We start from the raw sequence: 112,235 nt of genomic DNA, 5'->3' as shown, positions 1-112,235 counted from the left end.
GCTGCGCAGGGTCGTCACGGCCCGTCCCCGGCTGGTCTTCGTCGGCCTCGGCTTCCCCCGGCAGGACCTCCTCATCGCCGAGCTGCGGCGCGACCTGCCGGGGGCGTGGTTCCTGGGATGCGGGGCGGCGCTCGCGTTCGCGGCCGGCATGGTGCCGAGGGCGCCGTGGTGGATGCGGCGGGCGGGCCTGGAGTGGGCGTTCCGCCTCGCCACGGAGCCGGGCCGGCTGGCCCGCCGTTATCTGGTGGACGACCTGCCGTTCGCGGCCCGCCTGCTCGCCCGGGGCCTGGCCGCGCGGCTGGTCAGGCGGTGAGGGCGCGGACGCGGGCGGCGTCCTCCTGGCTGAGGCCACGGGTGGCGGTGGCGAGCGCCTGGCGGGAGTCCATGCGGCGGTAGGCCGTACGCGACAGGCCGGACCAGCGGAACGCGCCGCCCGCCGACGACGACCCGGTGCAGGCGCGGTGGACGCGGCGGGCGGCGGACGGTGTCCAGGGCAGGCCGGCGTGGTCGTACAGGTCGCGGAAGCCCTTGAGGGGGTCGGCGGCAAGGGACTCGTAGGAGACGACGAGGATCCCGGGCGTGCCGGCCAGGATCGTCCGGGTGACCCGCCAGAGTGCGGCGATCGCGGCGAGGCCGTCGGCCGCGGGGTCGAGGGCGGCGAGCTCGGGGTGGTCGCGGACGAGCAGCGGCTGGTCCAGCAGGTCGCGGAGGTCGGCGCGCCAGCCGAGCCGCCGCCAGCTCGCCACGAACGACACCGGCTCGCGCACCAGCGCGATCACCCGGCAGCCCAGCCGCCGGGCGAACCAGCCCGCGCTCAGCACCGCGAACGGGTCGTCCAGCAGCGCCCGGCGTCCGGTCAGCCGGCCGTGGGCGAAGGCGCCGCCGTAGCGGAGCAGGCGGGCCAGATCGTACGGGCGGTGGTTCGCGCGCAGCTCGGCACCCCAGCGGTAGCGCAGCGCGACCGTGTCGAGGAAGGCGGGCAGCCACACCTCGTCGTTGTCGTCGCAGATGTACTGGAAACGATGGGTGACCTCGGCGGCCAGCACGCCGGGGCAGCGGCCGGGCGGGTGCTGGGGGTTGAGCGGCTCGTTGACGTAGACAAGCCCGCCGCCGGCCGCCAGCATCTTGCCCGCCCAGCTCGTGCCGCTCCGGGGCAGCCCGGTGACCAGCACGGGCGCGGCGCTCATGCGGCGGCCCAGGTGTGGAGGCGCAGCGCCGCCGCCGTGTGCCGGCCGAACGGGCGCAGCCCGTAACGCCGGTGGAGCTGCCACAGCGGCAGCAGGTTCTTCACCAGCACCCCGCCCGACCATCCGGCCACCGCGCCGAGCGCCCCGTGCGCGGGCACCAGCGCCAGGTCCAGGACCAGCGTGCAGGCGATCGCCGCCAGCAGGTTGAGCAGGCTCAGGCCGGTGTGCCCGGCGGCGGTGAGCACGACGTCCACCATCCCGCAGGCCGTGGCCACCATCATCGTGCCCGCGAGCACCAGCGCGACCGGCGCCGCCGTGCCGTACGCGGGCCCGAACACGGCCAGCAGCCACGGGGCCAGCGCCGCGTACGCCAGCCACACCGGCCAGGTCAGCAGCACCAGCCAGACGGTCGCCGTCTGGTAGAGCTCCCTGGCCCGCGCCAGCTCGCCCAGCGCCAGCGCGCTCACCAGCCGGGCCTGTACGGCCTGGGTCAGCCCCTGGTTCGCGAGCTGGCCCACGACCTTGAACCGGGTGGCGGCGGTGTAGACGGCGGCCTGCGCGGGCCCGGCGAGCAGCGCGACGACCACGACGTCCAGCCGCTGGAAGACGGCCTGGATCGCGCCCGCGAACGACCGGGGAGCGGTGTAGCGCCACAGGTCACGCCCCGCCCCCGGCAGGCCGGGGCCGCGTGGCGTCCGCTTTCGTACCGCGAGGGCCGCGAGGACCAGCACCGGCGCGTACGGGAGCGCCCACGCGAGCGGCAGCCACTCCGGCCGCCCGGCGAGGGCCGCGGCGGCGACCAGCACGAGCTGCGCGGCGGGCAGCGCCATGCCGTCCAGGAGCACGGTGGGCCGCAGCGAGCCGAAGCCGCGGGTGGCGGCCAGCAGCACGTCGCCGAGCACGATGACCGGCACGATCGCCGCCACCGGCCCCACCCTCGGCCACAGCAGCGCGGTGGCCACGATGGCCGCCACCGCGCACGGAACGGTCGCCGCCCTGACATATCCGGAGGTGCCGTGATGTGCGGACGCCTTCGCGCGGGCGATGAAGAACACCAGCCCGTTCCCCGCGTCCAGTTTCGCGACGCCGGCCGCCATGAGCACCACGGCGGTGGCCGCGAAGAACGCCCCGGCCTCGGCCGCGCTCACCGCCCGCGTCACCACCACGACCAGCGCGAACTGCGCAGCCGCCGACACCCCGGCCGCCGCCAGCCCCGCCGCCCCGCCCCGCGCCACGCCGCCCCGCCGCCGCAGCCCCGCGACCAGGCGGGCCGGGGTCACCGTCGCCACGACGGCTCCGCGCCCAGCCAGCGCACCAGCCGGGCGTCGTACGGCTCGAAGTGGTCGCGCAGCGCCCGCCCCAGCTCGGCGGGCAGCGGGTGCGGCCGGGGACGCCCGTTGTGGCGCTCGAACTCCGGATAACCCAGGTGCGGCGCCCCCAGGAACTCCAGCACCCGGTCGTAGACGTGCTCAGGCTGCTGGAAGAACACGTGGCTGTCCAGCACGAGGATGCGGTCCTGGCCGAACAGCGGCTCCAGCCGGTCGAGCTGGTCGGCGTACCGGCCGCGGGCGAGGTAGGCGTGGTGGCGGTGGGAGTGGTGCCGGGCGTACGGCGAGGCGCGCAGCAGCTCCTCGGCCCCGTCGAGCCGGGCCGTCTCCAGCTCGACGGCCCGCTCGAAGCGCGGCTCCGTCTCGTACCCCCTGGCCAGCTCGTGCGCGTGGGCCGAGCAGGCCCGTTCGACCGGGTCGCGGACGAGCACGACGAGCTTGACCCCGGGCAGGTCGGCGGCGATCCGCTCCCCGGCCAGCGGGTGGAACAGGTAGTAGGGGGACGACTCGAAGGCCAGCGCCCGGCCGCCGTAGCGGTGGGTGAGCAGCGCCGCCCCCGCCCGCAGCGGGAAGTGCGCCTGATACCAGGCGGGCCCGCGCCAGTAGGCCACGTCGAAGTAGTGCACGCCCTTGTGCAGCACCGGCTTGAGCAGCAGCGGGTGCTGCGCCAGCGCCCGGTAGAGCGACGTCGTGCCGCACCGCTGACCGCCCGCGATCAGGAACGCCGGCAGCAGCCGCGCCCCGGCGGTCAACCGGCCCGCCGCCCGCGACAACGACAGGACCGACCGCTTCACGGTCCTCATACGAGCGACTCCTCGTGGTCGACGGCCGGGTTGAGCCAGGTGTGCGGCGGGCCCAGCGGTTCGTGGCCGTCGGCGGCGTGCCGGTCGGCCAGGGCGATGAGGTAACGCAGGGCGCTCTGCCGGGCCGTGGCCGCGGACACGCCGAGCGGGGCGAGCTCGCGCGCCGCCCGCGCCACGCAGGCGCGCGCGGCGTCGGGGGGCGGCAGCCGGCGCAGGGCGCGGTGGAAGAAGTGGTGGAGGGCGTCGAAGCCGTAGGGGACGCCGGTCGCGTAACGCTCCCAGTCCCAGACGAGCAGCCGGCCGCCGGGGGCGGGACAGACGTTCCAGGGCGCGAAGTCCCCGTGCCAGGCGGCGCCGGTGGCATGACCGGCGTCGTGGCTGGAGTCATGACCGGCGTCATGACCGGCGTGGTGGCGGGCGTCGTGACCGGGGTCGTGGCCGGTGGCGGCGATCTCCGCGACGGCGGCCAGCAGCAGCGGGCGGGGCGCGCTCCGGCGGCGGCGTACGGGCAGCGGCGACACCGCCAGCACCGCGAGGCCGCGCCACTCGCCGAGGTGCAGCACCTCGGGCGCGACCACCGTGCGCAGGCCGAGCCCGGCGATCCGGCGCAGGGCCGCCGCCTCGGCGGCGACCAGCGCGCGGGTGCGGGGATTGTCGCCCACCTTCACGTACGCCAGCAGCCGCCCCCGCGAACGCACCTCCAGCACCGGCTTGCGGTTGGCCCGCCGGGCCGGCCGGACGTGCAGGACGGTCTCGACCGGCCGCCCGAAGACCTCGCCCAGGTGGGCCGCGATCGACCCCTCGCCGGGCACCATGACCGGCGACCCGACGTGCCACCAGCGCCGCGGCGCCAGCCGGCGGGGCACGGCGGCGTGCGGCAGCACGGTGTAGGCCCGCGGCGACCCCGGCCCCGGATAGAGCAGCCGGACGGTGTCGGCCAGGTAGCCGAGACGGACGGCGGCGTCGTTCATGCGGGACCTCGCCGGGAGTTGCGCCACAGGAGGGCGAAGGAGATGAGGTAGAGGATGAGCGGCGTGACCAGGCCGTCGTAGACGAACATGTAGAGCAGCACGAGGCCCATCACCAGCACCCCGCCCAGCCCGACGGGGCTGCGGTCGGCCCAGTGGCGGCGGATCGCGCCGACGAAGAAGGCCACGTAGAGCGCGGCGCCGGTGAGCCCCTGCGTCATCAGCAGCAGCCAGAGCTGGCCGTCGCTGCCGAGCGGCGGATGGCCGCAGCCCGGACACCAGGCGGTGCGCCCGGTGGTGACGGTCCGGTGGTTGCCCGTGGCGTTGCGGGTGTTGCCGTAGCCGATCACCGGCGAGTGGGCGGTGGCGGCGAGCGTGGCGGTGACGGTGAAGGCCCTGATGTCGTTGGAGTGCGGCCGGTCGAGCCGCTGCGCGACCAGCGGGGCCAGCGGGCTGAGCGCGAACGCCAGCGCCGCCGCGGTCGCCGCCCCGCACAGCGCGAGCCTGGTGCGCCCGCCCACCCGGACGATCAGGTAGACGACGGCGAGGCCGAGCCCGATCCACAGGCCCCGGTTGAGCGAGTAGACGACGGGGACCGCGGCCAGGGCGGTCAGTACGGCGAGCAGGACGCGCTGCCGCCGGCTCCCGTGCACCCACCAGCCGACCACCGCCCAGACCAGCAGCACCGACACGTTGCTGCCCCAGGCGTTGGCCCACTCGAAGGGCGCCTCGGGGCGCGGCATGGCGTAGCCGAGCACCTTCTGGGTCTGCGCGGCGGTCGGGTGGATGAGGTTCTGGACGAAGGCGTTGCCGCTCAGCCAGCGGGGCAGCAGCAGCTCCACCGGGGACGTGAACGAGAAGCCCGGCACCAGCACGCCGAGCAGCCCGCCGGCCACCGTCGTGGCGAACAGCACCCCCAGCATGCGCACCAGCCGGAGTTGCGGCAGCTCCCGCTCGGTCAGGTTGCCGAGGTAGAGCACCATGATCAGGACGCTGACGTAGAGCGCGAGCCGCATCGTCCAGCCGATGAGCCGGCCGGGGCCGAGCTCGCCGTAGGTGCCGGGCGGCGACTCGGCCAGCATCAGCGCGCTCACGAGGTAGCCGGCCAGCAGCAGCATCCACAGCCAGAACCCGGGCGGCACCAGGATCGGCCTGCGCCGCCAGAGCAGCACCGCCATGGGCCCGGCCAGGATGATCACCGACAGGCCGCCGAACCCGAGCGCCCACCAGAGCGGGTAGCCGACCAGCAGCGCCGCGATCGGCCAGGCGGCGCGGCTCACGGCGGCCCCGGCCGGGACCTGCGCAGCGGCGGCATGGGCGACAGAGGAGTCGTCTCGGCGGACGTGCTGATGCCCAGCTCGGAGGAGGTCGTGGTGGGGAACTCGCCGGTGGCCACCAGCTTGCCGAGCGGCGTGTGCGTACGCGGCTCCAGCAGCGGCACGAACGCGGGCACCACGTCGGTGACGGCGACCACGCCGATGATCGGGATGTCGTGCCGGCCGAGCCGGCGGGCGGCGGCGCTGACCTCGGGGGCGGTGACGCGGCCGAGGCCGACGAGCAGCAGGGCGGCGTCGGCCCGCGCCAGGTCGCGTACGTCGGTGCCGTCGAGCACGGTGAGCGGGGCGCTGACGGCGAACGGCTCGACGGGCGAGGAGGAGCAGAGGTCGGTGGGCAGGGCGCAGACCAGCAGCCGCTTGCCCGGACAGGCCGCGACGACGGCGCAGGCCAGCTCGTGCAGCACCCCGGGCTCGACGGCGTAGGCCAGCTCGTGCAGCAGGCCGGGCTCGTCGGCGCAGGACAGGTCGGCCAGCACCGGCAGGCCGGTCAGCCGCTCGATGTCGGCGGCGTGGCGCAGCCGGGTATCGAGCCGGTCGCGGAGCAGGGCGGCCGCGGCGCCGGTCAGCAGCCCCGCCATCAGGCCGGTGCCGAAGTAGAGCGGCAGGCTGGGGGAGCTGGGCTCGGACGGCGGCACGGCGGGGCTGATGACCGTGCCGGGGGTGACCGCGACCGTGCGGAGGGCGTCGTACTTGAGTGCGAGGCTCGCGGCCTGCCTGTTGAGCACGCTCTGCCGTTGGAGCGCGATGGTGTGGTCGGGCGTGCCTCTGACGAGCAGGGCGAGCCGGCGGATGGTGGCGTCGAGGCCGGCGTTGACCTGCCTGAGCTTGCTCAGCACGGCCTGCTGCTGCTCGGTCAGCGCGGCGAGGGCGCTGTCGCGGCGGTGGGCGAGGTAGGCGTCGGCGTACGCGGCGGACCGGACGGCGGCGGTCTGGGGGTCGCCGGCGGTGACCGCGATGGCGAGGACCGAGGAGTTGGGCGGCACGGTGACCTCCGCCGGCTCCGCCGTGGTGAGGCCGAGCGCCTTGGCGGCCCGGCCGGCGACCACGGCCGACGCGGCGACCTGGGCCTCGGTGTCGAGGTTGAGCGACTCACGCTGGCGGGCGGTGACCTGGTTGCCGGGCTCCTGGGCGCCGATCGGCATGACCTGCACCTCGGTGACGGCGGTGTAGGCGGACGGGGTGAGCCGCATGAGCCCGAGCCCGACCGTGCCGCCGACCACGACGCAGCCCACGAGGACCAGCCACTGCCGGCGCAGCAGCGCGAGGTGGTCCTCCAGCTCGCCACCGGAGCGGCGGGCGTGGGCGTCCGGCGGCTGGGTCATGGGAGCGGCCTCCTGGAGGGTGTGCGCGTCGTCGCCGCCCGGCGACGCAGCGTCACGGGCCGAGGCGTGCGCCCACTATAGGGCGGACGATCAGCACCGGACCTGAATCCGCAGAGATTTTTCCGTTACGGCGGCAAAGAAGGGCTCCTATAAAGCGATATTCCGTGAAAATTCGGGCGTGGCTTTACCCTCAACCACCTGCGGATACTCGTCACTCCGGCTGAAGTTCGTGGAATGACATGGCAAGGTTCAGGTGTGACAGGACGGGGGTCCTTCGACCAGGAGGGTGGACCATTTTGCGACTACGGGGAATGACTTCCAGAACGGTCACGGCGTTCGCCGCGATCGTGACGCTCAGCTCCTGCTCCGGCGTGGCCGGCACGGCGGGCGCGGCGGGCACAGCGGGCACGGCAGGCGGGGCCGGCACGGCCGGGTCGGCCGCCGGCTCCACGGCGGCGTCCACGGCGGGCTCGGCCACGGGCTCCATAGCGGACGCCGGCGATCCGGCCGACCCCGCCAGAAAGGCGGCGGGAGGGTCGGCCTGTACGGCCACCGCCCGGCTCATCCCGTCCTGCGGCGCCTGGTGGGGGCTGGCGCCCGAGATCTTCACCGGCAGGCCGGTCGATCAGGCGCTGCGGGGGGCGGAGGCCCGCATGGGGGCGGCGGCCGACGTGGTGCACGTCTACCACCGGGGCGGCGAGGTGTTCCCGACCCGGGCCGAGATCGCGCTGGCCCGCGACCCCGCCAGGCCGCGGCTGCTCATGATCAACTGGAAGCCGGCGCTCGACCACACCTGGGCCGAGATCGCCCGCGGCGCGATAGACCGCCGCATCGACCGGCTGGCCGCCCACCTGCGGCGCTCCTTCCCCGAACGGTTCTTCCTCACGCTGCACCACGAGCCGGAGAACGACGTGGACGAGTCGCCGGGCTCGGGCATGCGGGCCGCCGACTACGCGGCGATGTACCGGCACGTCGTGCTGCGGCTGCGCGAGCGGGGCGTCAGGAACGCCGTCTTCGTGATGACGTACATGGGGGCGCCCAACTGGGCGGCACAGCCATGGTTCGAGCAGCTCTACCCCGGTGACGACGTGGTCGACTGGGTCGCCATGGACCCCTACGCCGACGACCGGGTGAAGGACTTCGACCGGCTGGTCAACAAGACCCGCGAGGAGGAGCAGTTCGCGCAGTGGCCGGGCTTCTACCGGTGGATGCAGCTCCGCTTCCCCGGCAAGCCGGTGATGGTGGCGGAGTGGGGGGTGTTCGGACGGCCACGCGATCCCGCGTTCAAGCGCCGGTTCTTCGAGTCGGTGGCGCGGGAGATCAAGCGTTATCCGCAGATCAAGGCGCTGCTGTACTTCGACTCGCCGCACGCGCCGCGCGGTGACACCACCTTCGACTCCGACCCGGGGACCGGGCGGGCCTTCGCGAAACTCGCGCGGGACCCCTACTTCCGTTCGACGCCGGTGCCGCGTCCCTAGCGGGCGGCCGGGCTCATGGCCGCGTCCCTAGCGGGCGGCCGAACTCATGGCCGCGTCCGGCTCGGCCGGGCCGGCCGCCCTGCGCCGCCGCACCCGCCACCCGGCGACGATGACCGCGGTGGCGGCGGCCAGGGCGCCGACGGTGACGGCGTTGCCCGCGTCCAGCAGCTTGAGCGCCGAGGCGAGCAGCACGATGGCCAGCAGGGCGCGGATCAGGCCGCCAGGGGCGCGCGAGGAGATCCTGGCGCCGAGGTAGACACCGGGGAGCGAGCCGATGAGCAGTGAGACCGTGAGGTGGAGCTGGAAGTCGCCGAACAGGAGGTGGCCGAGCGCGGCGGCGGCGACCAGCGGCACGGCCTGCACCAGGTCGGTGCCGACGAGTTGGTTGGCCTTGAGCGCCGGATAGAGCGCGAGCAGCGCCACGATGATCAGCGATCCCGAGCCGACGGAGGAGACCCCGACGACCAGGCCGCCTACCATACCGACCAGTAGGGTAGGGATCGGGCGCACGACGATGTCGTGGGCGCTCGCCGTGCCGCCCCGCCCGCCGAGCAGGGCCTTGACCGCTATGCCCGCCACGGCCAGCAACAGCGCGACGCCCAGCGCGTACTTCACCGCGTCGCTGACGGCGAACGCACGGGCCAGGAACACCCCGCAGAACGCCGCCGGCACCGACCCCGCGCACAGCCAGCCCACCAGGCGCAGGTTGACCGTGCCCCGGCGCAGGTGCACGAAGCCGCCGACCGGCTTCATCACGGCCGAGGCCACGAGGTCGCTGGAGACGGCGGCGAGCGGCGGCACGTTGAAGAACAACATCATCATCGGCGTCATGAGCGCACCGCCGCCCATGCCGGTCAGTCCGACCACGATGGCGACGAGAAAGGAACCGCCGACCAGGGCGAGATCGATCAACGTACCCAGCCTCCGGACCGCAGCGTCTCCAGCACCCTGGAGACCGCCGCCTCGATCGACAGATGTGTGGTGTCGATGACCAGCTCGGCGTCGTCCGGCTCCTCGTAGGGATCGGAGATGCCGGTGAACTCGGGGATGAGCCCGGCGCGGGCCTTGGCGTACAGGCCCTTGCGGTCGCGCCGCTCGCACTCCTCCAGCGGCGTGGCCACGTGCACCAGCAGGAAGTCCGCGCCGACCGCCTCGACCATCGCCCGCACCTCGGCGCGGGTGGCGGCGTAGGGGGCGATGGGCGCGCAGATGGCCAGGCCGCCGTGCCTGGCGACCTCGGCGGCCACGAAGCCGATGCGGCGGATGTTGAGGTCGCGGTCGGCCTTGGAGAATGTCAGGCCCTTCGACAGCAGGTGGCGTACGACGTCGCCGTCGAGATAGGTGAGCGCCCGGCCGCCCAGCTCCAGCAGCTCGTCGCGGAGGCCGCGGGCGATGGTCGACTTGCCCGAGCCCGACAGGCCGGTGAAGAAGACGACGAGGCCGCGCCGGTGCGGCGGCCCCGGGATGGTGACCGGCTCGGGGCCGGGGAAGTGCTCGACGGCGCCGTACGCCGCCGCGACGCGCTCGCGCAGCTCCAGGTCGAGCTCCGGCTCGGCGCGCGGGGCCAGCGGCACGGAGACCACGAGCGTGCCGGGGGGAAGCTGCTCCTTGGCGCGCAGCGCGGCGCGGACGACGGCCGGGCCGCCCTCGCCGTACGCGAGGGGGAGCAGCAGGATCAGCGCGTCCAGGTCCTTGGCGGTGGCGACGATCTCGGAGAGGTCGTCGAGCGGCCCGCGCATGGTGACGGCGAGCGCGGCGCGCCCGCCGAGCTCCTGCCTGACCTGGGCCGGGGTGAGCCGCAGGCGGGCGAAGGGGCCGTGCTCCGGCGCCCCGAGGCCCTTGACCGGGCCCGAGACCAGGCCGTCGGCCTCCCGTGCGGTCACCGTCAGGGTCGCGAGCGGCAGGCCCTCGGGGTCCAGCAGGGTCACCTCGTCGCCGGGGGAGACCTCGGCGGGCAGGTGAAGGGTGACCGGCGCGGGCCACGGGGTGCCGTCGGCGAGCCTGCCGCGCTCGTGCACCGCGTGCAGGTCGTCGTGGCCCAGGAACCCCGTCAGGGGCGCGAACGCGCCGGAGAGCAGCAGCTCCAGGTCGGCCAGCTCGTGCGGTTCGGGGGTCCACTCCACGGTTCCTACATCCCAACTAATCCGACTGACTTGGTAGGGAAGGAGTGTACCGACTCATTCAAGCAGGCCGCTAGAGCACCCTGGCGAAGTGATGCTGAGGCTTCCTGATGACCATGGTGATCTCGTCGTGCCCGGCGGGACAGCGTCCGCTGGTCAGCCGGGAGACCGCGGCGATCGCGGCCCGGCCCAGCCGGCTCGACCTGGCGGGGCCGCTCGTCCGCCGCTCCTCGTCGGTGACCATGAGCCCGCGGCTGAGGCAGAACGCGTGCATGCCGTCGGCGGAGGTCAGCGGCTCGTACACGGCCGGCAACGGCCCCGGCGTGCCCGGACGCACCACCGCCCGCCACAGCGCCCGGCGCAGCCACCTCGGCGTGAGGCGGTCCAGCAGGCCGTACGCCGACCCGCGGTCGCGCATGCGCAGCAGCACCAGCCCGCCCGGCCGCAGCGCCTGCAGCAGCCGGTCGAGCACCAGCTCGGCGTGCCTGACCCGCTCCAGCAGGAACGAGAGCTGGATCAGGTCGTAGGACCTGGGCGGCAGCGGCACGCCGCGCAGGTCGCCGAGCGACCAGGCCACCAGGTCGGCCCGCTCGTCCAGCACCTTGCGGATCGCCGGATGGTCCTCGTCGACCCCCGTGCACCTGGTCTCGACCCGCTCGGGCGCCAGCGGCTCGTCGTGGGCGCAGCCTGCGACCAGCACGTCGAGCCGTCTGCCGAGCTGGCCGGTCCAGTGCTCGCGGACCCGCTGATCGAAGAGATCGCCCCGCTGGGCGACCGATCGCACCTCAGACATGTGACCTAGAGTAGTCATGCGGTCGGTATTGGTAACGCATATCGCTGCTAGCGTCCTGGCCCATGAGCGACCAAATCTACGTCGGCAACGCGGTCGTGGACGGCGCGGCCGACGACGGCTGGCTGCTCGGCCACTTCAGGCCGCCCGGCGATCCGCGGCACAGCGACGAGGTCGAGATCAAGTGGGGCGTCCACCCGCCGGGCGAGGTCCGGGCGCGTTGGGTGCGCGGTGAGGTGCGCACCGCGCTGCTCGTGCTCGTCAGCGGGCGGTTCCGGGTGGAGCTGCCCGACCGCAGCGTCCTGCTGTCCGAGCCGGGCGACTACGTGGTGTGGGGGAAGGGCGTCGATCACTCCTGGCGGGCCGAGGAGCTTTCCACCGTGCTCACCGTGCGCTGGCCCTCCGTCGCCGGCTACCGCGTCGGCTGAGGTCCGGCGGCGAGTAGTCTGGGAACCACACCCCCGCGACCTGACATGGCCGGGGGTGATCGTGATGCCGTCGTGGGGCTGTGGGCGTATCTGATGAGTCTTTCCGGACTGCTTGACCTTGTTCGCGCCGACCCGAAGCTGACCGCCGCCCTTGAGGAGGGCGGCGATGTCGCGCTGATCGCGCCGTCCGCGCTCCGGCCGTTCGCCGTGGCCGCGCTGGCCGCGCACGACCAGCGCACCGTGCTCGCGGTCACGGCGACCGGCCGCGAGGCCGAGGACCTCGCCGCCGCGCTGACCAGCCTCGTCGAGCCCGCCTCCGTGGCGGTCTTCCCGGCCTGGGAGACCCTGCCGCACGAGCGCCTGTCGCCGCGCAGCGACACCGTGGGGCAGCGGCTGGCCGTGCTGCGCCGGCTCGCCCACCCGGTCAAGGGCGACACCGCCGCCGGGCCGCTCAGCGTGATCGTCACCCCGGTCCGCGCGCTGCTGCAGCCCATCGTCAAAGGTCTCGGCGACCTGGAGCCGATCCGGCTGCGCGCCGGCGACGACGCCGACCTCGACGAGGTCGTGGCCCAGCTCGTCGGCAACGGCTACCACCGGGTCGACATGGTGGAGCGGCGCGGCGAGGTGGCCGTGCGCGGCGGCCTGCTCGACGTCTTCCCGCCCACCGAGGAGCATCCGCTGCGGCTGGAGTTCTGGGGCGACACCGTCGAGGAGATCCGCTGGTTCAAGGTGGCCGACCAGCGCTCGCTGGAGGCGGCCGAGGACGGCCTGTTCGCGCCGCCCTGCCGCGAGCTGCTGCTGACCGACGACGTACGCCGCCGCGCCCGCGAGCTGGCCGAGGAGCACCCGGCGCTGGCCGAGGTGCTCGACCAGCTCGCCGAGGGCACCCCGGTGGAGGGCATGGAGGCGTTCGCGCCGGCCCTGGCGGGGGAGATGGACCTGCTGCTCGACCATCTGCCGGTGCGCTCCGCGGTGTTCGTCTGCGACCCCGAGCGGATCAGGGGCCGGGCCGAGGAGCTCGTACGCACCTCGCAGGAGTTCCTGGAGGCGTCCTGGATCAACGCCGCGGCCGGCGGCGCGGCGCCCATCGACCTCGACGCGGCCGCGTTCCGCACGCTGGAGGAGATCCGTCAGCACGCCGACGTGCTCGGGCAGCCGTGGTGGACGATGGCGCCGTTCGGCAACGGCGTGGAGCTGGACGCCCACGACAGCGAGGCCTACCGCGGCGACACCGCCAAGGCGCTGGCCGACATCAAGGGCTGGCTGGCGGAGGACAAGGCGGTCGTGCTGCTCAGCGAGGGCCACGGCCCGGCCGAGCGCATGGTCGAGCTGCTCAAGGGCGTCGACGTGCCCGCCAGGCTGCGCCCCTACCTCGACAAGGCGCCCGAGCCCAAGGTCGTGCACGTCAGCACCGGCCTCATCGAGCACGGCTTCGTCACGCCGTCGCTGGCCGTGCTCACCCACCTCGACCTGGTGGGCCAGAAGGCGTCCACCAAGGACATGCGCCGGCTGCCCTCGCGCCGCCGCAACATGGTGGACCCGCTGCAGCTCAAGCTCGGCGACCACGTCGTGCACGAGCAGCACGGCGTCGGCCGCTACGTCGAGATGGTGCAGCGCACGGTGCAGGGCGCGACCCGCGAATACCTCGTCATCGAGTACGCCAAGGGCGACCGCCTCTACGTCCCCACCGACCAGCTCGACGAGGTCACCCGCTACGTCGGCGGCGAGGCGCCCACGCTCAACCGCATGGGCGGCGCCGACTGGGCCAAGGCCAAGTCGCGGGCGAAGAAGGCGGTCAAGGAGATCGCCGGTGAGCTGATCAGGCTCTACTCCGCCCGCATGGCCTCGCCCGGCCACGCCTTCGGCGGCGACACGCCCTGGCAGCGCGAGATGGAGGACGCCTTCCCCTACGCCGAGACCGGCGACCAGCTCGCCGCCATCGACGAGGTCAAGCGCGACATGGAGCGCGGCGTCCCGATGGACCGGCTGATCTGCGGCGACGTCGGCTACGGCAAGACCGAGATCGCGGTGCGGGCGGCGTTCAAGGCGGTCCAGGACGGCAAGCAGGTCGCGGTGCTGGTGCCGACCACGCTGTTGGTGCAGCAGCACATGTCCACCTTCGCCGAGCGGTTCTCCAGCTTCCCCGTCACGGTCAAGCCGATCTCCCGCTTCCAGACCGACGGCGAGGTCAAGGCCACGCTCGACGGCCTGCGCGCGGGCGCGGTCGACGTCGTGATCGGCACCCACCGGCTGCTCAGCCCCGAGGTGCGCTTCAAGGACCTGGGCCTGATCATCATCGACGAGGAGCAGCGCTTCGGCGTCGAGCACAAAGAGGCGATGAAGCACCTGCGCACGCAGGTGGACGTGCTCGCCATGTCGGCCACGCCGATCCCGCGCACGCTGGAGATGGGCCTCACCGGCATCCGCGAGATGTCGACCATCCTCACGCCGCCGGAGGAGCGGCACCCGATCCTCACGTTCGTGGGGCCGTACGAGGAGAAGCAGATCGGCGCGGCCGTGCGGCGCGAGCTGATGCGCGACGGCCAGGTGTTCTTCGTCCACAACCGGGTCGCCTCGATCAACCGGGTCGCGGCGCGGCTGCGCGAGCTGGTGCCCGAGGCGCGCATCGCGGTCGCCCATGGCCAGATGAACGAGACTCAGCTCGAAAAGATCATGGTCGGCTTCTGGGAACGCGAGTACGACGTGCTCGTCTCCACCACGATCGTCGAGTCCGGCCTCGACGTCCCCAACGCCAACACCCTCATCGTCGACCGGGCGGACAACTACGGCCTGTCCCAGCTCCACCAGCTGCGCGGCCGGGTCGGGCGGGGCCGCGAGCGCGGCTACGCCTACTTCCTCTACCCGCCCGAGAAGCCGCTGACCGAGACCGCGCACGAGCGCCTGGCCACCATCTCGCAGCACACGGAGATGGGCGCCGGCATGTACGTCGCGATGAAGGACCTGGAGATCCGCGGCGCGGGCAACGTGCTCGGCGCCGAGCAGTCCGGTTTCATCGCCGGCGTCGGCTTCGACCTCTACGTGCGCCTGATGGCCGAGGCCGTGCAGGAGCAGAAGGCCAAGCTCGACGGCGGCGAGGCGCGCGAGGAGACGCCGGACGTCAAGGTCGAGCTGCCGATCAACGCCCACATCCCGCACGACTACGTCACCTCGGAGCGGCTGCGGCTGGAGGCGTACAAACGGATCGCCACCATCGCCGAGGAGAGCCACATCGCCGAGGTGCGCGAGGAGCTGACCGACCGCTACGGCAAGCCGCCGGTGGAGGTGGACAACCTCCTGGAGGTCGCCGCGTTCCGGATCAAGGCGCGCAGGGCGGGGCTCACCGACGTCACGCTGCAGGGCCAGAACATCAAGTTCGGCCCGGCGCGGCTGCGCGAGTCGCAGCAGGTCAGGCTCGACCGGCTCTACAAGAAGGCCGTCTACAAGCAGGCCGCGGAGACGCTGCTGGTGCCGATCCCCAAGACCAAGCCGCTCGGCGGGCAGCCTCTGCGCGACCTCGACCTGCTCAAATGGTGCGGTGACCTGGTCGAGGCGCTGTTCCTCGAGCCCGCACGGGTAAGCTAGCGGCGATTTATCGGTCGGAAAGGGACGCATGTGAAGTCGATACGAGTGGCGGTGGCCGCCGCCGCGGCGGGCCTGGCCCTGACCGCCTGCTCTTCCCCCTCCCATGTCGGGGCCGCGGCCGTGGTCGGCGACGACCGCATCACGGTGAGCGAGGTCAACGCGGACGCGCAGGCATACAAGGCGGCGCTCCAGCGCAACAACCTCAGCGAGGCGGACCTCCAAGGCATCCCGGTCAGCCACGTCGTGCTCCAGCGCCTGGTCAACGTGGCCATCACCGAGCAGCTGCTGGCCCGCTACAACGTGCAGGTCAGCGAGGCCGAGGTCGACTCGGCGATCAAGGATCCCGGCCAGTTCCAGTCGGCCGAGATCAACCTGCTGTCGCAGGGCGTGGTCCCGTCCGACGCGCACGACTACGGTCGGGCGATGGTCGGGCTGGCCAAGCTGCAGCAGCAGTTCGGCGGCGAGAGCGGGCAGCAGCGGCTGGCCGAGGAGTTCAGCGCGATCAAGCCGGTGGTCAACCCGCGCTACGGCACGCTCAACCCGCAGCGCTCGCAGGCCAACCCGGGGCCGTTCGTGGACGCGGGCCGCTTCGGCAAGCAGTCGGACGCCGCGCAGACCCCGCAGGGCTAGCCCGTGCCGCTCGTCGTCGTCACCACCTCGCCCAGGGTCGCCCCCGGGCTGCTGAGCCACCAGGCGTGGGAGGCGCTGCGTTCCGGTCCCGTACTGACCGCGAACGCGGCGCATCCCCAGCTCCCCTACCTCGCCGAGGCCGGCGTCGAGGTCGAGGTCGTCGAGCCCGACCCGCGGGCGCTGGCCGCGCGGGCGGTCGGCGAGACCGTGGTCTGGCTGGCCGGGTCGGGCTCGGAGGGCGGCGACGAGGAGTTCATGCGGGCGGTCGGGCACGCCGCCGTGGCGATGGCCGACCCGCCGCTGATCGAGGTCGTGCCCGGCTCGTACGACCTGCCGGGCGCGCGGGTGCTCGACCTCGTCGCGGTGATGGACCGGCTGCGGACCGAGTGCCCGTGGGACCGCGGGCAGACGCACGAGTCGCTGGTGCCTTACCTGCTCGAAGAGGCGTACGAGGTGCTGGAGACCATCGAGCAGGGCGACCACCGGGCGCTCCGCGAGGAGCTGGGCGACCTGCTGCTGCAGGTCGTCTTCCACGCCAGGGTGGCCGAGGACTTCGACATCGACGACGTGGCCGCCGGCATCGTCGAGAAGCTCGTACGCCGCCACCCCCACGTCTTCGGCTCGGTGCGCGCCGAGAGCGCCGACCAGGTCAACGACAACTGGGAGGCCATCAAGGCGGCCGAGCGGGCGGCCAAGGGACGTGAGTCGGCGCTCGACGGCGTCCCGATGGGCCAGCCCGCGCTGTCGCTGGCCGCCCAGCTCGTCCGCAGGGCCGAGCGGGCCGGCGCGCCAGGATCGCTGGCGGCCGGGGTCGGCCAGGGCGTGGCCCGGGAGCTGTTCGACCTGGTCCGGCGGGCCGGGGAGGCCGGGGTCGACGCCGAGGCGGAGCTGCGCGCCGCGGCCCGCGCCTACCGCGACCGCGTCCGCGCGTGGGAGAGCCGCTGACCCCGGCGCGCGCGTGCCCGGCGACCTGCCACGGGGGGCCGGACCGATAGGCTCTGAAGGCATATCGTCTTCCGATTTAGGAGCGCATCCCGTGGCTACCATCGAGGTCGTATACGCTCGCGAGATCCTCGACTCCCGGGGCAACCCCACGGTCGAGGTCGAGGTCGTGCTCGACGACGGCAGCACCGGCCGCGCGGCCGTGCCGAGCGGGGCGTCCACCGGCCAGTTCGAGGCGGTCGAGCTGCGTGACGGCGGCAAGCGTTACGGCGGCAAGGGCGTGGAGAAGGCCGTTCTCGCCGTCACCGACGAGATCTTCGAGGAGATCGGCGGCATCGAGGCCGAGGACCAGCGCATCATCGACCAGATCATGATCGACCTGGACGGCACGCCCAACAAGTCGAAGCTCGGAGCCAACGCGATCCTCGGCGTGTCGCTGGCCGTGGCCAAGGCCGCCGCCGACAGCGCCGAGCTGCCGCTCTTCCGCTACCTGGGCGGCCCCAACGCGCACGTGCTGCCGGTGCCGATGATGAACATCCTCAACGGCGGCGCGCATGCCGACACCAACGTGGACATCCAGGAGTTCATGATCGCGCCGATCGGCGCGGAGACCTTCCGCGAGGCCGTGCGGATGGGCACCGAGGTCTACCAGGCGCTGAAGGGCGTGCTCAAGGAGAAGGGCTACGCCACCGGCCTGGGCGACGAGGGCGGCTTCGCCCCCAACCTGCCTTCCAACCGCGACGCGCTCGACCTGATCCTCGTCGCCATCGAGCGGGCCGGCTACACGCCGGGCGAGGACGTCGCGCTCGCCCTCGACGTGGCCGCCACCGAGTTCCACAAGGACGGCGTCTACACGATCGACGGCAAGGGCCTGTCGGCGCAGGAGCTCATCGCCTTCTACGAGGACCTGGTCGCCAACTACCCGCTGGTGTCCATCGAGGACCCGCTCGACGAGGAGGACTGGGAGGGCTGGAAGGCCATCACCGCCTCGCTCGGCGACAAGGTGCAGCTCGTCGGCGACGACCTGTTCGTCACCAACCCCGAGCGGCTGGAGCGCGGCATCGAGGCGGGCGCGGCCAACGCCCTGCTGGTCAAGGTCAACCAGATCGGCACGCTGTCGGAGACGCTCGACGCCGTGGACCTCGCCCACCGCAGCGGCTACCGGTGCATGATGAGCCACCGCTCCGGCGAGACCGAGGACACGACGATCGCCGACCTCGCGGTGGCGGTCAACTGCGGTCAGATCAAGACCGGCGCGCCCGCCCGTTCCGACCGGGTCGCGAAGTACAACCAGCTGCTGCGCATCGAGGAGCTCCTCGACGACGCCGCCCGTTACGCGGGTCGTTCGGCGTTCCCGCGTTTCCGGCGCTAGTTTCGAGTGACGACTCGCGGGTACTCCCGCGAGTCGTTCCGGAAGGGGGTTGTGGCAGCAGTGGCGAAGAGGCCGCAGCTCACCGGGCGGGCCGCCATCCTGGCCGTCGTGGTGTGCGCGATCGCGATGAGCCTGGCCTACCCTGTGCGCGAGTACATCAGCCTGCGCCGCAGCATCTCCGAGCTGCGCGCGGAGAAGGCCAGGGTCGAGGCCGAGAAGCAGGCGCTGCTGGCCAGGGACCAGCAGGCCAACGACCCCAACTGGATCAAGAAGACGGCCAAGGAGCGGCTGCACTACTGCGGGCCAGGCGAGAAGTGCTTCGTCGTGATGGAGCCCGGCGAGGACGAGCGGCGGACGACGGTCAAGCAGCCGGCGACGACGCCGCCCTGGTACCAGACGCTGTGGGAGTCCGTGGAGGCCGCCGACGCGGGCACCGGCCGCCGGGCCGTCACCGACCGGGCTCCGCAGCCGAGCGCGACCCCGAGCACCAAGCCCACGACCAGCCCCACTCCCGGGCCGACGAAGAAGGAAAGCGTTGGACAGTAAAGACGTCGAGGTCGTCCGGCAGCAGCTCGGCCGGCCGCCCCGAGGGCTGCGCGAGGTGGCGCACCGCTGCCCGTGCGGCAACCCCGACGTGGTGGAGACCGCGCCGCGGCTGCCCGACGGCTCGCCGTTCCCGACCCTCTACTACCTGACCTGCCCGAAGGCGGCCTCGGCCATCGGCACGCTGGAGGGCTCCGGCCTGATGCGCGAGATGCAGGCGCGGCTCGCCACGGACCCGGAGCTCGCCGCCGCCTACCAGGCCGCGCACGACGACTACGTGGCCAGGCGGGACGCGGCGGCCGAGGAGGAGGGCCTGGAGCCGCTCCCGCGCGACATGCAGAGCACCGGAGGCATGCCGAAGCGGGTCAAGTGCCTGCACGCGCTCGTCGCGCACGAGCTGGCGGCGCCCGGTGTCAACCCGATCGGCAGGGAGGCGCTGGACGCCCTCCCCGAGTGGTGGAGTGACGGACCATGCGTGTAGCCGCCGTCGACTGCGGCACCAACTCCGTACGCCTGCTCATCGCGGACGTCGGCGACGACCAGATCGACGACGTCGAGCGGCGGATGGAGATCGTCCGCCTCGGGCAGGGCGTCGACCGGACCGGCCGGCTGGCGCCCGACGCGCTGGAGCGTACGTTCAAGGCCATGCGCGGCTACCAGGAGCTGATCGAGCGGCACGACGCGAGCGCGACCCGCGTCGTGGCGACGAGCGCGACCAGGGACGCCGCCAACCGCGAGGACTTCGTGGCCGGGGTGCGCGAGATCTTCGGCGTTGAGCCCGAGGTCGTGTCGGGGGCCGAGGAGGCCGAGCTGTCGTTCACCGGGGCGACGAGGGGCCTGGTGCGGCTGTCGCCGGAGACCGAGGTGCCCGAGGGCCCGCTGCCCCCCTACCTGGTGGTGGACATCGGCGGCGGGTCCACCGAGTTCGTGGTGGGCGAGCGGCACGCCGAGGCGGCGCTGTCGGTGGACATCGGCTGCGTGCGGCTGACCGAGCGGCACCTCAAGGACGCCGGCGACCCGCCGCCCGCGGGGGCGCTGGAGGCCGTGGTGGCCGACATCGAGGCGGCGCTGGACCGGGTGGAGGCGGAGGTGCCGGTACGCCGTGCCCACACGCTCGTGGGCCTGGCCGGCTCCGTGACGACGGTCGCGGGCATCGCGCTCGCCCTGCCCGCGTACGAGCCGGAGCGCATCCACCACGCGCGGCTGTCGGCCGAGCACGTGCACGAGGTGACGCGGCGGCTGCTCGCGATGACGCACGGTGAGAGGGCCGCGCTGCCGGTGATGCATCCGGGCCGAGTTGACGTCATCGGGGCAGGCGCGCTCATTTTGGACCGGATCGTCCGCCGTTTCGCGTTTTCGCAGGTCATTGTCAGCGAACACGACATCTTGGACGGTATTGCCTGGTCGCTCGCGCGATAGGTGTAGCGAAATACGGACATTACGGATCTTCATCCGTGTTGAGTGTGCAATCATATTTGTGCTTAGGTAAAGGAGCATTACGGGGGCTTTGCCATATTGCCGTGCACGGAAAGTGTCGGCGTGGCGACCGTTCCCGAGCGCGTCCTTTTCCCTCATACGGAATGGAGCACTCTCACCATGAAGTTCTCTGGGTTAGCCGCTCGCAGGGCGGCGGCGTTCGGCGCGTCGGCCGCGGTGCTCGCCACCCTGACCGCTGGACTCGTCGCTGGTCCCGCGCAGGCGGCCACGGCCGGCAAGACCGGTGTCAAGGTCTCGGCGACCGCGCCCAAGGCCAAGCCGGGCAAGTACGAAGGCGACTGTCCGGTCAAGGTCAACTTCTCGGCGAAGATCAAGGTGTCCGTCAAGGGCAAGACCGAGCTGGCCTACCGTTGGCTGCACGGTGACGGGTCCAAGAGCAAGGTCAGTGTGATCAAGCTCAAGGGCAAGGGCACCAAGTCGGTCACCGTCAAGCAGTCGATCACCTTCAAGGAGGACGTGAAGGGCTGGGAGGCCGTCCAGGTCCTCTCCCCGAAGAAGTTCGTCACCAAGAAGGGCTACTTCTCCGTATCCTGCGCCGAGGCGGAGCGGGAGAGGGAGCCGAAGGTCGACATCCACCTCCCCGGCGGCACCCCCTCGGTGTCGGCGAGCGCCTGGGCCAACCCCGACTCCTACGTCGGTGTCTGCAGCCCCGGCAACAAGATCGGCTTCACCGGCCTGATCAAGGCCGACCGGCCGACCTGGGTGAAGTACCGCTGGGTGCTCAACGGTGACGCTGTCGACTACGGCAAGGTGAAGGTCCGCCACGCCGCCAAGGTCGGCTTCGGCTTCTCGCCGCGCGAGAGCCACCGTGGCTGGGCTCAGCTGCAGATCCTCGGCCCCGACCGCGCCTGGTCCAACCGGGCCTCGTACTCGGTCTGGTGCAAGGACCCGGCTCCCGCTCCCGTGAGCAAGGTCGCGGTGTCCGGTCTGGTGACCGCCACCAACCACGACGGCTGCAAGCTGGGCGCGCACGCCACCGTGAGCACCACCGGCTCGGCCAAGGTCTCCTGGACCTGGCGGGTGAACGGTGTCTCCGTGTCCTCGGGCGAGTCGTTCTTCCGCGGCTCCGACTCGAAGACCGTGACGCTGCCCGAGAGCGCGCTGGTCGGTGAGGCCACCAAGGGCGGCAGGGTCAGCCTGACGGTGAGTGGTCCGAACAACACCGAGTCGATCTTCCAGTCGTACGCGGCCTGCAAGGTCGTGACGACGCAGGCGCCCGCCACGCAGGCGCCCCCGACGGACGCTCCGGCTCCGTCGACCGCCGCCTGAGGCGACGGGTTCGACTGATCGAAGAACCGGGTGGCCGCCTCGTGCGGCACCCGGTTTTTCGTTTGCCACTACCGCGCATTGCACAGTAGTGTGCTTCGCGTGGACAGCAGCCAGCTCCTCAAGGGCGTGCTCGACCTGGCCGTCCTGGCGGTGCTCGACGAGCGCGACGGCTACGGCTACGACGTCGTGCGCAGGCTCAGGGAGGCGGGCCTCGTGGAGGTCGGCGACGCCTCCGTGTACGGCACCCTGCGCCGCCTCTACAAGGCCGGCGCCCTGACCTCCTACGTGATGGCCTCCGACGAGGGGCCGCACCGCAAGTACTACGGGCTCAACGAGACCGGCAGAAGCATGTACGCCGCCCAGGCCAGGACCTGGAACTCGTTCGTGGCCACCATGGCATCCCTGCTGAAGGAGGGACGAGGATGACCCCCGCCCAGTACGCCCGGGCCGTACGCGAGGTCGTGGGAGACCACCCCGACCGCGAGGAACTGCTGGAGGACCTGGACGACCATCTGGCCGAGATCGCGGCCGAGTCGCCGGGCCTGCCGCTGGAGGACCGGCTGGGCCCGCCCGCCGCCTACGCCGAGGAGCTGATGGCCGCCTACGGGAGCCGCGCGCAGAGCCGCCGCGCGCGACGCGGGTTCCGTCCGCGCGCGTGGGCGACGGGGGCGCACACGGCCCTGCTGCGCCACGGGCCCTACCGGAGCCTCGCGACGTTCCTGCCCGAGCTGCGGCCGGGCTGGTGGGTGCTGCGCGGCTACCTGCTGGCCATGCTGCTGCTCTCGCTCTACGGCTACGGCCGGGCCGTCCCCGAGAACCCCGCCGACTGGGCCGTGGTGGTGGCCCTGGTGTGGGCGTCGGTGTGGTTCGGCCGGCGGCGCGGTGGCCGCCCGGCCTCCCTGTTCGCCGGCGGGCTCAACGCGCTCGCCGCGCTCGCCCTGTTCGCCGGCCTGATCGCGGTCAAGCCGCTCGACGCCGATCCCGCGCCCGTCGCCTACGCCGCCGCCCCCGTCGCGAACGTGATCGTGACGGGCTCGGAGTCCGTCGGCGTGGCGAACATCCGGCCGTACGCCAAGGACGGCACCCCGCTCGCCGACGTCTACCTCTACGACCAGGACGGCAACCCCGTCATCACCGACCCGGAGAGCCACGGCTACACCGTCGACCGCTCCTGCGGCGAGCCGGTGCTCAACCGCTATCCGCTCCCGCTCAAGAAGGAGAGCTTCGAGCCGGAGCCCTCGCCCACGCCGGCCGCCTGCCCCACGCCGAGTCCGGACCGTACGAAATGATCGGGCACCATCGGTGTCATGAGCTTCGTACCACCGGGCACCGGCTGGCCGGGCGACCCCGCCACCGCTGACACCCCCGTCGCGCACGACCCCGCCGGCGTGCGCCGCCTCGCCGCCGGCAGTGACGACCTCGCGGAGCTCACCGCGAGGCAGTCGGTCTGCCGGGCCTGCCCCCGCCTGGTGGAGTGGCGGGAGGAGGTGGCCACGGTGAAGCGGCGCGCGTTCGCGGACGAGACGTACTGGGGCCGGCCCGTCCCCGGCTGGGGCGCCGAGCGGCCGCGCGTGCTGCTGGTCGGGCTGGCCCCGGCCGCGCACGGCGGCAACCGCACCGGCCGGATCTTCACCGGCGACCGCAGCGGCGACTGGCTGTTCGCCTCGCTGTACCGCTCGGGGCTGGCGGAGCGGGAGACCAGCACGTACGCGGGCGACGGCCAGCGGCTCATCGACACGCGCGTGGTGGCCTCGGTGCGCTGCGCGCCTCCCGCCAACAAGCCGACGCCGGAGGAGAAGGCCGCCTGCTTCCCGTGGATGGCGCGGGAGCTGGCGCTGGTCGCGCCGTACGTACGGGTGGTGGTGGCGCTCGGCGGCTACGCCTGGCAGGCCATGTGGCCGGCGCTCAGGGAGGCGGGCTACGAGCTGCCGCGCAGCCGCCCGCCGTTCGGGCACGGCGCCGAGGTGGAGGTCCGGCACGGCGACGCGCCGGTCACCCTGCTCGGCTGCTACCACCCGAGCCAGCAGAACACCTTCACCGGCCGCGTCACCGCCCAGATGCTGGACTCGATCTTCGAGAAGGCCAGGTCACTGGCACTGTGACGCGTCCCACCATGTAGGGATTGGCTTCTTTTGCTCCTCCTGACATAACCTTGTGAATGCTTTCACAAGCAGACGAGGGATGGGGCCTCAGGATGAACAAGCACATTCTCATCGTCGGCGGTGGATACGTCGGCCTTTACACGGCGCTCCGGCTGCAGCGCAAGCTCTCTCGCGAGCTGCGCGGCGGCGAGGTGCACATCACGATCATCGATCCCCAGTCCTACATGACGTACCAGCCGTTCCTCCCCGAGGCGGCGGCCGGCAACCTCTCCCCCCGGCACCTGGTGGCGCCGCTGCGGCGGGTCCTGCCGAAGGTGCGCATCCTGAACGGCACCGTCACCACCGTCAAGCACGGCGACCGCGTGGTGACCTTCCAGCCGGCCGAGGGCGAGCCGCGCCAGATCGCCTACGACGTGCTCGTCATGGCGGCCGGGTCCATCTCCCGCACGCTGCCGATCCCCGGCCTGACCGACATCGGCATCGGCTTCAAGACCGTCGGCGAGGCCATCGCGCTGCGCAACCGCGTGCTGCACCTGCTGGACGTGGCCGAGTCGACCGAGGACCCCGAGGTGCGGCGCAGGGCGCTGACGTTCGTGGTGGTCGGCGCGGGCTTCGCCGGCGTGGAGGCCCTGGCCGAGCTGGAGGACATGGCCAAGGACTCCGTGCGCTACTACCGCAACATCAAGCCCTCGGACATCCGCTGGGTGCTCGTCGAGGCGACCAGCAGGGTGCTGCCCGAGGTGGGCCCCGAGATGGGCAAGTGGACGCTGGAGCAGCTCCGCGAGCGCGGCATCGACGTCAGGCTGGAGACCAGGCTGGAGTCCTGCGAGGGCGGGCACGTGGTGCTCTCCGACGGCGCCGAGTTCGACGCCGAGACGCTGGTGTGGACGGCGGGCGTCAAGCCCAGCCCGGTCGTCAACGACAGCGACCTGCCGCTCGACGAGCGCGGCCGGATCAAGACCACCGCGCTGCTGACCGTCCACGGCAGCCCGGGGGCCTTCGCGGCCGGCGACGCGGCGGGCGTCCCCGACGTCACCAACCCCGGGCAGTACTGCGCGCCCAACGCCCAGCACGCGGTGCGCCAGGCCAAGGTGCTGGCCGACAACATCGTCCGCCACCTGCGCGGTCACGAATTGATGGAATACCGCCACAAGTATGTCGGATCGGTCGCCGGTCTCGGCCTGCATCAGGGTGTCGCCAATGTCTACGGCGTCAAGCTTCGCGGATTCCCTGCATGGTTCATGCACCGCACCTACCATCTGTCGCGGGTGCCGACGCTGAACCGCAAGGTCCGCGTCGTCGTCGATTGGACCCTGGCCCTGTTCTTCAAGCGCGAGACGATCTCCCTCGGTGAGATGGAGCACCCGCGCGAGGGCTTCAGGGCCGCCGTCGCGACGATGCGCCGCTAGCCCCGGTACGGCGAGCGCCCCGGCCGCGACGGCCGGGGCGTTCCGGCACCCCTGGCGCAAGCGGAAGGGGTGGCACCGTGGGGCTTTCAGCGGTGACCGTGCTCGGCGTGGACAGGCCCGGCGTGATCGCCGCCGTCACCGGTTCGCTCGCCGACTGCGGGGCGAACATCCAGGACTCGACCATGACGCTGCTCGGCGGGCACGTGGCCATGATGCTCCTGGTCTCCGGCGACCTCGACTGCGACGAGGTGCTCAAGCGGCTGCGGACCTCCGACCTGGTGGTGACCGCCTCCGCCATCGAGGCCCGCAGGCACTTCTGCGAGGAGGGCGACGGCCTCGGCTACGTCCTCACCGTCCATGGCCCGGACCGGACCGGGATCGTCTCGGCCGTCAGCGCCGTGCTGGCCGCCGACGGCGGCAACATCACCGGCATGAGCACGCGGCTCTCCGGGCGGCTCTACGTGCTCATCGCCGACGTCGAGCTGCCGAAGGAGGTGGACGTGGCGGCCCTCATGCGCAGGCTCGCGGCCGTCGGGGCCGGCCTCGACGCCGAGATAACCTTCCGCCCCGTAGAACCGGACCTGCTGTGACGGGCCCGGGCCCCGGTGGGGGCTCGGGAACGGCCAGGGACGTGCTGCGGGCGCCCCACCCCGCCCTGTCCGCCGCGGCCGAGCCGGTGGACCCGATTGACCCCGGCGTCGTGGCCGCCGCCGCCGATCTCCTCGCCACCCTGCGCGGCCTGCCGGCCACGACGGGGCTCGCGGCCCCTCAGATCGGCCTCAGCGGCCGTCTGATCGCCTTCGACACCGCACGCCACCCCCGGAGCCGTTCGTACGCCGGAGAGTGCGTTCTGGCCAATCCGCGCCTCGTCGGGGCCTCCCATTGGGATCATGGGCGGGAGGGGTGCGCCTCGATCGCCGGGCTCACGGCGGACGTCCTACGCGCCACTCGAATCACCGTACATGCGCATTTGCCAGGCACGGGGGAGGCCGTCACCATCGAAGCCGATGCCTTCGAAGCCCGCTGCATTCAGCACCAACTGGACCATCTGGACGGTCTACTCTTCTTGGACAGAGTGCCAGGAGCCCTATCACTTCACATCCAACTTCACAGTTGTGACGCTTGATGCGAAGTTGTGCTCCTCGGAAGCATGGTCCGTTTCGTATGATTGCGGCGCCCCCGTAGCCCAATGGCAGAGGCAAACCCCTTAAAAGGGTTGACGTGCGGGTTCGAATCCCGCCGGGGGCACCTGCTTCTACCATTGGAAATACGTTTTTCGGCACGGTGGATGACCTTGGGAACTCCGGGGTGGCCACGTTCGTTGTCATCGCTGCCGAAGTCCCCCACGAACCCCGATCTGAGCGCGAGTTGACCAAGGTGCCGCCAGGCCCCGTAGGCTCGGCGACACAGGAGGCAGCGATGGAGAGCAAGAACCCCGTTTTCAGCAGGACCCGCCGGCAGGCGGGAGCATGGTCAGGGCCGGCCCCGTCCCCTGACGTGCTGCAGAACATGTACGACTCCCCGTCGTACGCCCCCCCGAGCCGCCCCGCGTTCCGCACCATGACCCTCGACGACGTGGTGGTGCGCGGCTTCCTGACCCTCGGCACGCTCGTCCTCGCCGCCGCGGCGGCGTGGGTGCTCAACGTGCCCCCCATGTTCGCGATCGTCGGCGCGGTCGTCGCGCTGGTCCTGGGCCTGATCGCCTCGTTCACGCAGAGCACCAACCCGGCGCTCATCCTGGGCTACGCCTTCTTCGAGGGCATCTTCCTGGGCAAGATCAGCCAGCTCTTCGAGGGCGCCATCAGCGGCATCGTGCTGCAGGCGGTGCTCGGCACGGCCTTCGCCTTCGGCGCCGTGCTGACCGTCCACGCGCTGCGGATCGTGCGGGTGACGCCCAAGCTGGTGAAGTTCGTGGTCGCGGCGGCCATCGCGGCCCTGGGCCTCGTGCTGGTCAACCTGCTGGTCGGCATCTTCAACGGCGTCGGCCTCGGGCTGCGCACCGACAGCCCCATCGGCTGGGTGTTCAGCATCGTCATGATCCTGCTCGGCTGCTTCTTCCTGCTGCTCGACTTCGACTCGATCGAGCAGGGCGTCCGCCAGGGCGCGCCGGAGAAGTTCGCCTGGCAGTGCGCGTTCGGCCTGACGCTGAGCCTCGTCTGGATCTACCTGGAGGTTCTGCGGTTCATCAGCTATTTCAGCGACGGTGACTGAGCGTAGACATCGTCGTCACCTCCGAGGGCTCCGCGTTCACGCGGGGCCCTCTCTTTGTGCGACCGAAAATCTACGTGCCGTCACGGATTCCAGGCAGCCAGGGGTCTTGCCTTTCGATGGATGGTGTTGCAGTGTCAAGCAAAGGACCTTAATCCGCGGAGGTGCCCATGTCCTTGAACCACTCACCGGAGACGCAGACGAAGCTGATCGCAAGGGTCCCCATGATAACGGGACGCGAACTCCCCGAGTGGTTCCAAGCCATCGACAACGGCCCGTCATTCCTCAGGTGCGCCGAGCGGGCCAACTGGCTCGCCGACGAGCACGGGCTGACCCACGGCTATGCCGCCGCCATCGTCCACGAGCACGAGCGGCACCGCCGTAACCGGATGGGCTTCATCTAGGCCCGTCACCGACCCGCGCCCGTGCCGCAAGCGCGGGCGCGTCGTCATGCGACACCATGAGGTCATGGACCTCGACAAGGCAGTGGCCTTCCTCCGCGACAACCACAACGCCGTCCTGCTCACCCGGCATCGCGATGGGCGCCCGCAGATGTCGCCGGTGACGGTCGGCGTGCAGGGGCCGCACATCGTCGTCAGCACGCGCGAGACGGCGTTCAAGACCCGCAACGTCCGGCACGACCCCCACGTGTCGCTGTGCGCCTTCACGAGCGCCTTCTACGGCGAATGGATCCAGGTCGACGGCACCGCCGAGGTCCTCTCGCTGCCCGAGGCCATGGAGCCGCTGATCACCTACTACCGCGACATCTCGGGCGAGCACCCCGACTGGGAGGACTACCGCGCCGCGATGGCCCGCGAGCGGCGCGTCCTGCTGCGCATCACGCCGGTCTCCGCCGGCCCCGACCGTCGCGGCTGAAGCGCTCCGGCGCCCGGCTGCGGGCCGGGCGCCGAAGCGCGCGCGTCAGCTCAGGCGCTCCAGGAGCATGGCCATGCCCTGGCCGCCGCCCACGCACATCGTCTCCAGGCCGATGGTCTTGTCGTGGTGCTGGAGGCCGTTGATGAGCGTGGAGGTGATCCGGGCGCCGGTCATGCCGAACGGGTGGCCGACCGCGATGGCCCCGCCGTTGACGTTGAGCCGGTCGAGGTCGATGCCCAGCTCCTGGTAGGACGGGATGACCTGGGCCGCGAACGCCTCGTTGATCTCGACCAGGTCGACGTCCTCGATGGCCATCCCGGCCCGCGCCAGCGCCTGCCGCGAGGCGTCCACCGGGCCGAGGCCCATGATCTCCGGCGACAGGCCGGAGACGCCGGTGGAGATGATCCGGGCCAGCGGCGTGATGCCCAGCTCGGCCGCCTTGACGTCGCTCATGATCACCACGGCGGCGGCGCCGTCGTTGAGCGGGCAGCAGTTGCCGGCCGTGACCGTGCCGTCCGGGCGGAAGACCGGCTGGAGGCCGGCCACCTTCTCGTACGTGGTGCCCGGCCGCGGCCCGTCGTCCCCGCTCACCACGGTGCCGTCGGGCAGCGTGACGGGCGTGATGTCCTTGGCCCAGAAGCCGTCGGCCAGCGCCTTCTCGGCGAGGTTCTGGGAGCGCACGCCGAACTCGTCCTGCTCCTGGCGGCTGACGCCGCGCAGCTGGGCGACGTTCTCGGCGGTCTGGCCCATCGCGACGTAGACGTCGGGGACGTCGCCGTCCTCGCGCGGGTCGTGCCAGGTCTTGCCGCCCTCGGTGAACGACTTGGTGCGCGCCAGGGCGTCCAGGAAGAGCGGGTTGTGCGTGTCGGGCAGCGAGTCGGAGTTGCCCTTGACGAAGCGTGAGACGGTCTCCACGCCCGCGGAGACGAACACGTCGCCCTCGCCCGCCTTGATGGCGTGGAAGGCCATGCGGGTGGTCTGGAGCGAGGAGGAGCAGTAGCGGGTCACGGTGGTGCCGGGCACGTCGTCGAGCCCGAGCAGCACCGCCACCACCCGGGCCATGTTGAAGCCCTGCTCGCCGCCGGGCAGGCCGCACCCCAGCATGATGTCGTCGATGGTGTGCGGATCGAGCTGGGGCACCTTGGCCAGGGCCGCCTGGATCATCTGCACGGTCAGGTCGTCGGGCCTGATGTCCTTGAGCGACCCCTTGAAGGCTCGTCCGATGGGCGAACGCGCGGTTGCGACGATGACTGCCTCGGGCATGGCCCCTCCTTTGTCGGCGGCTAATAGTAGAACTATATTCCAGTTCTTCGCGCGAGCCTCGCCGCCCCCCGGAAGGATTTACCCGTACATGCCCGGCGCGCTCGCCGTGTTGTCGTTGATCCCGTGCAGCGCCCCCTTCTCGTCGCGCCACAGCCGCCAGCCCGCCGTGCTGCCGGTGAACCACGCCGGGGGCGGGCCCGCCGTGGTGACCCGCTGCCCAGTGGCGAGGTCGTACTCGCAGAGGGCCGCCGTCGAGTAGAAGCCGGGCGGCTGGCCCTTCAGCGGCAGCGGCTTGGGGTCGGTGACGCAGAAGGACCAGCTCCGCTCCTCCTCCACCGGAGCCGGTCGGCCCGAGGCCAGGTCGTAGACCGAGCCCTTGGCGCCGTGGGCCAGGAAGCCCAGTTTGTCCATGCGCTCGGGGAAGGCCAGCCACCAGCCGGAGCCGGGCACGTCGGCCGCGCCGACCTGCCCCACCACCCGCCCCGACGCCGGGTCGAGCCGGGCGAAGCCGCCGTAGGCGCCCTGGCGGTCCACCGGCCGCACCACGGGCGCGTAGCCGGGGTTGCCGCTGGGGTAGACGCGCACGACCGACGGGCGGATCCAGTTGATCGTGCCGTCGGTCCTGCGCAGCGAGAACAGCCCGAACGTGGACAGCCGCCTGGTGCGCGGATCGGTGTAAGGAGCGACGTAGCCGACCAGGTCGTCGCCCGCCGCGCCGAACGCCCAGCCGCCCGACAGATCGACGCCCGGCCCGAGCGCCTGCTCGATCGGCTGCTGCCACTGCAGCTTGCCGGTCTTGAGCTCGTACGACTCCACCATCGGGTCGTCCGACAGCCGCAGCAGCAGCACCCGCGCCTGGTCGGACCACTCGACCTCGGAGATGCCCGGCAGCTTCCACACCGGTTTGCCGCCGGCCGGGTCGAGCACCACCGTGCGGGCCTTGGCCAGCGCCGTGTGCTCCGACAGGCAGATGTAGGGCCCGCAGCGCTGCGGCCCGAACGAGGAGTGGACCGGCCGGGTCCACTTCTGCACGCCGGAGTGCGCGTCACGGGCCACCAGCGTGGCCTTCCACCGGCCCTTGCGCGCCGGGTCGAGCGCCACGACCACGCCCTCGCCGCCACCGGTCTCGACGATCGCGGGGGCGGAGACGCCCATGCCGGGCAGCCGGCCGGCCATCGTGGCCGGATAGGCCCACAGCCGTCGGCCGTCGCGCAGTCGTACGGCCACCGTCTCCAGGGAGCCGTCGGGCTTCATCGAGGTCGTGGTCACCACCCCGGCCGCCTCGGACAGCCGGCTGACGACGTGGACCTGCGCGTTGTGCCAGGTGGGGAAGGCGGGGGTGGTGGCCGCGTCGCTGCCGGCGCATCCGGCGAGGGCGAGGGTTCCGGCTAGGGCGACGGACGGCTTCCAGAGGGGCCGGAGCACGGGCGATACCCTCCAAGGGGACGAGGAGTGACGGCTCGGGCGCGGAAGGTGACCGGTGCGGGGCGCGGTCGGGGGCACGCCACGCCGGAACGGGGGCGGGCCCGGCCGCGGGCCGAGCCGCTCGCCGGGCCTGGACCGGGGGGTCAGGCGTCGTTGAGCTGCTCGCCGAGTCTCCGGCGGAACAGCGCGGCCCACTTGCCGTGCAGCCCCGTCGCCCGCCCGTCGACCCGGGTCGCGGTGACCTCGGTGCCGGGCTCCTCCGCGGCCGTGGCCGCCGCGAGGTAGATCGGTTGCAGTTCTTCGCCGCGTGCGGGGCGCGGCTCAGGCCACAACCCCAACGCAGCGCACACTGACGGTAGCACCGCGTAAGCGGCCTGCGCGTAACCTCGGTCAGATGGATGGAAACGATCCGGTCCGAACATCTCTGTCGGATTTGTAGCGAATTCCGGGCCGAGCGTGTCGGCGAAGGCCACCGTACGGCCGCCCGCGTCCACCACCGCCACCGTCTGTGCCGCGGCGAGCTGCCGGCTCCACCGCCGGGTCACCCACCGCAGCGGCTGCGCGATGGGACGCACCGTGCCGAGGTCGGGGCAGGTGCCCACGATCACCTCGACGCCCGCCTCGCGCAGCCGGCGCACCGACCTGGTCAGGTGGCGTACGGCGATCGCGGGCGGCGTCTGGGTGATGATGTCGTTGGCCCCCACGAAGATCACCGCCACGTCCGGCTCCATGGCCAGCGCCCGGTCCACCTGCTCGCCCAGCTCCGCCGACGACGCGCCCGACCGGCCCGCCACCAGCAGCCGCACCGGGCGCTCCGACACCGCGGCCAGGCCGTTGGCGAGCACCACGCCGGGCGTCTGGGCCGGGTCGGTCATGCCGAGACCCACCGACGTGGAGTCGCCCAGCATCGCCAGCTTGATCGCCCTGCCGGGGAACATGCCGTACGTGCCGTCGGAAGGGGGCCCGTCCATGCCGTGCGGGCGGCCGATGGCCTTGCGCGCCAGCAGTCCCTCGGCGACCAGCAGTCCGTACGCGGTCGCTCCCAGGGCCGTCAATCCGCCTCCTCCGAGCGCCGCCGCGGTGGCGATCCTGCGTGCGGCGCGCGCCATGCCAGCTGCCCAGACCACGTACGTCCCTCCCTGGTCGAACTCGGCGGTAGCGTTTGCTAGGAAACTAACCGAGGGCGTGCCACCCCGACCGGGTCTGAGCCTTCGGATAGCTGATCAAGCTTCGGCAAAGAAGGTGAACACCTCGGTGCGCGTTTACGATTCCCTGGTCGACCTCATGGGGAACACCCCGCTCGTCCGGCTGCACAAGGTGAGCGCGGGCCTGCCGGCCCAGGTGCTCGCCAAGGTCGAGTACTTCAACCCGGGCGGATCCGTGAAGGACCGCATCGCGGTCCGCATGATCGAGGCCGCGGAGAAGTCGGGCGCGCTGCGCCCCGGCGGCGTCATCGTCGAGCCGACCTCCGGCAACACCGGGGTGGGGCTCGCCATCGTCGCCCAGCAGAAGGGCTACCGGTGCCTGTTCGTGGTGCCGGACAAGGTCGCCCAGGACAAGATCGCGGTGCTGCGGGCCTACGGCGCCGAGGTCGTGGTCTGCCCGACCGCCGTCTCGCCCGACCACCCCGACTCCTACTACTCGGTCTCCGACCGGCTGGCCCGCGAGGTGCCCAACGCCTGGAAGCCCGACCAGTACTCCAACCCGGACAACCCGGAGTCCCACTTCCACTCCACCGGCCCCGAGATCTGGGCCGACACCGAGGGCGGCATCACCCACTTCGTCGCCGGCATCGGCACCGGCGGCACGATCAGCGGCACCGGCCGCTACCTCAAGGAGGTCTCCGGCGGCCGGGTGCGCGTCGTCGGCGCCGACCCCGAGGGCTCGGTCTACTCCGGCGGCAGCGGGCGGCCCTACCTGGTGGAGGGCGTCGGCGAGGACATCTGGCCGGCCACGTACGACACCACGATCTGCGACGAGATCATCGCGGTCTCCGACAAGGACTCCTTCACCATGACCCGCCGCCTCGCGCGGGAGGAAGGACTGCTGGTCGGAGGATCGTGCGGCATGGCCGTCGTCGCGGCGCTCCAGGTGGCGGCGCAGGCCAAGGAGGGCGACACCGTCGTCGTGCTGCTGCCCGACGGCGGCCGCGGCTACCTGTCGAAGATCTTCAACGACGACTGGATGGCCGACTACGGCTTCCTCACGACCAGCTCCGACGAGGGCCTGGTCGCCGACGTGCTGGCGCGCAAGGGGCCTGGCCTGCCGGAGTTCGTGCACGCCCACCCGCACGAGACGGTCGGCACGGCCATCTCGATCATGCGCGAGTACAGCGTGTCCCAGCTCCCGGTCATGAAGGAGGAACCGCCGGTGATGGCGGCCGAGGTCGTCGGGTCCATCGTCGAGCGCGACCTCCTCGAAGCCCTCTACCACGGCAGGCTCTCCTCCGAAGACTCGATCGCCGATCATATGTCCGCGCCGCTACCCACGATCGGCAGTGGTGAACCTGTGGCGCGTGCGGTGGAAGCGCTGGAGAAGGCGGATGCGGCGGTGGTGCTGGAGGACGGCAAGCCGGCCGGGCTGATCACCCGGCAGGACCTGCTCGCCTTCCTCGCCAACCACTGATCCCGTGCCTGACGCCGCCGGCAGCGGTCACTCCCCGATCTTCTTCGCGTAGAGCGTGATGAGCGTGTCGGTCGGGACCCGTCTGCCGGCGGCCGGGTCCTGCCGTACGACCTGCCAGTTGCGATCGAACACCTGTAGCCGTCCCTGGCCGGTGGCGTCCTGGTCGTCGAGGATGTAGAAGCCCTTCGCCTGGAGGAAATCCTGGGCGGCCTGCAGGTTCATGCCGACGACGTCCGGCAGCCGCTTGCGCTCGGGCGTGCGGACGGAGGGCTTGCCGGCGGATGGGGTGGCCTCGTCCGGTGACGATGTCGGGGTGGCGGTGACGGTGACAACGGCCGGCGGCGGGGCGGAGGCGGTGTGGGCCTCACTCGCGGTGGAACATGCGGGGTGCTGCTCCGGGCGCGTAGCCAGGTCGCCGACAGCCACCACGGCCGCCCGCCACCGTCGTGGACCAGGGCGTCGACGCCGCGCGGCGGCACGGTCCACTGGTCCAGAACGTACGGGGTGGCCTCGACGAACCCGGCCCGCAGCACGCGGTCGGCCGTGAGCGTCCGGTCGTGCTCGCCGCGGTGGGCGCGTACGACAAGGAAGGTCTTGGCCAGGCCTGTCACCTGGACCGGCGTGACCACGTGTCGGCTCGCCCGTCGGCTTCGGGGCAGCGGGTCAGGTCAGGGGGAACTCGGCGACGACCTCCCAGGCGCCCTCGCTTGAAGGGCCCGCGTAGAGCCGGCCGCCCAGGGCCTCCACCCGTTCGGCCATCCCGACCAGGCCGAAGCCGCCGCCCAGGCGGGAGACGCGCGGGTCCGGCGACGAGCCGAAGTTGCGCACCCGCAGCACCACCGACCTGTCGTGGCGGCGCAGGTCCGCCTCCACCCAGGCGGTCCGCGTCGCGTGCTTGCGCACGTTGGTCAGCGACTCCTGGAGCACCCGGTGCAGGGTCGTCATGACCTCGGGCTGCAGCGTACGGTCGTCCAGGCCGGGGCCGATCTCGAAGGCCACCTTCGGCCCGTCCGCCGAGAACCGGTCGGTCAGCATCCGCAGGTCGGCCAGGGTCGTGCCGGGCCTGCGGCCCGCCTCCTCCTCGGTGCGCAGCACTGTCACCATGCGCCGCATCGAGGTCAGCGCGTCCGACCCGGCCGTGGCGATCGCGTCCAGGGCGGGCAGCACCGCCTGCGGGCTGGCCTCGGCCACCGTACGGGCGGCCTGCGCCTGGACCACGATCCCGGTGATGTGGTGGGCGACCAGGTCGTGCAGCTCCCGCGCCAGCTCCAGGCGTTCGGCCCGGCGTACCGAGTGGACGGCCTCCGCCCGCCGTTCGCGCTGGAAACGCAGGTAGCCGCCCGCTCCGGCGGCCATCGACCAACTGGCGAACAGCAGGAACGAGAACGCGAGCCCCGCCCCGTGGTAGTCGCGGCCCACGGCCTCGGCCATGAGCACGATCAGCCCGGCGCAGGCGAGGGCGGCCGCCCGGCGTACCGGCTCGACGTGCCGCAGCACGCCGATGACGAGGACGAGCAGCGACCCGGTCTCGGCCATGCCTGGGACGCCGGCGAGGTTCGTGCCCCCGATGGCCATGGACGTGCCGAAGGACAGGGCCAGCACGGCGGAGAAGCCGTCGGCACGATGCGCGCGCCGCAGCGCCACGGCCACGATGCCCGCCACGCCGCACATCGGCACCAGCCACTGCAGTCCACCGGTGGAGGCGGCGATCACCAGGTCGAGCAGCAGCATCAGGCCGAGCCAGCCGAGCATCGCGAACTCGCTCAGCCGCCGCACCCAGTACAGGAGGCGTTTCGTCTCACCCACTCGTCTCACCCACGCTCCGAGCCTAGGTCTCAGGTCGGACCTCCCGTATCAACCGTTCGGCCGAGCGCGGGGGGCGCGGACCGGCCCTTCAGCGGAGGCGGAGGGGCGGTGCCGGAGCGGATGCTGGAGAGGACGAAAGGGGACGGACATGATTGCCATCGGGTTCGCGTTGCTGGGGGCCGGGCTGGTCGTCGCGCTGCTGCTCGCGCTGGCCGATCCCTTGCTGATCTCCCGGCTCGAAGGGGAGCCGGAGGACGCCGCCTGAGCTCGGGCACCCCTGGCCCGACGCCCATCCTGGAGCTGTCCGAACGTCCGTTACCGTTGGCGTATGAGCAACGGTTTTGAGACCCTGGCCATCCACGCAGGTCAGGAGCCCGACCCGCTGACCGGCGCGGTCGTGCCGCCGATATATGCCACGTCCACCTACAAGCAGGACGGCGTGGGCGGCCTGCGTTCCGGATACGAGTACAGCCGCTCGGCCAACCCCACCCGCACCGCGCTGGAGGAGGCGCTGGCGGCCGTGGAGGGCGGGTCGCGCGGGCTGGCGTTCGCGTCGGGGCTGGCCGCGGAGGACACCCTCCTGCGTACGGTCTGCAAGCCGCAGGACCACGTGATCATCCCCAACGACGCCTACGGCGGCACCTACCGGCTCTTCTCGAAGGTCCACGAGCGCTGGGACCTCCACTACGACCCGGTCCCGCTGCACGACCTCGACGCGGTGGCCGCCGCCATGACGCAGAAGACGCGGGTCGTCTGGGTCGAGACGCCGACCAACCCGCTGCTCGGCGTCGCCGACATCGCCGCGCTCGCGCGGCTCGCCCACGACAACGGGGCGCTGCTGGTGGTGGACAACACGTTCGCCTCGCCTTACCTGCAGCAGCCGCTCGCCCTCGGCGCCGACGTCGTCGTGCACTCCACCACCAAGTACGTCGGCGGCCACTCCGACGTGGTCGGCGGCGCGCTGATCGCCGCGAACGCCGGGCTCGGCGAGGAGCTCGCCTACCACCAGAACGCCATGGGCGGGGTGGCCGGGCCGTTCGACGCCTGGCTGACGCTGCGCGGGCTCAAGACCCTCGGCGTACGCATGGACCGCCACTGCGACAACGCCGAGCGCGTCGTCGACCTGCTGCTCGCGCACCCGCGCGTGACCGAGGTCCTCTACCCGGGGCTGCCCGAGCACCCGGGGCACGAGGTCGCGGCCAAGCAGATGCGGCGGTTCGGGGGCATGGTGTCGTTCCGCGTGGCCGGGGGCGAGGCGGAGGCCGTGGCGGTGTGCGACCGGGCCAAGCTGTTCACGCTGGGGGAGTCGCTCGGCGGTGTCGAGTCGCTGATCGAGCACCCGGGGCGGATGACGCACGCGTCGGCGGCCGGCTCGCCGCTGGAGGTGCCCGCCGACCTGGTGCGGCTGTCGGTCGGCATCGAGACGATCGACGACCTGCTCGCCGACCTCACGCAGGCGCTCGCCGGCTGAGCGGCGCGTCCCGTCAGCCGGGGACGACCATCAGGAAGAGGATCACCAGCCAGATCACGGACACCACTCCGCTGATCGCGGCGATCCGTCCGCTCTGCACCTTCGCGTCGTCGGCGGGGTCCTCGCTCGCGAGGGCCTGTACGGCGGCGCGGAGGTCGCGGTCGATCAGCACCAGCAGCACAGCCGCCACGATGAACAGCGTCATCGAGGCCGTCATGTACCACTCGCCGAGCACACCTCCGCCCATCACGATGCCGAGCACCAGCCCGAACACGAACACACCGATCGTGCCGATGCTGTAGACCCGCGTCAGGCGCTGGATGTTCTGCAGCGCGGGCACGTTCTTGGTGCGGATGAGGCGGGGCGCGGCCATCGTCGCGGCGGTCACCGGGCCGACGGTGAAGATCGCGAAGCCGATGTGGAGCCAGAGAAGCAGGGTGGACATGCCGGAGAGACTAGTCGCCGACGATCTCGGTGGGTGACTCGACACTCTCTTTGCCGGCGACGGGACAGCGCGTGATGAGCTCCATGGCCGCTACCGTCACGGCCATCATGACGATGAGAAGAATCATGGCAATCATGGGCTCGCCTCCTTCCCCGTGTACGTCGGGAATATCGTCCGTAATGACTAGACGGCCGTGCAACGGAATAAGTTGGGCGCGGGTAGGGTTGGGAACTGTTCCTTTTTCCTTACCGTTTGGGCACAAGGGGGTGCCGTCCGTGGCCATCAGGCATGTCGAGCCGTACAGCGACGAGTGGCTGCAGCAGCCGATCAGCTACGTGCGCCAGGTCGTCGACCAGCTCGGGGCCGAGGTCGCGGACTGGTGGGAGGGGCCGTGCGATCCGCGTGACGCCACCCTCAAGCTCGCCGACGACAGCGCGCTGGTGTGGGACGAGGAGAGCGGCTGGCGCCTCGGCGCCTTCGTGGCCGGCGGCCGTGGCTCCCACACCGAGCTGGCGGGCGTGCGTTATCTCGGCAACGGGCTGCTGCCGCGTCCCGAGCGGGTGCCCGGAGCGCTGGCCGACGCGCGCGCCGGGGTGGGCGCCAGTACGGCCTGGCGCCCCTGCTACCGCTCCCACCGCAACTGCCGTGACGGCTTCGATCTCGCTCTGGCCTTCTACACGCCCCTCGTCGACGCCTGACCTATCGTCGGCTGTTCGCCATCGCGAAGAACGTACGGATGTCCTCGACCAGCAGGTCGGGGGCCTGCACCGAGGCGAAGTGGCCGCCGCGCGGCGGCGTGGACCAGTGCACGATCGAGTGCGACAGCTCGGCCAGGCCGCGCAGCGCCTTGTCCCCCGGGAAGTTGGCCACTCCCGTCGGCACCCCTGACGGGGCCGGACGCTTGCCCCACCCCTCGTCGCCGCCCTCGTAGTAGAGCCGGGCCGCCGAGCCCGTCGTCCGGGTCAGCCAGAAGATCGTCACGTCCGTGAGAAGGACGTCGCGGTCCACCGGGGTCTGCACCTTGTTCGCCGGGTCCCAGTCCACGTACCACTCCAGGTTCCAGGCGAGCTGCCCGGCGGGGGAGTCGTTCAGCGCGTACGCCAGCGTCTGCGGCCGGGTCGACATCTGGGTGGCGTAGCCGGAGTGCGTGTACCACCACGCCTCCTGCTCGCGGGCCAGCTCCCGCTCGGACTCCGACAACCGGTCCAGGTCCTCGGGGTCGGTCGGCGTCGAGGCGTTGGCCAGCGCGTTCACGTGTACGCCGATGACCTTGTCCGGGGCGTGGCGGCCGAGCTCGGGCGAGACCATGCTGCCGAAGTCGCCGCCCTGGGCGCCGTAGCGCTCGTAGCCGAGACGGCGCATGAGCTCCGCCCAGGCCCGCGCGACCCGGTTCACGCCCCAGCCGGTCTCCCCGGTCGGGCCGGAGAACGCGAACCCGGGCACCGACGGGATGACGAGGTGGAAGGCGGGAGCCTGGTCCGCGCCGTGCCCGCGCGGGTCGGTCAGCGGGCCGATGAGGTCGAGGAACTCGTACACGGTGCTGGGCCAGCCGTGCGTGATGATCAGCGGGATCGCGTCCGGCTCGGGGGAGCGTACGTGCAGGAAGTGGATGTTCTGGCCGTCGATCGTGGTGGTGAACTGGGGGAAGGAGTTGAGCCGGGCCTCGTGGCGGCGCCAGTCGTACTCGGTCCGCCAGTAGCGCACCAGCTCTTCGAGGTGGCCCTGGGCAACGCCGTACGACCAGCCGACGCCGGGCAGCTCGCCGGGCCACCGGGTGCTCGCCAGGCGGGCGGCGAGCTCGTCGAGCTCGGCCTGCGGAATGTCGACCCGGAACGGGTGAATCGCATCGTTCATGCTTTCCACCCTCACCCCGAACGCGGACGAGACGCTTCCTCGTTCGGCACTTTCAGGGCGGAGGCTCACCGGGGCGGACGAGGCCCGTCTCGTAGGCGTGGCGCACCACCTGGGCGCGGTCGCGGAGGCCGAGCTTGGCCAGCAGCCGGTTGAGATGGGTGCTCACGGTGGCTTCGGCGATGGCGAGGGCGGCGGCGATCTCGGCGTTGGACAGGCCGCCCGCGATCAGCCGGAGCACCTGCTGCTCGCGGGCGGTCAGCGCCGAGCCGGGCGGCGTCTGCGGGGGCGGCGACGTACGGCGGTAGGCGTCCACGACGCGGCCGGTCACCGCCGGGTCGAGCAGGATCTCCCCCCGGGCGGCGCTCCGCACGGCGGCGAACAGGTGCTCCGGGGGCGAGCCTTTCAACAGGAAGCCGCTGACGCCCGCGTGCAGGGAACGGTCGAGGTTGTCGTCCGTGTCGTACATGGTGAGCATGATCACGCGGGGCGCCGGGTTCGCGGACAGGATGCGGCGGGCGGCCTCCAGGCCGTTGACGTGCGGCATGGCGATGTCGAGCAGCGCGACGTCCGGGCGGTGGGCGCGGGCCAGCTCCACCGCCTGCCGGCCGTCGGCGGCCTCGGCCACCACGGCGAGGTCGGGCTGGGTCTCCAGCATCAGGCGGAGCCCGGCGCGGATCATGGCCTGGTCGTCGGCGATCAGGACACCGATCGGCCGCGGCTCGGTCACGTCGCTCATAGAGGTCGCGTCGCTCACAGCGGGAGCACCGCCCGTACCTCGAAGCCGCCCGAGGGCAGCGGGGCGGCCGTGAGGGTGCCGTCGAACAGGGCCGCCCGCTCACGCATGCCGATCAGCCCGTGGCCCCCACCGGGCGCGCCCGGCGCGCCGAGCGGTCTGTGGGCGGGGGCCTCGTTGGCGACGGACAGGCGCAGCTCGCCGGGACGGTGGTCGATCGTCACCGCGGCCCTCGTCGGGCCGGCGTGCTTGAGCGCGTTGGTCAGGGCCTCCTGCACGATGCGGTACGCCGACAGATCGAGGCCCGCGGCCAGTGGCGCCGGCTCGCCGCGTACGTCCAGGGTCACGTCGAGGCCCGCCGCGCGTACCTGGTCGAGGAGGTCGTCGAGGCGGCCGAGCCCGGCGCGCGGGCTCAGGCGGTCGTCGTCGGCGGTGCGGAGCAGGCCGACCATGCGGCGCAGCTCGATGAGGGCGGCGCGGCCGGTCTCCTCGACCGTGGTCAGCGTCTCGCGCTCGCGGTCCTGGCCGGGGGCGAGCATCAGGCGTACGGCGCCGGTCTGCATGGTCATCACGCTGACGCTGTGGGCCACGATGTCGTGCAGCTCGCGGGCCAGGCGGGCGCGTTCCTCGGCGACGGCCTCGCGGGCCAGCAGCTCGCCGCGCTCCGCCGCCTGGACGGCGAGCACCCGGTGGCGGCGTACGGCGAGGCCGGCCCCGGCCGCGATGGCGGTCATCACCAGCGCCACGGCGAAGTCGCCGGGGCCGGGCGACCCCGTGCTGTTGATCAGCATGGCGACGACGTACGCGCCGGTCGCGACCGCGCCGACGGCGACCTTGGGGCTGCGGATCGGCACCTCCGACAGGAGGGTGAACAGCAGCACGAGCTGCGTGTAGAACTGCCAGGCCCCGGCGGGGGCGGCCGAGACGGCGAAGACGGCGACGTTCGCGGCGGAGTAGCCGACCAGGACGGCGAACGGGGCCCGCCGCCGGTACAGCACCCCGGCCGCCGCCACCAACCCCGCCACCGCCCACCAGGCGGCATGCTCGCGCTGGGGCGCCATGCCGCGCTCGCTCAGCTCCTCGGCGACCGCGAACAACGCCACGACCACGGCGACGAGCCAGTCGACGGACGAGGGGGGAAGGAACGCCGGGATCCGTCCTTCGCCCGTGGCGGTGGAGGAGTCGGAGGGTGCGGTGGGGGTGTCGGCCAGGATGGAGTCGGGGGCTACGGCAGGGGGACGTGAGTGCCGGCGGAGCATGAGGCCGAGGGTAGCCGCCGCACCGGCTGCACCGTTCCAGAAGGGCCTCCGACGCCTGGCAAGGCGCCGCCGGCCACCGCCCCGCGAGCGCCGGGCCTGCCGGTCAGCGCCCTTCCGGCGTCGCGCGCCCGCCGCTCACCGCCCTGCGGCCGGGGCGGGTGTGGGGAGGGGGCGGGGTCGGGAATCCGTCGGGCGGGGGACCCCCGGTCAAAGGCTGCTTTGACGACGGGTCGTGCGACCGCTCCGTACGGTCCACCCCATGCTTACCAACGCAAGTGCCTTCCGCCGCACCGCGGCCGGGGTGAGCCTCCTGCTCGCCCCCCTCTGCCTGCTCCTCGGCATGATCACCGACCCCAGCGAGCCTGGAGTCACCGACCCTCTCGTCTACGCCAACAACCCCGCCGCCGTCGGCGTCAGCGCCACGCTGCTGCACTACTGCTGGGTGCTGTTCGTGCCGGGCGTGATCGGGCTGGTGCACCTCGTCCGGCGCAGGGGCGTGGTGCTGGCCAATCTCGCGGGCGCGGTGACGGTCATCGGGCTGATCAACTTCTCGTCGCTGATGATCTCCGACTTCTTCGACATCGTGCTCTTCCAGGCCCTGCCGGTGGAGCAGGCCGAGAAGATCATGCAGGACGCCGCGCAGCCGGCGATGATCGCCGCCTGGCAGCTGCCCGGCATGATCGGATCGTTCCTCGGCCTGGTGCTGGTCGCGGTCGCCTACGCCTGGGACGGGCGGGCCGGATGGTGGTTTCCCGTCGCGGTGCTCGCGGGCATCGTGATCTGGCTGGTGGGCGCCAGCCAGTGGAACCTGGTGCTCGGCCTCGGCGGGCCGGTCATCCTGCTGGTGGCCTTCGGGTACGCCGGCATGCGGATGATCCGGATGACGGACGCCGAGTGGGCGGGTGAGCAGCCCGCCGCGGTCACTCCGAGCGCAGCACGAGCATGACGTGCTCGTCGTCGCCGTGCCGGACCGTGCCTTCCCGCCGGAAGCCGTGCCGTTCGAGCAGGCGCACCGACGCGGTGTTGCCGCCGTGCGGGTCGGCGTAGAGCGGGCGGACCGGCTCCTCGGCGAGGAAGAGGCCGAGCGCGCGGGTGCCGATGCCGCGCCCCCAGAACTCGCGCCCCATCCAGTAGCCGATGAAGCGCCGATCCTCCTCCCACCAGGCCACGAGGTTGCCGGCGAGCCGGCCGTCGGCCTCGATCGCGCGCACGCGGTTGGCCGGGTCGCCGAGGACCCGGGTGCGCCAGTGGGTGAGGAAGCGCTCCCGGGGCCGGGCGGGGAACCGGGACCGCCGGACGGCCTCCGGATCGTGCTCCTGCTCCAGGAACACCTCCAGGTCTTCCTCCACCACGTCTCTGAGCAGTACGTCGGTCATGACCGGGAGTCTGTCAGCCGGCACCGACAGAAAGTCAGCGGGCGCGGCGCAGGCGGAGGAAGTCGCTGACGACGTACTCGCCCAGCCGCTCGGCGCTCGGCGAGAACACCCGGCCGCCGTTGCGGCGCGCCACCTCGTCCACGAACTCCTTCAGCCGGTCGTCGGCGGCCAGCATGAAGACGTTGAGCGTGGCCCGCCGCCGGGTCATCTTGTCGATCTCGGCGAGGGTGAGCTCCAGCGTCTCGTGCGACGGCGGCCACTCGAAGGCGGGGCGGCCGTTGCGCATGAGATGCGCGGTCGGCTCGCCGTCGGTGACGACCAGCACCACCGGCTCGAAGTCGGGATGGCGGTCGAGGTGGCGGCCGGCGATCAGCAGGGCGTGGTGCAGGTTGGTGCCCTGGACCATGTCCCAGTCGAGCCCGGCCAGCTCGTCCGGCTGCAGCACCCGCGCGTAGTTGGAGAAGCCGATGATCTGTACGGCGTCCTGCGGGAACTTCGAGGCCACCAGCGCCTGCAGGGCGAGGGCGGTCTGCTTGGCGGCGGCCCAGGTGCCGCGCAGCGCCATCGAGTACGACAGGTCCACCAGCAGGCACACCGCCGCGGCCGTCCGGCGTTCGGTCTCGGCCACCTCGAAGTCGTCCACGGACAGGCGCACCGCCGCGCCGCCCCCTGATGCCACCCCGCCCCGCCGCACGCCGTTGACCAGGGTGCGGACTACGTCGATCGGCTGCTCGTCGCCGAACCGCCACGGCCGCGACGAGCCCGTGAGCTCCCCGGCCGAGCCGGCGTCGTGCTGGTCGTGGTCGCCGCGCCGGCCCGCGTCCAGCGAGGAGAACACCCGGCGCAGCGCGGTCTCGCCGAGCCGGCGCACCGCCTTCGGGGTGAGCTCCAGCTTGCCGCGGCGGCGCAGCAGGTAGCCCTGCTCCTCCAGCTCGCGTTCGATGCGCTTGAGCGCCTCCAGGTCGTCCACGGCGGAGCGGCCGAGCGCGCGGCGTACGGCAGCCTCGTCCACGTCGTCGAGCCGCGCGCCCGGATAGTCCTGGCGCAGCGCCGTCTCGAGCTGGGTCAGGTCGGCCAGCTCCTCCAGCGCGGTCACGGCGTCGCCCATGCCGAGCGGCTCCTCGCCGGTGAGGCGTTCGGGGGCGTTCCAGGCCAGGTCGGGGCGGCGGGAGTAGAGGGCCTCGCCGAGGCGGCGCATCTGGTCCGAGAGCCCGGTCTGCTCCAGCGTCTGGTTGATGAGGTTGCTCAGCTCCTCGCGCTGGCGCGGCGTCATCGAGGCGAGCATGCGCTGCGTGGCGGCGGCGCGGCGGGCCAGGATGTCGACCAGTTCTTCGAGGTTGCGGGGCTTCTCGGGGAACAGGTCGCCGTACTTGTCCATGAACGCGGTGAAGTCGGCCTGGGTGTGCTGGCCGCGGGCGTCCTTGTCCAGCATGTCGTTGAGGTCCGCCATCATCTGGCGGACGCGTTCCATGGCCTCCGGGTCGGGGTTGGCCAGGGCGTCGCGGAGCCCGCGGAACTGCGCGTCGAGGACCTCGCGGCGCAGCAGGCCGCGCAGCTCCTCGAAGGTCTGGCGGGCGGCGCCGGAGCGCCAGTCGTACGTGCTCAGCTCCTGGATGGCGCTCGCGGTGTCGTCGGGGAGCGCGTCGAGGCCCGCCTCCCGCATCCGCGCGTCGTCGGACGGGTCGGGGAACAACTCGGCCCGCTCCTGGCCGATGGCCTTGTCCAGCAGTGCGCGGGCCTTCTCCAGCGTGCCGTCGAGCCGCCCGCGCTCGCGCAGGTCGCGGCGGCGCCGCCGGACCTCCCTGAGCATGTCGTCGAGGCCGCGGCGGTCCTGCGCGCCGGGCAGGCCGCGCTTGAGCAGGTCGCGCAGGGCGTGGACCGGCGTCGAGCCCGACAGGATCGCGTCGCCCATCTCGTCCAGCGCCGCCCGCACGTCGTAGGGGGGAGCGAGAGGGTCGGGGCCGTCGTGGTACTCGCCATAGCGGTAGGCCATCACCCCACCACGCTAACCCGGAATGTCCGTTCTCGCTGCGGGGCCGGCCCTACGCGTCCCCGTAGACCTCCCAGACCTCGTCGACGCCGCCGGTCTCGGGCGAGTAGCGCAGCTTCGCGAGCACGGGGTGCCTGACCGACCGCAGGGCTCTGGTCAGGTCCTCCGCGTCGCACGCCCGCGTGCCGAGGCCATTGCGGTCGGCGCTCACCGGCCGGCCCGCCAGCCAGCCGTCCTTACAGCGGGCGGTGGTCCGGTAGAAGTACATCATGTAGGAGTAACCCAGTTTGTACGTCTTCCCGCCCGTCGCGAACAGCACCGTACGATCGTCCACGCGCTGGATCGTGCCCCGGGCGGTGCGTGAGTTCGGCCAGTTGGAGATCAGGATCTCGTTGACCCGCACGGCCCGCCCGTCCTGGTACTCCACGCGCATCGGCGTCGCCCCGCTCCCCAGCGAGGCGGCCAGGTCGGCGGGCTTGCACCGGGTGCGGCCGAGCCCCTTCGCGTCGAGCGCGACCTGCCCCTCGGTCTCCTTCAGGTCGCAGGCCACGGTCACCCGGCCGACGGTGGCCTTGGTGTAGTCGAGCCGGACCTCCTTGGCCCCGGCAATCGACTTGAGCCGGTAGCCGAGGTAGCCCCCATCCTTCACGAGCGTGGCCGACTTCGGCACGATCCGGAGGTGGCCCTTGCCGTCGGGCCAGGCGTAGCCGTACGCGACCTTGAGCGAGGTGCTGGGAGTGGCGGCCCGCGCGGGCACGGCGAAGGCGCCCGCGGCGAGGACGGCGGCGGTGGCGCAGGCAAGCGAACGGCGCATGGGTGGCTCCCCCGTCAGGAACGATCAGTCACACCCTTTGACGCCGGAAAACGCGCCCGCGTTCACGTGCGGTAGACGGCCGTTCCTTCGAGGTCCTCCTTCGACAGGCGCCGCATGAGGTAGAGCCCCTCAAGCGCGAACTCCAGCGCCGCCGCCGCGTGCCCGGGCGACTCCTCGCCCGCGCCCATGCCCAGCCTCGACATGATCTTGGCGAGGCCGGTCACCGGGCCCATGCGGTGCAGCAGCTCGCCGGCCGGGACCAGCTCGCCGGACTCCACCTGGCCGCCCTCGGCGAACTTGTCGGTCACCGCCGACAGGTCCGCGCCGCCCAGCCGGTTGCGGAACGTCTCCGCCGTCGCCCGGCGCAGCAGGTGGGCCAGGATCTCGGTCTCCCTGCCCTCCTCGCTGACCTCGAACTCCACCTTCCCGCGCAGGCTGTGGACCACGCAGGCCAGGTCGACCACGCGGGTGACGGCCTGCTCCTCGCCCGCGATGGCGGAGCGGCGCACCGCGGAGGCGGCGGCCGTCTCGGCGGCGGCGATCGAGAAGCGCGCGGAGACGCCGGAACGGGCGTCCACGGCGGTGGACTCGCGTACCAGGCGGGTGAAGCGGGCGATCACCTCGACCAGGTGCTCGGGGATGTCGGCCCCGATGTCCGGGACGGACTCCTGGCGGATGAGGGTGAGCTCGTCCTCGACGGTCAGCGGGTAGTGGGTGCGGATCTCGGCGCCGAAGCGGTCCTTCAGGGGGGTGATGATCCGGCCGCGGTTGGTGTAGTCCTCGGGGTTGGCGCTGGCGATGAGCAGGATGTCGAGCGGCAGGCGCAGGTTGTAGCCGCGGACCTGGATGTCGCGCTCCTCCAGCACGTTGAGCAGCGACACCTGGATGCGTTCGGCCAGGTCGGGCAGCTCGTTGACGGAGAAGACGCCCCGGTTGGTGCGCGGCACGAGCCCATAGTGGACGGTCTCGGGGTCGCCGAGCGTGCGGCCTTCGGCGATCTTGATCGGGTCGATGTCGCCGATCAGGTCGCCCACGCTGGTGTCGGGCGTGGCCAGCTTCTCGCCGTAGCGCTCGTCGCGGTGCTTCCAGGCGATCGGCAGCTCCTCGCCCAGCTCCCGCGCCAGCGTACGGCAGCGCGTGCAGACCGGCGCGTACGGATGGTCGTTGATCTCGCACCCCTCGACGACCGGCGTCCACTCGTCGAGCAGCCCGGTGACGGTGCGGATGAGCCGGGTCTTGCCCTGGCCGCGCTCGCCCAGGAGGACCAGGTCGTGCCCGGCGAGAAGAGCCCGCTCCAGATGTGGCAGGACCGTTTCGTCGAAGCCGACGATGCCGGGGAACCGCGGCTCGCCCGCCCGCAGCTTGGCCAGCAGGTTCGCCCTGACCTCGGCCTTCACGGTGCGGTGGACGTGTCCGCTCTCCCGCAGCTCGCGGAGAATTCGTGGCTGTGGCTGATGCACGGGTTCGAGACTACGTCCCCTGAGGGGAATGTGGCAGGGCCTTCCACAACCAGGGGGAGATTTCGGATCTTGACTATTGCGTGACGGTTCGTGTGCGTGCTTGTCCCTTTAGTGGGGAGAATCCGGACCTAGGGAACTTGGACATGTCGAGGGAGGCGAGACCCGTGGCCCTGATGACGAGCCGCTTCGCCGACGGCCTCGCCGTGGGTTCCGACCTGGTGGTGGCCGCGCAGAACGCCGTCGGCCGGGCCCTGTCGAGGCTCAGCGGCCAAGCCGACCTGGTCTGCTTCTTCATCTGCGGCGACGACCCCGACGACGTCGCCAGGGCCGGACAGGCCGCTATGGAGCTCGCGCCCGGCGCGCACGTGATCGGTTGCAGCGCCACCGGAGTGATAGGTGACGGGCAGGGGGTGGAACTGACGCCCGCCGTGAGCGCCTGGGCGGCGACCTTGGAAGGCGCGAGACTCACCACGTTCGCGCTGGACACGCTGGCGGCCGAGGACAAGTTCGTGGTCGTCGGGGTGCCCGAGCGCAGCGCCGACGACCATGTGGCGATCCTGCTGGCCGACCCGTACAGCTTTCCGACCGACGCCTTCGTCGAACGCTCGGTGGACGTGCTCGGCGACCTCCCGCTCATCGGCGGGCTGGCCAACGGCCTGCAGGGGCGGGGCTCGGTCAGGTTGTTCGCGGACGGCAAGGTCTATCTGGAAGGCGCGATCGGCGTCCTGCTCGGCGGGCCGCTGCAGGTCAGCACCGTGGTCAGCCAGGGCTGCCGGCCGATCGGCCCCAGCATGGTGGTGACCGCGTCCGAGGAGAACCTGCTGCTGGAGCTGGCCGGGCAGCCCGCGCTGGCCCGGCTCGAGGACATCGTGAGCGACCTCGACGAGGACGACCGCGAGCTCGTGGCCGCCGGGCTGCAGATCGGCATCGCCATGGACGAGTACGCCGAGCGCCACGAACGCGGCGACTTCCTCATCCGCGGCGTGATCGGCATCGACCCCGAACGCGAGGCCGTCGCCATCGGCGACATCGTGGAGGTCGGCCGGACCGTACGTTTCCAGGTGCGCGACGCCGCCACCGCCGACGAGGACCTGTACGACGTCCTGGACGCCCACCGCGAGCAGCTCGGCCGGGTCGACGGGGCGCTGCTGTTCTCCTGCAACGGGCGGGGCTCGGCCATGTTCGGCACCGCCGACCACGACCCGGTCGCGCTGCGCGACACGCTCGGGCCGATCGGGGTGGCGGGCTTCTTCGCCGCCGGCGAGGTCGGGCCGGTCGCCGGTCACAACCACGTCCACGGGTTCACCGCCTCCGTCCTGGTCTTCTCCGGCGCCTCGGGTACGTCGTGACCGCCGCCCCGGCCCCGCCCCGGGGTGCAGGGGGCGGGGCCGGAACGGAGGGTGTCAGCCGGTGCTCTGGGCTGAGCCGGAGCCGTTGTTCTCGCGCGTGACCAGGCCAGGGCCGCCGTCCTCGCGGGTCGTGGGGCCGGGACCGCCGTCCTCGCGGGTCGTGGGGCCGGAGCCGTCGTCCTCGTGGGTGACCACGCCGGGGCCGTCGTCCTTCCCTTCGCCCGTGCCGCCGGGTCCGGACGACGGCAGCGGCAGGGAGGTGGCCACGCAGGGCGCGACCTCACCCTCCACCACCTGGAGCGAGATCGCGGACGGCAGCCCGCGGTCGCCGTCCGGGCCCTTGGTGACGGCCAGGACGAGCGTCGACCTGCCCGGCACCTGCCCTGGCGTGAAGGAGAAGGAGATCCCGTCGCCGTCCCGCCTGATGTCGCTGCCGAAGCGGCCGAGCACGCCGCCCGTCCGGCCGCGCTCAGGCCGGCACGTCCGCCCCTCGGGCAGGTAGTCCACGACCGCCTTGACGCCGTGGCGGCCCAGCTCGGCCACCAGCCCGCCGGGGTCGGTGAACGCGCTGATCCGGACGCTGACCGTACCGTCCGGCGCCTTGGTGACCGCGTACGCGGGCCCTTGGAGCACGGTCGCGTTCAGCGTCACGACCGTGGCGGCGGCCGCCGCCACGCCCGCGACGGCCACCGCCAGCCGCCGTCCGCCCAGTCGTCCGCCCAGTCGTCCGCCCAGTCGTCCGCCCTGTCGTCCGCCCTGTCGTCCCGCTGGGGCCGGGGGAGTGCTCGTCATCGTCATGTCGTCCGCCGTTCTCGTGGTGATCTCCGACTTGAGTGCACTGAGAAGGCGCTCCTCGAAGCTGCTCATGCCTGTCCTTCCAGGTACACGGATGCCGGCGAAGCGACGTCGCGCAGGGCTCGTCTGGCCCTGTGTAACCTGACCCGGGCGGTCACCTGACGGATCCCGAGGGCCGCGGCGGCCTCCTTCACGCTGAGCTGGTCGATCGCGACGAGCTCGAGCACCGCGCGCTCGCCCTCGGGCAGCCCGGCCAGGGCCTCCCAGGCGTGGCGCATCCGGCGCCCGGCGTCGATCCGCTCCTCCATCCGGGTGAGATCGTCGTCGTCCAGCAGCCGCCGGCCGGCCAGCCGGCCGCCGGCCCGGGACTCCCGGGCCGCCCGCCGGTACTGGGCCGACACGACGTTGCGCGCGATGCCGTACAGCCAGGCGGCCTCGCCGCCGCGGCCGGGAACGTAGGTGTGCGCGGAGTCCAGCACCGCCACGAAGATGTCGGCCGTGAGGTCGGCGGCCAGGTGCGGGTCGCTCACCCGTCTGGTCACGAACCTCAGAACCGCGTCCACATGACGGCGGTAGAAGGCCTCGAAGGCCGCGGGGTCCTCGTTGAGGCGCATGGCCCGCCACTTCCTTTTCCGTCGTTCGCCTTACACCTTTACTTGGACCGGGCGACGGAAAACGTTGCCTCCCTGGTCAGGCGGGGCGGCGGGGCTGGAAGAGCCAGGCGTCGAAGAGCGGGCCGAGGTCCTTGCCCGACATCTTCTCGGCGAGCGCGATGAACTGCTCGGTCGTGACGTTGCCGTAGCGGTGCTCGGCGGTCCAGGCGCGCAGCAGCTTGAAGAACGTCTCGTCGCCGACGGCCTTGCGCAGGGCGTGCAGGGTCATCGCGCCGCGCGTGTAGACGGACTGGTTGAACAGGTCGTCGGCCCTGGCCTGTCCGGGCGGGTAGGCCCAGATCGGGTCGTCGGCCGGGCGGGCGTGGTTGCGCTCGAAGATGGCCTCGGCGGTGCTCTTGCCCTTGTGCTCGGACCACAGCCACTCGGCGTAGGTGGCGAAGCCCTCGTTGAGCCAGATGTCCTTCCAGCGCCGGATGGTGAGGCTGTCGCCGAACCACTGGTGGGCCAGCTCGTGGGCGATGATGGCCTCGTCGGGGGCGAAGCCGCCGTACATCGGCTTGGTCTGGTTTTCCAAGGCGTAGCCGGTGGAGAAGTCGTCGACGACGCCGCCGGTCGAGCCGAACGGATAGGGGCCGAAGACCGTGGACCAGTAGTCGGTGACCTCGCCGGAGACGGTGTAGAGCTTGTCGAGCGAGCTCTTGAACGCCGGATCGACGGCGGCCAGCAGCGGGATGCCGGCGGCGGTGCGCCCCTCGCGCAGGTCGAACGTGCCGAGCGTGGCCGTGGCGAGGTAGGTGGCCATCGGCTGCCTCTCGTGCCAGCGCCACGTGGTCCTGCCGCCCACGGTGGTGGGCCGGCTGGTCAGCTCGCCGTTGGCCAGGACGGTCAGCCCGGCGGGCACGGTGATCGCGAAGTCGAAGGTGGCCTTGTCGGCGGGGTGGTCGTTGGACGGGAACCAGGTCTTGGCGCCGTCGGGCTCGGCGGTGACGAACGCGCCGTCGCGGGTCGGGATGAAGCCGTAGGTGCCGAGGTTGGCGGAGTTGACGACCGGCTGGGGGGTGCCGGCGTAGGACACCCGGACGGTGAAGCGGTCGTCGTCGCCGATCGGGCGCGCCGGCCGGATCGTGAGCTCCTGGCCCTTGCGGCTGAAGGTGGCGGCCTCGTCGTCGACGGTGACGCCGCTGACGTTGTAGCCGGTCAGGTCGAGATCGAAGCTGGACAGGTCCTGGGTGGCGGCGGCGGTGATGGTGGTGACGCCGCGCAGCTGCTTGTCGGAGGGTGTGTAGTCGATGGCGATGGCGTAGTGGGCGACGTCGTAGCCGCCGTTGCCGTCCAGGGGGAAGGCGGGGTCGCCGATGCCGGGCGCGCCCGCGCGGCCGTCGGCGATCGCGGCGGCCGTGGGATCGGTGGACGGGGGCGGCTGGTCGGCCGGTGTGCAGGCGAGCGCGCCGACCAGCGCCACCAAGATCGTGACTGCGCGCCTTTCGTAACGCATCCCCGAATCAGCCCCCTTCGATCCGTGACCAGAATATTACGCTCGGTCAGGCCCCGGCTGCGACACGGCCTGGTCTGCGGGTTCTCGTACGGGAGGGTTCGACGGGGTACGCGGCGAGGACGCCGGCGCACGGACATGCGGCGGCGTCCTCGGGCCCTAACGGTGACGACGGTCCCATGGTGTTCTGATCGCCCGGGACACGTCGGGACAAACTAAAGGTTGCCTCTGCGTTCCTGCTCGCGCTCGATGGCCTCGAAGAGCGCCTTGAAGTTGCCCTTGCCGAACCCGAGCGAGCCGTGCCGCTCGATCAGCTCGAAGAACACGGTGGGCCGGTCCTGCACGGGCTGGGTGAAGATCTGCAGCAGGTAGCCGTCCTCGTCGCGGTCCACCAGGATGCGGCGCTTCTTCAGCTCCTCGATCGGCGCCCGCACCTGCCCGATGCGCTCGCGCAGCTCGGGGTCGTCGTAGTACGAGTCCGGCGTGTCGAGGAAGCGCACCCCGGCCGCCCTCATGTGGTCGACCGTGGTGATGATGTCGTTGGTGGCCAGCGCGATGTGCTGCACGCCGGGGCCGCCGTAGAACTCCAGGTACTCGTCGATCTGCGACTTCTTGCGGCTGACGGCCGGCTCGTTGAGCGGGAACTTGACCTTGCGGGTGCCGTCGGCCACGACCTTCGACATGAGCGCGGAGTACTCGGTCGCGATGTCGTCGCCGATGAACTCGGCCATGTTGGTGAAGCCCATGACCTTGCGGTAGAACTCCACCCACTCGTCCATCTTGCCCAGCTCGACGTTGCCGACGCAGTGGTCCACCGCCTGGAAGAGCCGGCCGGTCCGGGTCGCGGGCGGGGCGACCAGCGGCTCGGCGGGGGCGTAGCCGGGCAGGTAGGGGCCGCTGTAGTTGGCGCGGTCGACGAGCGTGTGCCGCGTCTCGCCGTACGTCGCGATGGCCGCGAGCACCACCTTGCCGTGCTCGTCCTCCAGCGTGTACGGCTCCTCCAACCCCTTCGCCCCCTGCTCGACGGCGTGCCGGTAGGCGGCCTCCACGTCCGGCACCTGGATGGCCAGGTCGATCACCCCGTCGCCGTGCTCGGCGACGTGCCGGGCCAGGTCGGTGCCTGGCCGGATCGAGGCGCGGAACTCGAAGGTGGCGCTGCCCGAGGTGAGCACGTACGCGGCCGTCTCGGGGCTGCCGTTCTCCGGCCCCCGATAGGCCACCAGCTTCATCCCGAACGCGGTGGAGTAGTAGTGGGCCGCCTGGCGGGCGTTGCCGACCGCGAAGACGACGGCGTCCATGCCGTTGACCGGAAAAACATCGCTCATGCCCCTAACTCTCGATATGCCTGGACGAGTTGCGCAAGAGTTACTTGAAAGAGTGGACAATCTGCCTAGCCCTGAGGGCGGCCGTCCGCTATTCCTGTACAGCATGACGACGATCGACGATCTCGACGCCCGGCTCATCGCGCTGCTGACCGCCGAGCCCCGCCTCGGGGTGCTGGAGTGCTCGCGCCGCCTCGGGGTGGCCCGCGGCACCGTACAGGCCCGGCTCGACCGGCTGGCCGCCCGCGGGGTGATCACCGGTTTCGGCCCTGACGTGTCGCCCGCCGCGCTCGGCTATGGCGTCACCGCCTTCGTCACGATGGAGATCCGCCAGGTCTCCGGGCACGATCCGGTCGCCGACCGGCTGGCGCGCATCCCCGAGGTGCTGGAGGTGCACACGATCACCGGGGCCAGCGATCTGCTCTGCCGGGTGGTCGCACGGACGAATGCGGATCTACAGCGAGTTATCGATCAAATAGTGGATGTCCAAGGCGTGTTGCGGACTAATTCGATCATTGCCCTGGACACCCCGGTTCCTTACCGAGTGCTGCCCTTGGTCGCCGATGTTCCGCGTCGCGAGAGCCGCTCGACGTAGTATCGCTGTGGGACGGGGCACCGATATCGATCGTTTACCCTTGGCGTTCGCCCAGCTTGCAGGCTTACGACTAGGGGGGTCGAAGGTGCGGAGCGGTGGAGGAGGCGGAATGCCGAAACGGCGGATTCTCCGGCTTCTGCTGATTTGTTTGGGAGCGGGAATCCTCGTACTCGTCGGCCTTTTCGCGGTCGCGTGGGCGATGACTCCTATTCCCGACACCACCCAGAAACAGGCCACCGCGCAGGGCTCGGTGATCTATTATCGCGACGGCAAGACCGTCCTCGCCCGGCAGGGCGTCGACCGCAAGGTGGTCGAGCTGGACAAGGTGCCGAAGCACGTGCGCGAGTCCGTCATCGCGGCCGAGAACCGCTCGTTCTACGAGGACGCCGGCGTCTCGGCCAAAGGCACCGCGCGGGCCCTGTGGTCCACCGTGACCGGGCAGCAGCTCCAGGGCGGCTCGACCATCACCCAGCAGCTCGTCCGCAACTACTACAGCGGCCTCAGCCAGGAGCGCTCGGTCACCCGCAAGTTCAAAGAGATCCTGATCGCGATGAAGGTCGACCAGTCCAAGCCGAAGGACTGGGTGCTGGAGCAGTACCTCAACACGATCTACTTCGGCCGCGGCGCCAACGGCGTGCAGTCGGCCGCCCGCGCCTACTTCGGCAAGGACGTCGAGGACCTCGACGTGGCCGAGGGCGCCTACCTCGCCGCCGTGATCCAGCAGCCCAGCCGCTTCGCCGACCCCGAGGGCGCCGACCTGCAGGCGGCGCGCTACCGCTGGAAGTCCGTGATCGACGCCATGCGCGAGACCGGCGCGCTGAGCGCCGAGGAGGCGAGCGCCCAGAAGTTCCCCGAGCTGGTCGCGCCGAAGAAACCGTTCGAGCTCAAGGGCCAGGCCCGCTACATGCTCCAGCAGGTCACCGACGAGCTCAACCGGCGCGGCTACACCGACGAGGAGATCAACAGCGGCGGGCTGAAGATCGTCTCGACCTTCGACAAGAAGCTCATGACGGCGGCCGAGCGGGCGGTCAAGGCGACGCTGCCCGACGGCACCTCCCAGAAGGTGCGCACCGGGCTCGCCGCCGTCGATCCCGCGACCGGCGAAGTCGTCGCCTTCTACGGCGGCAACCCCGAGCGTTACGCCTACGACAACGCCTTCTCGGCCAAGGTCATGGCGGGCTCGACGTTCAAGCCCTACACGCTGGCCGCCGCGCTCGACAACGGCTTCGACCTGTCCACCACAGTCGACGGCAACTCGCCGCTGCGGGTGGCCTCGGCCGACAAGCCCATCCCCAACGACAGCGGGCGCTCCTACGGGCGCATCGACCTGGTCCAGGCCACCCAGAACTCTGTCAACACCGCGTTCGTTGACCTCGGGCAGAAGGTCGGGCTGGACAAGGTGGCCGCGACCGCCGAGAAGGCCGGCATCCCGGCCGCCCAGCTCACCCAGAAGGACGCCGCCTCCTTCCCGCTCGGCGTCTCCTCGGTCAGCGCCGTCCAGAACGCCTCCGGCTTCTCCACGTTCGCCAACAAGGGCGTGCACGTGGAGGCGCACGTGCTCAAGTCGATCACCGACGGCGAGGGGCACAAGGAGGTCGTCAAGCCGGTCTCGACGAAGGTCGTCGGCGAGCAGGCCGCGGCCGACACGACGTACGCGATGCAGCAGGTCGTCAAATACGGCACCGGCACCGCGGCCCGCCTCTACGACCGGCCGGTGGCCGGCAAGACCGGCACCACGGACGACTCCCGCTCGGTCTGGTTCAACGGGTTCACGCCGCAGCTCGCGGTCGCGGTCAACATGTTCCGCGACGACAACAAGACCGTGACGGTCCCCGGCTACGGCACCCAGTTCGGCGGCCGGCTCCCCGCTCAGATCTGGCGGGCGTTCATGACCGAGGCCATGGCGGGCAAGCCGGTCGAGGAGTTCCCCGAGCCGTCCGACTACGGCTGGGACGACTACTCCACCTTCCGCGACCAGGGGGACGAGCCGCAGCAGGACGCCTCACCGCCGGCCGACGACGGCTGGAGCACCCCGTCGACCGCGCCTGACGAGCCGTTCTCCGACGGCTGGCCGCCCAGCCAGGGCCCCGGCGACGGCGCCCAGGACGGCCGCAACGACCAGAACGGCCCGAACGACTTCGGCAGGCGCGGCGACCAGTCCGAGCAGTCGGACCCGCCGTCGTCCCAGGAGCCCGACCAGCCCTTCGCCCGCAACGACCAGACACCCGTCAACGGCCCCGACCGCACAGCACCCGGCAACTGAGCGGCCCCGGCGCGGCTGAGCCGCCGCCACGGCGGCGGCCCGGCGGCCGGGGTCATCCGCCTGCCAGCTCCGCGCGCAGGCCGTCCACGGTGGTCACCGGCAGCCGGCAGGTGAAGCCGCGGCACACGTACGCCGCGGGCGCCTCGTCGATCGGGCCGCGCCCCTCCAGCAGGGCGGGGAACACCGGCTCGGCGGGGGCGAGCGCCTCGCCGGTGCCGCCCCGCATGGGGGCGTCGCCGTCGCCGAGCGCGACCACCAGCCCCGGCACGTCGGCCAGCAGCGCCGCCCGGTGCAGCGCCGCCCGCCTGGGATCGCCGGGCGCGCCCACGACCGCCACCTCCACCGGCCCGTCCAGCGCCGCCCGCGCCACGGCGAGACCCCACCCGGCGAAGCGGGCGTGCCCCTGCGCCAGCACCGACACCGTGCCGAGCGCCGCCTCGGCGGCCTCCCGGTGCCGGGCCGAGCCGGTCAGCGCCGCGTACGACAGCAGGGCTCCCGCCGCCGCGAACTGACCGGACGGGGTGGCGTTGTCGGTCGGGTCCTGGGGCCGCTGGAACAGCCGCTCGGCGTCGTCCGCCGTGTCGTAGAAGCCGCCCCTGCCGTCCGCGAAGCGGTCGAGCACGACGTCGAGCAGCGTGCCCGCCAGCCGCAGCCACCGGGCCTCGCCGGTGACGCCGTAGAGGGCGATCAGGCCCTCGGCCAGGTTGGCGTGGTCCTCCAGCACGCCGGCGTTCGCCCCCGCCCGGCCGTCCCTGGACGTGCGCAGCAGCCGGCCGTCCACCACGTGGACGCGGGCCAGCAGCTCCGCCGCGCGCTCCGCGGCGGACACCAGGTCGGGCCGCTCGAACACCACGCCCGCCTCGGCGAGCGCGGCGATGACCAGGCCGTTCCATGAGGCCACGACCTTGTCGTCGCGGCCGGGGCGCACGCGGCGCTCCCTGGCCGCCAGCAGCCGCTCGCGTACGCGCTCGTAGCGCTCGGGGTCGTCGGGGTCGCGCGGGAGCTGCAGCACCGACGTGCCGTGCTCGAAGGTGCCGGTGACCTCGAACAGCCCGGTCGCCCACCGCCCGTCGTCCGCGCCCAGGACCTCGCCGAGCTGGTCGGGCGTCCAGACGTAGAACTTGCCCTCGACGCCCTCGCTGTCGGCGTCGAGCGCCGAGGCGAAGCCGCCCTCGGGGGTGGTCATCTCGCGCAGCAGCCAGCCGGCCGTCTCCAGCGCCACCCGCCGGGCGAGGTCGCCGCCGCCCGCCTTCCACCAGTGGGTGTAGACGCGCAGCAGGAGCGCGTTGTCGTACAGCATCTTCTCGAAGTGCGGGACGACCCAGCCGGCGTCCACGCTGTAGCGGGCGAAACCGCCGCCGAGCTGGTCGTAGATGCCGCCGCGGGCCATGGCCTCCAGTGTCCGCGCGCTCATCTCGCGCTCGCCCGAGCGCAGCAGGAACTCCAGCACCATGGACGGCGGGAACTTCGGCGCGCCGCCGAAACCGCCACGCACCGGGTCGAACGACTCCCGCAGGTTGTCCATCGCCCGCGCGAGCGTCTCCGCGCCGGGCAGCGGGCCGGAGGGCAGCGCGGTGCCGCCGTCGAGCGCCTCGACGACCTTCGCCCCCTGGTCGAGCACCGACTCCCGGTCGCCCGTCCACACCCTGTGGACCTCCTGCAGCAGGCGCTGGAAGTGGGGGCGCGGGAAGTAGGTGCCGCAGTAGAACGGATGGCCGTCCGGCGTCGCGAACACCGTCATCGGCCAGCCGCCCTGGCGGGTCATGGCCTGCGTGGCGCCCATGTAGACGGCGTCGACGTCCGGCCGCTCCTCGCGGTCGACCTTGATGTTGACGAAGTGCTCGTTCATGAGCCGGGCGGTGTCGGGGTCCTCGAAGCTCTCATGGGCCATCACGTGGCACCAGTGGCAGGCCGAGTAGCCGACGCTGATGAGCAGCGGCACGTCCCGCCGCCGGGCCTCCGCGAACGCCTCCTCGCCCCACGGCCACCAGTCGACCGGATTGTCGGCGTGCTGGAGCAGATAGGGGCTGGTGGAGCCTGCCAAGTGGTTCATCACGACCTCCTCGGCCCACCCTAAACCGCGGGCCCGCGGACTCCGGTGACCGCCCAGCGCCGTCGCCTCGGGCGGCGTAGGTTACGGAGGGTGGATGTGGATTTCGTCTGCGCGCTCGCCGCCCGCCCGGCGGCCGGCCTGACGCGCAGGGACGTCGCCAGGGCGCTGCTCGCCGTGCCCTCGGGCGTGGCGCTGGTGGCGCTGCCCGACCTGCGGCGGGCGCTGCTCGCGGCCGGCAACCCGCTCTCACGGGCGTTCTGGGAGTCCGCCAAGGCGACGCTCGGCTCGATCGAGGCCGGCGTCGCCACCGTCGGCGACGTGCAGCGCTGGCTGGAGTCCACCGGCACCGAGCCGATCCTGATGACGCCCGGCTACTTCGTCTGGCCGGAGGAGGACGAGCGCGGGCCGGTGACGGCCGAGATGCACCGGCGGCTGGTCGCCCACCTGGAGGAGCGGGTCGCGGCCGGCGAGATCGACCCCGACGCGCTGGCCGGGGGCGATCCCGAGGCGCGGGCGGCGTACGAGGAGCTGCAGGAACGCTGGCTGGCCACGCCGCTGCCCGACGGCCGGGTGCCCGAGCAGGCGGTCAACGACGAGCAGGACGAGGAGCTGTTCGCCGCCTGGGACGAGGAGGAGGCGTTCGCGCTGGCGGAGCTGCGCCGCATCCTCGGCGACCTGCCGCGCCGGCCCGAGCCGCCCGCCGCCGAGCTGGACGCGGCCGGGGCGCGCCTGCGCGAGCTGCTGGCCGAGCCCGGCTACCCGGCGAACGTGCTGCGCGCCTGCGCGGGGCTCGACGACCGGCCGCTGCCCCGCGACGACCGCGAGCTGTGGCTGGCGGTGGCGGCGGGCGTCGCGGGCCCGATCGCGGACCTGCCGGAGAGCGGGGACGACCTGGTGGAGTTCGCCGACCTGGAGCGGCGGCTCAGCGAGGAGGACCTCACCCTCGCCAACCTGTGCGCCATCCAGCACGCCGACTGGCTGGCGGCCGTGACGGCGCTGGCCCGGCTGGGGCCGGGAGTGCTCGCCTCGCCCGAGCGCATCGCCCGCCTCATCGCCGAGTCGGAGGACATCGAGAGCGAGGAGCAGCAGGACGAGGAGGAGCTGGAGGCGACCGAGGGCTTCTTCGCGTCCGTGGTGCCGCTGTGGGCGTGCCTCGGCATCGTCGACGCCGGCGGGGTGCTCACGCCGCTCGGCTGGTGGGGGCTGCCGGAGGCCCTGGAACGGGCCTGGACGCCCGCCGAGTGAGCGCCGCCCCGGTCAATTGGCGGTGTCGTGGTCGGGGGCGTCCACGAGGTTCGCGAACTCCGGGTGGCGCTCGATGTACTTGGCGACGTAGGGGCACAGCGGCACGACCCGGAGACCGGTGTCGGCGCTGACGCGCAGGGCGTGGTCGACGAGCCGGCCGGCCAGGCCCTGGCCTTCGTACAGGGGGGAGACCTCGGTGTGCGTGAAGACGACCTTGGTGGGCAGCAGGCGGTAGTCGGCGAACCCGGCGACCTTGCCGTCCACCAGGATCTCGAAACGGCTCTCCGACGAGTTGTCGACTACTTCGATCGGCATCTACTCGGCCTTCTTGTCGTCCGTGTCGTCCGTGTCGCCCGCCCGCGGCACCTCGATCTTCGCCATCTGCTTGTTCATGTTCTTGATCAGGAAGTAGAGGGCGAAGCCGATGAGGGCCACGACGACGAAGCCGAGCAGACCCGGACTCACATCACCTGCAGCTAGATAGGTCACACTTCCAGTATGCCGCCGGGACCCCGTGGTCCGGCCCTCGGCAGGGGATCAGTGGCAGGCGGGCGAGACGTCGTCGGCGTGGATGCCGGCGAACAGGTCGTCCTCCGGCAACTCGGTGTCGACCAGCGAGCGCGCCAGGTGGTAGTCCTCGGTCGGCCAGATCTCCTGCTGCAGCTCGCGCGGGCAGCCGAACCAGAAGCCCTCGGGGTCGACCTGCGTGGCGTGGGCCAGCAGCGCCTCGTCGCGGATGTCGAAGTATTCGCCGCACGGCACCCGCGTGGTGACCGGCCACTTGGCGGGGCGGTCCTCCCAGCGGGAGATCCAGTCGGAGTAGGGGGAGCCGAGCCCGCGCGAGGTCATGGCCTCGTGCAGCGCCTCGAAGCGCTCCTTCGTGAAGCCCATCTGGTAGTAGAGCTTGAGCGGCTGCCACGGGTCGCCGGCGTCCGGGTAGCGGTCGGGGTCGCCGGCCGCCTCGAACGCCTCGACCGAGACGCGGTTGGTCATGATGTGGTCGGGGTGCGGGTAGCCGCCGTCGTCGTCGTACGTGAGGATCACGTGCGGCCGGAAGTCGCGCACCGCGGCCACCAGCGGGCGGGAGGCGTCCTCCAGCTTCTGTACGGCGAAGCAGCCGTCGGGCAGCGGCTCCTCCTCGCTCTCCGGCAGCCCGGAGTCGACGAAGCCCATGAAGCGCTGCTCCACGCCGAGGATCTCGCGGGCGCGCGCCATCTCGGCCCTGCGCACCTCGGCGATGTTGGCCACGATCTCGGGACGGTCCATCTTGGGGTTGAGCACGGACCCGCGTTCACCACCCGTCAGGGTGCACACCAGGACCTCCACACCTTCGCGCACGTAGCGCGCCATCGTCGCGGCGCCCTTGCTCGACTCGTCATCGGGGTGGGCGTGGACGGCCATCAGCCTCAGCGGTGCACTCACGGGCTCGATGTCTCCTCAGTCGGACCGGTCACTTAGTTTGTCTGCAGGCGGTCGTGAGGGTCAGGTCGTGTACCGCGACCCCCGCGGGCGACAATTGTCTCGGATAACGCTCAGGGAGTGCAGGGAGATTCCACCATGGTCACCAGAGATGTCGGGAACGGACCCGTTCTCGGCACCCCCGACGAGCTGCCCGACGGCCCAAGGCGCCGGGGCAGGCTGGTCGTCCACGTCGTCATCGGCGTCCTGGTGGCCATCATCGCGGGTGGATGGGGCTACGTGATGTGGTCGATGACCGCGGGCGGGTCGGAGGCGCCGGCGCAGGTGATCATGTTCGACGTGGTCGGCCCGACGCGGGCCGAGATCACCTTCCAGGTGTACAAACCGGACGACAGGGTGGCCGTCTGCCGGATCAGGGCGCTGGACGTCAACCACGGGGAAGTCGGCAGCAAGGAAGTAAGAATCCCGGCTGGTGAGGGTAGTAAGCAGCTCAAGGAAAGCCTGGACACCAGTGCCCAGGCGACTTCCGTCCACGTCCAGTACTGCAATCTCGTATAGTGAGACATTTGGGGAAGCGAACCGACGGTTGACTTGTTAGCCTTTCGCAATTCAACCGTTGGAAACCTCAAGTGATCTCAGGGCCCCCTAGGCAAGCAAGGAGAACCCGTGGCCGACTCTCGCGATGAGAACGTCACATGGCTGACGCAGGAGGCGTACGACCGCCTGAAGGCGGAGTACGAATATCTCTCCGGCCCCGGGCGCGTCGACATCGCCAAGAAGATCGAGGCCGCCCGTGAGGAGGGCGACCTGCGCGAGAACGGCGGCTACCACGCCGCCAAGGACGAGCAGGGCAAGATGGAGGCCCGGATCTTCCACCTCCGTCAGATCCTCGACAACGCCCAGGTGGGCGAGGCCCCCAAGGCCGAAGGCGTGGTCGGGCCCGGCATGACGGTGACCATCCGGTTCGTCGGGGACGACGACGAGGTCACCTTCCTGCTCGCGTCGCGCGAGGAGAGCGGTGCGCCGATCGACGTCTATTCGCCGAAGTCGCCACTCGGGTCGGCGATCAACGGTAAGAAGATCGGTGAGAAGGCGACATACTCCATGCCCAACGGGCGCCAGAACACCGTCGAGATCCTGGAGGCAGTGCCGTACGTCGGCAACTGACGCCATCTGAGACGAACCGCCGGGCCACCTCTGGTCCGGCGGATTTCGTGCATGGACCCGTCATGCACCCCCCACCCCTGCACGGGCACCCGATGTACGGCCATCCCGGGCAGGGGCCAGGGGGGATCCGGCAGGACCTCACCTTTCTCGTCAAGTCCCGCAAGCGCCGCGACCCGGTCAAGCTGGTGCCGTTCATCGTGGTGGCGCTGGTCGCGGTGCTGACCGCCGACGTGCTGCTGCTGGCCCAGCCGCCGCAGGGCGAGCCGGACGGCGCCGGGGCCGCCCACCCCACCCCCCGGCAGACGTTGCTGGCCGAGCGCCGGCCGCGCAAGCAGACGACGACGCCGGTCCGCACCGTCAAGCCGGTGGCGCCGCTGCGCAAGCTGCACAAGCCCAACCTGTTCGTGCTCACCCGCAAGCCGTTCACCGAGGCGCAGTTACGCAAGGTGGGCCGGCTGCGCGGGGTGCGGGCGCTGGAGCTGGCCGACGCCGCCTCGATCACGCTCGACGGCAAGCGGGTGCAGACCCTCGCGGTCGATCCGTCCACGTTCCGGGCCTACACCCCCAAGGTGACCGCCTCCTCCGACCCGCTCTGGCAGAACGTCGCGGCGGGCGACGTCGCGGTGTCGTTCGTGCTCGGCAACGACGGCGGGCTGTCGCTGCACCGGCAGGTGCGCGGCCCGGCCGGGACGATGCGCATCGGCGCGTACGCGACCACCGGCTTCGGCGCGGTCGACGCGGTGGTGTCCAAGGAGGTCGGGCGGACGCTCGGCCTGCCGCGCGACAACGCGCTCATCGTCAGCGCGCCCGCCGCCGACACCGCCGCCCTGCGGAGCAGGATACTCAAGGTGCTGCCCAAGGGCACCCAGGTCGCCAGCGTCAACCCGGTGCTGCCGCAGCCGCAGCAGCAGACCGCGCGCAACTGGCCGGCGGGCTCGTTCATGACGGTCGAGCAGGTCCACGTGGCGCTCAGGGCCGCGGCGTCCAAGCTGGGGCGGCCGTACGTGTGGGGCGCGGAGGGCCCGAACACCTTCGACTGCTCGGGGCTGGTCCAGTGGGCCTTCGCCCAGGCGGGCGTGCGGATGCCGCGCGTGACGCACCAGCAGTGGGTGACCGGGCCGCAGGTGCCGCTCTCGCAGGCGCAGCCGGGCGACCTCATCTTCTGGCGGTCCGACCCCACCAACCCCGACTACATCTCCCATGTGGCGATCTATTGGGGCAACGGGCAGATGATCCAGGCACCGCGCACCGGCGACGTGGTCAAGATCTCGAAGGTCTACACCAAGAACCTCGCCGGCGTCGTACGGGTCAGCCCGATCGCCGCCTCCCGCGTCCGCTGACCCCTCGCGAAGGGGACACCCTCCTTCCCTAGCGTGCCTGCGGCTTGTAAATGTGTAATGGTGATTACATGGCTGCAGAAGACATGACGGCGGAGGTCCGGGGCTGGTTCACCGGGCGGCTCCCCGAAGGCTGGTTCACCGGCGCACCCGAGATCGTCAGGGACCGCGAGGAGATCGCGGTCGTCGGCACCCTCCCCGACCCGCCCGAGGACACACCGGAGGCCGAACGCGCGGCCCTGGTCGAGGGCCTGGCCCGCAGGTTCAGGGAGGAGACCAGGGAGCGGCGCATCGAGATCGCCCGCGAGGCCGAGCTCAGGTTCCGGCAGAAGGTGTCGTGGGGGGTGTCCTGCGGCGGGTTCACCGTGATGTTCACCACACTGTCGGTGCCGGTCATGACCCGGCTGCGCCAGTCGGAGCGGCAGGTCCTCGACACGCTCGTGGCCGCCGGCGTGGCCCGCAGCCGCAGCGACGCGCTCGCCTGGTGCGTACGCCTGGTCGGCAGGAACGCCGACACCTGGCTCACCGATCTTCGCGACGCACTTCAGCACGTCGACCGCGTTCGCGCCGAGGGCCCGGACGTCGATTCATGAAGCGGTCCAGGGGAAACGGCGAGAGGAATGGACTAAACCACTGCGGAAATTGGTTTAGACCATTGCGATTGGACTGGACCACTCAATGTTAATTCTCTTTTAAATCCGCCGCGGTTGGGTAGGCTCCCCCAATCGTCAGGGCCCCTGCCTGCGACGACGGCCCCGCCAAACAGGTCTACGCCAATTGGCCTTCCGGCCGCTCCGTCGTTAATGATGACTGGGCCCTGAGAGAGTGGAGGAGCGCAGTCGTGTCCGTGACCGTGGAAGTGCCCACGCCGACGAGCAATCGCGAATTGGCCGCGTGGGTGAAAGAGATAGCAGTCCTTACCGAGCCCGATCGGATCGAGTGGTGCGACGGCTCCGAGGAGGAGTGGACCCGTCTCACCAACCTGCTCGTGGAGCAGGGCACGCTCGTCCGGCTCGCCGCCCGCCCCAACAGCTTCTACGCCAAGTCCGACCCCAGCGACGTCGCCAGGGTCGAGGACCGCACCTACATCTGCTCGGAGCGCCCCGAGGACGCCGGGCCGACCAACAACTGGATCCCGCCCGCGGAGATGCGGCAGACCTTCGGCAAGCTCTTCAAGGGCAGCATGCGCGGCCGGACGATGTACGTCGTCCCGTTCTGCATGGGCCCGCTCGGCGGCGAGATCTCTCAGGTCGGCGTCGAGATCACGGACTCGCCGTACGTCGCCGTCTCCATGCGCATCATGACCCGCATGGGCGAGCGCGCGCTGCGCCTCATCGAGGAGCGCGGCGACTTCGTCAAGTGCGTGCACTCCGTGGGCGCGCCGCTGCAGCCCGGCCAGGCCGACGTGCCCTGGCCGTGCAGCTCCACCAAGTACATCAGCCACTTCCCCGAGACCCGCGAGATCTGGTCCTACGGCTCCGGCTACGGCGGCAACGCGCTGCTCGGCAAGAAGTGCTACGCGCTGCGCATCGCCAGCGTCATGGCCCGCGACGAGGGCTGGCTGGCCGAGCACATGCTCATACTCAAGCTCACCCCGCCCTCAGGCGAGACCCGCTACATCGCCGCCGCCTTCCCGAGCGCGTGCGGCAAGACCAACCTCGCCATGCTCCAGCCCACCATTCCCGGTTGGAAGGTCGAGACCGTCGGCGACGACATCGCCTGGATGCGCTTCGGCGAGGACGGCCGCCTGTACGCCATCAACCCGGAGGCCGGCTTCTTCGGCGTCGCGCCCGGCACCGGCCAGGTCACCAACGCCAACGCGGTCAAGACGCTCTGGGGCAACAGCATCTTCACCAACGTCGCGCTCACCGACGACGGCGACGTGTGGTGGGAGGGCCTGACCGACGAGCCGCCCGCGCACCTCACCGACTGGAAGGGCCGCGACTGGACGCCCGACAGCGACGAGCCGGCCGCCCACCCGAACGCCCGCTTCACCACACCCGCCGCCCAGTGCCCGACCATCGCACCCGAGTGGCAGGACCCGCAGGGCGTGCCCATCTCCGCGATCCTGTTCGGCGGCCGGCGCGCCACCGCCGTGCCGCTGGTCACGGAGTCGCTGAGCTGGGAGCACGGCGTCTTCCTCGGAGCCAACGTCGCCTCCGAGAAGACCGCCGCGGCCGAGGGCAAGGTCGGCGAGCTGCGCCACGACCCGTTCGCCATGCTGCCGTTCTGCGGCTACAACATGGGCGACTACTTCGCCCACTGGCTGAGCATCGGCCGGCGTGAGGGCGCCGTGCTCCCGCGCATCTACTACGTCAACTGGTTCCGCAAGGACGCCGACGGCGGCTACATCTGGCCCGGCTACGGCGAGAACAGCCGCGTGCTCAAGTGGATCGTCGACCGGCTCAACGGCGAGGCCGACGCCGTGTCCACGCCGATCGGCCTGCTGCCCGCCGAACTCGACACCGAGGGGCTCGACCTCTCCGAGGACGACCTGCGCACGCTGCTCAGCGTGGACCGCGAGATCTGGCGCGAGGAGGCGGCGCTCATCCCGGCGCACTTCGAGAAGTTCGGCGACCACCTGCCGAAGGAGCTGTGGAAGGAGTACAACGCCCTGCTCGACCGGCTCGGGTAGGCGTCCTTGTGCGGTGCGGCGGCACGGTCGTACGTTGGTGGCGCCGCCGTACCGATCATCCGGGGGGCAAACATGGGCTACGTCCTGCTCGTCGCCGCCTTGTTCATGCTGATCGCGGTCCAGGCGGTCAGCAACTGGGTCGAGACCGAGAGCCGGCGGGTAGCCGAAGCCGAGCCCGGCGGGCGCGGGCATCCTCTGGGGCCGTACGAGCTGGCCTACCTCACGGGCGGGCCCCGGAGAGCCCTGAACACGGCGCTGGCCGTCCTCGCGACGGCCGGCGCCGTCCGCGTCTCCAGGGGATCGCAGGTCACCGCCGTGGACGGTGCGCCGCCCCCGCCGGTGCCGATCGAGCAGGCCGTGCTCGACGCGCTCGCGTCCAGACCGGGCGGCTACCGGGCCGCCGAGCTGCGGCGGGAGCTGGAGACGCATCCCGCGCTGGTCGCGCTCGCCGCCGGGCTTGAGTCGCGCGGCCTCCTCGTGCCGCAGGAGGCGTTCAAGGAGGCGTGGCGGCGCAGGACGCGGCTGGTGGCCGTCACGTGGGTGGCGGCGGCCTTCGCGGTCGCGGTGAACGTGCTGCAGTCCTCGGACGCGCTCGGCCCAGACGCCGTCTTCATCCCCACGATCTTCTTCGCGGTGGCCGCCCCCGTGATCGGGGTCGTGCACTGCGTCAGGCACGGCAGGCGGCTCAGGAACGTCGTCACCCGGGAAGGCCGCACGGTGCTGAACGCGGCGCGGGCCCAGCATCCGAGAGGCGTACGCGGCGACCAGGGGGCGGCCGCACTGGCCGTCGGGGTGCTGGTGGCGCTCTACGGCCTGGAGGAGGCGGGGGACCCGGCGCTGGGCAAGGAGCTGATGACCAGCTTCCCCGGCGGTGACAGCTCCGGGTCCTGCGGGGCGCACAGCGGCGGCGACGGCGTGTCCTTCGGCGGCTCCGATTTCGGCTCCTCCGGCGGTGGCGACGGCGGGGGCGGGTCGAGCTGCGGCGGCGGCGGAGGATGCGGCGGCGGTGGCGGGTGCGGGGGCGGCGGTGGCGGCGGCTGAGAAGCGCGCCGGGGAGAGGAAGGACGGTATGGCGGGGGACCGGGACAGGGCCGCGGAGCTGGGGGTGGGGATCGGCTGGCGGGCCGAGCTGGATCTCACCATCGAGCGCATGGCGGGCGTCGACTTCGTCGAGGTGGTCGCCGAGAACATAAGGCCAGGCGCGCCGCCGGAGTCGCTGCGCGTGCTGCGAGCCAGGGGGGTGCCGGTGATCCCGCACGGCGTTTCGCTCGGCGTCGGCGGGGCCGAGCCGCCCTCCGCCAGGCGGCTCGCGCACCTGGCCGCGTGCGCGGAGGCGCTGGACGCGCCGCTGGTCAGCGAGCATCTGGCGTTCGTCCGCGGCGACGGCGTGGAGGCGGGGCATCTGCTGCCGATCCCGCGTACGCGGGAGTCGCTGCGGGTCGTCACCGAGAACGTACGCCGGGCGCAGGAGGCGCTGCCCGTCCCGCTGGCGCTGGAGAACGTGGCCGCGATCTTCGGCTGGCCGGACGACGAGCTGACCGAGGGCCGCTTCCTCGCCGAGCTGGTGGAGCGGACCGGGGTGCGGCTGCTCGTCGACGTGGCCAACCTCTACACCAACCAGGTCAACCTGGGCCTGCCGGCGGTGGCCGCGCTCGACGCCCTGCCGCTGGAGCACCTGGCGTACGTGCACGTCGCCGGCGGCCACGAGCACCAGGGCATCTGGCACGACACCCACACCACGGCCCCGCCGGAGCCGGTGCTGGACCTGCTCACCGAGCTGTGCGCGCGTACCCGTCCGCCCGGGGTGCTGCTGGAGTGGGACGACCGCTTCCCGAGCGACGCCGTGCTGGCCGGGGAGCTGGACAGGATCCGCGCCGCGATGGCGGCCGGGGTGGCCGCAGGGGAGCCCGGGTGACGGACCTGGCCGCGCCGGAGGAGGAGGACCTGGCGGCGGCGCGGAGGCGGCTGGCGGCGGCGCAGGGGCGGGTGGTGCGGGCGCTGGTCGCGGCCGGTGAGGTGCCCGACGGCTTCGACCCGGCCCGCCTGCGCGCCCAGGCCGCGAGCCTGCTCGCCAAGCGGCGCTCCGTCGTGGCGCGCCTCCGCCCGGACGCGGCCGAGGCCGCCGGTCCCGACCTGGCCGCCGAGTTCGCCGCATACGCGCGGGCCCGCGAAGAGCCGCCTCCCGGCTACCGCGCCGACGCCGACGACTTCGCCGCCTGGCTGCGCGAGCGCGGCCGGCTGCCGGATCCGCCCCGCCGCCGGGCCCCTTGGTGGCGGCGGCTGTTGCCGTAGCATGCGCTTGGGAGGCGGTATGCGCGTGGTCAACATGGGCCAATGGCCCCTGGACGAGCGGGACGAGCGGCTCCACGAGCCCGGCGGCGAGCCCCTGTGGAACGAGTCCTACTACTTCGACTTCGTGGCGGACGACGGCGAGCTGGGCGGCTACGTGCGGCTCGGCCTCTACCCCAACTGGAAGCGCGCCTGGTACTGGGCCTGCCTGGTCACCCCCGACGGCCTGGCCGCGTCCGTGATCGACCACGACGCGCCGCTGCCCGAGGACCCGGGCCTGACCGTGCGCGGCGCGGGCTACGAGGCGTCCCAGCGGATCGCCGACCCGTTCCGCACGGCCGCGGTCCGGCTGGTCTCCGACGCGCTCTCGCTGGACCTGGAGTGGCGCACGGAGGGCGGCGCGTACGGCTACGCGATCACCCCGCGCTACGAGGTCCCCTGCGAGGTGACCGGCACGATCGACGGCCGGCCCTTCCACGGCCACGGCGAGCGCGACCACAGCTGGGGTGTACGCGACTGGTGGTCGATCTCCTGGATGTGGAGCAGCGGCCGGCTGGCGGACGGCACGTACGTGCACGGCATGCGCGCCAACGTGGGCCTCGACCTGTCCTGGCCGGCGTTCACCGTGCCGCCGGGCGGCGAGCCCGAGCACGCGGCCGGCTTCACGGCGGCGACCTCCTTCGACGGCGACCGCCCCGCCGAGACGGTGCTGCGGCTGCCGGGGCCGGCGGTGATTGCTCGGCCGGTCGCGTTCGCGCCGGTGACGCTGACCTCGCCCGAGGGGGAGACGGCGGTGTTCCCGCGCGCGATGTGCCGCTTCGAGGCCGAGGACGGGCGCTTCGGCCACGGCTGGACGGAGTGGCACCAGCCGCCGCTGTGGCGCTCGCACGTCTGGGTTTAGCGGTCATCGGCCGGGAAACGCAGGGGTGCATGGGGGGACTGCGCTGTGTCGACGGATCCTATTTGAGCGTCACGCCCGTTGCGTGCCGCGACAGTGTCGGCACCCCTTACGAGGTCACCCTTGAGCTGCACCGCGACGGCGCCCCGTACGGCAGCGTGGGCGAGCGCTGCGGCTGGCTGCTGACCCGGCTGGCGCACGGCGTGGACGAGGCCCGCACGGGCCGCGACACGGCCAGGCGGTGGGCCGATCCCGACGACAGGTTCCCCGGCGGGGAGCCGGACGGCGAGCTGTTCTCCTTCCGCTACCGCAGCAGGTCGGGCCCGGCGGGGGGTGAGCTGAGCTGCCGTCTGCGCACGATCCCGCTGTGGGAGGGGAGCCGCTGGCGGGTGACGCGGCGGGCGTACGTGGAGGCGTGGGGCGCGGCGGGGGTGGGCATGCGGGCGGTGCTGACCTCGGCGGAGCTGTCGTCGTTCGTCCGGGGTCTCCTGGAGGAGGCCGAAGGATGTCTGGAAGGCAGAGATATGGCAAGGAATGCCGGAGACGGAGCAGGCACGGATGAAACGCGGTGATAATTGCCTGTTGGGTCATTGACCGAGGGCAACCGCTGGGGAGGACACTCCGTGGGCCTGCGCGACCTGGTCTACCGGCTGTACGAACGCCGGCTGGAGGCCAAGCTGTCCAAGGACGGCATCCCCCGGCACGTCGGGGTCATCATCGACGGCAACCGCCGTTGGGCGCGCTCCATGGGGATGAGCGACGTCTCCACGGGTCACCGCAAGGGCGCCGACAAGATCTCCGAGCTGCTCTGCTGGTGCCGCGAGACCGGCGTCGAGGTCGTCACCGTCTGGATGCTCTCCAACGACAACCTCAACCGGCCGCGGGAGGAGCTGGAGCCGCTCCTCCGCATCATCGAGGACGTGACGCGGGAGCTCGTGGACCAGGGCTGGCGGATCATCCCCGTAGGGGCGCTCGACCTGCTGCCGGACCGAACGGCGAATGTCCTGAAAAACGCGAAAGAAGTGTCATCACACCGTCCGGGCCTGATTGTGAACGTTGCAGTTGGGTATGGAGGAAGACGTGAGATTGCCGATGCGGTGCGCTCACTGCTCCAGGAGCAAGCGAGCAAGGGAGCGAGCATCGAGGACCTCGTCGAGGTGCTCGATGTGGAGCACATCGCGGAGCATCTCTACACTCGCGGCCAACCCGATCCGGACCTCCTCATCCGGACCTCGGGCGAGCAGCGCCTGTCGGGCTTCATGCTCTGGCAGAGCGCTCACTCAGAGTTCTACTTCCACGAGGCCTACTGGCCCGACTTCCGCAGGGTTGACTTCCTGCGGGCGCTGCGCGATTACGCTGCGAGACATCGACGTTACGGTTCTTGACACGACATTCGGGTATCGAGGACGTAACGTTGAAAGTGTCCGACCACAGGTCGAACACTCCGGAGAGGTCCCGCCTTTGCACCACGATCCGCCGAGGGGGGCCGGAACCCGGCGCCGACGGCGTCTCGCGGTCGGGGAACGCGGGTCCGGTCCGATTCCCGCCTCGTCTGCAGGGCGCCCGCACGTGGGGCGCCCGGGGGAGAACGTGTGGCAGTGTCCTCGAGCAACCCTACGACCCAGCCGGCCAAGCGCACCTACGTGCTCGACACCTCGGTGCTCCTGGCCGACCCGGCGGCCCTGACCCGCTTCGCCGAGCACGACGTGGTCCTGCCGATCGTCGTGATCACCGAGCTTGAAGGCAAGCGGCATCACCCAGAGCTCGGCTATTTCGCGAGGCAGGCCCTGCGCTACCTCGACGATCTGCGGATCAGGCACGGCAGGCTCGACGAGCCCATGCCGACGCCGACTGGGGACGGCACACTCAGGGTTGAGCTCAATCACAGCGACCCGTCCATCTTGCCGGTCGGATTCCGCCTCGGCGACAACGACACGCGCATTCTCACGGTGGCCCGTCACCTGGCCGCCGAGGGCTGTGACGTCGTGCTGGTCTCCAAGGACCTGCCCATGCGGGTCAAGGCGGCCTCGATCGGCCTGACCGCGGAGGAATACCGCGCCGAGCTGGTGCACGAGTCGGGCTGGACCGGGATGGCCGAGATCCAGGTCACCGCCGAGGACGTCGAAACGCTCTTCGAGCACGGCACGGCCGACATGGAGGAGGCCAGGGAGCTGCCGACGCACACCGGGCTGCGGCTGCTGTCGGCCAGGGGCTCGGCGCTCGGCCGGGTGCTGCCCGACAAGTCGGTACGCCTGGTGCGCGGCGACCGCGAGGTGTTCGGCCTGCACGGCCGCTCCGCCGAGCAGCGCATCGCGCTCGACCTGCTGATGGACCCGGAGATCGGCATCATCTCGCTGGGCGGCCGGGCCGGCACCGGCAAGTCGGCGCTGGCGCTGTGCGCGGGCCTGGAGGCCGTGCTGGAGCGCCGCCAGCACCGCAAGGTGGTCGTCTTCCGTCCGCTCTACGCGGTCGGCGGCCAGGAGCTCGGCTACCTGCCGGGCACCGAGGGCGAGAAGATGGGCCCGTGGGCGCAGGCGGTCTACGACACGCTGGGCGCGGTCACCACGCCCGAGGTGATCGACGAGGTGCTGGACCGGGGCATGCTGGAGGTGCTCCCGCTCACGCACATCCGCGGCCGGTCGCTCCACGACGCGTTCGTCATCGTGGACGAGGCCCAGTCGCTGGAGCGCGGGGTGCTGCTCACGGTGCTGAGCCGGATCGGCGCCAACTCCCGCGTCGTGCTCACCCACGACATCGCCCAGCGCGACAACCTGCGGGTCGGGCGGCACGACGGCGTGGTGGCGGTGGTGGAGAAGCTCAAGGGGCATCCGCTGTTCGCCCACGTCACGCTGACCCGCTCCGAGCGCTCGCCGATCGCCGCGCTGGTCACCGAGATGCTGGAGGACATCACGATGTAGCGCTGCGGAGATCGCCGCACGTGTACCGCCCCTCGTCCTTCGGGGGGCGGTTCTCGTTGTCACGGACGATCTTGACCTGCTCGTACGCCGCGTCCTGCTGCGCCGTACAGACGATCTGCGCCTTGCCGAGGTCGCTCAGCGTGCCCGCGCCCCTGATGTAGACGGTCAGCGTCAGCGTGCGCGGGAGCTGCATCTCGTCACGCTGCACGGGGTTGAGCGAGTCCTTGGTCCGCAGGTACGTGAACCCGCGCAGCGCCGTCTCCCGGTCGCCGAGCGGCTGCCCGGACGCCGCGAACAGCGCACCGAGCAGGCTCTCCACCGTGTCGTCCCCGACGTCGGCGGGCTCCAGCGCGAGCTTGCCGTCCCTGATGAGATAGATCGTCTTGGACGGCGGCGGGATGCTTATGGTGGGCGCGTTGCCGCGTTCCTGCACGTCGGTGGGCGAGATGCCGCAGGCGGCCGGCAGGACGCAGGCGAGCAGCGCGAGGACGGCCCTGGCTCTCATGTGTGCGGCAGCCAGACGGTGAAGAGGGTGCCGGGCTCCTGCGCGCGGACCGAGATGGTGCCGCCGTGCAGGTGCACGTTCGCGCGGGCGATGGCGAGGCCGAGGCCGCTGCCCTGGCTGCGCGCCCGGCCCGCGCCGGCCTTGAAGAAGCGGTCGAAGACGTGCGGCAGCGCCTCGCGCGGGATGCCCTTGCCGTGGTCGCGCACCCTGATCTCCAGCCCGTTCTCGGTGCTGCGGGCGCTGACCACCACCGGGGGGCCGCCGTGCTTGAGCGCGTTGCCCACGAGGTTGGCCACGATCACGTCGAACCTCCTCGGGTCGAGGTTGGCGGTCAGCCCCTGGGAGGCGTTCACCTTGACCTGCTCGTTCCAGCCGCGGGTGCCGAGGCAGTCGTCGATGGCGTCGGCCACGTTGACCGGCTCCAGGTTGAGCGTGGCGGTGCCGGCGTCGAAGCGGCTGATCTCGATGAGGTGCTCGACCAGCTCGCGCAGGCGCTCGATCTCCCTGAGCACCAGCCTGACGGCCTCGGCGGGCGCCTCGGGCAGCCGGTCCGCCTCCTCCGACAGCACGTCGGTCACGGCCGTCATGGCGGTCAGCGGCGTACGCAGCTCGTGCGAGACGTCGGCCACGAACCGGCGGGACATGGCCTCCAGCGAGCGCAGCTCGGACACGCTCAGCTCCAGCGCCGCGGCGGCGTCGTTGAACCTGGCGGTCAGCCCGGCCAGCTCGTCGTGGCCGTGTACCGGCAGGCGGGTGTCCAGCCGGCCCTCGCCGAGCGCCTGGGCGGCGGCGCTCAGCCGGCGCACCGGCAGCAGCACCTGGCGGGCCGAGAACAGCGCCACGACCAGGGCGATGAGCACGATCGCGATGCCGCCCTGGAACAGCCTGGCGCGCAGGGTGTCGAGCTGGCCGACGTCGGCGCGCATGGGGAAGAAGACGAACGCGCGCAGCCCGGTGGCCTCGGGCACGCCGTTCGTGGCGCGGTAGACCTCGGTGCCGACGATGAGCCACAGCTCGCCCCTGATCACCCGGCGCTGGGTGACGACGCTCTGCTTGGCCCGGCCGTAGAGCTCGTTGGGGACGTCGCGAAGGTTCATCGGGCCGGTGACGGAGACCAGGTCGCCGTACTCGACCACGACGCTCCTGCCGGGGGCGCTCATGGTCTGGGCCAGGCGGTTCAGCTCCCTGCTCGTGGGCGCGGCCTCGCCAGGCCGCGGCCGGCCCACGGGGAAGTCGACCCCGCCCAGCTCCCGTACGACGAGGTCCATGGAGGTCCGCTCGGTCCTGGTGACCAGGGCGGTCTTGGCCAGCTCGAAGCCGATCGTCGCCACGAGCATGGACGCGGTGACGGCGACCAGCGTGAACGTGATGACGAGCCGCGCGCGCAGCCCGGTGGGAAGAGGGATCACGGAAGCATCACTGGCGTCGTCACGGAGGGCTGAAGCGGTAGCCGAAGCCGCGCACGGTGTGGATGAACACCGGCTCGGCGGGCTTCGGCTCTATCTTGGCCCGGATGCGCTGGACGCAGGCGTCCACCAGCCGGGAGTCGGCGATGTGCGTGTGGTCCCAGACCGCCCGCAGCAGGTAGCGGCGGTTGAGCACCTGTCCGGGGTGGCGGACGAGCTCCAGCAGCAGCCGCAGCTCGGTGGGGGTCAGGTGGATCTCCTTGCCGGCCAGCGTGACCTTGAGCGCGCCCCGGTCGATGACGAGGTCGCCGAAGGTGATGCGGTCGGAGGCGGCGGACTCGGCGCGGCGCAGGATGGCCCTGATGCGCGCGTCCAGCACGCGGGGCTCGACCGGCTTGACCACGTAGTCGTCGGCGCCGGCCTCCAGGCCGACCACGATGTCCAGGTCGTCGCCGCGGGCCGTGAGCAGGATGACGGGGAGCTGGTCGAGCTTGCGCACCCGGCGGCAGACCTCGATGCCGTCGATGCCGGGGAGCATGACGTCGAGGATGGCGATCTCGGGGCGGCGGGCGCGGATGTGGTCGAGTGCCTCCTCGCCGGTCGCGTACGACGTCACCGAGTGCCCCTGACGGGTCAGCGCCAGCTCAAGTGCGGTGCGGACCGAGGGGTCGTCTTCGACGAGGAGAATGCCTGCCACGCGCACATTATCGTTCCATGTCCTGTATAGGCGGGTTGTGTCACCAAACTGTGACGTCGTGTTGAAGGCATCGGGAAGAAGGACAGAAACCCTGAAAGCGGCTTCCCTTCGGTCAACGGGGGCACGAAGGGGGGCCACCATAGTGTGACAAATCTCACAGTATCCCGAAATAGCACGCTAACGTGCTGGTTAGCCAAGGGAACATCAAGCGATTACCGCGTTTCGGTTGCGCAGCACCCCCCAGGACAGGGCAAGCTCATGGATCGTGAGCCCCGGTCCGCGTTTGAGTGAGCGCCCCCCGACGTCCGATGTCCCCTCGGCACGCCGGTCGTCGCGGCGCGTCAAGCCCAAGACCATCGTCATCACCGTCGTCTCCCTGGCGGTCGTGGGCGGCGGCGGCACCTTCGTCGCCATGACCGCGATCGAGAACGCCGGCAAGCCCGTCACCCCCGCCTTCACGATGGAGGACATGGGCAAGCTGGCGAGCGGCAACCTCTCGGCGCCCGACCCCGAGACCGACGCGCTCAAGGCCGCGGCCGAGCAGGCCTACCGGGCCGCGCAGCTCAAGAAGAACCGCGACGGCGCCGACGACCACAAGGACGACCTGTCCTGGGTGGTGCCCAAGCAGGCCCCCGGCGGCGACGGCTTCCCCGCTCAGAACTTCCCGCCCGGCAGCACCCCCTCGCCGGGCAGCAACAAGGCCACCGCGAGGGCCATGCTCGCCTCGTTCGGCTTCGGCGCCGACCAGTGGGGCTGCCTGGAGGCGCTCTGGCACAAGGAGAGCGGCTGGAACGAGCGGGCCATGAACCGCTACTCCGGCGCGTACGGCATCCCGCAGTCGCTGCCCGGCAGCAAGATGGCGAGCGCGGGCGCCGACTGGCAGACCAACGCTGCCACCCAGATCAAGTGGGGCCTCGGCTACATCAAGGGCCGCTACGGCACGCCCTGCGGCGCCTGGGGTCACTCGCAGCGCGTCGGCTGGTACTGAACCTCCCAGAGAGCCGCCCTGCCAGGTCAACTTTCCTTCTGCAATCGGCAAGCCACCGCGCCCTGACGGCGGGGCGGGGCACAGGCTGGCCGCATGGGTGTGAAGGTCAGTGTGATCGTCAATGTCCACAATCCCGGTGACACCGCGGACGCGTGCATCCGCTCCGCCCTGGAGCAGTCGATGCCCGCGGGCGACGTCGAAGTGCTGCTCGTGGACGACGGATCCACCGACGGCACCGCGGAGCGCCTGGACGCCATCGCCGCCGCCCGCCCCAACGTCCGGGCACTCCACCTGCCCTGCACCGGCTCGCCCGCCCGGGGCCGCAACGTGGGACTCGCCGCCGCCCAGGGCGAGTACGTCTTCTTCCTCGACCAGGGCGACCGCCTGGAGCGCGACGCCCTCGCCCGCATGTACGAGCGGGCCTTCGAGACCGACGCGGACGTGCTGATCGGCCGTCTGGTGCGCGACTCGGGCCCCCCGATGATCGCCTTCATCCGCAGCACCGGCCGCGCCGACATCCTGCGCGACCGGCTGCTCAGCGTGCTCGGCCCGCAGCAGCTCTACCGCCGGGCCTTCCTGGAGGAGCACGACCTCGGCTTCTCGCTGACCGGCGGACGGCTGGCCGAGCAGGCGTTCGTCATGCGGGCCTACCTGCACGCCAAGGTGATCGCGGTGCTCGCCGAGCACGTCTGCTGCCACCTCGGCGAACGGCCCCGGCTGGAGGACGAGCCGCACGCCATGGCGCAGGAGCTGCGGGCGCTGCTCAAGGACATCGACACCTACGTCGGCGAGGGCCGCCAGCGCGACCGCATGTACGCCTACTGGTATCGCTACGCCGTCCTGCGTCCGCTGCTGACCAGCAGGTTCGCCGACTCCTCCGTGGACCGGGGCCGGCACTTCCGGCTCGTGCAGCAGCTCGTGAATGAGCGCTTCCCCGAGAAGCTGGACCGCCACCTGCCCGTCCAGCTCCGGGCGGTGGCCGCGTTCGTCCGGACCGGCCGACTCGACCAGATCGTGTTGCTGGCCGCCTCGACCCGCCGCGGCGGCCTGCTCTCGGAGCTGACGGAGGTGCGCTGGGACGCCCACGTGCTGGTGCTCGGGCTCACCGTCGAGGTCAAGGGCGGCGACGGCAGGCCCGACCGCTACCGCGTGGACGGCCCCCGCCTGCACTGGGTGCCGCCGCGCTCCATCGACCCCAAACTGCTGCACCCCACCGTCACCAACGTGAGCGACGCCGTCGAGCGGGCCCGCATCGAGGTCTACGTACGCCACGCCGAGACCGGCGACATCTACTTCCTGCCGCTCGCCCAGCGCGTCGAGGTGGTCCAGGAGGGCCGCCGCAGGGCCCGCGTGCAGATCAAGGCCGAGGCCAGGATCGACGTGAGCAGCGCCGCGTTCGGCGAGCCGCTGCTGCCCGGCCAGTGGGAGCTGCACGTACGCATGTACGGCGGCACCAACCAGGCGAGAAGCCGGGTGCGCAGGGGGGAGGGCCCGCTCAACTGCCTCGGCGTGCTCGCCCAGCGCCCCCGCATGCGGCTCGTCGTGCCCTGCTGGACCGACCAGGGGGAGCTGGGGCTCGCCGTCGAGCCGCGCTCGTTCGCCGAGTCGATCGCGCTGGTGTCACCGGGGGCCGAGGTCAAGCAGCTCGACGGGCACGCCTATGTCGTGCTGCCGGTGCCGTACGTGCCGCCGAGCGGCGGCCCGCCGCTGGAGCTGGTGCTGCACAGCACCGGCCACGGCCGCGAGCGCGAGGTGAGCGCTCCGGCGCTGGCCGAGGCCGGGCTGCCCGGCAAGATAGCCGGGCAGCTCGTGGCGAAGCTGCCGGTGCGGCGCATGTTGCCGGCCCCCGACCATCTCTGCCGCGGCGACTGGATGGCGTCGCTGCGCTCGGCCGAGGAGGAGATCGGGCTGCGCTTCGCGCTGAGCGTACGGCGGGGACGGGTGCAGGTGCGCCCGGCCGCCGCCGTCGACCCGCGCCGGCCCTCGCCGCTCGGCAGGGACACCGCGCTGCACCGGCTGGGCCGACGGCTGCCCGGCGTCCGGCACGTGGTGCGCCTGGCCCGCGCCGGCCGGCACCGCTATCTCACCTGACCCACCCCTCCAGCTCCTCGAACGCGCTCCTGAAAGCGGGCAGCATCGGCTTGAGCCGGTCGGGGTAGAGATCCACCAGGCTGTCCAGGTGGTTGCCGCCCTCGATCCGGTGGTAGCGGAACGGCCGGTGCGGCCCGACCATCTGGGCGTAGACGTCGGAGTCGCGGGAGATCGGCAGCAGCGTGTCGAGCGTCCCGTGGATCGTGATGAGCGGCTTGGTGATCCGGCCGGTCAACGCGATCTTGGCGACGGCGCCGTACGGCTTGCGCGCGTCGTAGTCGTAGTCGGCCGGGGCGCCCTTGTAGGACGGGTCCAGCTCCTTCTGGTAGAGCTCCTGGGTGAGCTCCCAGTAGTACTGCCGGTGGAACGGCCACAGGAACTCCGACCCGGCCGCGAACCCGGCCGCCCGCACCCCGGCCTCGTCCGGGTACGCCTTCAGCGCCGGAGGCAGGATGTTGAGCAGGTTGTCGCCCTTGAGCCGCCAGAGCGTGCCCTCCCAGTCCACGCCGCCGTCGTAGAGGTGGCCGCGGTTCTCCAGCTGCCAGCGGACGAGGTAGCCGCCGTTGGAGATGCCGGCCGCGAACGTGCGGGCCGGCTGGCGGCCGTACCGCTGGCGGACCACGGCCTTGGCGGCCACGGCGAGCTGGGTGACGCGGTGGTTCCACTCGGCGATCGCGTCGCCCGGCGCGCGACCGTCCTCGTGGAAGGCGGTGCCGACGTTGCCCTTGTCGGTGGCGGCGAAGGCGTAGCCCTTGGACAGCACCCAGTCGGAGATCGTGTAGTCGTTGGCGTACTGCTCCCGGTTGCCGGGGGTGCCGCTGACGACCAGGCCGCCGTTCCAGCGGTCGGGCAGCCTGATCACGAACTGCGAGTCGTGGTTCCAGCCGTGCGTGGCGTTGCCGGTGGAGGTGTCGGGGAAGTAGCCGTCGATCTGCGTGCCGGGCACGCCCGTCGGGTTGACCGTGGCGGCCGAGTGCAGCCCGGCCCAGTCGGCCGGGTCGGTGTGGCCGCTGGCCACGGTGCCGGCGGTGGTGAGGTCGGCCAGGCGGGCGACCATCTGCTTCTCCGCGCCCGGCACCGCGAGCTGCTGGTGCGGCTGCTGGACGGGCGTGAGCAGGCTCGCGACGAGGGTGAGGGCGACCAGCATCACGCCTCCCCCAGGTGGGCGGCCAGGAGCCGGCCGAACTCGTCAGGGTGCTCCAGGTGCGGGCTGTGGCCGCACTCGGCGATGACCGCCTCGCGGTAGGGGCCGTAGCGCTCCAGCACCGCCCGCGTCTGCGTCACCATCGGCTGGGCGGGCGTGCCGGGGGAGCCGGGCACGACGCCGAGCGCGCCGAGGTGGGCCAGGTCGAACAGGGACGTGTCGGAGACGATGACGTCATCGGCGCCCCTGATCCACAGGACGGGCGGCTTGGGGTCGATCTCCGGCAGGTCGTCCAGCCGGAAGTAGGTGGGGGACATGGTGTTGAGCACGCCGGTCTTGCCCGGGGCCACGTTCGGCCAGGCGTCGGACGGGACCGCGTCGCCCGGGTAGTGGGCCTCGCCCACGCGGGTGGTCAGCATGGCGCGGACGTAGAAGTCCTCGTCGGGGACCGGGTGCTTGACGTAGGAGGAGCGGAAGACGCTGCGCGGCGACGTGGGCGACTCCTCCGACAGGTCGCCGGCCTGGAGGCGGGCCACGAAGTCGGGGTTGGCGCCGCCGGCGCCCGCGCCCGCGCCGTCGGGGTGCGTGATCCGGCCGTCCACGCCCTCGGTGCCGCCGAAGCCGTACGGGGAGACCGGGTTGACCAGCGTGACGCTCCGCACCACGCCAGGACGGTCGCGCAGGGCCTGCATCACGACGCCGCCGCCCATGCTCCAGCCGACCAGGTGGACCGGCGCCAGGCCCATGGCCTCGACCAGCTCCAGCACGTCGTCGGAGTAGTCGCGCAGGCCGCGCGTGGCGTCGACAGGGGCCGGCTCGGTGTCGCCGAAGCCGCGCAGGTCCACGGCGAGCGGGCGGTAGCGGCCGGGCAGCGCCGCCATCGTGTCACGCCAGAACGCGGCCGAGGAGACGTTGCCGTGGACGAACAGCACGGGCTCGCCGCCGTCCCTGCCCTCGACGGTCAGGACGTTCTGGGTGAGTCGGGGGGTGGTGACCTTCATCGTACGTGGGTCCTTTCGGCCAGGTCGCGGCCCTGGGTCTCCCGGGCGGCGTAGACAGCGCCCAGCGTGAGGACAGCGGCCAGCCCGAGGTAGAGCGAGATGGGCAGGCTACTGGAGTACTCGCGCAGCAGCGCCACAGCGATGATGGGCGCGAGCGCGCCCGCCACGATGGCCGAGAGCTGGGCGCCGATCGACACGCCGGTGTAGCGCATCCGGGTGCCGAACAGCTCGGAGAAGAAGGCCGCCTGGGGGCCGTACATCATGCCGTGGAACAGCAGGCCGACGATGACCGCGGCGGTGATCGCCAGGAAGTTGCCGGTGTCCACCAGCGGGAAGAACGCGAAGATCCACACCCCGATGCCGGCCGCTCCGGCGAGATAGATCGGGCGGCGGCCGACCCGGTCCGACAGCGCGCCCCACATCGGGATCGTCACGAAGTGCACCGCCGAGGCGATGAGCACCGCGCCCAGCACGGTCGAGTTGTCGACGCCGGCGGTCTTGGCGTAGGTGATGACGAAGACGGTGAGCAGGTAGAAGGAGATGTTCTCGGCCAGGCGGGCGCCGATGGCGACGAGCACGTCCTTCCAGTGGTGGCGCAGCACGCCCACGATGGGCGCCCGCTCCTCCGGCTCCGACTCCTGGAAGACGGGCGACTCGGTGATCGACAGCCGGATCCACAGGCCGATCAGCACGAGCACCCCGGACAGCAGGAACGGCACCCGCCACCCCCACGCCAGGAACGTCTCCTCCGACTGCCAGGCGGCCAGCGCCGCCAGCACGCCGGTGGCCAGCAGGTTGCCGCCCGGCGCGCCGGCCTGCGGCCAGGAGGCCCAGAAGCCGCGGCGGGCGTCGTCGCCGTGCTCGGAGACGATGAGCACCGCGCCGCCCCACTCGCCGCCGAGCGCGAAGCCCTGCACCAGGCGGAGCCCGGTCAGGACCAGCGCGGCGGCAGGGCCGAGGGTTTCGTAGGTCGGCAGGCAGCCGATGAGGAACGTCGCCGTGCCCATCATCAGCAGGCTGACGACCAGCAGGGTCTTGCGGCCCACCCGGTCGCCGAAGTGGCCGAAGACCAGGCCGCCGAGGGGGCGGGCGATGAATCCGACGGCGTAGGTGAGGAACGCCAGCAGCGTGCCGGTGAGCGGATCGGACTCGGGGAAGAAGAGTTTGTTGAAGACGAGGGCGGCGGCGGAGCCGTAGAGGAAGAAGTCGTACCACTCGATGGTCGTGCCGATCAAGCTGGCGGCGACGATCTTCTTGATGGAAGTGGCCATGCCGGTCACGGTAGGGAGTGACCGGCATCACTCATATGGAGTCGGAGCCCACACTCTGCCCGGTGGATGTGTGGCCGAGCCGGTGCAGGCGGAGGGCGAGCTGGAGTTCGAGCGCCCGCTCGGGCTCCTGCCAGCCGTCGCCGAGCAGCCGGCCGACCCGGTCCAGCCGCTGCGTCACGGTGTTGACGTGGATGTGCAGGGCCTCGGCCGTACGCGACGGCGAGCAGCCCGTGCCGAAGTAGGCGGCCAGCGTGTCGGCCAGCGCGGTGCCGCGCCGGGCGTCGTAGCCGATCACCGCGCCAAGCACCCGGTCCACGAAGCCGCGCACGTCGCGGCCGTCGCCGACGAGCAGCCCGACGAAGCCCAGCTCGGCCGCGCTCGCGCCGTCGCCGGCCCGGCCCAGCGCGATCAGCGCCTCGGCGCATCGCCGCGCCTCCTGGTAGGCGGCCGCGTAGGGCGCGGCCTCCTCCGGCGGCGCGAGGGCCGCCAGGGCCGCGCCGGCCGTCGCCGGGGACCCCAGGGACGCGCTCAGCTCGGCGGCCACCCGCCCGGCCAGCGCTCCCGGACGCTCGCCCGGCAGCAGCAGCACGACCTCGTCGCCCCGCCCCGCCGCGAGCCCGTGCCGGATCGCCGCCTCCGCGGACGCCCAGAACGCCGCCCGTTCCCGCTGCCCGCCGTGTTTGACCACCACGACGACGTGCGGCGCCCCCAGGTCCACGCCGAGCCGTCTGGCCCGGTCGGCCAGCCCGGGGGAGTCCGGCCGGGCGATGAGGTCGTCCAGCAGCTCGCCGCGTACCCGGCCCTCCGCCTCGGCCACGCTCCGCCTGAACAGCAGCAGCAGCGCGCACACCAGCGCCGCCCGCTCCAGGATGCGCTCGTCGGCGTCGTCGCTGCGCAGCACGAGCGTGCACACCGGCTCGCCGCCGACGTCCACGGACGCCACCAGCAGCTCACCGCGCCGCACCGTGCGGCCGAGCGCCCGCGACGCCTGCGCGGCCTCGAACACCCCCGCGTCCAGCTCGCCCACGTCGCCCGTGAGCGGGCGCCCCAGGTCGTCCAGGACGGCGATCGCGCCGCCCAGCACGTCCGTCACCACGGCCGCGACGTCCTCGATGCCGCCGCCGCGCAGCACCAGCGAGGTCATCCGGTCGTGCGCGAGCGCCGCCCGCTCGACCGCCTCGCCGCGCGCCCGCGCGGTGCGGTGGGCCTGGGACAGCTCCTCCAGCGCGTTCCTGGTCTCCTGGAGCAGCCGCGCGTTGTCGATCGCCACCGCCGCGTGCGCCGCGAGGCTCGCCAGCAACGCGACCTCCTCCTGATGGAACGGCCGCGCGCTGCGGTTGGCCGCCATCAGCACGCCGATCACCCGCTGCCCCAGCCGCAGCGGCACGCCGAGGATGGCGACCAGGCCCTCCTCCTTGACGGCCACGTCGATGTGGCCCTCGTGGCGGAAGCGCGGGTCGGCGAAGTAGTCGGCGGTCGCGTACGGCGTCGCCGTCTGCGCCACCAGCCCGCCGAGGCCCGCGCCCATCGCCAGGCGCAGCGCGCGGAACTTGGCCGAGATCGACCCGTCGGTGACCCGCATGTACGTGTCGCCCTGCTCGGGGTCGTGCAGGGTCATGTACGCGATGTCGGTCGCGAGGAGCTGCCTGGCCCGGTGCACGATCGCCTCCAGGACGGCGTCCAGGTCGCGCAGGGCGGCGAGGTCGCCGGCGGTGTCGTACAGGGCCGACAGCTCGGCCTCGCGCCGGGCCCGCCGCCTGAGCAGCGCGCGCACCTTCAGCGCCTCGATCTTGGCCTGCTCCAGCTCCTCGATCTCGGCCGCGTCCGCCCCACGGGCCCGCGCCTCGACGATCGGCCCCTCGAACTCCACCGCCGACGCCTCGCGCGCCAGCAGCTCCAGATAGCGGCGGGACATCAGTGGGCCGTCCACCCCCCGTCCATGGGAAGGGAGACGCCGGTGATGGCGGAGCCGGCGGGGCCGCACAGGTAGGCGACCAGCTCGGCCACCTCCTCCGGCTCGATCAGGCGTTTCACCGCCGCGGGCGCCAGCATGATCGTCTCCACGACCTCCTCGGGCGCGATCCCGTGCACCCTGGCCTGGTCGGCGATCTGCGCCTCCACCAGCGGCGTGCGCACGTACGCCGGGCACACGCAGGTCGAGGTCACCCCGTGGGCCGCCCCCTCCAGGGCCACCACCTTGGAGAAGCCCTCCAGCGCGTGCTTGGCCGTGATGTACGCCGACTTGTAAGGCGAGGCCCGCAGCCCGTGCACGGACGAGATGTTGACGAACCTGCCCCAGCCGCGCTCGTACATGCCGGGCAGCACCCGCCTCGCGATGAGGAACGGCGCCTCCACCATGACCCGCAGCATGGCCGAGAAGATCTCGGGCGGGAAGTCCTCGATCGGCGCCACGTGCTGGAACCCGGCGTTGTTCACCACGATGTCGACCGGCTCGTCCGGCAGCGCCGCGACGAACCCGGGATCGGTCAGATCGGCCACCACGGCCGCGCCGCCCACCTCGGCGGCCACCTTCTCGGCCGGCTCGGCCCGCAGGTCCGCGACCAGCACCCGGGCGCCGGCGGCGGCCAGCCTGCGGGCGCAGGCCGCCCCGATGCCGCTGCCCGCCCCCGTCACCAGCGCGGTCCGCCCAGTCAGCTCCTTCGCCATACTCCGCACCCTAGGCGCTCCCCGGACCGGCCAGCATGGGGGCGGACGACATAGATGCGCGCTGCGCTATGTGGATCAACGCGTCTGATATGTTGGGCCGCATGATCGCGTATGCGCAGCAGTGGTGGCCCGCCTCCTAGGCGGACCTCCGAGCGCACACGCACCCGGCCGCCTCGACGAGGCGGCCACCGGCATTTCCGCACGCGCCCCCGTCGAGCACTTCACGAAAGGGGCGCTTTCCCGTGACCAGCACCGCAGCCAACGCCGCACCCGGCACCACTCCAGCCTCCGCCAAAGAGGTCGCGAAGACCTGGGCCGAGCTGCTGTCCCTGCTCCTCGACAAGGTGTCGCTCACCTCCCGCCAGGCCGCCTGGGCGATGGAGCAGATCATGTCGGACCGCGTCACGGACGCCCAGATCGCCGCGTTCGCGGTCGCGCTGCGGGCCAAGGGCGAGAGCGTGGAGGAGGTCTCCGGGCTGGCCGACGGCATGCTGACCCGATCGGCGGCGATCCGCGTCTCCGGCGACCCCGTCGACCTCGTCGGCACCGGCGGCGACCGGGCGAACACCGTCAACATCTCCACCATGGCCGCCATCGTGGCCGCCGCCGCGGGCGTCAAGGTCGTCAAGCACGGCGGCCGGGCCGCGAGCTCCAAATCCGGCGCCGCCGACGTGCTGGAGGAGCTGGGCGTGGTCGTCGACCTGCCGCCCGCCGCCGTCGTCCACATCGCCGAGGAGCTCGGGATCACGTTCTGCTTCGCGCCTGTGTTCAACCCGGCGCTGAAGCGCACCTCCGGGCCGCGCCGCGAGCTGGGCGTGCCCACGGTGTTCAACTTCCTGGGCCCGCTCACCAACCCCGCACTGCCGCCCGCGCAGGCGGTCGGGGTCTACCACCAGCGGATGGCGCCCGTCATCGCCGGCGTGCTGGCCGCCCGGGGCGGCTCCGCACTCGTCTTCCGCGGCCACGACGGGCTCGACGAGCTCACCACCTGCGGCCCCTCGACCATCTGGGTCGTCCGGCTCGGCACCGTCACCCGCACCGCCTTCGACCCCGCCGAGCTGGGCATCGCCCGCGCCCACCCCGACGACCTGCTCGGCGGCGACGCCCGGCACAACGCCGCCGTCGCGCGGACCATGCTCGCCGGCGAACGCGGCCCGGTGCGCGACATCGTCCTGCTGAACGCCGCCGCCGCCGTGGTGGCCGCCGAGGGCGCGCCGCGCGCGAACGAGCTGGTGCCCGCCCTCGCCGGCGCCTACAAGCGGGCCGCCGACGCCGTGGACTCCGGCGCCGCGCTCTCCCTGCTCACCCGCTGGGGCCACGCGACCCGTACGGCCTAACCCGGCCGGGTCATCGACAGCACGTCGAGCGCGGCGTCGAGCTGCTCCTCGGTCAGGGTGCCCGCGGCCACGTGGCCGCGCTCGACGACCACCTCGCGGATGGTCCTGCGCTCCGCAAGGGCCTGCTTGGCGATCTTCGCGGCCTCCTCGTAGCCGACGTACTTGTTGAGCGGGGTGACGATCGACGGGGACGACTCGGCGTACTCGCGCAGGCGCTCGGCGTTCGCCGTGATGCCGGTGACGCAGCGGTCGGCGAGCAGCCGCGAGACGTTCGCCAGCAGCCGGATCGACTCCAGGACGTTGCGGGCGATCACCGGGAGCTGCACGTTCAGCTCGAAGCTGCCGGACGCCCCCGCGAACGTGATCGCCGCGTCGTTGCCGATCACCTGGGCCGCGACCATGGCCGTGGCCTCGGGGATCACCGGGTTGACCTTGCCCGGCATGATCGACGAGCCGGGCTGCAGGTCGGGCAGGTTGATCTCGCCCAGCCCCGCGCGCGGGCCCGAGCCCATCCAGCGGAGGTCGTTGGCGATCTTGTTGAGCGACACCGCCACCACCTTGAGCTGCCCGGACAGCTCCACGATGGCGTCCTGCGCGCTCTGCGCCTCGAAGTGGTCGGCCGCCTCGGTGAACGGGATGCCGGTCGCCTCGCGCAGCTTGGCGATGGCCGCCTTCGCGAACCCCGGCGGCGTGTTGATGCCGGTGCCCACGGCGGTGCCGCCCAGGGGCAGCTCCAGCACGCGGTCCATCGCGGCGGTCACCCGTACGACGCCGTGCTCGACCTGGGTGGCGTAGCCGCCGAACTCCTGGCCCAGCGTCACCGGCGTGGCGTCCATCAGATGGGTGCGCCCCGCCTTCACCAGGCCCGCGAACTCGGCCGCCTTCGCCCGCAACGCCTCCGCCAGGTGACGCAGCGACGGGATCAGGTGGAAGGTCACCTCGGTGGCCGCCGCCACGTGGATCGAGGTCGGGAAGACGTCGTTGGACGACTGGGAGGCGTTCACGTGGTCGTTCGGATGGACGGGGCGGCCCAGCCGCTCCTCGGCCAGCGTGGCGATCACCTCGTTGGCGTTCATGTTGGACGAGGTGCCGGAGCCGGTCTGGAAGACGTCGATCGGGAAGTGGTCGTCGTGCTCGTTGTCGGCCACGTCGGCCGCCGCCTGCGCGACGGCCTCGGCCAGGTCCTCGGCGAGCACGCCCAGCTCGCCGTTGACCTCGGCGGCGACCGCCTTGACCAGGCCCAGCGCGGCGATGTGGGACGGCTCCAGAGGCCGCCCCGACACCGGGAAGTTCTCCACCGCCCGCTGGGTCTGGGCGCGCCACCTGGCCCCCGCCGGCACGCGTACCTCGCCCATGGAGTCATGTTCGATACGGAACTCGCTCATGACACCCAGTCTTACCCGCGAGGGGCGGGGTCAGCTGCTGAAGAGGGCCACGATGAGGACGGCGATGACGACGGCGGCCGCGGCGGCCACCGCCATGAGGACGAGCATGCCGTTGCGGTTGCCCGTCTGCTTCTGCTCCTCCGGCCCGGCGATGGAGAACAGGTCCGTGCCGAGGCCCTGCCCCTCGAAGGGCACCTGCGGTCCGCCCTGCTGGGGGCCGAAGTGCGGCGGTTGCTGCGGGGGAGCCTGATTGGGCGCCGTGTCGGGCTGCCTGCCCGACGGGGCGTTGGCCGGGGGGTAGACCTGCTGGCCGGGCGAGCCGATCGGCGACTGGATGCGCATGGTGTTGACCGAGCCCTCGTCGGCCGGCTGCTGCGGCGGCGTGGGGAACGGGCCCTTCGGGCGGGCCACGCTGACCGTGCGGTCGGGGTCGTAGCCCTCGCCGGAGGACTCGAAGGCGTTGCCCACGCCCTGACCGCGGGCGGCCGGCGGCCGTTGCGGGCCGGTCGGTGGTCCCGTCCGAGGTCCTTGCGCGGGACCACCCTCGGGACGGCCTTGCGGGTGGCTCTCGGGGCCCTGGGGCGGCGGGCCTTGCGGGTGACCCTGCGGGCCCTGCGGGTGGCCTGGCCGGCCGGGCGCGGGGCCGGGGCGGCCCTGGGCGGCGCTCTGCGGCGCCATGGGCGCCTGGCCGCCGGGAACCGGTCCTGCCGCGCCGCGCGGGCCGGATGGCGTCGCGGCGGGGCTCTGAGGACCGGAGAACGGCTGCCGCCGCGGCTCCTGTCCTCGTGCGCCCGGCTCCTGGCCCCGCGCGCCCGGCTCCTGGCCTCGTGCGGCCGGTGCCTGCGGCCTCGCGGCGGGCGGCTGCGGCTGCGGCCTCGCGCCGGGCGGCTGTCCGCCGGGCGCCTGCGGCTGCCCGGCCGGCCCCGGCGGGGGGTTCTTGGCGAACGGGTCGGGCAACGCGACCTCCTGAGCCATCAGAGCCTCGGCCGTGATCACCGGCATGTCGCTCGTGGGGGTGTCGGCGACCATGCGGAGCAGGGTCTCCGCCTTGGCGGCGTTGAGCCGCTGGCGGTAGTCCTTGTTGAGCAGGCCGTTCAGCACGGGACGCAGCTGTCCCGCCTGAGTGGGCGGGTCGGCGCTCTCGGTGAGCAGCGCCGCCAGCGTCTCGGCGATCGTGGAGCGCTCGTACGCCGGCCGCCCCTCCACCGCGAAGTACAGGGTGGCCCCGAGCGACCAGATGTCGGACTCGGGCCCGGTGTACTCGCCCCTGGCGCGTTCCGGGGCGGTGTAGCCCGGGGAGCCGATCACCATGCCCGTCTTGGTGAGCCGCGAGTCGCCCTCGGCCTTGGCGATGCCGAAGTCGGTGAGCACCACCCGGCCGTTCTCGGTGATGAGCACGTTGCCCGGCTTGACGTCGCGGTGCGTGATGCCCTGGACGTGCGCGGCCCGCAGCGCGCCGAGCAGGTCGACGCCGATCTCGGCCACCAGGCGCGGGGGCAGCGGTCCTTCCTCGTCGATGACCTGCTCCAGCGAGCGGCCCTCGACGAGCTCCATGATGATCCATGGACCGCCGTCGTCGATCAGGACGTCGTGGATCGCGGCCACGGCGGGGTGGTTGATCCGCGAGGCGAGCCGGCCTTCGCGGACCATGCGCTCGCGCAGCTCGGTCCGCTGTTCTTCGGTGAGCCCCGGGTCATGGCGGATTTCCTTGACCGCCACCTCGCGCCCCAGCGCGCGGTCGCGCGCGCGCCACACCGTGCCCATGGTGCCCCGGCCCAGCGGGGCGATGAGCTCGTAGCGCTCCGCGAGCAGGCGTGTCTGCTGTTCCGGCATACGAAGAAGATATCGATTCTCGCTTGGGAAGTGCTTTACCCTCGCTTGCGAAGTTCTCTTGGCCAGAACCGCCGAGGAAGGCACAACTTTATCACCGTCGCTTTCAGACGGGCATAAGCAGACGGGTTTTCTCCCTGCTCCACACGCTTGCGGTGGACGCCCTCGCCGGGGCGTCGTTCCTGGCGCGGGACGCTCACCGGGGCCGAGTTCGTGACGTCGGCCCGGTGCATCCCCCGGTGGGTGGGCCGGCGGGCGAAGGCGGGCGGCGCGGCGCCCTGCCCGGATCGGCCCTGCGCGGCGCGCTGCGGCCTGCGCGGGGCCAGCGGCTCCTCGGCCGAGCCGCCGGCCGCGACCCTGGCCAGCATGAGGGAGGCGCGCACCGAGTCGAGCCGGGTGTGTGGATCGATCCTGAGCAGGGCGTCGAGCACCGGCGCGAGCGGGCCCGCCTTGGTCATCGGGATCGGCTCGCCGCTGGTCAGCGCGGCCAGCGCAGCCGCCGCCGTACGGCGGCCGTGCAGGCCGCGGCCCTCGACCGCGGTGTAGAGCGTCGCGCCGAGCGACCACAGGTCGCCGGCCGGGCTGGCCTTCGAGCCGAGCACCCGCTCTGGAGCGATGTAACCCGCGGACCCGAGAACGATGCCCGCCTGGGTGATGGAGACGTCACCTTCGAGTGCGGCCAGCCCGAAGTCGGTCAGCACCGCGCGGTCCTCGGTGACGAGCACGTTGCTGGGCTTCACGTCGCGGTGCAGGATGCCCTTGGCGTGCACGGCGCGCAGCGCGCCGAGGATCTGCCGGCCGATGTCGGCGGCCCGGCGCGGCTCCAGCGGGCCCTCCTCCTGGATGAGCTGCTCCAGCGACTTGGCGCGCAGCAGCTCCATGACGATCCAGGGCCGGTCGTCCTCGGTGACGACGTCGAAGACCGTGATGACGGACGGGTGCGCCACCATCGCGGTGGCCCGGCCCTCGCGCTCGGTGCGCGCGCACAGCTCGGCGCGCAGCTCCTCGTCGAGCACGGAGGGCAGCCGCACCTCCTTGACCGCGACGTAGCGGTTGAGCAGCTCGTCGTGCGCCCGCCAGACGGTGCCCATGCCGCCGCGACCGACCGGCTCCACGAGCCGATAGCGCGCGGCGAGAAGGTAACCGGAGGGCGCACGCATGCCTGGCAGCTTACCTATTTGTGTAAACCGACCAGTAGAGGCGCGGCCGATAAATTGTTGCGAACTTAAGTCAACCTGCCTGACTCGTCACGTCAGCAAACCTGTGCCGGGCCTCTGTCCGAAGGTAGTACGAGTGTCCCTCTGGCGTCGAGACCGCGTGGCGGCGGTCTGTGTCGCCCGGCACACTCATCTGTCCAGAAAACGGGCATGATGCCTTGTAGGGGACGTTCAGCTCAACCGACGACCGGCTACCAGGGGAAACAGGGGTCGGTCAGCGAGTTGTAAGGGTGCCGTAAGGGGGCGGGCGCATGGTAAAGCCGACAACAGCGGGCCCTCGCCGGACCGAACCGGAACGACGAGCCAGACGCCGAGACCGTGAAGCACCACCGACGGCACGCGAAGGACGTGATGACAATGCGCCAGATCCAGATCCGTCGCCGGCCGAGGAAGCCGAGCGCCCCGGCGCTCGACCTTCGCACGCCGTCCGGCCGCCGGCTCCCGTTCTGATCCAGCACCTACGACTCATGACCACCCACGACACCATCGTCGGAGCGCAATCGGAGAGGTGCGCGATGTGCAGTCATTATCCGGTCTGTCCCAGTGCCGACGCGTCTGACCGTGAGGCGTCGCACGTCATCTCGGCCCACCCCGACCAGGGATGGAGCCTGCTCTGCAACGGCGTCGTCCTGTTCGACGACACGGGTCTGCTGCTGCCCGACGGCACCGTGGTGCCGCCGCACCGGGAGCCCATGCGGCTCGCCGCCTGACGCCGGTGCCGAGCGGCGAAACCCCCCACCCGGCACCCCCGCCGTTCCTCTAGCGGCGGCCGATCGTCAGCACGGGGCCCGTACGGTCCGTGAAGAAGTCGTCGCCCTTGTCGTCCACGACGATGAAGGCGGGGAAGTCCACCACCTCGATCTTCCAGACCGCCTCCATGCCCAGCTCCGGATACTCCAGGACCTCCACCTTCTTGATGCAGTCCTGGGCCAGCCGGGCCGCCGGTCCGCCGATGGAGCCCAGGTAGAAGCCGCCGTACTTCTGGCAGGCCTCGGTGACCTGCTTCGACCTGTTGCCCTTGGCCAGCATCACCATCGAGCCGCCGGCCGCCTGGAAACGCTCGACGTAGGAGTCCATCCGGCCCGCCGTCGTCGGGCCGAACGAGCCGGAGGCGTACCCCTCGGGCGTCTTCGCCGGGCCCGCGTAGTAGACGGCGTGGTCCTTCAGGTATTGCGGCATCTCGCCGCCTTCGTCCAGCAGCTCGGCGATCTTCGCGTGCGCGATGTCGCGGGCCACGACGAGCGGGCCGGTCAGCGACAGCCGGGTCTTGACCGGATATTTCGATAGCTCGGCGAGGATCTCGGGCATCGGCCGGTTGAGGTCGATCCGTACGACGTCGTCCGACAGGTGCTCGTCGGTCGTCTCCGGCAGGAACCGCGCCGGGTCGGTCTCCAGCTGCTCCAGGAACACGCCCTCCGGCGTGATCTTGGCGAGGGCCTGGCGGTCGGCCGAGCACGACACCGCGATGGCCACCGGGCAGGACGCCCCGTGCCGCGGCAGGCGGATGACGCGTACGTCGTGGCAGAAGTACTTGCCGCCGAACTGCGCCCCGATGCCCAGCTTCTGCGTCAGCTCGAAGACCTTCGCCTCCATCTCCAGGTCGCGGAAGCCGTGCCCGGAGGGCGAGCCCTCGGTCGGGATCGAGTCGAGGTAGCGGGCGCTGGCGTACTTGGCGGTCTTCAGTGCGTACTCGGCCGAGGTGCCGCCCACCACGATCGCCAGGTGGTACGGAGGACACGCCGCGGTGCCGAGCGAGCGGATCTTCTCCTCCAGGAAGGCCATCATGCGCTTCTCGTTGAGCACGGCCTTCGTCTCCTGGTAGAGGAACGACTTGTTCGCCGAGCCGCCGCCCTTGGCCATGAACAGCAGTTTGTACTCGTCGGGGTGGCCGTGCGGGTCCTCGGCGTACAGCTCGATCTGGGCCGGCAGGTTGGAGCCGGTGTTCTTCTCCTCCCACATGGTCAGCGGGGCCATCTGGGAGTAACGCAGGTTGAGCCGGGTGTAGGCGTCGTAGACGCCGCGGGCGACGTGCTCGGCGTCGCGGCCGTCGGTCAGGACGTGCCGGCCGCGCTTGCCCATGACGATGGCGGTGCCGGTGTCCTGGCACATCGGCAGGACGCCGCCGGCCGAGATGGAGGCGTTCTTCAGCAGGTCGAGCGCCACGAAGCGGTCGTTGCCGCTGGACTCGGGGTCCTCGATGATCTTCCTGAGCTGGGCGAGGTGGGAGGCGCGCAGATAGTGGGAGATGTCGTGCACGGCCGTCTCGGTGAGCAGCCGCAGGGCCTCCGGATCGACCTCGAGGAACGTCCGCCCGGCCGCCTCGACCTTCCGCACCCCCTCCGTCGTGATCAGCCGATATTCGGTGTCGTCGGCTCCCAGCGGCAGCAGGTCGGTGTAGTCGAACTCGCCCATGTCCATCCTTTCGTCCGCCCTGTAGATTACGCGCCTCCTCCGGCGGCCCGTACGGGCTCCCTGGCGGGAGCGGGGGCGGTGAGCCCGACGAGGATGCCGGCGATCACCAGCGCGGCGCCCATCAGGTCGTACGCGGAGGGCATGGCGACGCCCAGCACCGCTCCCGTCACGATCGCCCCCACCGGGATGAGCCCGGCGAACAGCCCGGCCGTCCCGGGGCCGAGCCGGGGGAGCGCGGTGTACCAGAGGAAGAAGGCGAGCACCGTGATGACGACCGACATGTAGGCGAAGCCCAGGGCCTCCGGCATCGTCGGCGTCCGGAACATCGCGGTGCCCTCCGTCACCAGTCCGACGGCGAGCAGCATCGGCACGGCCAGCGCCGTCGAGTACGCAGACACCCGGATGGCCCCCAGCTTGGGCAGCAGCGGGATGGCCAGCAGGGAGAAGGCGACCTCGCCGGCCAGGGCGCCGAGCGACCAGAGGAGGGCGGGCAGGTTGCCGGTGCCGAGCCCGGTGGCGAGGGTCGCGCCGGCCACCACGACCGCCGCGCCGGCCAGCAGCCGTGGCGCGGGCCGGCCGCCGGCGAGGGCCAGCCACAGCGGCACGGTGCCGAGCACGGTGCCGACCAGGGCGGGGCCCGCGGCGCGGGTGGCCTCGATGACGCACACGTTGAACAGGACCAGGCCGAGCAGGGCGAGCAGGGCGAGGTACAGCGTCTCGCGTCCGGTCAGGCGGACGAACCGCAGGCCGAGCGGGCGGGTGATGAGGAGCAGGATGACGGCCGCGACGAGGTACCGGACGGCCTGGCCGCCGTACAGCGGGTACGCGCCGACGAGGCCGGAGACGCCGGCCAGTGTGCCGACCAGGAACATGGCGGACGAGGCGCCGAGGATGCCGTGCTTCATGCGAAGGATGCTAGAAAGACATTGGTTCGCGTAAACAGTCCAATGTCCCGCCAGAAGACAGGACCAATATGGCCGACCTGCTTATCCAGATAAATCGGGAAAAGGGTGGAATAGCAGGGCAAATTGCCGCCGAGCTGCGCGACGCCATCCGGGGCGGGCGGCTCGCGCCCGGCACCCGGCTGCCCGCCACCCGCGACCTCGCCGCCGACCTCCAGGTGTCGAGAGGGGCGGTGGTGGAGGCGTACGAGCAGCTCGTCGCCGAGGGGTTCCTGACGTCGCGGGTCGGCGCGGGCACCCGCGTCGCCCCGCGAACCCCTACCGCCCCCGGCGCTCCGCCCGCCTCCGCCCGACGTGACCCGGGCTCCACCGGCGTCTGCGGGGGTTACTACGGGCATCGGCCCACCTCGCCCGATCTCGCCCACTTCCCCCGGCAGGGCTGGCTCGCCGCCGTACGCCACGTCCTGACCACCGTGCCGTCCGACGCCCTCGACTACGGCGACCCCGGCGGCGTGCCCGAGCTGCGCGAGGAGCTGGCCGGCTACCTGTGCCGGGTCCGCGCGGCCGACGTGCGCCCGGAGAACCTGGTCGTCGTCGGCGGCGTCGCCCAGGGACTCAGCCTGGTGCTGCACGTCCTCAGCCGCGAGTGCGACCTGAGCCTCGCCGTGGAGGACCCGACCAGCATCAACCAGGTCCCGCTGCTGCGGCGGGCGGGCGCCCGGCTCGTGCCGGTGCCGGTGGACGAGGAGGGCCTGGACGTACGGCGGCTGGCGGGCGAGGCGGCGGCCCTGGTCACGCCGGCGCACCAGTTCCCGACCGGCGTGGTCCTGTCCCCGTCGCGCCGCGCGGCGCTCGTGGAGTGGGCGCACGCGGGCGGCAGGCTCGTCCTGGAGGACGACTACGACGCCGAGTTCCGTTTCGACCGTGATCCGGTCGGCTGCCTCCAGGGTCTCGCCCCGGACCGGGTGGTCCTGTCCGGCAGCGTGAGCAAGGCGCTGGCGCCCGGGCTGCGCCTCGGCTGGGTGGCCGCGCCGCCCGAGCTGGCCGGGGCGATCCGGCGGGCGCGCGGCGAGCTGGACCTCGGCTCCCCGGTCGTCGACCAGTACGCCCTCGCGCACTTCCTGCGTACCGGCGGCTACGACAGGCATCTGCGGCGCATGCGGAGGGAGTACCGCCGCCGCAGGGACGCCCTGGCCGCCGCGCTGTCCGAGGAGCTGCCCCGGGTGCGGGTCAAGGGCATCGAGGCGGGGCTGCACATGTACCTGGAGCTCCCGGACGGCTGGACCGAGCAGGAAGTGGTGCGCGCGGCGCGCGAGCTCGGGCTGTCGGCCGAGCCGGTGGGGCCGATGCGGGAGTTCGCGGGCCCGCCGGCCGTGGTGGTGGGGTTCGCCCGGCTGCCCGCGCACCAGGCGGCGGAGGTCGTCCACGGGTTGAAGGTCCGAATGTCAGGACAAAAAATTGACCCAGGCGGACGCCTCGCCTAGAAAGAAAGCACGTCGCGTCACTGGAGCCGCCATGCGTGTGGGACTGCTGGGCCTTGGCCGGATCGGGGCCTTTCACGCCGCCACCCTGGCCAGGCACCCGCTGGTGGACGAGCTGATCGTGGCCGACCCCGTGCGCAGCACGCCGCACGGCGAGCCCGGCGACCCGTTCGACGTGGACGCCGTCGTCATCGCCACCCCCACCAGCACCCACGCCGACCTGATACTCAGGGCGTGCGCCCGGGGCATCCCGGTCTTCTGCGAGAAGCCGGCGGCCGGCACGGTGGCCGAGACGCTGAAGGTGCTGGAGGCGGCCGAGGGCCACCGGGTGCAGATCGGCTTCCAGCGCAGGTTCGACCCCGGATACGCGGCGGCGCGGGCGGCGCTGCGCGCGGGGGAGCTGGGCGAGCTGCACCGCGTCCACCTGGTGACGGCCGATCCGGCGCCGCCGCCGGCCTCCTACCTGCCGCTGTCCGGTGGGATCTTCCGCGACTGCCACGTCCACGACTTCGACGCGCTGCGCTGGGTGACCGGCCGCGAGGTGGTCTCGGTGTACGCGTCCGGGGCCAACCGGGGGGCCGCGTTCTTCGCCGAGGCCGGCGACGTCGACACCAGCACGGCGCTGCTCACGCTGGACGACGGCACGCTCGCCACCCTCCAGGGCTCCCGCTACAACGGCGCCGGCTACGACGTGCGCATGGAGCTGGCCGGCACCCGCCGCACCCAGGCGGTCGGCCTCGGCCCGCGCGCGCCGCTCCGCACCGTCGAGGGCCTGCCGGAGCCCGAGGAGCCCTGGCCGGACTTCGTCACCCGTTTCGAGCACGCCTACCGCAGCGAGATCGACGCCTTCCTGACCGGCTTCCTGACCGGCGCCGAGAACCCCTGCACCATCACGGACGCCCTTTCCGCCCTGTACGTCGCCGAGGCCGCCGACCTGTCGCTCCGCGAGCGGCGTCCGGTCGAGCTGGCCGAGGTCACCCGCTCCGAGCCGTGATCACGCGGCGGCCGGGGTCCTGGGCTGGAAGGCGGGCGCCAGCACGAAGATCGCGGCCGCCAGCACCAGCGGCGCCGCGTACGCCACCCGGTAGTTCGCGGCCTCCGCGATGCCGCCGATCAGGGCCGCGCCGAGGATGAACCCGATGTAGTTGAACAGGTTGACCCGGGCGATGGCCACGCCGGTGCCGGCCGGGTCGAGCTTGCCCGCCGCCGAGAACGACTGCGGCCCCACGACCGCGAGTCCCACCCCGGTCAGGCCGAACGCGACGATGCCGAGCACCTGGTTCGGCGCGAGGACCACGCCGAGGAAGCCGGCCGTGGCGATCACCGCGCCGATGCGGACGATGGCGGCGGGCCCGTAGCGGCGGGCCGCGACGTCGCCGCCGAGCCGGACGGCCAGCGTCGTGGCCTGGTAGGCGGCGTACGCCAGAGGGATGACGCTCGCGCTCGCGTGCAGCTCGTTCTTCATCAGGACGGTGTTGAAGTTGGAGACCGCGGCGTCGCCGATGTAGAGGAAGGCCATGGCCAGGCAGAGCGGGATGAGCGGCCGCCACGGGAGCGTGCCGCCGATGGGCGAGACCTCGCTCTCCGGCTGCTCCTCCTCCTTCGTGCACAGGCGGGGCCCGGCGAAGAGCGAGCCGGCCACGACGACGACCATGGGGATCGCCATGATCCAGTGCAGCGGCAGCCCGGAGGCGGCCGACGCCCACAGCGCTCCGGCCAGGCTGAGCACGCTCCACACGCAGTGGAACCCGTTCAGCACCTGGATGCCGTAGCGGCGTTCGACCGCGACGCCCTGCATGTTCATGCCCGCGTCCACGGCGCCGACCGAGATCCCGAACACCAGCAGCACCGGGATCAGCAGCGGCACGTTCGGCGCCAGCCCGGCCAGCACCACGGCGACGGCGACCACCGGCTGGGCGAGGCGCAGCAGGGGTCTGCTGCCGTGCCGGGCGGCGTACGTCCCGGCCGCCATGCTGCCGACGCCCGCGAAGACCGGCACGATGAGCAGCAGCAGCGTCAGCGTGCCGTCGTCGATGCCATGCTTGGTCTGCAGGTTCGCGACCTGGACCAGCAGCGAGGCGAAGGAAAGCCCTTGGAGGGCGAAGACGGCGGACGTGGCCACACGGGCCTGGCGGTCGCGCGGGGACGGCACGGCGGCCTCCTGATGTTGATTGGGGGGAGATCAAACGTGAGGCGGAGTCAGGTTAGCCGCACGCCAGGGCGCCGCGCCAGCAGCAGATCAGCAGCGGATCCAGCAGCGGATAGGGTGCCCGTGTGAGGCGGGGCTACCCGGCGGGAGAGGCGCGCAAGGAGCGCATCCTGGCCGCCGCGTTGCTGGAGTTCGCCGAGCACGGCTACCGCGGCGCTTCGCTGGCCCGCGTCGCCGAGCGCGTCGAGCTGTCCCAGGCCGGCCTGCTCCACCACTTCACCAGCAAGGAACGCCTGCTCCTCGCGGTGCTCGACTACCGCGACGAGCTCGACGTACGCCGCTTCGACGTCGGCTCGGCCGGCGGGATCGACGCGCTGCGCGCCCTGGCGGACGTGGTCGGCAACAACGCCAGGGTGCCCGGCCTGGTGCAGCTGTTCTCGGTGATCAGCGGCGAGGCCGTGACCCCCGGCCATCCGGGGCACGAGTGGGCCAGGCGGCGCTACCGCCGGCTGCGCGCGCAGGTCGCGGAGGCGCTGCGCAAAGGGGTCGAACGCGGCGAGTTCCGGCCGGACATCGACGCCGAGGCGCACGCCGACCGCCTGATCGCGATGATGGACGGCCTTCAGACGCAGTGGCTCATCGACCCCGAACAGGTGGACATGACCGCCGTGTTCAGGGGCTACGTGGACGACCTCATCGCCCTGCTGCGCCCGCCGGGCTCCGGCGCCGGCTGAGCGGGGGCGGCGTCGAGCCCCTTGGCCGCCGCCCACACGCCGAGGGCGAGCAGCGCGGCGACCTCGGTGACCGCCAGCCCCCGCTCCACCAGCCCGAGCGGCATCACTCGATACCACGGCAGCCCGGACTGAGCGCCGATGAAGATCATCGTTCCGATGCCCGCGACCCACAGCACCGAGCAGACGCCGAGCCCGAAGGCGACCGGCGTGGCCCGCGACCGCTCCCGCCGCCACGCCCGCGAACGGGGCCTGGCGATCACCACGGCCGCCAGCGGCAGGCACAGGAACGCCACGAAGCTGCCCACCCGGTGGATGTTGCCGCTCATGCTCGGCCCCACCGACCAGTCGTGCTTCTCGAACCAGGCCGCCAGGAACAGGCCCACGCTCCAGCCCAGCAGCGCGATCGTGCCGACGATCCCGGCCAGCCGCCTGCGGGCCAGCGACACGGCGATGGCCGCGGAACCGGCCGCCAGCAGGCCCACGCCGAGGCCGAACACCCAGCCGCCCGGACCGAGGCCGTGCTCGCTGATGGTCCGCCTGATCGGGTTGATCTCGTCCAGGCTGGTCAGCTCCAGACCGAGGATCAGCACGACACCCGCCCCGGCCGAGGCCAGCCCCCATCGCGCCGGTTGATGCACGCCCACCTCCGTCAGCCTTTGTCGTGATCAACGGAGCGAAATGCGTAATGATTCCGGCGTATGGCGTCGAGCGAAACCTCCCGCCGGGGGATATCGTCGTAGATGTGAACGAACGCGCGGGATCCTGGTTGCCGAAGCTGCAGGAAGTCGGTGAACGGCTGGCCGAGGAGTTCGTCTCCGCGCGGCGCCCGCCCGCCGCGACCGGCCTGCCGGCGCCGTCCGAGCTGCGGGCCTCCGACGCCGACCGCGAACGCATCGCGCAGGTGCTCCAGGACGCCCACGCCGACGGCCGGATCACGCTGGAGGAGCTGGAGGAACGCCTCGGCGTGCTCTACTCGGCGCGCACGCTGGGCGACCTCGCCGGGCTCACCGCCGATCTGCTGCCCGCCGACCAGCAGCCGCTCAACCTCGACGGCCGGCCGGTCTCGGCCATCTTCAAGCAGGAACAGCGGGGCGGGCGCTGGGTGGTGCCCGCCGAGCTCGCGGTGACGGCCATGTTCGGCACCACCAAGCTGGACCTGCGCGACGCCATCCTGCAGAACCGGCGGGTGGTCATCAACGCCACGCTGGTCTTCGGCGGGCTGGAGATCCAGGTGCCCGAGGACCTCGAGGTCATCAGGGTCGCCAAGGGCAAGACCGTCCGGCTCACCAAGCAGCCCACCGAGCCCGGCGCGCCCGTGGTCGAGGTCCGTACGACGAACTTCGCGGGCGAGGTCAAGGTCAAGGAACCACCCCGCCGCAAACGCCGCCGCTGACCCCGCCCGCGGGCCTGCCTCAGCCGCCGGGTCTCAGCCGGCTGTGTCGAAGTTGATGGCGCTGTAGGCCCGCAGCTTCCAGAGCTGGTGCTCGCTCTCGATCTTGCGGATGGTCCCCGACCGCCCGCGCATCACCAGCGACTGCGTCACCGCCGCGCCGGCGCGGAACCGTACGCCCTGCATGAGCTCGCCCTGCGTGATGCCGGTCGCGGCGAAGAACACGTCGTCGGAGCGGACCAGGTCGTTGGTGGTGAGCACCTGCCCGAGGTCGTGCCCGGCGTCGAGGGCCCGCTGCCGCTCGGCGTCGTCCCGCGGCCACAGCCTGCCCTGGATCACGCCACCCAGGCACTTGAGCGCGCACGCCGCGACGATGCCCTCCGGCGTGCCGCCGATGCCGAGCATCAGGTCAATGCCGGTGCCGGTGCGCGCCGCCATGATGGCGCCCGCCACGTCACCGTCCGTGATGAACTTGATCCGCGCCCCGGTCTCCCTGATCTCCTTGACCAGCCGCTCGTGCCGGGGCCGGTCGAGCACGACCACCGTCACGTCGGAGGGCGAGCAGTGCTTGGCCCGCGCCACGGCCTCGATGTTGGCCGACACGGGGGCCTCGATGTCCACGACGTCGGCCGCCTCGGGGCCGGTGACCAGCTTCTCCATGTAGAACACCGCCGACGGGTCGTACATCGAGCCGCGCTCGCTCACCGCGATCACCGAGACCGCGTCGGGCATGCCGAGGGCCGTCAACCGGGTGCCGTCGATCGGGTCCACGGCCACGTCGCAGTCGGGGCCGCTGCCGTCGCCGACGTGCTCGCCGTTGAACAGCATGGGCGCGTGGTCCTTCTCGCCCTCGCCGATGACCACCACGCCGTTCATGGAGACGGTGTTGATGAGCTGGCGCATCGCGTTCACGGCCGCGCCGTCCGCGCCGTTCTTGTCACCTCTGCCGACCCAGCGGGCGGCGGCCATGGCGGCGGCCTCGGTGACGCGGACCAGTTCCAGCGCCAGGTTGCGATCAGGGGCGTGCTCGCTGGTGGCGAGCGGCGCCGGGACCGACTCGGACATCATTGGCCTCCTCGAAGACGACTCACTCGATGGTAGATGCCGTACTTTTCCCGCCTTGAGGGGGATGATGTGCCGCCTTCGGATCTCGGCCCGGCCGTACGCGATCGGTAAGCTGCGAGCTGCGCCTGCGGGGCGGAGAACGGATTTTGCGCCATTCACGTGCGCGGCAGGAATCTCGCCTTCACCATGGAGCAGGGCGTCGCGCCGTGGAGGAGAGCCGTATGAGCGAAGTGGAACCCGTCGTGACCCAGCCGCGCACCTCGGAGCGGGGTGCCGCGACGCGCAGCGCGCTGCTCACGGCGGCGCGGGAGATCTTCGTCTCCAAGGGCTTCGCCGAAGCCGGCGTGACCGACGTGGTGTCCCGGGCGGAGGCCAGCGTCGGCAGCCTCTACCACCACTTCTCCGGCAAGGCCGACCTCTACCTCACGCTCTTCGAGGAGTGGCAGGCCCGCCAGTCGCAGCGCACCAAGCAGGCGGCCAGGGAGGCCCGCGCCGCCGGCGAGAGCGACCGCATGCGGGTGTTCGTCAGCGCCGCCCGCGCCTACCTCGCCGGCTGCCTTGAGGAGCGCGAGCTGGCCGCGCTGTTCCTGCGCGGCGACGGGCCGCCCGGCTTCGAGGTGGTCATGCGCGACCGGCTGCGCAAGTGGGCGCAGCTCAACGCGGCGCTGTTCGAGGACGAGTCCGCGCTGGTCGTGGTGATCACGGGGGCGCTGGCGGCTGCGGTCTCGGAGGTCGTACGCACCGGCGACCGCGCGCTGGCCGAGGAGGTCCTCGCCATCATCGGGCAGATCCGCCCGGCCGCTTCCGGCACCGCCCCTGCGGCGACCGCCTCCTCCAGCGGGTAACCTCGGCGAATGTGCGACGGTTCACGGACGGCTTCTACGGTTACGCGGTAGCGCTCTTCATCTGCCTGGCGGGGGCGGCGGCTTTCGCGCTGATCGCGCCGCAGGGCCGGGACGAGCACATCCCGCGGCGCGACTACTCCATCACCGTCGCCAACTTCTCCCACGACGTGCCCTATCAGGTGTGGGCGCCGCGCCAGGACCCCGCGGACTGGGTGCCCAACAGCAACCGCATCGCCAAGGGCGAGAACGGCGCGAAGGTCCTCTACCTCGGCTTCGCGACCGCCAAGCGCGAGCACGCGATGTTCGTCCAGAGCGACGAGCGGCCCGCGGCCGGGTTCGCCAACCGCATGGCCAACTCCGACAAGGTCGTCGGCACGCAGGAGATCGGCGGGCAGACCTGGGAGCGGCGTGCCCGCGAGGACAAGAACCAGCGCACGCTGGTGCGCGCCCTGCCCGACGTGACGCTCGTGGTCACCGGCACGGCCGACTGGCCGGAGCTGACCGAGCTGGCGGGCCTGCTCCAGCAGCGACCCAGGACGTCCTAGCCCGGCGAGGCCCGCCGGGGTCCGTCCCGGCTCGTCTAGGGTGGTTCCCGTGGCAGCAGCAGACGAGAAGACGCCCTCATACGAGCAGGCCCGCGAGGAGCTGACCGAGGTCGTACGACGCTTGGAGACCGGCGGGCTCACCCTGGAGCAGTCGATCGAGCTCTGGGAGCGCGGCGAGCGGCTGGCGGCCGTCTGCGAGGAGTGGCTCCAGGGGGCCCGGGTCAAGCTCGCCGCCGCCATGGCGCGGCGCGCCGAGCCCGGCCACGGCGACGACACGCCCTTCTAGCCGCTCCCCGGGCCCCTAGGCGCTCTCCGGGTTCAGCGCCAGCACCGGGATGCGGCGGCTGGTCTTGCGCTCGTAGTCGGCGAAGCCCGGGGCCACGGCGACCATGCGGGCATAGAGCTGGTCGCGCTCCTCGCCCTCGACGGGCACGGCCTTGGCCTGGAACGTGTCCGTGCCGACCTCGACGGTGGCGACCGGGTGGGCCCGCAGGTTGTGATACCAGGCCGGGTGGGTGTCGGCGCCGGCGTTCGAGGCGATGATCACATAGCGCTCGCCGTCCGGCAGGTACATCACCGGCGTGGTGACCTGCCTTCCGCTCCGGGCGCCGGTGGTGGTGAGCAGCAGCAGCGGCGAGCCCTCGAACATGCCGCCGACCCGCCCCTCGTTGGCGCGGAACTCGTCGATGATCTGCTGGTTGAAATCGTTGGCCATTCTCGGCTCCTTGGATTCGGAGAGTTCTCCGGTTGGGAAGACTAACCGGAGAATTCTCCGGTTACAACCTTGTATGCTGCCGACCATGCGCGGTCGCCCCTCCCTGCCCGTACTCGGGCAACCCCAACCCGAACGGGCCGACGCCGCGCGCAACCGGCAGAAGATCATCGACGCGACGGCCCGGATCATCGCCGAGCGCGGCGCCGCCGCCGGCCTCTCGCTCGACGAGGTGGCCCGGATGGCGGGCGTCGGCGTCGGCACCGTCTACCGGCGCTTCGGCGACCGCAACGGGCTCGTCCTCGCGCTGATGGACGAGCAGGAGCGGCGCTTCCAGACGGAGTTCTTCTCCGGTCCGCCGCCCCTCGGGCCGGGCGCGCCCCCCGGAGAGCGGATCGCGGCGTTCCTCGGCGCGCTGGTCGATCGCGTCCTGGCGCAGCAGGAGCTGTTCCTGCTGCTGGAGAAGGGCGGCAAGCCCTGGTACGGCGGGCCCTACCGGGTGCACCACATCCACCTGGCCACGCTCGTCGGCCAGGCCAGGCCGGACGTGGACGCCGCCTACCTGGCCGACGCGCTGCTCGCGCCGGTCAACGCCGTGCTGATCGGCTACCAGCGGGAGGCGCGGGGCATGAGCGTCGCGCAGATCAAGGCGGGGCTGGCCGCGCTCGCCGCGGCGGCCGTCCGCGCCTGAGCGCTCACTCCTCGGTGCGCACCGACAGGCGGTCGTCCGACAGGCGGACCGTCAGGGGCGAGCCGGGCGGGACGTCCCTCGCCAGGCGGACCACCTCGCCCGACGGATGCTGCACGATGGCGTAGCCGCGCTCCAGGGTGGCCGCGGGCGACAGTGCGACCAGGCGGGCCCGCAGGTGCACCAGATCGTCGCCGGCGCGGTCCAGGGAGCCGGTCAGCGAGCGCCTGGCCCGCTCGCGCAGCGCCTCCACCTGCTCGGCGCGGCGCTCCAGCTCACGTACCGGATCGGCGAGCGCGGGCCGCGAACGCGCCGCCGTCAGCCACGACATCTCCCGGTCGAGCCAGCCGGTCACCACCCGGCGGCCCCGGTCGCGGAGCTGCCGGACCAGCGCGAGCTGCTCGCCCACATCGGGCACGACCTTCTTGGCGGCGTCGGTGGGCGTGGACGCGCGTACGTCGGCCACCAGGTCGAGCAGCGGGCTGTCCTGCTCGTGACCGATCGCGCTCACCACCGGGGTGCGGCACGCGGCCACCGCGCGGACCAGCGTCTCGTCGGAGAACGGCAGCAGGTCCTCCAGCGAGCCGCCGCCCCGGGCCACGACGATGACCTCGATCTCGGCGTCCGCGTCCAGCTTGCGCAGCGCCTCGGTGACCTCGCCCACCGCGTACGGGCCCTGGACGGCCACCTCCTGGACCTTGAAACGCACGGCGGGCCAGCGCCGGCGGGCGTTCTCCAGCACGTCACGCTCGGCCGCCGACTCACGGCCGCAGATGAGCCCGATCGTGCCGGGCAGGAACGGCAGCCGCCGCTTCCTGTCGGCGTTGAACAGCCCCTCGGCCGCCAGGAGCTGCCTGAGCCGCTCCAGCCGGACCAGCAGCTCGCCCACGCCGACCGGGCGGATCTCCAGCGCCGTGAAGGCGAACGTGCCCTTGTTGACCCAGAAGTCCGGCTTCACCTGCAGCACCACCCGGGCCCCGTCGGCCGGCCGGGGCACGGCCGCCTCGTAGACGCCCCGGGGAGCGGTGACCCTGGCGGAGACGTTGGCGACCGGGTCGCGCAGGGTCAGGAACACCGTGCCGCCACGCGTGCTCAGATCGGTGATCTGGCCCTCGACCCACACCGTGCCGAGTCTGCCGATCCAGCCGCCCACCATTTGCAGGACCGTGCGGATCGGCAGGGGGGACTCCGGTGTGGTCTTCGAGGTCATGGCGGAAGACTACGGGCTCGGTGCGGTCTACTCGCCGGCCTGCAGCTTGACGAGGCGGTTCTCGTACATGCGCACCACCTCCGGGCGGTCCTGGGTGGCGCGCTCGTAGGCGAGGAAGTCGCCGATCTGGGCGGCGGTCTTGCCGCGCATGCGGGCGCGCAGGGACGCGACGGTCAGCTCGCCGTAGCCGGGAAGCGGCTCCACGAGCCCGGCCGCGGGCACCCCGGGAACCGGCCCTTCGGTGACGGGCTCGGGGCCGGGCTCGGCGACCGGCTCGGCCACCGGCTCGGCCACGGGCTCGGCCGGGGTGACCGACACCGGCTCGACCTTGGCCGCGGGCTCAGGCGCGACGACGGGCTCGGGCGCGGCGACGGGCTCAGGCGCGGCGACGGGCTCGGGCGCGGCGACCGGCTCGACCTTGGCCGCGGGCTCGGGCGCCGCGACCGGCTCGACCTTGACGGCGGCGGGCTCGGGCTCGGGCGCGGGGGCCGGCTCGGCGGGCTTGTCCGTGACCTTCGGGTCGGCCTTCGCCGCGGGCTCGGCGGCGGGCTCGGGCTGCGCGGCGGGCTTGGACGGGGTGAAGATGACCGGGTCCGGCTTGGCCTTGGCGGCGCCGTTCGTCTCACCGGCGGCGGGACGCGGTGCGAAGATGACCGGCTCCTTACGCGCCGGCTTGTCCTCCTCGCTCACGGCCGGGGCCGCGGCGATCTGGTCGGCGGCGGAGGGACGCGACTCGCCCGTCTCCTCGCGCTCCGCCTTGCCGCCGATGCCCTTGATCGAGTTCTTCACCCGGTCGACGACCAGCAGTGCCTGTCCGGCGGCGCTGAGCGTGTTCTGGATGACGAGCAGCGGAAGGTCTTTGGCCTTCTCCTTCAGCTCGTCCTTGTTGGTGACGGTTTTAGCGATGTTGCGTATCACGTCGCTGAGGGACATGACGTCTCCCTGGGAGGTCAGTATTGGACGGCCAGTCTGGCAAACCGCGGGCTACCACGCACGGGGCGGGCCAGATGGTCGCTCCACGTAGCATAAGAAGTATGGAGCCCCAGACCCCCTCTTCCCGCCGAGTCCTCGTAGCCAAGCCACGGGGCTACTGCGCCGGAGTCGATCGAGCCGTGGTCGCGGTCGAGAAGGCGCTGGAGCAGTACGGCGCCCCGATCTACGTCCGCAAGCAGATCGTTCACAACACGCACGTGGTCAAAACCCTTGAGGCCAGGGGCGCCATCTTCGTCGAGGAGACCGAGGAGGTGCCCGAGGACTCGATCGTGGTGTTCTCGGCCCACGGCGTGTCGCCCGCGGTGCACGAGGAGGCCAAGGAGCGCCGCCTGCGCACCATCGACGCCACCTGCCCGCTGGTCACCAAGGTGCACAACGAGGCCAAGCGGTTCGCCGGCCAGGACTACGAGATCCTGCTGATCGGGCACGAGGGCCACGAGGAGGTCGAGGGCACCTCCGGCGAGGCGCCGCGGCACATCCAGCTCGTCGACGGCCTCGACGCGGTCGACCAGGTCGAGGTGAAGGACCCGAGCCGGCTGGTGTGGCTGTCGCAGACCACGCTCTCGGTCGACGAGACCACCGAGACCGTGACCCGGCTCAAGCAGCGCTTCCCCAACCTGCTCGACCCGCCGAGCGACGACATCTGCTACGCCACCCAGAACCGCCAGATCGCGGTCAAGGAGATCGCCGCCGAGTCGCAGCTCGTCATCGTGGTCGGCTCCGAGAACTCCTCCAACTCCAAGCGCCTGGTCGAGGTGGCGAAGGACTACGGCGCCGACGCCTCCTACCTCGTCGACAACGCCGACTTCATCCAGGACGAGTGGCTGGAGGGCGTCACCACGGTCGGCGTCACGAGCGGCGCGTCCGTGCCCGAGGAGCTGGTCGAGGAGGTGCTGGCGCGGCTGGCCAAGCACGGCTTCGGCGACGTCAGCGAGGTCGAGCCGGTGCAGGAGAGCATGCGTTTCGCCCTGCCCCACGAGCTGCGCAAGGACCTTCGCGCACGCCCCTGAGGCCGGGTCGCCGGAGCGGCGGGGGAGCGGTCAGTCCTCGCCGCGCGGCGTCCCGTAGACCTTGGGCTCGAAGTAGCCCTCGGGCTCGGGCACGAACGTCGGCTGCCGCGGGCGCGGCGTCTCCGCGTCCGCCTTCAGCTCCGCGCGCAGGTCGCGTACGTTGTCCCACAGGCCGCGCCGGAGCGCCACGCCGAGCACGACGGCCGAGCCGGCGAACAGCCACGGCGCGCCGCGGGTCAGCGACGTGTAGAGGCCGAGCGCCAGCGACTGCACGATCGACACCGAGCCGAGCGCCCGCCCGAGCTCGACGAAGAGCGTCGCGCAGAAGAACACCAGCGGGGGCGCCACCACCAGCGACAGCAGCTCGCGCCGGTTGACCAGCAGCACGCCCAGCAGGCTCGACACCAGGAAGGCCGCGCCCACGACCTGCTGGACGCCGAGCAGCGCCGCCAGCACGTAGCCGGCCAGGGTGGCGACCAGGGCGAGCGCGATGGCGCCCCGAGCGGTCAGCCTGACGGCGGGCTTTCTGCCCTTCTCCACCACCGGTCCACCCCCGTTCACTACGTCCCGTTGGCCAACTTACCGTTGGAGTGGGAGAACAGTGACGGGGTTTCCAGCAGTTCGGGGGATGCGAGGGGCCTCGGCAGGCCGTCGAGCATCTCCGGGGGGTCCAGGTCTCCGTCCACGACGCCCAGCTCGTTGAGTTTGCGTGCGGTGACCAGCACGCGGCTTTCGAGCGATCCGACCGACTTGTTGTACGCCTCCACCGCCCGGCTCAGCGCCCGCCCCAGCGAGTCGACGTTCCTGCCGAGGGACGACAGCCGCTCGTACAGCTCCTTGCCCAGCTCGAACACCGCCCGCGCGTTCTCGCTCAGCGCGGCCTGCTGCCAGGCGTAGTGCGCGGTGCGCAGCATCGTGATCAGCGTGGTCGGCGTGGCGATGTGCACCCGGCGGGCCATGGCGTACTCCAGCAGGCCGGGGTCGCGTTCGAGCGCGGGGGCGAGGAACGCCTCGCCGGGGATGAACAGCACCACGAACTCCGGCGACGGGTTGAACGCCTGCCAGTAGGACTTGGCGGCCAGCCGGTCGATGTGCTCGCGCACGTGCCGGGCGTGGGCGTCGAGCCGGACCGTGGCGAGCGACTCGTCGGACGCCTCCGCGGCCTCCAGATAGGCCGCCAGCGAGACCTTGGAGTCGACCACGATGTTCTTGCCGCCGGCCAGGCGTACGACCATGTCGGGCCGCATGGGGCCCTCGGCGACCTGCTCGTCGAAGTCGCAGTGGCGCTGCATGCCGGCGATCTCGGCGACCCGGCGGAGCTGGAGCTCGCCCCAGCGGCCCCGGGCCTCCGGCCGTTGCAGCGCGCGCACCAGGGCGGTGGTCTGGGAGCGGAGCTGCTCGCTGCTCTCGCGGACGAACTCCATCTGCTTGGCCAGCTCGGCCCGCGCCGCGCGCTGGCCCGACTCGGTGTCACGGAGCTGCGTCTCGACCCGCGCCAGGGCGTCCTTGAGCGGCTCGACCAGGTGCTCGACGGCCTGCCTGCGCTGATCCAGGTCGCCGGCGGCCTCGGCCCTGGTGGCCGCGAGCCTGGTCTCTGCGAGCTCCAGGAAGCGGAGGTTGTTGACGTCGAGCGCGCGGGTGGACAGCGCCTGGAACCGCTCGGTGAGCTGCTCCTCGACGTAGACCAGCTTGTCGGCGGACGCCTTGGCGCGGGCGTCGGCCTCGGCGACCCGCACCGCCGCGCGGGTCCTCGCGACGAGGAAGCCGACGAGCAGCCCGACGGCCAGACCGATGACAAGCGCGACGACGTCCACCCGACCGATGATCGCAGGACTGCGCGCCCGGTTCCGCCCGACACGCTACGGGCGAACCGCCCGGGTGCGGCGGCAAGTAAACTCGCTGTCCGTGAGTCTCTCCATCGGCATCGTCGGCCTGCCCAACGTCGGCAAGTCCACGCTGTTCAACGCGCTGACCAAGACCGGCAACGCGCTCGCGGCCAACTACCCGTTCGCCACCATCGAGCCCAACGTGGGCATCGTGGGCGTGCCGGACGACCGCCTGCCCGTGCTGGCCGGGATCTTCGGCTCGGCGCGCATCCTGCCCGCCAAGGTCGAGTTCGTCGACATCGCGGGCCTGGTCAAGGGGGCCTCGGAGGGACAGGGGCGGGGCAACCAGTTCCTCGCCAACATCCGCGACACCGACGCGATCTGCCAGGTGATCCGGGTCTTCGGCGACCCCGACGTCACCCACGTCGACGGGGAGATCTCCCCCAAGCGGGACATCGAGACGATCAACACCGAGCTGATCATGGCCGACCTGCAGACGGTCGAGAAGGCCGTGCCGCGCCTGCAGAAGGAGGCGCGCAACAACAAGGACAAGAAGGCCGCGCTGGAGGCCGCGGAGGCCGCGCTGGCCGTCCTGGAGACCGGCAAGACCATCTTCGAGAGCGGCCTCGACCGCGAGGAGCTGCGCGAGCTCCACCTGCTGACGGCCAAGCCGTTCCTCTACGTGTTCAACCTCGACGCCGACGAGCTCACCGACACCGCGCTCAGGGAGCAGCTCTCGACGCTGGTCGCCCCCGCCGAGGCCGTCTTCCTCGACGCCAAGATCGAGTCCGAGCTGGTCGAGCTCGACGAGGAGGAGGCGCTGGAGCTGCTGCAGTCGGTCGGCCAGGAGGAGTCGGGCCTGCGCCAGCTCGCCCGGGTCGGCTTCGAGACGCTCGGCCTGCAGACCTACCTCACGGCGGGCCCCAAGGAGACCAGGGCCTGGACCATCCGCAAGGGCGCCACGGCCCCCGAGGCGGCCGGCGTGATCCACACCGACTTCCAGCGGGGCTTCATCAAGGCCGAGGTGGTCTCGTTCGACGACCTGGTCGAGGCCGGCTCGATCGCCAACGCCCGCTCGGCGGGCAAGGCGCGCATCGAGGGCAAGGACTACGTGATGCGCGACGGCGACGTGGTGGAGTTCCGCTTCAACGTCTGACGCCCCGCGCCCGCGCGTCTCCGGTGGCCAGGCGTGACGCTTCGCTACGCTGTGTTGCCGACACTGTCATGGTGACGTGCCGAACGTGTTTAAGTGTCAACCACTTTGGGCCCCCGCGCGTCGAATCGTCACGGCGTTCACGCTGACTCGGGAGGCCCCTCATGATCCGTCGCATCATCCGGAAACGACGCCCCGCTCCGACGCTCGCGGGGATCAGCCTGGAGGAGGAGCTGGCCCTGATCAGGGTCGAGCTCATGTACGGCCTGCGCGTCAACAGGGAGGCCTACCTGCGCAGGAAGGTGGACGAGCGCAACGAGATGGTCAGCCGCATGCGCGACCGCGACGCCGCGGAGATGCTGGCCGACCTGCGCGGCTCGCTGGAGCGGTCGGTCCGCCCGACGGTCGTCGACCTCCAGAGCAGGGTCACCACCGTCCAGAGCGCCGTCCAGAGCGCCGTCCAGGGCGGGGCCGCCGACGCCCAGAGCCGCACCGGCGTCGTCGATCTCCAGAGCCGGCGCAGGGGGCGTTCGATGCAGGATCCCGAGCCCGCCTGACGCGGCTCCGGAATCCGGTGACCCATACCGAATGCGCAGGTCGTGAGAGGTACATGCCTGTTCTGGACAGGAATCCGTGGCCGTCGCGCTAGGCGATTTTAGGCGTTTGTCCTGGTCAAAAGCCGTTTCTACCGGGAACTGACAGGAATCGGTACTGGGGCCTGTCCCAAGGCCCCGGTTTGCCGTGAGGGCGGTCGTGCCTGCAGCATGGGCGTGGCTTTCCTGGAAGAATGGCGGAGACCGGATAGGGTGACTACTTCACCGCGGATGATGGGGATCGGCAACGGACGACACCGCGCCAGCCGGGGGGATCGGCGCGAGCGGAGGCGTGATGGCTCGTAGGTCTACCGTCCAGCACGATCCTCGGATCGCTGACGGGCACGGCCTTTCCGCGACCCTTGACCCAGCCGACTACGACGTGCCGCCGCCCCGCAGGCCGCGGCGCGGTGGCTGGTCCGGCGGCGGCGGGCGGTGGCTCGTCTGGGTGGGCCGCATCATTCTCTGGGCGCTTATTGTGGTTATCGTGGTGAATGGGATTCGTGCACCATTTGAGCGATTTACCCAGCAAGAGGGCCCAACGTCCAATGTGGGTGCCCCGGCGGCCGAGACGGGTTTCCCCACGCAGCGGGGGATGGCCTTCGCTGCCCAGTTCGCCGGTGTCTATCTCAATTTCAGTCCCGACGACGCGGACAGCAGGTCGCGCAAGCTCGCCGCGTTCCTGCCCGACGCCTCCGACCCGCAGATGGGCTGGGACGGTTTCGGCAAGCTGTCCGCCGTCGCGATCCAGGCGTACGACGTCGAGGTCGGCGACGACCAGAACGCCGTGGTCAGCGTGGCCTTCCAGTCCGGCCCGCGGCGCATGATGCTGTCGGTGCCGGTCTACTACTCAGGCGACGAGGGCGGCAGGCGCTTCGTGGTGTCCGGGCGGCCGGCGATCCTGCCCGCGCCCGCGCCCGCCGAGCTGCCCCAGATCGCGCCCCCGGAGACCGACGACGCGGCGGCCGCCGAGCTGAAGCCGCAGCTGGAGGGCTTCTTCAAGGACTACGCGTCCGGCGAGGCCGCCGGGCTGCAGCGCTACGTCGCCGCCGGCAAGAGCCTGCCCAGCTTCGGCGGCACGTTCACCTTCGCCGAGCTCAAGAAGGTCGTGGTGCCTGTGGGGGGTGCCACAAGAGAGATTCAGGCGGTGGTCGTGTGGGTCGTGCCGAACGGCGACGCCCCGCCCACCCCCAACGCCACCGACCCCGCCGCGGTCGGCGCGCGTCTGGAGCAGGCCTACCGGCTCACCGTCGAGAAGCAGGGCGACAAATGGTTCGTCGCCGACATCCGCGGCGCCGGGCGGGTCGTTGACTAAAGGCCCGTCCGTCGCGCCGCAGAACGGTACCCCCCGGGAGGACGAGAAGTGACCTTGAAGACCATAGTGCTCTCCTTGCTGCAGCTGACGCCGGCGCCCACGTCGACCGGCATCGACACCGGAGGGCTCGCCGACTTCCTACGGGCGTTCTTCGCCCCGTTGTTCCTGGTGGTGGTGTCGGTGGTCGCGCTCTTCTTCCTCTTCACCCGTGAGATCACCCGGTTCGTCCAGTTCCTGATCTTGGCGGTGGCCATCGGGGTGATCTTCTACGTTCCCAACATCATCGAGGTGACGGCAAAGGCGATCGCCGGCGCACTGGGCATCAAGTAAAGGGTTGAGACCGTCCGGCGGCGGTCATACACGAGCGGGTGAGGGAGGAGGACCGGGTGGACCTGCCCACGTACACGAACATCTGGCGCATCGAGAAGCGGCTCTACAAGCTCTACGACCTACGCCTGCCGATGCCGCTCCCCATCGTCTGGATCGGCGTCTTCGTCGGGGTGTTCGTCCCGTGGTCCCTCCTGCTGATCCTGGTGGGCGTGCCGGTGGCGATGCCGTGGCACGTGCTGTTCCTGGTGCCGCCGGGCATCGTGACGTGGTTGTCGACCCGTCCCGTCATCGAGGGCAAGCGGCTCACCGAGCTGCTGGAGTCCCAGATGCGCTACCTGGGCGAGCCGAAGGCCTGGTACCGCCTCGCGCCCGGGGCCGAGCCGGAGACCGTCACCTTCTCCGCCCGCGTGTGGCGCACCGCCCCGGTCCGGGTCAAGGCCCGGCGTCCCGCCAAGGCGCGGCAGGCGCAGCGGCGGGCCGAGGCGCAGCGGGCGGCGGGTCCGCGGCAGGTCCGGCCGGCGGTCGCCGCCGCTGCCGCCGCGGCCGGGCAGGCCCCGGTCGCCGAGCCGACGACCGGGCGTACGGGCTGGGGCTCCCGCCGCGGCACGGCTCCCGCCCTGCGCGGGCGGATGCGGCAGGGCGCCCCTGAGGCGCTTCCCGCCGGCACCGGACGCGACCGCCCCCTGGCCCTCCCCCCTGGCGCCGACCCGAGCGGCGCGGACCGGCCCACCGAGCCCGTCCGCGAACGGGTCCGGCAGGAGGACGGCGCGGAGGCCGTACGTGGGCGGGCGCGGCAGGAGGACGGCGCGGAGGCCGTACGTGGGCAGGCCCGGCAGGAGGACGGCGCGCGCCGCAAGGGCGGCAAGCGGCGGATGTTCGGCCGGGAGGACGCGGTCCAGGAGGCCGCCAGCCAGCAGACCGCCCTTCGCGAGGCCGCGCTGCGCGAGGCGGCCCTCCGCGAGGCCACCCTGCGGGAGGCCACGCACGGAGCCGGCCAGGAGCCGGCCGCTCCCGAGCAGCTGATCGCACCGCAGACGCACGAACAGGGCCGGGCTGAGGCATCGGCCCCTGAGCAGGGCGAGTCGACGGCCGCCGAGCGCGGAGACGCCCGGGGCCGGGAGCCAGGCACGGCCTCCGCCCGGGAGCGTGACGAGACGCAGACCCGGGCGCAGGTTCCTGGTGAGACCGCCGCCGATGCCGAGAGCGGCGAAGCCCGTGATCATGGTGCGGCGGAGGGACAGGACGTCCGTGGCGGGACGGTCGTGCCCATCCGCTCGGGCCAGAGCCGTAAGTCCGCCGCCGGCGCCGCCAAGCCGATCGACACCGAGGCGCTGCGGCGGCTGCGAAGGCTCGCGGCGAGCGCCGACGCCCCGTCGGACGCCGCCGCCCGCGCGGATGCCCGTACGGATGCGGGTGAGCGGGTCGACAGCGAGCGGCACGAGGACGAGGTCGCCCGCGACCAGCACCGGAAGGGCCAGCCACCGAGACTGGGGCCGGCCCTGGTGCTCCCGGGCCCGCACCGGGCCTGGCCGCCGCTCGACCCCAACGCGAAGCCCCTGCCCCGCCCTCCGGCCCCACGCCCCGAGCAGCAGGCCCGGGACGCGGCCACTGGTGCTCAGGCGAGCAGCGGCGGGGACGCCCCCGGCGGGGTCACGGCCACTGGTGCCGAGGACGGTCACGGCGCGGCGGCTGGTGAGGTGGTGGCGAGCGGTGCCCCGGCGGATGCCCCGGCAGCAAGCCCGCCCGCCGCCGACGCCCCAGAGCACAGCAGCAGCCTCACTGCAAGCGGCGACGCCGCCGTGAGCGGCGGCGATGCTGTGAGTGGCCCGGTTGTGAGCGGCGATGCTGTGAGCGGCGAATCCGAGCGGCCGACGGCCTCCGGGAACACCGGCAGCACCGAAGGCACTGAGGACGCCGAGGACGCCGGCAGCACCGAGGCCGCCCCGAGCGCTGAGGCTCACGAGCCTGAGCGCAGCGAGCCTGATCCCACGGCAGCCGCCACTGGCGCCGAGGCCCCCCGGAGCGCTGAGGCCGCCCGGAGCACGGAGGCCGTCCGCAGCACTGAGGTTCACGAGCCTGGGCGCAGCGAGCCTGATGCGGCCGCAGCCGCCGCTGGTGCCGAGGCCGTTCGGAACACGGAGGCCGCCCAGGGCACGGAAGCCGCCCAGGGCACGGGGGCCTCCCGGAGTGCGGAGGATGCCGAGGCCGGGCGTAGCGCGGACACCGGTGGCGGCGGGGAC

110 protein-coding genes and 1 tRNA gene (2 of these 111 cut by a window edge) are annotated in these 112,235 nt (G+C 72.0%); 59 read left to right on the top strand and 52 right to left on the bottom strand.

Annotated features, from left to right (window positions below; all coding sequences use genetic code 11):
- A protein-coding gene (locus tag BMW85_RS27345) for a WecB/TagA/CpsF family glycosyltransferase (protein WP_091086828.1) crosses the window boundary here: on the top strand, positions 1 to 313 show its 3' portion. Its footprint begins 470 nt before the window's first position; only the last 313 of its 783 coding nucleotides appear in the window; the start codon falls outside the window, past its left edge; the stop codon is at positions 311 to 313.
- On the opposite strand, the gene BMW85_RS27340 is transcribed toward BMW85_RS27345, so the two are convergent.
- From BMW85_RS27340 to BMW85_RS27315, 6 genes are read right to left on the bottom strand one after another with little or no spacing between them, the layout of a single operon-like run.
- Positions 303 to 1,187: a sulfotransferase gene (locus BMW85_RS27340; protein WP_091086826.1), complete on the bottom strand. Its 885-nt coding sequence runs from the start codon at positions 1,185 to 1,187 to the stop codon at positions 303 to 305. The two genes, BMW85_RS27345 and BMW85_RS27340, sit on opposite strands and share 11 nt — an antisense overlap.
- Positions 1,184 to 2,476 carry a lipopolysaccharide biosynthesis protein gene (locus BMW85_RS27335; RefSeq protein ID WP_091086824.1) on the bottom strand — a complete coding sequence of 431 codons (1,293 nt, stop codon included), beginning with the start codon at positions 2,474 to 2,476 and terminating at the stop codon, positions 1,184 to 1,186. Before BMW85_RS27335 ends, BMW85_RS27340 begins: the two co-directional genes overlap by 4 nt.
- Positions 2,464 to 3,318, bottom strand: a complete 855-nt coding sequence (locus tag BMW85_RS27330; protein ID WP_091086821.1) for a sulfotransferase domain-containing protein — start codon at positions 3,316 to 3,318, stop codon at positions 2,464 to 2,466. The genes BMW85_RS27335 and BMW85_RS27330 overlap by 13 nt, the downstream gene beginning before the upstream one ends.
- Positions 3,315 to 4,289 carry a hypothetical protein gene (locus BMW85_RS27325; protein ID WP_091086818.1) on the bottom strand — a complete coding sequence of 325 codons (975 nt, stop codon included), beginning with the start codon at positions 4,287 to 4,289 and terminating at the stop codon, positions 3,315 to 3,317. Before BMW85_RS27325 ends, BMW85_RS27330 begins: the two co-directional genes overlap by 4 nt.
- Positions 4,286 to 5,566 (bottom strand): hypothetical protein, encoded by a 1,281-nt coding sequence (locus tag BMW85_RS27320; RefSeq protein ID WP_091086817.1) that lies wholly within the window; start codon positions 5,564 to 5,566, stop codon positions 4,286 to 4,288. The genes BMW85_RS27325 and BMW85_RS27320 overlap by 4 nt, the downstream gene beginning before the upstream one ends.
- Complete coding sequence (locus BMW85_RS27315) at positions 5,563 to 6,945, bottom strand: GumC domain-containing protein (RefSeq protein WP_091086814.1); 1,383 nt, start codon at positions 6,943 to 6,945, stop codon at positions 5,563 to 5,565. The genes BMW85_RS27320 and BMW85_RS27315 overlap by 4 nt, the downstream gene beginning before the upstream one ends.
- A gap of 311 nt (positions 6,946 to 7,256) precedes the next feature.
- Here BMW85_RS27315 and BMW85_RS27310 point away from each other — a divergent pair, with 311 nt between their 5' ends.
- Positions 7,257 to 8,423, top strand: coding sequence for a glycoside hydrolase family 26 protein (locus BMW85_RS27310; RefSeq protein WP_245775096.1), 1,167 nt, complete (start codon positions 7,257 to 7,259; stop codon positions 8,421 to 8,423).
- Positions 8,424 to 8,450: 27 nt separating this feature from the next.
- On the opposite strand, the gene BMW85_RS27305 is transcribed toward BMW85_RS27310, so the two are convergent.
- The 3 genes from BMW85_RS27305 to BMW85_RS27295 all read right to left on the bottom strand — a co-directional run bounded on the left by BMW85_RS27305 (position 8,451) and on the right by BMW85_RS27295 (position 11,336).
- Positions 8,451 to 9,335, bottom strand: a complete 885-nt coding sequence (locus BMW85_RS27305) for a sulfite exporter TauE/SafE family protein (protein WP_091086811.1) — start codon at positions 9,333 to 9,335, stop codon at positions 8,451 to 8,453.
- The gene (gene cysC, locus BMW85_RS27300) at positions 9,332 to 10,546 is read right to left on the bottom strand and encodes an adenylyl-sulfate kinase (RefSeq protein ID WP_091086809.1); all 1,215 of its coding nucleotides are present in this window, start codon (positions 10,544 to 10,546) and stop codon (positions 9,332 to 9,334) included. The genes BMW85_RS27305 and cysC overlap by 4 nt, the downstream gene beginning before the upstream one ends.
- A gap of 70 nt (positions 10,547 to 10,616) precedes the next feature.
- The gene (locus tag BMW85_RS27295) at positions 10,617 to 11,336 is read right to left on the bottom strand and encodes a class I SAM-dependent methyltransferase (RefSeq protein ID WP_091086807.1); all 720 of its coding nucleotides are present in this window, start codon (positions 11,334 to 11,336) and stop codon (positions 10,617 to 10,619) included.
- 62 nt (positions 11,337 to 11,398) lie between these two features.
- Here BMW85_RS27295 and BMW85_RS27290 point away from each other — a divergent pair, with 62 nt between their 5' ends.
- The 19 genes from BMW85_RS27290 to BMW85_RS27200 all read left to right on the top strand — a co-directional run bounded on the left by BMW85_RS27290 (position 11,399) and on the right by BMW85_RS27200 (position 28,191).
- Positions 11,399 to 11,761, top strand: coding sequence for a cupin domain-containing protein (locus BMW85_RS27290; RefSeq protein WP_091086803.1), 363 nt, complete (start codon positions 11,399 to 11,401; stop codon positions 11,759 to 11,761).
- Positions 11,762 to 11,854: 93 nt separating this feature from the next.
- Positions 11,855 to 15,343 (top strand): transcription-repair coupling factor, encoded by a 3,489-nt coding sequence (mfd, locus tag BMW85_RS27285; protein ID WP_091087124.1) that lies wholly within the window; start codon positions 11,855 to 11,857, stop codon positions 15,341 to 15,343.
- Positions 15,344 to 15,373: 30 nt separating this feature from the next.
- The gene (locus BMW85_RS27280) at positions 15,374 to 15,973 is read left to right on the top strand and encodes a SurA N-terminal domain-containing protein (RefSeq protein WP_177240908.1); all 600 of its coding nucleotides are present in this window, start codon (positions 15,374 to 15,376) and stop codon (positions 15,971 to 15,973) included.
- A 3-nt stretch (positions 15,974 to 15,976) separates the two neighbouring features.
- Complete coding sequence (locus BMW85_RS27275; RefSeq protein ID WP_091086799.1) at positions 15,977 to 16,918, top strand: nucleoside triphosphate pyrophosphohydrolase; 942 nt, start codon at positions 15,977 to 15,979, stop codon at positions 16,916 to 16,918.
- A 91-nt stretch (positions 16,919 to 17,009) separates the two neighbouring features.
- The gene (eno, locus tag BMW85_RS27270; RefSeq protein WP_091086796.1) at positions 17,010 to 18,287 is read left to right on the top strand and encodes a phosphopyruvate hydratase; all 1,278 of its coding nucleotides are present in this window, start codon (positions 17,010 to 17,012) and stop codon (positions 18,285 to 18,287) included.
- Between the two features lie 60 nt (positions 18,288 to 18,347).
- Positions 18,348 to 18,833, top strand: a complete 486-nt coding sequence (locus tag BMW85_RS27265; protein WP_091086794.1) for an FtsB family cell division protein — start codon at positions 18,348 to 18,350, stop codon at positions 18,831 to 18,833.
- On the top strand, positions 18,823 to 19,311 hold the full coding sequence (locus BMW85_RS27260; protein WP_091086792.1) for a DUF501 domain-containing protein: 489 nt from the start codon (positions 18,823 to 18,825) through the stop codon (positions 19,309 to 19,311). Before BMW85_RS27265 ends, BMW85_RS27260 begins: the two co-directional genes overlap by 11 nt.
- Positions 19,302 to 20,249 (top strand): Ppx/GppA phosphatase family protein, encoded by a 948-nt coding sequence (locus BMW85_RS27255; RefSeq protein WP_091086789.1) that lies wholly within the window; start codon positions 19,302 to 19,304, stop codon positions 20,247 to 20,249. The genes BMW85_RS27260 and BMW85_RS27255 overlap by 10 nt, the downstream gene beginning before the upstream one ends.
- A 177-nt stretch (positions 20,250 to 20,426) precedes the next feature.
- A complete protein-coding gene (locus BMW85_RS27250) occupies positions 20,427 to 21,596 on the top strand; it encodes a hypothetical protein (protein WP_091086788.1) in 1,170 nt (389 codons plus the stop codon).
- 99 nt (positions 21,597 to 21,695) lie between these two features.
- Positions 21,696 to 22,022, top strand: a complete 327-nt coding sequence (locus BMW85_RS27245; RefSeq protein WP_091086785.1) for a PadR family transcriptional regulator — start codon at positions 21,696 to 21,698, stop codon at positions 22,020 to 22,022.
- Positions 22,019 to 22,885, top strand: a complete 867-nt coding sequence (locus tag BMW85_RS27240; RefSeq protein WP_091086782.1) for a hypothetical protein — start codon at positions 22,019 to 22,021, stop codon at positions 22,883 to 22,885. Before BMW85_RS27245 ends, BMW85_RS27240 begins: the two co-directional genes overlap by 4 nt.
- A gap of 18 nt (positions 22,886 to 22,903) precedes the next feature.
- Entirely contained in the window at positions 22,904 to 23,698 is a 795-nt protein-coding gene (locus BMW85_RS27235; protein WP_091086780.1) for a uracil-DNA glycosylase, read from the top strand.
- Positions 23,699 to 23,790: 92 nt separating this feature from the next.
- Positions 23,791 to 25,107, top strand: coding sequence for an NAD(P)/FAD-dependent oxidoreductase (locus BMW85_RS27230; RefSeq protein ID WP_091086778.1), 1,317 nt, complete (start codon positions 23,791 to 23,793; stop codon positions 25,105 to 25,107).
- 77 nt (positions 25,108 to 25,184) lie between these two features.
- Positions 25,185 to 25,697 carry a glycine cleavage system transcriptional repressor gene (locus BMW85_RS27225; RefSeq protein ID WP_091086775.1) on the top strand — a complete coding sequence of 171 codons (513 nt, stop codon included), beginning with the start codon at positions 25,185 to 25,187 and terminating at the stop codon, positions 25,695 to 25,697.
- Positions 25,694 to 26,233 (top strand): peptide deformylase, encoded by a 540-nt coding sequence (locus BMW85_RS52600; RefSeq protein WP_425434375.1) that lies wholly within the window; start codon positions 25,694 to 25,696, stop codon positions 26,231 to 26,233. The genes BMW85_RS27225 and BMW85_RS52600 overlap by 4 nt, the downstream gene beginning before the upstream one ends.
- A gap of 49 nt (positions 26,234 to 26,282) precedes the next feature.
- A tRNA-Leu gene (locus tag BMW85_RS27215) sits at positions 26,283 to 26,355 on the top strand.
- A gap of 171 nt (positions 26,356 to 26,526) precedes the next feature.
- A complete protein-coding gene (locus BMW85_RS27210) occupies positions 26,527 to 27,318 on the top strand; it encodes a Bax inhibitor-1/YccA family protein (protein WP_091086770.1) in 792 nt (263 codons plus the stop codon).
- 167 nt (positions 27,319 to 27,485) lie between these two features.
- The gene (locus BMW85_RS27205; protein ID WP_091086767.1) at positions 27,486 to 27,719 is read left to right on the top strand and encodes a DUF4287 domain-containing protein; all 234 of its coding nucleotides are present in this window, start codon (positions 27,486 to 27,488) and stop codon (positions 27,717 to 27,719) included.
- 64 nt (positions 27,720 to 27,783) lie between these two features.
- On the top strand, positions 27,784 to 28,191 hold the full coding sequence (locus BMW85_RS27200) for a PPOX class F420-dependent oxidoreductase (RefSeq protein WP_091086765.1): 408 nt from the start codon (positions 27,784 to 27,786) through the stop codon (positions 28,189 to 28,191).
- A 45-nt stretch (positions 28,192 to 28,236) separates the two neighbouring features.
- Here the strand turns inward: BMW85_RS27200 and BMW85_RS27195 are convergent, their stop codons facing one another.
- The 3 genes from BMW85_RS27195 to BMW85_RS27185 form a co-directional block, all read right to left on the bottom strand.
- Positions 28,237 to 29,454 carry an acetyl-CoA C-acetyltransferase gene (locus BMW85_RS27195; RefSeq protein ID WP_091086763.1) on the bottom strand — a complete coding sequence of 406 codons (1,218 nt, stop codon included), beginning with the start codon at positions 29,452 to 29,454 and terminating at the stop codon, positions 28,237 to 28,239.
- Between the two features lie 78 nt (positions 29,455 to 29,532).
- Positions 29,533 to 30,879, bottom strand: coding sequence for an outer membrane protein assembly factor BamB family protein (locus tag BMW85_RS27190; protein ID WP_091086760.1), 1,347 nt, complete (start codon positions 30,877 to 30,879; stop codon positions 29,533 to 29,535).
- A 143-nt stretch (positions 30,880 to 31,022) separates the two neighbouring features.
- On the bottom strand, positions 31,023 to 32,006 hold the full coding sequence (locus tag BMW85_RS27185) for an SGNH/GDSL hydrolase family protein (protein WP_245775095.1): 984 nt from the start codon (positions 32,004 to 32,006) through the stop codon (positions 31,023 to 31,025).
- Positions 32,007 to 32,133: 127 nt separating this feature from the next.
- Between BMW85_RS27185 and BMW85_RS27180 the strand changes: the two genes are divergently transcribed.
- A complete protein-coding gene (locus tag BMW85_RS27180) occupies positions 32,134 to 33,504 on the top strand; it encodes a cystathionine beta-synthase (RefSeq protein ID WP_091087122.1) in 1,371 nt (456 codons plus the stop codon).
- A gap of 27 nt (positions 33,505 to 33,531) precedes the next feature.
- On the opposite strand, the gene BMW85_RS50485 is transcribed toward BMW85_RS27180, so the two are convergent.
- Both BMW85_RS50485 and BMW85_RS27170 read right to left on the bottom strand, forming a co-directional pair.
- Positions 33,532 to 33,933, bottom strand: a complete 402-nt coding sequence (locus tag BMW85_RS50485) for a PASTA domain-containing protein (protein WP_218155946.1) — start codon at positions 33,931 to 33,933, stop codon at positions 33,532 to 33,534.
- Between the two features lie 234 nt (positions 33,934 to 34,167).
- Complete coding sequence (locus BMW85_RS27170; RefSeq protein ID WP_091086756.1) at positions 34,168 to 35,310, bottom strand: sensor histidine kinase; 1,143 nt, start codon at positions 35,308 to 35,310, stop codon at positions 34,168 to 34,170.
- Between the two features lie 328 nt (positions 35,311 to 35,638).
- On the opposite strand from BMW85_RS27170, the gene BMW85_RS27165 reads away from it, so the two are divergent.
- Positions 35,639 to 36,781, top strand: a complete 1,143-nt coding sequence (locus BMW85_RS27165; protein WP_091086754.1) for a cystathionine gamma-synthase — start codon at positions 35,639 to 35,641, stop codon at positions 36,779 to 36,781.
- 13 nt (positions 36,782 to 36,794) lie between these two features.
- On the opposite strand, the gene BMW85_RS27160 is transcribed toward BMW85_RS27165, so the two are convergent.
- Positions 36,795 to 37,226 (bottom strand): hypothetical protein, encoded by a 432-nt coding sequence (locus BMW85_RS27160; RefSeq protein WP_091086752.1) that lies wholly within the window; start codon positions 37,224 to 37,226, stop codon positions 36,795 to 36,797.
- Between the two features lie 10 nt (positions 37,227 to 37,236).
- Entirely contained in the window at positions 37,237 to 37,362 is a 126-nt protein-coding gene (locus tag BMW85_RS52065; RefSeq protein ID WP_281249608.1) for a hypothetical protein, read from the bottom strand.
- Positions 37,363 to 37,501: 139 nt separating this feature from the next.
- Between BMW85_RS52065 and BMW85_RS27155 the strand changes: the two genes are divergently transcribed.
- On the top strand, positions 37,502 to 37,924 hold the full coding sequence (locus tag BMW85_RS27155) for a DUF6292 family protein (protein WP_245775094.1): 423 nt from the start codon (positions 37,502 to 37,504) through the stop codon (positions 37,922 to 37,924).
- Position 37,925: 1 nt separating this feature from the next.
- On the opposite strand, the gene BMW85_RS27150 is transcribed toward BMW85_RS27155, so the two are convergent.
- From BMW85_RS27150 to BMW85_RS27140, 3 genes are read right to left on the bottom strand one after another with little or no spacing between them, the layout of a single operon-like run.
- Positions 37,926 to 39,080 carry an epoxide hydrolase family protein gene (locus BMW85_RS27150; protein ID WP_091086749.1) on the bottom strand — a complete coding sequence of 385 codons (1,155 nt, stop codon included), beginning with the start codon at positions 39,078 to 39,080 and terminating at the stop codon, positions 37,926 to 37,928.
- A gap of 52 nt (positions 39,081 to 39,132) precedes the next feature.
- Positions 39,133 to 39,816, bottom strand: a complete 684-nt coding sequence (locus BMW85_RS27145) for a response regulator (RefSeq protein ID WP_091086746.1) — start codon at positions 39,814 to 39,816, stop codon at positions 39,133 to 39,135.
- A gap of 14 nt (positions 39,817 to 39,830) precedes the next feature.
- Positions 39,831 to 41,072: a sensor histidine kinase gene (locus tag BMW85_RS27140; protein ID WP_091086744.1), complete on the bottom strand. Its 1,242-nt coding sequence runs from the start codon at positions 41,070 to 41,072 to the stop codon at positions 39,831 to 39,833.
- A gap of 259 nt (positions 41,073 to 41,331) precedes the next feature.
- Between BMW85_RS27140 and BMW85_RS27135 the strand changes: the two genes are divergently transcribed.
- Positions 41,332 to 42,018 (top strand): hypothetical protein, encoded by a 687-nt coding sequence (locus BMW85_RS27135; protein ID WP_091086741.1) that lies wholly within the window; start codon positions 41,332 to 41,334, stop codon positions 42,016 to 42,018.
- Here the strand turns inward: BMW85_RS27135 and BMW85_RS27130 are convergent.
- The 4 genes from BMW85_RS27130 to BMW85_RS27115 all read right to left on the bottom strand — a co-directional run bounded on the left by BMW85_RS27130 (position 41,993) and on the right by BMW85_RS27115 (position 46,712).
- Positions 41,993 to 42,448 (bottom strand): GNAT family N-acetyltransferase, encoded by a 456-nt coding sequence (locus BMW85_RS27130; RefSeq protein WP_091086739.1) that lies wholly within the window; start codon positions 42,446 to 42,448, stop codon positions 41,993 to 41,995. The two genes, BMW85_RS27135 and BMW85_RS27130, sit on opposite strands and share 26 nt — an antisense overlap.
- A gap of 34 nt (positions 42,449 to 42,482) precedes the next feature.
- Positions 42,483 to 44,441 (bottom strand): vWA domain-containing protein, encoded by a 1,959-nt coding sequence (locus BMW85_RS27125; RefSeq protein ID WP_091086737.1) that lies wholly within the window; start codon positions 44,439 to 44,441, stop codon positions 42,483 to 42,485.
- Positions 44,442 to 44,490: 49 nt separating this feature from the next.
- Complete coding sequence (locus tag BMW85_RS27120) at positions 44,491 to 45,252, bottom strand: hypothetical protein (protein ID WP_091086735.1); 762 nt, start codon at positions 45,250 to 45,252, stop codon at positions 44,491 to 44,493.
- Between the two features lie 62 nt (positions 45,253 to 45,314).
- Positions 45,315 to 46,712: a sigma 54-interacting transcriptional regulator gene (locus BMW85_RS27115; protein WP_177240907.1), complete on the bottom strand. Its 1,398-nt coding sequence runs from the start codon at positions 46,710 to 46,712 to the stop codon at positions 45,315 to 45,317.
- A gap of 173 nt (positions 46,713 to 46,885) precedes the next feature.
- Here BMW85_RS27115 and BMW85_RS27110 point away from each other — a divergent pair, with 173 nt between their 5' ends.
- A complete protein-coding gene (locus tag BMW85_RS27110; RefSeq protein ID WP_091087115.1) occupies positions 46,886 to 48,061 on the top strand; it encodes an FIST signal transduction protein in 1,176 nt (391 codons plus the stop codon).
- A 54-nt stretch (positions 48,062 to 48,115) separates the two neighbouring features.
- Here the strand turns inward: BMW85_RS27110 and BMW85_RS27105 are convergent, their stop codons facing one another.
- From BMW85_RS27105 to hppD, 4 genes are all read right to left on the bottom strand, one after another.
- On the bottom strand, positions 48,116 to 48,928 hold the full coding sequence (locus BMW85_RS27105; protein ID WP_143082416.1) for a hypothetical protein: 813 nt from the start codon (positions 48,926 to 48,928) through the stop codon (positions 48,116 to 48,118).
- Positions 48,925 to 49,470 carry an RNA polymerase sigma factor gene (locus BMW85_RS27100; protein ID WP_091086730.1) on the bottom strand — a complete coding sequence of 182 codons (546 nt, stop codon included), beginning with the start codon at positions 49,468 to 49,470 and terminating at the stop codon, positions 48,925 to 48,927. The genes BMW85_RS27105 and BMW85_RS27100 overlap by 4 nt, the downstream gene beginning before the upstream one ends.
- Before the next feature lie 76 nt (positions 49,471 to 49,546).
- A complete protein-coding gene (locus BMW85_RS27095) occupies positions 49,547 to 50,965 on the bottom strand; it encodes a M1 family metallopeptidase (RefSeq protein WP_245775093.1) in 1,419 nt (472 codons plus the stop codon).
- 212 nt (positions 50,966 to 51,177) lie between these two features.
- The gene (gene hppD, locus BMW85_RS27090) at positions 51,178 to 52,287 is read right to left on the bottom strand and encodes a 4-hydroxyphenylpyruvate dioxygenase (protein WP_091086726.1); all 1,110 of its coding nucleotides are present in this window, start codon (positions 52,285 to 52,287) and stop codon (positions 51,178 to 51,180) included.
- Between the two features lie 103 nt (positions 52,288 to 52,390).
- Here hppD and BMW85_RS27085 point away from each other — a divergent pair, with 103 nt between their 5' ends.
- Both BMW85_RS27085 and BMW85_RS27080 read left to right on the top strand, forming a co-directional pair.
- Complete coding sequence (locus BMW85_RS27085) at positions 52,391 to 52,879, top strand: Lrp/AsnC family transcriptional regulator (protein ID WP_091087113.1); 489 nt, start codon at positions 52,391 to 52,393, stop codon at positions 52,877 to 52,879.
- Positions 52,880 to 53,078: 199 nt separating this feature from the next.
- A complete protein-coding gene (locus tag BMW85_RS27080; RefSeq protein ID WP_245775092.1) occupies positions 53,079 to 55,142 on the top strand; it encodes a transglycosylase domain-containing protein in 2,064 nt (687 codons plus the stop codon).
- Positions 55,143 to 55,194: 52 nt separating this feature from the next.
- Here the strand turns inward: BMW85_RS27080 and BMW85_RS27075 are convergent, their stop codons facing one another.
- Positions 55,195 to 57,195: a thioredoxin domain-containing protein gene (locus BMW85_RS27075; protein ID WP_177240906.1), complete on the bottom strand. Its 2,001-nt coding sequence runs from the start codon at positions 57,193 to 57,195 to the stop codon at positions 55,195 to 55,197.
- Positions 57,196 to 57,285: 90 nt separating this feature from the next.
- On the opposite strand from BMW85_RS27075, the gene BMW85_RS27070 reads away from it, so the two are divergent.
- The gene (locus tag BMW85_RS27070) at positions 57,286 to 58,440 is read left to right on the top strand and encodes a hypothetical protein (protein WP_245775091.1); all 1,155 of its coding nucleotides are present in this window, start codon (positions 57,286 to 57,288) and stop codon (positions 58,438 to 58,440) included.
- A gap of 12 nt (positions 58,441 to 58,452) precedes the next feature.
- On the opposite strand, the gene BMW85_RS27065 is transcribed toward BMW85_RS27070, so the two are convergent.
- Genes BMW85_RS27065 through mca form a run of 3 tightly spaced genes read right to left on the bottom strand, consistent with a single transcriptional unit; the run spans position 58,453 to position 59,862 of the window.
- Positions 58,453 to 58,755 (bottom strand): GNAT family N-acetyltransferase, encoded by a 303-nt coding sequence (locus BMW85_RS27065; protein WP_091086717.1) that lies wholly within the window; start codon positions 58,753 to 58,755, stop codon positions 58,453 to 58,455.
- A complete protein-coding gene (locus BMW85_RS49760) occupies positions 58,756 to 58,929 on the bottom strand; it encodes a hypothetical protein (protein WP_177240905.1) in 174 nt (57 codons plus the stop codon).
- 48 nt (positions 58,930 to 58,977) lie between these two features.
- Positions 58,978 to 59,862, bottom strand: coding sequence for a mycothiol conjugate amidase Mca (gene mca, locus BMW85_RS27060; RefSeq protein ID WP_218155945.1), 885 nt, complete (start codon positions 59,860 to 59,862; stop codon positions 58,978 to 58,980).
- A gap of 135 nt (positions 59,863 to 59,997) precedes the next feature.
- Here mca and BMW85_RS27055 point away from each other — a divergent pair, with 135 nt between their 5' ends.
- From BMW85_RS27055 to phoH2, 12 genes are all read left to right on the top strand, one after another.
- Complete coding sequence (locus tag BMW85_RS27055; RefSeq protein ID WP_091086713.1) at positions 59,998 to 60,417, top strand: DUF4307 domain-containing protein; 420 nt, start codon at positions 59,998 to 60,000, stop codon at positions 60,415 to 60,417.
- Between the two features lie 108 nt (positions 60,418 to 60,525).
- A complete protein-coding gene (greA, locus tag BMW85_RS27050; RefSeq protein WP_091086710.1) occupies positions 60,526 to 61,026 on the top strand; it encodes a transcription elongation factor GreA in 501 nt (166 codons plus the stop codon).
- A gap of 62 nt (positions 61,027 to 61,088) precedes the next feature.
- Positions 61,089 to 62,366 (top strand): C40 family peptidase, encoded by a 1,278-nt coding sequence (locus BMW85_RS27045; RefSeq protein ID WP_091086708.1) that lies wholly within the window; start codon positions 61,089 to 61,091, stop codon positions 62,364 to 62,366.
- A gap of 68 nt (positions 62,367 to 62,434) precedes the next feature.
- A complete protein-coding gene (locus BMW85_RS27040) occupies positions 62,435 to 62,956 on the top strand; it encodes an ATP-binding transcription factor AbmR (RefSeq protein ID WP_245775090.1) in 522 nt (173 codons plus the stop codon).
- A gap of 248 nt (positions 62,957 to 63,204) precedes the next feature.
- Complete coding sequence (locus tag BMW85_RS27035; RefSeq protein WP_425434372.1) at positions 63,205 to 64,998, top strand: phosphoenolpyruvate carboxykinase (GTP); 1,794 nt, start codon at positions 63,205 to 63,207, stop codon at positions 64,996 to 64,998.
- A gap of 72 nt (positions 64,999 to 65,070) precedes the next feature.
- Complete coding sequence (locus tag BMW85_RS27030; protein ID WP_091086705.1) at positions 65,071 to 66,039, top strand: TIGR04222 domain-containing membrane protein; 969 nt, start codon at positions 65,071 to 65,073, stop codon at positions 66,037 to 66,039.
- Positions 66,040 to 66,067: 28 nt separating this feature from the next.
- Entirely contained in the window at positions 66,068 to 66,913 is an 846-nt protein-coding gene (locus BMW85_RS27025; RefSeq protein WP_245775089.1) for an MbnB/TglH/ChrH family RiPP precursor modification enzyme, read from the top strand.
- Positions 66,910 to 67,290 (top strand): SCO6045 C-terminal-like domain-containing protein, encoded by a 381-nt coding sequence (locus BMW85_RS49755; RefSeq protein WP_218155944.1) that lies wholly within the window; start codon positions 66,910 to 66,912, stop codon positions 67,288 to 67,290. The genes BMW85_RS27025 and BMW85_RS49755 overlap by 4 nt, the downstream gene beginning before the upstream one ends.
- A gap of 19 nt (positions 67,291 to 67,309) precedes the next feature.
- Positions 67,310 to 68,188 carry a DUF7064 domain-containing protein gene (locus tag BMW85_RS27010; RefSeq protein WP_091086699.1) on the top strand — a complete coding sequence of 293 codons (879 nt, stop codon included), beginning with the start codon at positions 67,310 to 67,312 and terminating at the stop codon, positions 68,186 to 68,188.
- Positions 68,189 to 68,250: 62 nt separating this feature from the next.
- A complete protein-coding gene (locus BMW85_RS27005) occupies positions 68,251 to 68,757 on the top strand; it encodes a hypothetical protein (RefSeq protein ID WP_245775088.1) in 507 nt (168 codons plus the stop codon).
- 51 nt (positions 68,758 to 68,808) lie between these two features.
- A complete protein-coding gene (locus BMW85_RS27000; RefSeq protein WP_091086696.1) occupies positions 68,809 to 69,570 on the top strand; it encodes an isoprenyl transferase in 762 nt (253 codons plus the stop codon).
- 207 nt (positions 69,571 to 69,777) lie between these two features.
- Positions 69,778 to 71,103 carry an RNA 5'-3' helicase PhoH2 gene (gene phoH2, locus BMW85_RS26995; protein ID WP_245775087.1) on the top strand — a complete coding sequence of 442 codons (1,326 nt, stop codon included), beginning with the start codon at positions 69,778 to 69,780 and terminating at the stop codon, positions 71,101 to 71,103.
- Here phoH2 and BMW85_RS26990 read toward each other — a convergent pair.
- The 3 genes from BMW85_RS26990 to BMW85_RS26980 are packed head-to-tail and all read right to left on the bottom strand — an operon-like array spanning position 71,093 to position 73,711.
- Positions 71,093 to 71,608: a hypothetical protein gene (locus tag BMW85_RS26990; RefSeq protein WP_091086692.1), complete on the bottom strand. Its 516-nt coding sequence runs from the start codon at positions 71,606 to 71,608 to the stop codon at positions 71,093 to 71,095. The two genes, phoH2 and BMW85_RS26990, sit on opposite strands and share 11 nt — an antisense overlap.
- A complete protein-coding gene (locus tag BMW85_RS26985; protein ID WP_091086689.1) occupies positions 71,605 to 73,017 on the bottom strand; it encodes an ATP-binding protein in 1,413 nt (470 codons plus the stop codon). The genes BMW85_RS26990 and BMW85_RS26985 overlap by 4 nt, the downstream gene beginning before the upstream one ends.
- Before the next feature lie 19 nt (positions 73,018 to 73,036).
- A complete protein-coding gene (locus BMW85_RS26980) occupies positions 73,037 to 73,711 on the bottom strand; it encodes a response regulator (RefSeq protein WP_026214755.1) in 675 nt (224 codons plus the stop codon).
- Positions 73,712 to 73,994: 283 nt separating this feature from the next.
- On the opposite strand from BMW85_RS26980, the gene BMW85_RS26975 reads away from it, so the two are divergent.
- A complete protein-coding gene (locus BMW85_RS26975) occupies positions 73,995 to 74,699 on the top strand; it encodes an aggregation-promoting factor C-terminal-like domain-containing protein (RefSeq protein ID WP_483869908.1) in 705 nt (234 codons plus the stop codon).
- A 93-nt stretch (positions 74,700 to 74,792) separates the two neighbouring features.
- Positions 74,793 to 76,790: a glycosyltransferase family 2 protein gene (locus tag BMW85_RS26970; RefSeq protein ID WP_091086686.1), complete on the top strand. Its 1,998-nt coding sequence runs from the start codon at positions 74,793 to 74,795 to the stop codon at positions 76,788 to 76,790.
- Here the strand turns inward: BMW85_RS26970 and BMW85_RS26965 are convergent.
- Genes BMW85_RS26965 through BMW85_RS26945 form a run of 5 tightly spaced genes read right to left on the bottom strand, consistent with a single transcriptional unit; the run spans position 76,783 to position 82,873 of the window.
- Entirely contained in the window at positions 76,783 to 77,937 is a 1,155-nt protein-coding gene (locus BMW85_RS26965) for an alpha/beta hydrolase family protein (RefSeq protein WP_091086685.1), read from the bottom strand. The genes BMW85_RS26970 and BMW85_RS26965 overlap by 8 nt on opposite strands.
- Positions 77,937 to 78,935 carry an alpha/beta fold hydrolase gene (locus BMW85_RS26960; protein WP_091086683.1) on the bottom strand — a complete coding sequence of 333 codons (999 nt, stop codon included), beginning with the start codon at positions 78,933 to 78,935 and terminating at the stop codon, positions 77,937 to 77,939. Before BMW85_RS26960 ends, BMW85_RS26965 begins: the two co-directional genes overlap by 1 nt.
- A complete protein-coding gene (locus tag BMW85_RS26955) occupies positions 78,932 to 80,206 on the bottom strand; it encodes an MFS transporter (RefSeq protein ID WP_091086681.1) in 1,275 nt (424 codons plus the stop codon). Before BMW85_RS26955 ends, BMW85_RS26960 begins: the two co-directional genes overlap by 4 nt.
- Positions 80,207 to 80,237: 31 nt before the next feature.
- On the bottom strand, positions 80,238 to 82,136 hold the full coding sequence (locus tag BMW85_RS26950; RefSeq protein WP_218155943.1) for a helix-turn-helix domain-containing protein: 1,899 nt from the start codon (positions 82,134 to 82,136) through the stop codon (positions 80,238 to 80,240).
- A complete protein-coding gene (locus BMW85_RS26945; protein ID WP_091086679.1) occupies positions 82,121 to 82,873 on the bottom strand; it encodes a 3-hydroxybutyrate dehydrogenase in 753 nt (250 codons plus the stop codon). The genes BMW85_RS26950 and BMW85_RS26945 overlap by 16 nt, the downstream gene beginning before the upstream one ends.
- Before the next feature lie 242 nt (positions 82,874 to 83,115).
- Here BMW85_RS26945 and trpD point away from each other — a divergent pair, with 242 nt between their 5' ends.
- A complete protein-coding gene (gene trpD / locus BMW85_RS26940) occupies positions 83,116 to 84,210 on the top strand; it encodes an anthranilate phosphoribosyltransferase (RefSeq protein ID WP_091086676.1) in 1,095 nt (364 codons plus the stop codon).
- On the opposite strand, the gene BMW85_RS26935 is transcribed toward trpD, so the two are convergent.
- The 3 genes from BMW85_RS26935 to BMW85_RS26925 are packed head-to-tail and all read right to left on the bottom strand — an operon-like array spanning position 84,207 to position 88,585.
- The gene (locus BMW85_RS26935; protein ID WP_091086673.1) at positions 84,207 to 85,595 is read right to left on the bottom strand and encodes a class II fumarate hydratase; all 1,389 of its coding nucleotides are present in this window, start codon (positions 85,593 to 85,595) and stop codon (positions 84,207 to 84,209) included. The genes trpD and BMW85_RS26935 overlap by 4 nt on opposite strands.
- A gap of 30 nt (positions 85,596 to 85,625) precedes the next feature.
- On the bottom strand, positions 85,626 to 87,428 hold the full coding sequence (locus BMW85_RS26930) for a serine/threonine-protein kinase (protein ID WP_091086670.1): 1,803 nt from the start codon (positions 87,426 to 87,428) through the stop codon (positions 85,626 to 85,628).
- A gap of 35 nt (positions 87,429 to 87,463) precedes the next feature.
- Positions 87,464 to 88,585, bottom strand: a complete 1,122-nt coding sequence (locus BMW85_RS26925) for a serine/threonine-protein kinase (protein WP_091086666.1) — start codon at positions 88,583 to 88,585, stop codon at positions 87,464 to 87,466.
- A 572-nt stretch (positions 88,586 to 89,157) separates the two neighbouring features.
- On the opposite strand from BMW85_RS26925, the gene BMW85_RS26920 reads away from it, so the two are divergent.
- On the top strand, positions 89,158 to 89,352 hold the full coding sequence (locus BMW85_RS26920) for a DUF5999 family protein (protein ID WP_091087100.1): 195 nt from the start codon (positions 89,158 to 89,160) through the stop codon (positions 89,350 to 89,352).
- A 49-nt stretch (positions 89,353 to 89,401) separates the two neighbouring features.
- Here BMW85_RS26920 and BMW85_RS26915 read toward each other — a convergent pair whose 3' ends face one another.
- Together BMW85_RS26915 and BMW85_RS26910 are read right to left on the bottom strand one after the other, a co-directional pair.
- On the bottom strand, positions 89,402 to 91,054 hold the full coding sequence (locus BMW85_RS26915; protein WP_091087097.1) for a fumarate hydratase: 1,653 nt from the start codon (positions 91,052 to 91,054) through the stop codon (positions 89,402 to 89,404).
- 26 nt (positions 91,055 to 91,080) lie between these two features.
- Entirely contained in the window at positions 91,081 to 91,959 is an 879-nt protein-coding gene (locus BMW85_RS26910; RefSeq protein ID WP_091086664.1) for a DMT family transporter, read from the bottom strand.
- 68 nt (positions 91,960 to 92,027) lie between these two features.
- Here BMW85_RS26910 and pdxR point away from each other — a divergent pair, with 68 nt between their 5' ends.
- Positions 92,028 to 93,440, top strand: a complete 1,413-nt coding sequence (gene pdxR / locus BMW85_RS26905; protein ID WP_091086662.1) for a MocR-like pyridoxine biosynthesis transcription factor PdxR — start codon at positions 92,028 to 92,030, stop codon at positions 93,438 to 93,440.
- Between the two features lie 31 nt (positions 93,441 to 93,471).
- Positions 93,472 to 94,431, top strand: coding sequence for a Gfo/Idh/MocA family protein (locus tag BMW85_RS26900; protein WP_091086660.1), 960 nt, complete (start codon positions 93,472 to 93,474; stop codon positions 94,429 to 94,431).
- Here BMW85_RS26900 and BMW85_RS26895 read toward each other — a convergent pair whose 3' ends face one another.
- On the bottom strand, positions 94,432 to 95,589 hold the full coding sequence (locus tag BMW85_RS26895) for an MFS transporter (protein ID WP_091086657.1): 1,158 nt from the start codon (positions 95,587 to 95,589) through the stop codon (positions 94,432 to 94,434). It lies immediately after the preceding gene.
- A 122-nt stretch (positions 95,590 to 95,711) separates the two neighbouring features.
- On the opposite strand from BMW85_RS26895, the gene BMW85_RS26890 reads away from it, so the two are divergent.
- Complete coding sequence (locus tag BMW85_RS26890) at positions 95,712 to 96,320, top strand: TetR/AcrR family transcriptional regulator (RefSeq protein WP_091086655.1); 609 nt, start codon at positions 95,712 to 95,714, stop codon at positions 96,318 to 96,320.
- Here the strand turns inward: BMW85_RS26890 and BMW85_RS26885 are convergent.
- Complete coding sequence (locus tag BMW85_RS26885) at positions 96,266 to 96,958, bottom strand: DUF998 domain-containing protein (protein WP_177240904.1); 693 nt, start codon at positions 96,956 to 96,958, stop codon at positions 96,266 to 96,268. The two genes, BMW85_RS26890 and BMW85_RS26885, sit on opposite strands and share 55 nt — an antisense overlap.
- A gap of 104 nt (positions 96,959 to 97,062) precedes the next feature.
- On the opposite strand from BMW85_RS26885, the gene BMW85_RS26880 reads away from it, so the two are divergent.
- Complete coding sequence (locus BMW85_RS26880) at positions 97,063 to 97,713, top strand: DUF1707 SHOCT-like domain-containing protein (RefSeq protein WP_177240903.1); 651 nt, start codon at positions 97,063 to 97,065, stop codon at positions 97,711 to 97,713.
- A gap of 33 nt (positions 97,714 to 97,746) precedes the next feature.
- On the opposite strand, the gene glpX is transcribed toward BMW85_RS26880, so the two are convergent.
- A complete protein-coding gene (glpX, locus tag BMW85_RS26875; RefSeq protein WP_177240902.1) occupies positions 97,747 to 98,775 on the bottom strand; it encodes a class II fructose-bisphosphatase in 1,029 nt (342 codons plus the stop codon).
- A gap of 221 nt (positions 98,776 to 98,996) precedes the next feature.
- Between glpX and BMW85_RS26870 the strand changes: the two genes are divergently transcribed.
- Genes BMW85_RS26870 through BMW85_RS26860 form a run of 3 tightly spaced genes read left to right on the top strand, consistent with a single transcriptional unit; the run spans position 98,997 to position 100,451 of the window.
- On the top strand, positions 98,997 to 99,620 hold the full coding sequence (locus tag BMW85_RS26870; RefSeq protein WP_091086643.1) for a TetR/AcrR family transcriptional regulator: 624 nt from the start codon (positions 98,997 to 98,999) through the stop codon (positions 99,618 to 99,620).
- Between the two features lie 11 nt (positions 99,621 to 99,631).
- On the top strand, positions 99,632 to 100,165 hold the full coding sequence (locus BMW85_RS26865) for a DUF4245 domain-containing protein (protein ID WP_091086640.1): 534 nt from the start codon (positions 99,632 to 99,634) through the stop codon (positions 100,163 to 100,165).
- Between the two features lie 49 nt (positions 100,166 to 100,214).
- Entirely contained in the window at positions 100,215 to 100,451 is a 237-nt protein-coding gene (locus BMW85_RS26860; RefSeq protein ID WP_020545112.1) for an exodeoxyribonuclease VII small subunit, read from the top strand.
- Positions 100,452 to 100,466: 15 nt separating this feature from the next.
- Here BMW85_RS26860 and BMW85_RS26855 read toward each other — a convergent pair whose 3' ends face one another.
- A complete protein-coding gene (locus BMW85_RS26855; RefSeq protein ID WP_091086638.1) occupies positions 100,467 to 100,880 on the bottom strand; it encodes a nitroreductase family deazaflavin-dependent oxidoreductase in 414 nt (137 codons plus the stop codon).
- Positions 100,881 to 100,965: 85 nt separating this feature from the next.
- Between BMW85_RS26855 and BMW85_RS26850 the strand changes: the two genes are divergently transcribed.
- The gene (locus BMW85_RS26850) at positions 100,966 to 101,568 is read left to right on the top strand and encodes a TetR/AcrR family transcriptional regulator (RefSeq protein WP_091087095.1); all 603 of its coding nucleotides are present in this window, start codon (positions 100,966 to 100,968) and stop codon (positions 101,566 to 101,568) included.
- Positions 101,569 to 101,572: 4 nt separating this feature from the next.
- On the opposite strand, the gene xseA is transcribed toward BMW85_RS26850, so the two are convergent.
- Together xseA and BMW85_RS26840 are read right to left on the bottom strand one after the other, a co-directional pair.
- Complete coding sequence (xseA, locus tag BMW85_RS26845; RefSeq protein WP_091086636.1) at positions 101,573 to 102,775, bottom strand: exodeoxyribonuclease VII large subunit; 1,203 nt, start codon at positions 102,773 to 102,775, stop codon at positions 101,573 to 101,575.
- Between the two features lie 27 nt (positions 102,776 to 102,802).
- Positions 102,803 to 103,708, bottom strand: coding sequence for a hypothetical protein (locus tag BMW85_RS26840; RefSeq protein WP_091086633.1), 906 nt, complete (start codon positions 103,706 to 103,708; stop codon positions 102,803 to 102,805).
- A 101-nt stretch (positions 103,709 to 103,809) separates the two neighbouring features.
- Between BMW85_RS26840 and BMW85_RS26835 the strand changes: the two genes are divergently transcribed.
- Positions 103,810 to 104,778 carry a 4-hydroxy-3-methylbut-2-enyl diphosphate reductase gene (locus BMW85_RS26835; RefSeq protein ID WP_091086630.1) on the top strand — a complete coding sequence of 323 codons (969 nt, stop codon included), beginning with the start codon at positions 103,810 to 103,812 and terminating at the stop codon, positions 104,776 to 104,778.
- Positions 104,779 to 104,808: 30 nt separating this feature from the next.
- Here BMW85_RS26835 and BMW85_RS26830 read toward each other — a convergent pair whose 3' ends face one another.
- Both BMW85_RS26830 and BMW85_RS26825 read right to left on the bottom strand, forming a co-directional pair.
- Positions 104,809 to 105,318 carry a DUF6542 domain-containing protein gene (locus tag BMW85_RS26830; RefSeq protein ID WP_091087093.1) on the bottom strand — a complete coding sequence of 170 codons (510 nt, stop codon included), beginning with the start codon at positions 105,316 to 105,318 and terminating at the stop codon, positions 104,809 to 104,811.
- A gap of 20 nt (positions 105,319 to 105,338) precedes the next feature.
- On the bottom strand, positions 105,339 to 106,592 hold the full coding sequence (locus BMW85_RS26825) for a DNA recombination protein RmuC (protein WP_091086628.1): 1,254 nt from the start codon (positions 106,590 to 106,592) through the stop codon (positions 105,339 to 105,341).
- A gap of 91 nt (positions 106,593 to 106,683) precedes the next feature.
- On the opposite strand from BMW85_RS26825, the gene ychF reads away from it, so the two are divergent.
- The 5 genes from ychF to BMW85_RS26800 form a co-directional block, all read left to right on the top strand.
- A complete protein-coding gene (gene ychF / locus BMW85_RS26820) occupies positions 106,684 to 107,760 on the top strand; it encodes a redox-regulated ATPase YchF (protein ID WP_091086625.1) in 1,077 nt (358 codons plus the stop codon).
- Positions 107,761 to 107,921: 161 nt separating this feature from the next.
- The gene (locus tag BMW85_RS26815; protein ID WP_091086623.1) at positions 107,922 to 108,314 is read left to right on the top strand and encodes a hypothetical protein; all 393 of its coding nucleotides are present in this window, start codon (positions 107,922 to 107,924) and stop codon (positions 108,312 to 108,314) included.
- 631 nt (positions 108,315 to 108,945) lie between these two features.
- Positions 108,946 to 109,665 carry a conjugal transfer protein gene (locus BMW85_RS26810; RefSeq protein ID WP_245775086.1) on the top strand — a complete coding sequence of 240 codons (720 nt, stop codon included), beginning with the start codon at positions 108,946 to 108,948 and terminating at the stop codon, positions 109,663 to 109,665.
- A 66-nt stretch (positions 109,666 to 109,731) separates the two neighbouring features.
- Positions 109,732 to 109,995, top strand: coding sequence for a hypothetical protein (locus BMW85_RS26805; RefSeq protein WP_020545080.1), 264 nt, complete (start codon positions 109,732 to 109,734; stop codon positions 109,993 to 109,995).
- Between the two features lie 56 nt (positions 109,996 to 110,051).
- Positions 110,052 to 112,235: the 5' portion of a TcpE family conjugal transfer membrane protein gene (locus tag BMW85_RS26800; protein ID WP_143082415.1), read on the top strand. It continues 1,371 nt past the right edge of the window; the window shows 2,184 of its 3,555 coding nt (coding positions 1-2,184); the start codon lies at positions 110,052 to 110,054; its stop codon lies off the right edge, out of view.

Source organism: Nonomuraea wenchangensis, assembly GCF_900111685.1.
GTDB lineage: Bacteria > Actinomycetota > Actinomycetes > Streptosporangiales > Streptosporangiaceae > Nonomuraea > Nonomuraea wenchangensis.
Note: the sequence above shows the minus strand (reverse complement) of the source record. Positions and strands in the feature narration are given on the sequence as shown.

Coding starts and splice junctions, on each gene's coding strand:
- BMW85_RS27340 (WP_091086826.1), bottom strand. CDS start 1,187: ATGAGCGCCGCGCCCGTGCTGGTCACCGGGCTGCCCCGGAGCGGCACG.
- BMW85_RS27330 (WP_091086821.1), bottom strand. CDS start 3,318: ATGAGGACCGTGAAGCGGTCGGTCCTGTCGTTGTCGCGGGCGGCGGGC.
- BMW85_RS27325 (WP_091086818.1), bottom strand. CDS start 4,289: ATGAACGACGCCGCCGTCCGTCTCGGCTACCTGGCCGACACCGTCCGG.
- BMW85_RS27315 (WP_091086814.1), bottom strand. CDS start 6,945: ATGACCCAGCCGCCGGACGCCCACGCCCGCCGCTCCGGTGGCGAGCTG.
- BMW85_RS27310 (WP_245775096.1), top strand. CDS start 7,257: ATGACTTCCAGAACGGTCACGGCGTTCGCCGCGATCGTGACGCTCAGC.
- BMW85_RS27295 (WP_091086807.1), bottom strand. CDS start 11,336: ATGTCTGAGGTGCGATCGGTCGCCCAGCGGGGCGATCTCTTCGATCAG.
- BMW85_RS27290 (WP_091086803.1), top strand. CDS start 11,399: ATGAGCGACCAAATCTACGTCGGCAACGCGGTCGTGGACGGCGCGGCC.
- mfd (WP_091087124.1), top strand. CDS start 11,855: ATGAGTCTTTCCGGACTGCTTGACCTTGTTCGCGCCGACCCGAAGCTG.
- BMW85_RS27255 (WP_091086789.1), top strand. CDS start 19,302: ATGCGTGTAGCCGCCGTCGACTGCGGCACCAACTCCGTACGCCTGCTC.
- BMW85_RS27250 (WP_091086788.1), top strand. CDS start 20,427: ATGAAGTTCTCTGGGTTAGCCGCTCGCAGGGCGGCGGCGTTCGGCGCG.
- BMW85_RS27240 (WP_091086782.1), top strand. CDS start 22,019: ATGACCCCCGCCCAGTACGCCCGGGCCGTACGCGAGGTCGTGGGAGAC.
- BMW85_RS27235 (WP_091086780.1), top strand. CDS start 22,904: ATGAGCTTCGTACCACCGGGCACCGGCTGGCCGGGCGACCCCGCCACC.
- BMW85_RS27230 (WP_091086778.1), top strand. CDS start 23,791: ATGAACAAGCACATTCTCATCGTCGGCGGTGGATACGTCGGCCTTTAC.
- BMW85_RS27210 (WP_091086770.1), top strand. CDS start 26,527: ATGGAGAGCAAGAACCCCGTTTTCAGCAGGACCCGCCGGCAGGCGGGA.
- BMW85_RS27205 (WP_091086767.1), top strand. CDS start 27,486: ATGTCCTTGAACCACTCACCGGAGACGCAGACGAAGCTGATCGCAAGG.
- BMW85_RS27200 (WP_091086765.1), top strand. CDS start 27,784: ATGGACCTCGACAAGGCAGTGGCCTTCCTCCGCGACAACCACAACGCC.
- BMW85_RS27195 (WP_091086763.1), bottom strand. CDS start 29,454: ATGCCCGAGGCAGTCATCGTCGCAACCGCGCGTTCGCCCATCGGACGA.
- BMW85_RS27165 (WP_091086754.1), top strand. CDS start 35,639: ATGAGCAACGGTTTTGAGACCCTGGCCATCCACGCAGGTCAGGAGCCC.
- BMW85_RS27160 (WP_091086752.1), bottom strand. CDS start 37,226: ATGTCCACCCTGCTTCTCTGGCTCCACATCGGCTTCGCGATCTTCACC.
- BMW85_RS52065 (WP_281249608.1), bottom strand. CDS start 37,362: ATGATTGCCATGATTCTTCTCATCGTCATGATGGCCGTGACGGTAGCG.
- BMW85_RS27150 (WP_091086749.1), bottom strand. CDS start 39,080: ATGAACGATGCGATTCACCCGTTCCGGGTCGACATTCCGCAGGCCGAG.
- BMW85_RS27145 (WP_091086746.1), bottom strand. CDS start 39,816: ATGAGCGACGTGACCGAGCCGCGGCCGATCGGTGTCCTGATCGCCGAC.
- BMW85_RS27140 (WP_091086744.1), bottom strand. CDS start 41,072: ATGCTCCGCCGGCACTCACGTCCCCCTGCCGTAGCCCCCGACTCCATC.
- BMW85_RS27135 (WP_091086741.1), top strand. CDS start 41,332: ATGCTTACCAACGCAAGTGCCTTCCGCCGCACCGCGGCCGGGGTGAGC.
- BMW85_RS27130 (WP_091086739.1), bottom strand. CDS start 42,448: ATGACCGACGTACTGCTCAGAGACGTGGTGGAGGAAGACCTGGAGGTG.
- BMW85_RS27125 (WP_091086737.1), bottom strand. CDS start 44,441: ATGGCCTACCGCTATGGCGAGTACCACGACGGCCCCGACCCTCTCGCT.
- BMW85_RS27120 (WP_091086735.1), bottom strand. CDS start 45,252: ATGCGCCGTTCGCTTGCCTGCGCCACCGCCGCCGTCCTCGCCGCGGGC.
- BMW85_RS27110 (WP_091087115.1), top strand. CDS start 46,886: ATGACGAGCCGCTTCGCCGACGGCCTCGCCGTGGGTTCCGACCTGGTG.
- BMW85_RS27105 (WP_143082416.1), bottom strand. CDS start 48,928: ATGAGCAGCTTCGAGGAGCGCCTTCTCAGTGCACTCAAGTCGGAGATC.
- BMW85_RS27100 (WP_091086730.1), bottom strand. CDS start 49,470: ATGCGCCTCAACGAGGACCCCGCGGCCTTCGAGGCCTTCTACCGCCGT.
- BMW85_RS27095 (WP_245775093.1), bottom strand. CDS start 50,965: ATGCGTTACGAAAGGCGCGCAGTCACGATCTTGGTGGCGCTGGTCGGC.
- hppD (WP_091086726.1), bottom strand. CDS start 52,287: ATGAGCGATGTTTTTCCGGTCAACGGCATGGACGCCGTCGTCTTCGCG.
- BMW85_RS27085 (WP_091087113.1), top strand. CDS start 52,391: ATGACGACGATCGACGATCTCGACGCCCGGCTCATCGCGCTGCTGACC.
- BMW85_RS27080 (WP_245775092.1), top strand. CDS start 53,079: ATGACTCCTATTCCCGACACCACCCAGAAACAGGCCACCGCGCAGGGC.
- BMW85_RS27075 (WP_177240906.1), bottom strand. CDS start 57,195: ATGAACCACTTGGCAGGCTCCACCAGCCCCTATCTGCTCCAGCACGCC.
- BMW85_RS27065 (WP_091086717.1), bottom strand. CDS start 58,755: ATGCCGATCGAAGTAGTCGACAACTCGTCGGAGAGCCGTTTCGAGATC.
- BMW85_RS27055 (WP_091086713.1), top strand. CDS start 59,998: ATGGTCACCAGAGATGTCGGGAACGGACCCGTTCTCGGCACCCCCGAC.
- BMW85_RS27045 (WP_091086708.1), top strand. CDS start 61,089: ATGCACCCCCCACCCCTGCACGGGCACCCGATGTACGGCCATCCCGGG.
- BMW85_RS27040 (WP_245775090.1), top strand. CDS start 62,435: ATGGCTGCAGAAGACATGACGGCGGAGGTCCGGGGCTGGTTCACCGGG.
- BMW85_RS27030 (WP_091086705.1), top strand. CDS start 65,071: ATGGGCTACGTCCTGCTCGTCGCCGCCTTGTTCATGCTGATCGCGGTC.
- BMW85_RS27025 (WP_245775089.1), top strand. CDS start 66,068: ATGGCGGGGGACCGGGACAGGGCCGCGGAGCTGGGGGTGGGGATCGGC.
- BMW85_RS27010 (WP_091086699.1), top strand. CDS start 67,310: ATGCGCGTGGTCAACATGGGCCAATGGCCCCTGGACGAGCGGGACGAG.
- BMW85_RS26990 (WP_091086692.1), bottom strand. CDS start 71,608: ATGAGAGCCAGGGCCGTCCTCGCGCTGCTCGCCTGCGTCCTGCCGGCC.
- BMW85_RS26970 (WP_091086686.1), top strand. CDS start 74,793: ATGGGTGTGAAGGTCAGTGTGATCGTCAATGTCCACAATCCCGGTGAC.
- BMW85_RS26965 (WP_091086685.1), bottom strand. CDS start 77,937: ATGCTGGTCGCCCTCACCCTCGTCGCGAGCCTGCTCACGCCCGTCCAG.
- BMW85_RS26960 (WP_091086683.1), bottom strand. CDS start 78,935: ATGAAGGTCACCACCCCCCGACTCACCCAGAACGTCCTGACCGTCGAG.
- BMW85_RS26955 (WP_091086681.1), bottom strand. CDS start 80,206: ATGGCCACTTCCATCAAGAAGATCGTCGCCGCCAGCTTGATCGGCACG.
- BMW85_RS26945 (WP_091086679.1), bottom strand. CDS start 82,873: ATGGCGAAGGAGCTGACTGGGCGGACCGCGCTGGTGACGGGGGCGGGC.
- BMW85_RS26935 (WP_091086673.1), bottom strand. CDS start 85,595: ATGAGCGAGTTCCGTATCGAACATGACTCCATGGGCGAGGTACGCGTG.
- BMW85_RS26930 (WP_091086670.1), bottom strand. CDS start 87,428: ATGCCGGAACAGCAGACACGCCTGCTCGCGGAGCGCTACGAGCTCATC.
- BMW85_RS26925 (WP_091086666.1), bottom strand. CDS start 88,585: ATGCGTGCGCCCTCCGGTTACCTTCTCGCCGCGCGCTATCGGCTCGTG.
- BMW85_RS26920 (WP_091087100.1), top strand. CDS start 89,158: ATGTGCAGTCATTATCCGGTCTGTCCCAGTGCCGACGCGTCTGACCGT.
- BMW85_RS26915 (WP_091087097.1), bottom strand. CDS start 91,054: ATGGGCGAGTTCGACTACACCGACCTGCTGCCGCTGGGAGCCGACGAC.
- BMW85_RS26910 (WP_091086664.1), bottom strand. CDS start 91,959: ATGAAGCACGGCATCCTCGGCGCCTCGTCCGCCATGTTCCTGGTCGGC.
- pdxR (WP_091086662.1), top strand. CDS start 92,028: ATGGCCGACCTGCTTATCCAGATAAATCGGGAAAAGGGTGGAATAGCA.
- BMW85_RS26900 (WP_091086660.1), top strand. CDS start 93,472: ATGCGTGTGGGACTGCTGGGCCTTGGCCGGATCGGGGCCTTTCACGCC.
- glpX (WP_177240902.1), bottom strand. CDS start 98,775: ATGTCCGAGTCGGTCCCGGCGCCGCTCGCCACCAGCGAGCACGCCCCT.
- BMW85_RS26870 (WP_091086643.1), top strand. CDS start 98,997: ATGAGCGAAGTGGAACCCGTCGTGACCCAGCCGCGCACCTCGGAGCGG.
- BMW85_RS26855 (WP_091086638.1), bottom strand. CDS start 100,880: ATGGCCAACGATTTCAACCAGCAGATCATCGACGAGTTCCGCGCCAAC.
- BMW85_RS26850 (WP_091087095.1), top strand. CDS start 100,966: ATGCGCGGTCGCCCCTCCCTGCCCGTACTCGGGCAACCCCAACCCGAA.
- xseA (WP_091086636.1), bottom strand. CDS start 102,775: ATGACCTCGAAGACCACACCGGAGTCCCCCCTGCCGATCCGCACGGTC.
- BMW85_RS26840 (WP_091086633.1), bottom strand. CDS start 103,708: ATGTCCCTCAGCGACGTGATACGCAACATCGCTAAAACCGTCACCAAC.
- BMW85_RS26835 (WP_091086630.1), top strand. CDS start 103,810: ATGGAGCCCCAGACCCCCTCTTCCCGCCGAGTCCTCGTAGCCAAGCCA.
- BMW85_RS26815 (WP_091086623.1), top strand. CDS start 107,922: ATGATCCGTCGCATCATCCGGAAACGACGCCCCGCTCCGACGCTCGCG.
- BMW85_RS26810 (WP_245775086.1), top strand. CDS start 108,946: ATGGCCTTCGCTGCCCAGTTCGCCGGTGTCTATCTCAATTTCAGTCCC.